The 115,343-nt window shown below is 61.5% G+C and carries 96 protein-coding genes and 3 tRNA genes (2 of these 99 cut by a window edge); 75 read left to right on the top strand and 24 right to left on the bottom strand.

From position 1 onward, the window contains the following. The 7 genes from GC121_RS13445 to GC121_RS13415 all read left to right on the top strand — a co-directional run. A protein-coding gene (locus GC121_RS13445) for a DNA polymerase III subunit gamma/tau (RefSeq protein ID WP_151975169.1) crosses the window boundary here: on the top strand, nt 1-1,778 show its 3' portion. 34 nt of this gene lie to the left of the window's left edge; 1,778 of the gene's 1,812 nt are visible here — the last part of the coding sequence; its start codon lies beyond the left edge, outside the window; it ends in the stop codon at nt 1,776-1,778. Nucleotides 1,779-1,805: 27 nt separating this feature from the next. Beyond that, nucleotides 1,806-2,192: a YbaB/EbfC family nucleoid-associated protein gene (locus GC121_RS13440; RefSeq protein ID WP_151975167.1), complete on the top strand. Its 387-nt coding sequence runs from the start codon at nt 1,806-1,808 to the stop codon at nt 2,190-2,192. A 70-nt stretch (nt 2,193-2,262) separates the two neighbouring features. Beyond that, on the top strand, nt 2,263-2,652 hold the full coding sequence (locus tag GC121_RS13435) for an antitoxin Xre-like helix-turn-helix domain-containing protein (RefSeq protein ID WP_151975165.1): 390 nt from the start codon (nt 2,263-2,265) through the stop codon (nt 2,650-2,652). Further along, entirely contained in the window at nt 2,649-3,329 is a 681-nt protein-coding gene (locus GC121_RS13430) for an RES family NAD+ phosphorylase (protein WP_151975163.1), read from the top strand. The genes GC121_RS13435 and GC121_RS13430 overlap by 4 nt, the downstream gene beginning before the upstream one ends. Before the next feature lie 32 nt (nt 3,330-3,361). Beyond that, nucleotides 3,362-4,225, top strand: a complete 864-nt coding sequence (locus GC121_RS13425) for a hypothetical protein (protein ID WP_151975161.1) — start codon at nt 3,362-3,364, stop codon at nt 4,223-4,225. Between the two features lie 127 nt (nt 4,226-4,352). Next, nucleotides 4,353-6,755, top strand: coding sequence for an endopeptidase La (lon, locus tag GC121_RS13420; RefSeq protein WP_199857873.1), 2,403 nt, complete (start codon nt 4,353-4,355; stop codon nt 6,753-6,755). Nucleotides 6,756-7,000: 245 nt separating this feature from the next. Continuing rightward, on the top strand, nt 7,001-7,273 hold the full coding sequence (locus GC121_RS13415) for an HU family DNA-binding protein (protein ID WP_151975157.1): 273 nt from the start codon (nt 7,001-7,003) through the stop codon (nt 7,271-7,273). Between the two features lie 353 nt (nt 7,274-7,626). On the opposite strand, the gene rlmB is transcribed toward GC121_RS13415, so the two are convergent. Further along, nucleotides 7,627-8,415: a 23S rRNA (guanosine(2251)-2'-O)-methyltransferase RlmB gene (rlmB, locus tag GC121_RS13410; RefSeq protein WP_151975155.1), complete on the bottom strand. Its 789-nt coding sequence runs from the start codon at nt 8,413-8,415 to the stop codon at nt 7,627-7,629. 142 nt (nt 8,416-8,557) lie between these two features. Between rlmB and GC121_RS13405 the strand changes: the two genes are divergently transcribed. Further along, a tRNA-Tyr gene (locus GC121_RS13405) sits at nt 8,558-8,643 on the top strand. Nucleotides 8,644-8,813: 170 nt separating this feature from the next. On the opposite strand, the gene GC121_RS13400 is transcribed toward GC121_RS13405, so the two are convergent. From GC121_RS13400 to GC121_RS13395, 3 genes are all read right to left on the bottom strand, one after another. After that, nucleotides 8,814-10,964, bottom strand: a complete 2,151-nt coding sequence (locus GC121_RS13400; RefSeq protein ID WP_151975153.1) for a malate synthase G — start codon at nt 10,962-10,964, stop codon at nt 8,814-8,816. Further along, nucleotides 10,961-11,116 carry a hypothetical protein gene (locus GC121_RS15390; RefSeq protein WP_199857872.1) on the bottom strand — a complete coding sequence of 52 codons (156 nt, stop codon included), beginning with the start codon at nt 11,114-11,116 and terminating at the stop codon, nt 10,961-10,963. The genes GC121_RS13400 and GC121_RS15390 overlap by 4 nt, the downstream gene beginning before the upstream one ends. An 83-nt stretch (nt 11,117-11,199) precedes the next feature. After that, nucleotides 11,200-12,795 carry an isocitrate lyase gene (locus GC121_RS13395; protein ID WP_151975151.1) on the bottom strand — a complete coding sequence of 532 codons (1,596 nt, stop codon included), beginning with the start codon at nt 12,793-12,795 and terminating at the stop codon, nt 11,200-11,202. A gap of 136 nt (nt 12,796-12,931) precedes the next feature. Here GC121_RS13395 and GC121_RS13390 point away from each other — a divergent pair, with 136 nt between their 5' ends. The 6 genes from GC121_RS13390 to GC121_RS13365 all read left to right on the top strand — a co-directional run bounded on the left by GC121_RS13390 (nt 12,932) and on the right by GC121_RS13365 (nt 19,185). After that, a complete protein-coding gene (locus GC121_RS13390; protein WP_370513754.1) occupies nt 12,932-14,329 on the top strand; it encodes a short-chain fatty acyl-CoA regulator family protein in 1,398 nt (465 codons plus the stop codon). 74 nt (nt 14,330-14,403) lie between these two features. Then, the gene (locus GC121_RS13385) at nt 14,404-15,153 is read left to right on the top strand and encodes a phosphatidylserine decarboxylase (RefSeq protein WP_151975147.1); all 750 of its coding nucleotides are present in this window, start codon (nt 14,404-14,406) and stop codon (nt 15,151-15,153) included. Further along, on the top strand, nt 15,150-16,085 hold the full coding sequence (locus tag GC121_RS13380) for a phosphatidylcholine/phosphatidylserine synthase (protein WP_370513753.1): 936 nt from the start codon (nt 15,150-15,152) through the stop codon (nt 16,083-16,085). Before GC121_RS13385 ends, GC121_RS13380 begins: the two co-directional genes overlap by 4 nt. 449 nt (nt 16,086-16,534) lie before the next feature. Beyond that, the gene (gene rpsB, locus GC121_RS13375) at nt 16,535-17,311 is read left to right on the top strand and encodes a 30S ribosomal protein S2 (RefSeq protein WP_151975145.1); all 777 of its coding nucleotides are present in this window, start codon (nt 16,535-16,537) and stop codon (nt 17,309-17,311) included. Between the two features lie 101 nt (nt 17,312-17,412). Further along, entirely contained in the window at nt 17,413-18,348 is a 936-nt protein-coding gene (tsf, locus tag GC121_RS13370) for a translation elongation factor Ts (protein ID WP_151975143.1), read from the top strand. Between the two features lie 117 nt (nt 18,349-18,465). Beyond that, entirely contained in the window at nt 18,466-19,185 is a 720-nt protein-coding gene (locus GC121_RS13365) for a hypothetical protein (protein WP_151975141.1), read from the top strand. Here the strand turns inward: GC121_RS13365 and GC121_RS13360 are convergent. Beyond that, entirely contained in the window at nt 19,182-20,033 is an 852-nt protein-coding gene (locus GC121_RS13360; protein WP_151975139.1) for a metallophosphoesterase, read from the bottom strand. The genes GC121_RS13365 and GC121_RS13360 overlap by 4 nt on opposite strands. Before the next feature lie 148 nt (nt 20,034-20,181). Here GC121_RS13360 and pyrH point away from each other — a divergent pair, with 148 nt between their 5' ends. From pyrH to rpmE, 10 genes are all read left to right on the top strand, one after another. Further along, complete coding sequence (gene pyrH, locus GC121_RS13355; RefSeq protein WP_151975137.1) at nt 20,182-20,901, top strand: UMP kinase; 720 nt, start codon at nt 20,182-20,184, stop codon at nt 20,899-20,901. 4 nt (nt 20,902-20,905) lie between these two features. Beyond that, entirely contained in the window at nt 20,906-21,463 is a 558-nt protein-coding gene (gene frr / locus GC121_RS13350) for a ribosome recycling factor (protein ID WP_151975135.1), read from the top strand. A gap of 100 nt (nt 21,464-21,563) precedes the next feature. After that, complete coding sequence (gene uppS / locus GC121_RS13345) at nt 21,564-22,241, top strand: polyprenyl diphosphate synthase (RefSeq protein ID WP_151975133.1); 678 nt, start codon at nt 21,564-21,566, stop codon at nt 22,239-22,241. A 255-nt stretch (nt 22,242-22,496) separates the two neighbouring features. After that, nucleotides 22,497-23,114 (top strand): phosphatidate cytidylyltransferase, encoded by a 618-nt coding sequence (locus tag GC121_RS13340; RefSeq protein ID WP_370513769.1) that lies wholly within the window; start codon nt 22,497-22,499, stop codon nt 23,112-23,114. Then, nucleotides 23,111-24,265 (top strand): 1-deoxy-D-xylulose-5-phosphate reductoisomerase, encoded by a 1,155-nt coding sequence (locus GC121_RS13335; protein ID WP_151975129.1) that lies wholly within the window; start codon nt 23,111-23,113, stop codon nt 24,263-24,265. The genes GC121_RS13340 and GC121_RS13335 overlap by 4 nt, the downstream gene beginning before the upstream one ends. 7 nt (nt 24,266-24,272) lie before the next feature. Beyond that, complete coding sequence (gene rseP / locus GC121_RS13330) at nt 24,273-25,391, top strand: RIP metalloprotease RseP (RefSeq protein WP_199857871.1); 1,119 nt, start codon at nt 24,273-24,275, stop codon at nt 25,389-25,391. 198 nt (nt 25,392-25,589) lie between these two features. Then, a complete protein-coding gene (gene bamA, locus GC121_RS13325; RefSeq protein WP_151975127.1) occupies nt 25,590-28,268 on the top strand; it encodes an outer membrane protein assembly factor BamA in 2,679 nt (892 codons plus the stop codon). Next, nucleotides 28,268-28,966, top strand: a complete 699-nt coding sequence (locus tag GC121_RS13320; RefSeq protein WP_151975125.1) for an OmpH family outer membrane protein — start codon at nt 28,268-28,270, stop codon at nt 28,964-28,966. Before bamA ends, GC121_RS13320 begins: the two co-directional genes overlap by 1 nt. Nucleotides 28,967-28,993: 27 nt before the next feature. Further along, nucleotides 28,994-29,458 (top strand): 3-hydroxyacyl-ACP dehydratase FabZ, encoded by a 465-nt coding sequence (gene fabZ, locus GC121_RS13315; protein ID WP_151975123.1) that lies wholly within the window; start codon nt 28,994-28,996, stop codon nt 29,456-29,458. Between the two features lie 190 nt (nt 29,459-29,648). Continuing rightward, nucleotides 29,649-29,876 carry a 50S ribosomal protein L31 gene (rpmE, locus tag GC121_RS13310; RefSeq protein ID WP_151975121.1) on the top strand — a complete coding sequence of 76 codons (228 nt, stop codon included), beginning with the start codon at nt 29,649-29,651 and terminating at the stop codon, nt 29,874-29,876. A gap of 55 nt (nt 29,877-29,931) precedes the next feature. On the opposite strand, the gene GC121_RS13305 is transcribed toward rpmE, so the two are convergent. After that, complete coding sequence (locus tag GC121_RS13305; RefSeq protein ID WP_151975119.1) at nt 29,932-30,342, bottom strand: GFA family protein; 411 nt, start codon at nt 30,340-30,342, stop codon at nt 29,932-29,934. Continuing rightward, nucleotides 30,335-30,982 carry a 2OG-Fe(II) oxygenase gene (locus GC121_RS13300; RefSeq protein WP_151975117.1) on the bottom strand — a complete coding sequence of 216 codons (648 nt, stop codon included), beginning with the start codon at nt 30,980-30,982 and terminating at the stop codon, nt 30,335-30,337. The genes GC121_RS13305 and GC121_RS13300 overlap by 8 nt, the downstream gene beginning before the upstream one ends. A 205-nt stretch (nt 30,983-31,187) precedes the next feature. Between GC121_RS13300 and GC121_RS13295 the strand changes: the two genes are divergently transcribed. The 10 genes from GC121_RS13295 (at nt 31,188) to GC121_RS13255 (ending at nt 39,507) form a co-directional block, all read left to right on the top strand. Then, nucleotides 31,188-31,264: transfer RNA gene (locus GC121_RS13295), tRNA-His, on the top strand. 52 nt (nt 31,265-31,316) lie between these two features. Further along, nucleotides 31,317-32,381, top strand: coding sequence for a Glu/Leu/Phe/Val dehydrogenase dimerization domain-containing protein (locus GC121_RS13290; RefSeq protein WP_151975115.1), 1,065 nt, complete (start codon nt 31,317-31,319; stop codon nt 32,379-32,381). A 121-nt stretch (nt 32,382-32,502) separates the two neighbouring features. Then, a complete protein-coding gene (ccmC, locus tag GC121_RS13285) occupies nt 32,503-33,249 on the top strand; it encodes a heme ABC transporter permease CcmC (protein WP_151975113.1) in 747 nt (248 codons plus the stop codon). After that, entirely contained in the window at nt 33,246-33,386 is a 141-nt protein-coding gene (locus GC121_RS15385; protein ID WP_199857870.1) for a hypothetical protein, read from the top strand. The genes ccmC and GC121_RS15385 overlap by 4 nt, the downstream gene beginning before the upstream one ends. Further along, on the top strand, nt 33,383-33,856 hold the full coding sequence (ccmE, locus tag GC121_RS13280; RefSeq protein ID WP_234421258.1) for a cytochrome c maturation protein CcmE: 474 nt from the start codon (nt 33,383-33,385) through the stop codon (nt 33,854-33,856). The genes GC121_RS15385 and ccmE overlap by 4 nt, the downstream gene beginning before the upstream one ends. Then, nucleotides 33,853-35,826 (top strand): heme lyase CcmF/NrfE family subunit, encoded by a 1,974-nt coding sequence (locus GC121_RS13275; protein WP_151975111.1) that lies wholly within the window; start codon nt 33,853-33,855, stop codon nt 35,824-35,826. The genes ccmE and GC121_RS13275 overlap by 4 nt, the downstream gene beginning before the upstream one ends. Beyond that, entirely contained in the window at nt 35,823-36,362 is a 540-nt protein-coding gene (locus GC121_RS13270) for a redoxin family protein (RefSeq protein WP_151975109.1), read from the top strand. Before GC121_RS13275 ends, GC121_RS13270 begins: the two co-directional genes overlap by 4 nt. Beyond that, entirely contained in the window at nt 36,359-36,784 is a 426-nt protein-coding gene (locus tag GC121_RS13265) for a cytochrome c-type biogenesis protein (RefSeq protein ID WP_151975107.1), read from the top strand. Before GC121_RS13270 ends, GC121_RS13265 begins: the two co-directional genes overlap by 4 nt. Then, complete coding sequence (locus tag GC121_RS13260) at nt 36,781-37,515, top strand: tetratricopeptide repeat protein (RefSeq protein WP_151975105.1); 735 nt, start codon at nt 36,781-36,783, stop codon at nt 37,513-37,515. Before GC121_RS13265 ends, GC121_RS13260 begins: the two co-directional genes overlap by 4 nt. 99 nt (nt 37,516-37,614) lie before the next feature. Further along, nucleotides 37,615-39,507 (top strand): potassium transporter Kup, encoded by a 1,893-nt coding sequence (locus tag GC121_RS13255; protein ID WP_151975104.1) that lies wholly within the window; start codon nt 37,615-37,617, stop codon nt 39,505-39,507. Here the strand turns inward: GC121_RS13255 and GC121_RS13250 are convergent. The 5 genes from GC121_RS13250 to GC121_RS13230 form a co-directional block, all read right to left on the bottom strand. After that, nucleotides 39,504-40,166 (bottom strand): inner membrane-spanning protein YciB, encoded by a 663-nt coding sequence (locus tag GC121_RS13250; RefSeq protein ID WP_151975102.1) that lies wholly within the window; start codon nt 40,164-40,166, stop codon nt 39,504-39,506. The two genes, GC121_RS13255 and GC121_RS13250, sit on opposite strands and share 4 nt — an antisense overlap. A 120-nt stretch (nt 40,167-40,286) precedes the next feature. Then, nucleotides 40,287-41,210, bottom strand: a complete 924-nt coding sequence (ftsY, locus tag GC121_RS13245; RefSeq protein ID WP_151975100.1) for a signal recognition particle-docking protein FtsY — start codon at nt 41,208-41,210, stop codon at nt 40,287-40,289. Further along, nucleotides 41,207-42,391 (bottom strand): MiaB/RimO family radical SAM methylthiotransferase, encoded by a 1,185-nt coding sequence (locus GC121_RS13240; protein ID WP_151975098.1) that lies wholly within the window; start codon nt 42,389-42,391, stop codon nt 41,207-41,209. The genes ftsY and GC121_RS13240 overlap by 4 nt, the downstream gene beginning before the upstream one ends. Then, complete coding sequence (gene dapF / locus GC121_RS13235; protein WP_151975096.1) at nt 42,388-43,197, bottom strand: diaminopimelate epimerase; 810 nt, start codon at nt 43,195-43,197, stop codon at nt 42,388-42,390. Before dapF ends, GC121_RS13240 begins: the two co-directional genes overlap by 4 nt. A gap of 51 nt (nt 43,198-43,248) precedes the next feature. Next, nucleotides 43,249-44,913 carry a bifunctional diguanylate cyclase/phosphodiesterase gene (locus GC121_RS13230; RefSeq protein WP_234421256.1) on the bottom strand — a complete coding sequence of 555 codons (1,665 nt, stop codon included), beginning with the start codon at nt 44,911-44,913 and terminating at the stop codon, nt 43,249-43,251. Nucleotides 44,914-45,031: 118 nt separating this feature from the next. Here GC121_RS13230 and GC121_RS13225 point away from each other — a divergent pair, with 118 nt between their 5' ends. Next, nucleotides 45,032-45,439, top strand: a complete 408-nt coding sequence (locus GC121_RS13225; protein WP_151975095.1) for an EVE domain-containing protein — start codon at nt 45,032-45,034, stop codon at nt 45,437-45,439. Between the two features lie 2 nt (nt 45,440-45,441). Here GC121_RS13225 and GC121_RS13220 read toward each other — a convergent pair whose 3' ends face one another. After that, nucleotides 45,442-47,109, bottom strand: a complete 1,668-nt coding sequence (locus GC121_RS13220) for a thiamine pyrophosphate-binding protein (protein ID WP_151975093.1) — start codon at nt 47,107-47,109, stop codon at nt 45,442-45,444. Between the two features lie 128 nt (nt 47,110-47,237). Here GC121_RS13220 and GC121_RS13215 point away from each other — a divergent pair, with 128 nt between their 5' ends. Then, entirely contained in the window at nt 47,238-47,441 is a 204-nt protein-coding gene (locus tag GC121_RS13215; protein ID WP_151975091.1) for a hypothetical protein, read from the top strand. On the opposite strand, the gene GC121_RS13210 is transcribed toward GC121_RS13215, so the two are convergent. Continuing rightward, nucleotides 47,442-48,767 carry an MFS transporter gene (locus tag GC121_RS13210; protein WP_151975089.1) on the bottom strand — a complete coding sequence of 442 codons (1,326 nt, stop codon included), beginning with the start codon at nt 48,765-48,767 and terminating at the stop codon, nt 47,442-47,444. It lies immediately after the preceding gene. Nucleotides 48,768-48,885: 118 nt separating this feature from the next. Between GC121_RS13210 and pgsA the strand changes: the two genes are divergently transcribed. Next, nucleotides 48,886-49,500 (top strand): CDP-diacylglycerol--glycerol-3-phosphate 3-phosphatidyltransferase, encoded by a 615-nt coding sequence (gene pgsA, locus GC121_RS13205; protein WP_151975087.1) that lies wholly within the window; start codon nt 48,886-48,888, stop codon nt 49,498-49,500. A 15-nt stretch (nt 49,501-49,515) separates the two neighbouring features. On the opposite strand, the gene GC121_RS13200 is transcribed toward pgsA, so the two are convergent. The 4 genes from GC121_RS13200 to rnd form a co-directional block, all read right to left on the bottom strand. Beyond that, nucleotides 49,516-50,577 (bottom strand): NAD(P)-dependent alcohol dehydrogenase, encoded by a 1,062-nt coding sequence (locus tag GC121_RS13200; protein ID WP_151975085.1) that lies wholly within the window; start codon nt 50,575-50,577, stop codon nt 49,516-49,518. 122 nt (nt 50,578-50,699) lie between these two features. Then, nucleotides 50,700-51,770, bottom strand: coding sequence for a serine hydrolase (locus GC121_RS13195; RefSeq protein WP_151975083.1), 1,071 nt, complete (start codon nt 51,768-51,770; stop codon nt 50,700-50,702). Nucleotides 51,771-51,805: 35 nt separating this feature from the next. Next, nucleotides 51,806-52,702, bottom strand: coding sequence for a hydrogen peroxide-inducible genes activator (locus tag GC121_RS13190; protein ID WP_151975081.1), 897 nt, complete (start codon nt 52,700-52,702; stop codon nt 51,806-51,808). Then, entirely contained in the window at nt 52,699-53,916 is a 1,218-nt protein-coding gene (gene rnd / locus GC121_RS13185) for a ribonuclease D (protein ID WP_151975079.1), read from the bottom strand. Before rnd ends, GC121_RS13190 begins: the two co-directional genes overlap by 4 nt. A gap of 186 nt (nt 53,917-54,102) precedes the next feature. On the opposite strand from rnd, the gene aspS reads away from it, so the two are divergent. From aspS to GC121_RS15375, 11 genes are all read left to right on the top strand, one after another. Continuing rightward, a complete protein-coding gene (gene aspS / locus GC121_RS13180) occupies nt 54,103-55,881 on the top strand; it encodes an aspartate--tRNA ligase (protein WP_151975077.1) in 1,779 nt (592 codons plus the stop codon). A gap of 123 nt (nt 55,882-56,004) precedes the next feature. Then, nucleotides 56,005-56,241, top strand: a complete 237-nt coding sequence (locus GC121_RS13175) for an acyl carrier protein (protein ID WP_151975075.1) — start codon at nt 56,005-56,007, stop codon at nt 56,239-56,241. A 125-nt stretch (nt 56,242-56,366) separates the two neighbouring features. Next, complete coding sequence (gene fabF, locus GC121_RS13170) at nt 56,367-57,629, top strand: beta-ketoacyl-ACP synthase II (RefSeq protein ID WP_151975073.1); 1,263 nt, start codon at nt 56,367-56,369, stop codon at nt 57,627-57,629. 1 nt (nt 57,630) lies between these two features. After that, nucleotides 57,631-58,602, top strand: a complete 972-nt coding sequence (gene mltG, locus GC121_RS13165; protein WP_151975071.1) for an endolytic transglycosylase MltG — start codon at nt 57,631-57,633, stop codon at nt 58,600-58,602. Nucleotides 58,603-58,607: 5 nt separating this feature from the next. Beyond that, complete coding sequence (locus GC121_RS13160) at nt 58,608-59,126, top strand: 2'-5' RNA ligase family protein (protein WP_151975742.1); 519 nt, start codon at nt 58,608-58,610, stop codon at nt 59,124-59,126. Between the two features lie 69 nt (nt 59,127-59,195). Then, nucleotides 59,196-59,272: transfer RNA gene (locus GC121_RS13155), tRNA-Met, on the top strand. 60 nt (nt 59,273-59,332) lie between these two features. Beyond that, entirely contained in the window at nt 59,333-59,494 is a 162-nt protein-coding gene (locus GC121_RS15380) for a hypothetical protein (protein WP_199857869.1), read from the top strand. Between the two features lie 212 nt (nt 59,495-59,706). After that, nucleotides 59,707-64,650, top strand: coding sequence for a type ISP restriction/modification enzyme (locus GC121_RS13150; protein ID WP_151975069.1), 4,944 nt, complete (start codon nt 59,707-59,709; stop codon nt 64,648-64,650). Nucleotides 64,651-64,967: 317 nt separating this feature from the next. Further along, nucleotides 64,968-65,561, top strand: a complete 594-nt coding sequence (locus GC121_RS13140; protein ID WP_234421254.1) for a hypothetical protein — start codon at nt 64,968-64,970, stop codon at nt 65,559-65,561. A 51-nt stretch (nt 65,562-65,612) separates the two neighbouring features. Then, nucleotides 65,613-66,269: a hypothetical protein gene (locus GC121_RS13135; RefSeq protein WP_151975063.1), complete on the top strand. Its 657-nt coding sequence runs from the start codon at nt 65,613-65,615 to the stop codon at nt 66,267-66,269. Between the two features lie 9 nt (nt 66,270-66,278). Then, on the top strand, nt 66,279-66,428 hold the full coding sequence (locus tag GC121_RS15375) for a hypothetical protein (protein ID WP_199857868.1): 150 nt from the start codon (nt 66,279-66,281) through the stop codon (nt 66,426-66,428). Nucleotides 66,429-66,547: 119 nt separating this feature from the next. Here GC121_RS15375 and GC121_RS13130 read toward each other — a convergent pair whose 3' ends face one another. Continuing rightward, nucleotides 66,548-67,096: a hypothetical protein gene (locus tag GC121_RS13130; protein ID WP_151975061.1), complete on the bottom strand. Its 549-nt coding sequence runs from the start codon at nt 67,094-67,096 to the stop codon at nt 66,548-66,550. A 3-nt stretch (nt 67,097-67,099) separates the two neighbouring features. Then, nucleotides 67,100-67,285: a helix-turn-helix domain-containing protein gene (locus GC121_RS13125; RefSeq protein ID WP_151975059.1), complete on the bottom strand. Its 186-nt coding sequence runs from the start codon at nt 67,283-67,285 to the stop codon at nt 67,100-67,102. Nucleotides 67,286-67,420: 135 nt separating this feature from the next. On the opposite strand from GC121_RS13125, the gene GC121_RS13120 reads away from it, so the two are divergent. From GC121_RS13120 to GC121_RS13110, 3 genes are read left to right on the top strand one after another with little or no spacing between them, the layout of a single operon-like run. Further along, nucleotides 67,421-68,266, top strand: a complete 846-nt coding sequence (locus tag GC121_RS13120) for a hypothetical protein (protein ID WP_151975057.1) — start codon at nt 67,421-67,423, stop codon at nt 68,264-68,266. Then, on the top strand, nt 68,244-69,407 hold the full coding sequence (locus GC121_RS13115; RefSeq protein ID WP_151975055.1) for a site-specific integrase: 1,164 nt from the start codon (nt 68,244-68,246) through the stop codon (nt 69,405-69,407). The genes GC121_RS13120 and GC121_RS13115 overlap by 23 nt, the downstream gene beginning before the upstream one ends. Nucleotides 69,408-69,413: 6 nt before the next feature. Then, nucleotides 69,414-69,875, top strand: coding sequence for a hypothetical protein (locus GC121_RS13110; protein ID WP_151975053.1), 462 nt, complete (start codon nt 69,414-69,416; stop codon nt 69,873-69,875). A 237-nt stretch (nt 69,876-70,112) separates the two neighbouring features. On the opposite strand, the gene GC121_RS13105 is transcribed toward GC121_RS13110, so the two are convergent. Then, nucleotides 70,113-71,171: a membrane dipeptidase gene (locus GC121_RS13105; protein WP_199857867.1), complete on the bottom strand. Its 1,059-nt coding sequence runs from the start codon at nt 71,169-71,171 to the stop codon at nt 70,113-70,115. Nucleotides 71,172-71,735: 564 nt separating this feature from the next. Between GC121_RS13105 and GC121_RS13100 the strand changes: the two genes are divergently transcribed. The 3 genes from GC121_RS13100 to GC121_RS13090 are packed head-to-tail and all read left to right on the top strand — an operon-like array spanning nt 71,736 to nt 83,571. After that, nucleotides 71,736-73,331 (top strand): ShlB/FhaC/HecB family hemolysin secretion/activation protein, encoded by a 1,596-nt coding sequence (locus GC121_RS13100; RefSeq protein ID WP_199857866.1) that lies wholly within the window; start codon nt 71,736-71,738, stop codon nt 73,329-73,331. Further along, nucleotides 73,331-80,356: a filamentous hemagglutinin N-terminal domain-containing protein gene (locus tag GC121_RS13095; protein WP_151975047.1), complete on the top strand. Its 7,026-nt coding sequence runs from the start codon at nt 73,331-73,333 to the stop codon at nt 80,354-80,356. The genes GC121_RS13100 and GC121_RS13095 overlap by 1 nt, the downstream gene beginning before the upstream one ends. Further along, nucleotides 80,353-83,571 carry a CHAT domain-containing protein gene (locus tag GC121_RS13090; RefSeq protein WP_199857865.1) on the top strand — a complete coding sequence of 1,073 codons (3,219 nt, stop codon included), beginning with the start codon at nt 80,353-80,355 and terminating at the stop codon, nt 83,569-83,571. Before GC121_RS13095 ends, GC121_RS13090 begins: the two co-directional genes overlap by 4 nt. Nucleotides 83,572-83,575: 4 nt before the next feature. Here the strand turns inward: GC121_RS13090 and GC121_RS13085 are convergent, their stop codons facing one another. Continuing rightward, nucleotides 83,576-83,869: a PAAR domain-containing protein gene (locus tag GC121_RS13085; protein ID WP_151975043.1), complete on the bottom strand. Its 294-nt coding sequence runs from the start codon at nt 83,867-83,869 to the stop codon at nt 83,576-83,578. A 119-nt stretch (nt 83,870-83,988) separates the two neighbouring features. On the opposite strand from GC121_RS13085, the gene GC121_RS13080 reads away from it, so the two are divergent. From GC121_RS13080 to GC121_RS13005, 16 genes are all read left to right on the top strand, one after another. Then, entirely contained in the window at nt 83,989-85,167 is a 1,179-nt protein-coding gene (locus GC121_RS13080; RefSeq protein ID WP_151975041.1) for an ImpA family type VI secretion system protein, read from the top strand. A gap of 84 nt (nt 85,168-85,251) precedes the next feature. After that, the gene (tssB, locus tag GC121_RS13075; RefSeq protein WP_151975039.1) at nt 85,252-85,761 is read left to right on the top strand and encodes a type VI secretion system contractile sheath small subunit; all 510 of its coding nucleotides are present in this window, start codon (nt 85,252-85,254) and stop codon (nt 85,759-85,761) included. Between the two features lie 15 nt (nt 85,762-85,776). Continuing rightward, the gene (tssC, locus tag GC121_RS13070) at nt 85,777-87,267 is read left to right on the top strand and encodes a type VI secretion system contractile sheath large subunit (protein ID WP_151975037.1); all 1,491 of its coding nucleotides are present in this window, start codon (nt 85,777-85,779) and stop codon (nt 87,265-87,267) included. 15 nt (nt 87,268-87,282) lie between these two features. After that, the gene (tssC, locus tag GC121_RS13065; RefSeq protein ID WP_151975035.1) at nt 87,283-88,752 is read left to right on the top strand and encodes a type VI secretion system contractile sheath large subunit; all 1,470 of its coding nucleotides are present in this window, start codon (nt 87,283-87,285) and stop codon (nt 88,750-88,752) included. After that, nucleotides 88,752-89,213: a type VI secretion system baseplate subunit TssE gene (gene tssE, locus GC121_RS13060; RefSeq protein ID WP_151975032.1), complete on the top strand. Its 462-nt coding sequence runs from the start codon at nt 88,752-88,754 to the stop codon at nt 89,211-89,213. The genes tssC (GC121_RS13065) and tssE overlap by 1 nt, the downstream gene beginning before the upstream one ends. Nucleotides 89,214-89,217: 4 nt before the next feature. Then, nucleotides 89,218-91,032: a type VI secretion system baseplate subunit TssF gene (gene tssF / locus GC121_RS13055; protein ID WP_151975030.1), complete on the top strand. Its 1,815-nt coding sequence runs from the start codon at nt 89,218-89,220 to the stop codon at nt 91,030-91,032. Nucleotides 91,033-91,039: 7 nt separating this feature from the next. Beyond that, on the top strand, nt 91,040-92,131 hold the full coding sequence (tssG, locus tag GC121_RS13050) for a type VI secretion system baseplate subunit TssG (protein WP_151975028.1): 1,092 nt from the start codon (nt 91,040-91,042) through the stop codon (nt 92,129-92,131). A 105-nt stretch (nt 92,132-92,236) separates the two neighbouring features. Then, nucleotides 92,237-94,882 carry a type VI secretion system ATPase TssH gene (tssH, locus tag GC121_RS13045; RefSeq protein ID WP_151975026.1) on the top strand — a complete coding sequence of 882 codons (2,646 nt, stop codon included), beginning with the start codon at nt 92,237-92,239 and terminating at the stop codon, nt 94,880-94,882. A gap of 98 nt (nt 94,883-94,980) precedes the next feature. After that, nucleotides 94,981-95,457: a type VI secretion system tube protein Hcp gene (locus GC121_RS13040; RefSeq protein WP_199857864.1), complete on the top strand. Its 477-nt coding sequence runs from the start codon at nt 94,981-94,983 to the stop codon at nt 95,455-95,457. Between the two features lie 106 nt (nt 95,458-95,563). Further along, the gene (locus GC121_RS13035) at nt 95,564-97,441 is read left to right on the top strand and encodes a type VI secretion system Vgr family protein (RefSeq protein ID WP_151975022.1); all 1,878 of its coding nucleotides are present in this window, start codon (nt 95,564-95,566) and stop codon (nt 97,439-97,441) included. Between the two features lie 16 nt (nt 97,442-97,457). Continuing rightward, a complete protein-coding gene (locus tag GC121_RS13030) occupies nt 97,458-98,060 on the top strand; it encodes a hypothetical protein (RefSeq protein ID WP_151975020.1) in 603 nt (200 codons plus the stop codon). A gap of 32 nt (nt 98,061-98,092) precedes the next feature. Next, complete coding sequence (tagH, locus tag GC121_RS13025) at nt 98,093-99,628, top strand: type VI secretion system-associated FHA domain protein TagH (RefSeq protein ID WP_199857863.1); 1,536 nt, start codon at nt 98,093-98,095, stop codon at nt 99,626-99,628. Nucleotides 99,629-99,651: 23 nt separating this feature from the next. Next, nucleotides 99,652-100,992: a type VI secretion system baseplate subunit TssK gene (gene tssK, locus GC121_RS13020; RefSeq protein ID WP_199857862.1), complete on the top strand. Its 1,341-nt coding sequence runs from the start codon at nt 99,652-99,654 to the stop codon at nt 100,990-100,992. Continuing rightward, a complete protein-coding gene (icmH, locus tag GC121_RS13015; RefSeq protein ID WP_151975014.1) occupies nt 100,989-102,434 on the top strand; it encodes a type IVB secretion system protein IcmH/DotU in 1,446 nt (481 codons plus the stop codon). Before tssK ends, icmH begins: the two co-directional genes overlap by 4 nt. 13 nt (nt 102,435-102,447) lie before the next feature. After that, the gene (gene tssM / locus GC121_RS13010; RefSeq protein WP_199857861.1) at nt 102,448-105,975 is read left to right on the top strand and encodes a type VI secretion system membrane subunit TssM; all 3,528 of its coding nucleotides are present in this window, start codon (nt 102,448-102,450) and stop codon (nt 105,973-105,975) included. An 18-nt stretch (nt 105,976-105,993) separates the two neighbouring features. Next, entirely contained in the window at nt 105,994-106,803 is an 810-nt protein-coding gene (locus GC121_RS13005; protein ID WP_151975010.1) for an FHA domain-containing protein, read from the top strand. Nucleotides 106,804-106,814: 11 nt separating this feature from the next. Here GC121_RS13005 and GC121_RS13000 read toward each other — a convergent pair whose 3' ends face one another. Both GC121_RS13000 and GC121_RS12995 read right to left on the bottom strand, forming a co-directional pair. Next, complete coding sequence (locus GC121_RS13000) at nt 106,815-108,938, bottom strand: protein kinase (protein WP_151975008.1); 2,124 nt, start codon at nt 108,936-108,938, stop codon at nt 106,815-106,817. Then, a complete protein-coding gene (locus tag GC121_RS12995) occupies nt 108,935-109,696 on the bottom strand; it encodes a PP2C family serine/threonine-protein phosphatase (protein ID WP_199857860.1) in 762 nt (253 codons plus the stop codon). The genes GC121_RS13000 and GC121_RS12995 overlap by 4 nt, the downstream gene beginning before the upstream one ends. 112 nt (nt 109,697-109,808) lie before the next feature. Between GC121_RS12995 and GC121_RS12990 the strand changes: the two genes are divergently transcribed. The 5 genes from GC121_RS12990 to GC121_RS12970 form a co-directional block, all read left to right on the top strand. Then, the gene (locus GC121_RS12990; protein ID WP_151975006.1) at nt 109,809-111,194 is read left to right on the top strand and encodes a M23 family metallopeptidase; all 1,386 of its coding nucleotides are present in this window, start codon (nt 109,809-109,811) and stop codon (nt 111,192-111,194) included. Between the two features lie 187 nt (nt 111,195-111,381). Further along, nucleotides 111,382-112,185 carry an OmpA family protein gene (locus GC121_RS12985; RefSeq protein WP_199857859.1) on the top strand — a complete coding sequence of 268 codons (804 nt, stop codon included), beginning with the start codon at nt 111,382-111,384 and terminating at the stop codon, nt 112,183-112,185. A 45-nt stretch (nt 112,186-112,230) separates the two neighbouring features. After that, complete coding sequence (otsB, locus tag GC121_RS12980) at nt 112,231-112,971, top strand: trehalose-phosphatase (protein WP_199857858.1); 741 nt, start codon at nt 112,231-112,233, stop codon at nt 112,969-112,971. Next, a complete protein-coding gene (locus tag GC121_RS12975) occupies nt 112,968-114,782 on the top strand; it encodes a glycoside hydrolase family 15 protein (protein WP_151975000.1) in 1,815 nt (604 codons plus the stop codon). The genes otsB and GC121_RS12975 overlap by 4 nt, the downstream gene beginning before the upstream one ends. A gap of 21 nt (nt 114,783-114,803) precedes the next feature. Further along, nucleotides 114,804-115,343 carry the start of a trehalose-6-phosphate synthase gene (locus GC121_RS12970; RefSeq protein WP_151974998.1) on the top strand. The gene runs 861 nt beyond the window's last position, so only the first 540 of its 1,401 coding nucleotides appear in the window; the start codon lies at nt 114,804-114,806; its stop codon lies off the right edge, out of view.

The raw sequence follows: 115,343 nt of genomic DNA, 5'->3' as shown, positions 1-115,343 counted from the left end.
CGTGGGCGAGTGACGCGAAAGAGACCGAGGAGGCGCAACCTTCTGCGGCCGCGCTGGAGGCTGCCGGGCAGAATTCGATGTTCGGTGCGCCCGAGCCCGAAGCGGGGGCGGGTGCGGAGGAGGCTGCACCAGCTCCAGCGCCCGCTGTCGCACCGCAGAAAGCCGGGCAACCCTACCGCGTCCTCGCGCGCAAATACCGTCCGCAGACATTCTCCGCGCTGATCGGGCAGGAACCGATGGTGCGCACGCTCGCCAACGCGATCGAGCGCGAGCGGCTGGCGCACGCCTTCCTGATGACGGGTGTGCGCGGGGTGGGCAAAACCTCGACCGCGCGGCTGATCGCCAAGGCGCTGAATTGCGTCGGGCCAGACGGGCAGGGCGGGCCTACCATCGACCCGTGCGGCCAGTGCGAACCCTGTGTCGCCATCGCCGAGGGTCGGCATATGGACGTGATCGAGATGGACGCGGCCTCCCACACCGGGGTCGATGATGTCCGCGAGATTATCGAGGCGGTGCGCTATGCCGCCGTGTCGGCGCGCTACAAGATCTACATTATCGACGAAGTGCATATGCTCTCGCGCAATGCTTTCAACGCCTTGCTCAAGACACTTGAGGAGCCGCCCGCGCACGTCAAATTCCTGTTCGCCACCACCGAGGTCGACAAGCTGCCGGTGACCGTGCTCAGCCGCACGCAGCGGTTCGACTTGCGCCGCATCCCCTCCGAATTGCTGCACAAGCATTTCGCCTGGGTCTGCGCGCAGGAAGGCGTTGGCGCGGAGGATGAGGCGCTGGCGATGATCGCGGCGGCGGCGGAAGGCTCGGTGCGCGATGGCCTCTCGATCCTCGACCAGGCAATCGCCCACGCGGATATGGACAGCGCCGGCGAGACGACCATGGTCAGCGCGGCCAAGGTGCGCGATATGCTCGGCCTTGCGGATCGCGGGGCGCAGCGGCGGCTGTTTCAGCACATCCTCGAAGGCGAGCCCGCCAAACTGCTAGACGCCGTTGCGGAGCAATATGCGCTGGGGGTGGAGCCGCTTTCGCTTATCCGCTCGCTGATGGAATTTACCCACCGCATCGCGGTCGGCCAGATCGGCGAGCCCGATGCGCCGACGGCAGAAGAGCGCGCGGCGATTGGCGAGTGGGCGCAAAAGCTTTCGGCGGGGCAAGTGCACCGGCTGTGGCAATTGCTGCTCAAAGGTCATGACGAAGTGCGCAGCGCGCCCGATCCGCTGGTGGCGCTGCAAATGGCGCTGCTGCGCGTGCTCCACGCCGCCGATATGCCCGATCCGGGCAAGCTGGCGAAAGAGCTGAAGAATTTCGCGCTCAGTGGCGGGGCGGGGCAGGGCACTGGCGGTGGTTCGGCTGGCGGCGCGACGGCCGCGCTCGACTGGGCGGAGATGGTGGCGCAAATCGAGAATTCGGGCGCGCCCGGTTCGCTCAGCTTCGCCAGTATGCTCAGCGCGCAGGTGCGGGTGGTTTCGCTGGCGCCCGGCAAGCTCGAATACACCCAGCCGCCCGGCTATGATGACGACATCGCCAAGCACATCCGGCAGGGTTTGCAGGAGATCTTCGGCGGGCAATGGGAAGTCATCCGCAGCGATGCCGAGGGCGCGCTGACCCTGTTCGAACAGGGAGAGTCGGCCAAGCGCGCCGCCGCCGAGCGCATCCGCAACCATCCGCTGGTGAAGGCCGCCTTCGAATATTTCCCCGATGCGCAGCTGATCGCGGAAGAAGAGCCGGTGCGCGGGCGTGACGGGTGGAACAAGCGGGCTTGATTTTCCCGCTCTGATGCAAAGCTAGGCATGGGACGCGCCAGACGAGGCGCATTGAAATTCTGGAAGGACGCAGACATGCAGAACATGGAAGAAATGATGCGCGCCGCGCAGGAAGCCGCCACCAAGATCCAGCAGCAGATGCAGGATGCGCAGGTCGCGCTCGACAATATCGAGGTTGAAGGCACCGCGGGCGGCGGCCTCGTCAAAGTGCGCGCCAGCGCGCGCGGGCGGATCATCGGCGTGACCATAGATGAAAGCCTGTTCAAGGAAGAGGAAAAGTCGATCCTCGAAGACCTCGTCACCGCCGCCTTCAACGACGCGCGCGATAAGGCCGACCGCAAGGCGGGCGAGCATATGGCGCAAATGCAGCAAGGCCTCGGCCTGCCGCCGGGGTTCAATCTGCCCGGGATGTAGAGGGTGCGTAATCCGCTCTTTCCTTGACAAATGTGCAGAAATTGCACATATTGCTTGAAGGAGAACAGATATGGCAACCGCCTTCGCCGAAGCCCCTGCTGACAAGCGCCGCGACCTGACCGGCCCGGCGCTGCGCACCTTCTTCAACATCGCAGCGGCGTGGAAGCTGAAAGAGGCGGAGCAGATGAAGCTGCTCGGCATTGACAGCCGCTCCACGCTGCAAAGCTGGAAGCGCGGCAAGGTGGCGGCGCTTTCGCGTGACGCGCTGGAGCGGATTTCCTACATTCTCGGCATCTATAAGGGGCTGCAAATCCTGCTGCCGCAAAGCGCGGATGACTGGGTGCACAGGCCCAATGCCGCCCCTCTGTTCGATGGCAAGCCCGCGCTTGAGCGGATGCTGTCGGGCAATGTCGCCGATCTGTTCGTGGTGCGCCAGTATATCGACGCCCAGCGCGGGTGAGCATTCCGGTCAATCGCGTGCGTTGGACCAGCGCCTACCGCATCATTCCCAGCCGTTTCCCGCCGATTGGCCTGTTCGAGAAGGTCGCCGATCCGGCCGACCTGGAGGCGGTGTTCGAACTGGAAGCGATGACCAATGACCGCATCCGGGACGAAGTGGGCGACATCACGCTCGTCCCGCCGGAGGATCGCGTGTCCGGCCTCGGCAGCTCGCCGATCATGGCCGCCTTCACCCACCTGCGCCCGGGCGGAGACCGCTTTGCCGATGGCTCCCATGGCGCATTCTACTGCGCGAAGAGCCTCGACACAGCGATTGCCGAAACCAAGTATCACCGCACGCGCTTCCTTGCCGCCACAAACGAACCGCCGCAAGAGGTCGATATGCGCGTCTACCGCGTCGCCTTCGACACGCGGCTGCACGATATTCGCGGGCGGCAGCAGCGAATGGCGGATATCTATGCGCCGAATGACTATGCGGCATCGCAGGCCTTGGGCCGCAAACTGCGCGGAGAGGGCGCGAACGGCCTCGTCTACTCCAGCGTCCGCCACACAGGCGGCGAATGCGCGGCGCTGTTCCGGCCGCGAATGGTGCGCGAATGCACACAGGAACGCCACCTCGCCTATGTCTGGGATGGCAACGCGATAACAATGGTTTACGTGAGGTCTTTGCTGGATTGACAGGCGGGGAGGGTGGAGACATTCTGCTGCTTATGAGAAATTTCCGCTGTGCCGCGTTGGCCGCTGCTTCGCTCGTTTTTGCTGCAATTCCAGCTAGCGCCCAGTCGAGCATCGAAGAACTGCGGCCTGTCACCAACTGGAACCTCGACTACGCGGAGGACAGTTGCGGCCTTTCCCGGAATTTCGGTTCTGCTGATGCGCCGGTTACGTTGCTGATGCGACAATATGCTCCCGGCGCACCGCTTGCCCTGACGGTGGTGGGCAGGCGGACGATGCGCGCGAACCTGGATGCGGAAGTGCATTTTGGCCCGGGTGATAACGGTAATGCGCGGCTGATGACTGCCATCGAATTGCAGCTGGAAAACGGATTGAACGGGGTTCAGGCACAGACCTATGCTCCGTCCGACAATCCCGTAGGTGCGGACGCCAGCGCGCAATGGATTGCTGTATCCGGCGTGTTCGATGGCGACATCCGGCTTGAGACCGGATCACTGCAACCCGCGTTCAACGCGTTGGAGGAATGTCAGTATTCGTTGCTTGAGTATTGGGGGCTGGATGCTGAGGCGCATCGCTCTTTGCAGCAGCGGGCGAATATGAGAACTGGGGACGAATGGGTCGGGACGGCGCTGCTGCGGATGCCCGACAGCGCGGCGAATGCGGCGCGCAATTCGACGCAATGGATGCTTTTCTTTGTCGGTGCCGATGGTGATATCACCGCTTGCCGCGCTTTATCGCCCAACACGTTCGAGCAATTCGCGACACACTTTTGCGCTATGGCTGTCGAACGCGGAAGCGCGATCCCGGCAGTGAGTGCGCAAGGAGAGGCGATTGCCAGCGTGCTTTCGTTCGGGCTGGACGTACGCACTTCGGCGGAACCGTTCTACACAGATAACTAAATCGCACGCCGCATCCCATCCCCAACATTCCCGCCCAACCTGTTGCAGCGCAGCACGTGCGCCCCCATATCCTACAGCCAGAATTCATGCGGCTCTGCCTAACGCCAAAGCCGCTCACCACACGGATATGCATATGAACGCCTACCCCCTTCTCCCCTTGCGCGACATCGTCGTCTTCCCCGGCATGGCGGTTTCGCTGTTTGTCGGGCGGGACAAATCGGTTGCCGCGCTGGAAGCCGCGATGGAAGCGGATCGGGAGATTTTCCTCGTCTCGCAGCTCGATCCCTCCACCGACGATCCGGAGCGCGGCGATCTGTTCGATATCGGCACCGTCGCGCAGATCGAACAGATGCTCAAATTGCCCGACGGCACCGTCCGTGTGATGGTGGAAGGCAAGGCGCGCGCGAAGATGAGCGATATGCGGCTCGACGGGGCCTATTACCTCGCGCAGACCGCCGCGCTCGATGAAACCAGCGCCAGCGGCACCGAAGTCGCGGCGATGATGCGCACCGCGCTGGAACAATTCGCCGATTATGCGCGCAGCAACAAGAAGCTGCCCGACGATATCGAGGAAACGCTCGCAGAGATCGAGGATGCGGGGCAGCTCGCCGATGCGATCGCTTCCGCGTTGTCCGCCAAGGTCGAAACCAAGCAGCAGATGCTTGCCGAAAGCGATGCCATGAAGCGGCTGGAGCTGGTCTTCTCGGTGATGGAAGGCGAGCTTTCCGTGCAGCAGGTCGAGCGCAAGATCCGTGGCCGCGTGAAGCGGCAGATGGAGAAGACGCAGCGCGAATATTACCTCAACGAACAGTTGAAGGCGATCCAGAACGAGCTGGGCGGCGGCGGCGAGGATGGCGAGGGCGACGAGATTGCCGAGCTGACCAAGCGGATCGAACAGACCAAGCTGTCCAAGGAAGCCCGCGCCAAGGCCGAAAGCGAGCTGAAGAAGCTCAAATCGATGCAGCCGATGAGCGCCGAGGCGACCGTGGTGCGCAACTATCTCGACGTGCTGCTGGGCCTGCCGTGGGGCAAGAAGAGCAAGGTCAAAAAGAACATCGCCAAGGCGCAGGAAATCCTCGATGCGGATCACTACGCGCTGGAAAAGGTGAAAGACCGGATCATCGAATATCTTTCCGTGCAGGCGCGCACCAACAAGCTAAAGGGGCCGATCCTGTGCCTTGTCGGCCCGCCCGGTGTTGGCAAAACCTCGCTCGGCAAAAGCATTGCGCGCGCAACGGGGCGCGAGTTTATCCGACAGTCGCTGGGCGGCGTGCGGGACGAGGCCGAAATCCGCGGCCACCGTCGCACCTATATCGGCTCCATGCCGGGCAAGATCGTCTCCAATCTGAAAAAGGCAGGCACCAGCAATCCGCTGTTCCTGCTCGACGAGATCGACAAGCTGGGGCAGGATTTCCGCGGCGATCCGGCATCGGCGCTGCTCGAAGTGCTCGACCCCGAACAGAACAGCAAGTTCCAGGACCATTATCTGGAGCTGGATATTGATCTGAGCGACATCATGTTCGTGACGACCGCAAACAGCCTCAATCTGCCGCAGCCGCTGCTCGACCGGATGGAGATCATCCGGCTGGAAGGCTATACCGAGGACGAGAAGGTGGAAATCGCCACCCGCCATCTGATTGCCAAGCAGGTGGAAGATCACGGGCTGAAGGACGGCGAATTTACGCTGACCGAAGAAGCCTTGCGCGACCTTATCCGTTACTACACCCGCGAGGCGGGGGTGCGCACGCTGGAGCGGGAAATCGCCAATCTGGCGCGCAAATCCTTGCGCAAAATCCTCGAAAAGCAGGCCGAGAGCATCACGGTCACGCCCGAAAATCTCGGCGACTTTGCCGGGGTGCGCAAGTTCAAGCACGGCATGAGCGAGGAAGAGCCGCAAGTGGGTGCGGTCACCGGCCTCGCGTGGACGAGCGTGGGCGGCGAATTGCTCACCATCGAAAGCGTCACCACGCCGGGCAAGGGCGAGGTCAAGACGACCGGCAAGCTGGGCGAAGTGATGAACGAAAGCATCGCCGCCGCCTTCAGCTTCGTGAAGGCGCGCGCGCCTGCCTATGGCATCAAGCCGAGCATTTTCCAGCGCAAGAATGTGCACATCCACTTGCCCGAAGGCGCGGTGCCCAAGGACGGGCCGAGCGCCGGGATCGGCATGGTCACCAGCATCGTTTCGACGCTGACCGGCGTGACCGTGCGGCCCGATGTGGCGATGACGGGCGAAGTGACCCTGCGCGGGCGGGTTCTGCCAATTGGCGGGCTGAAGGAAAAGCTGCTGGCGGCGCTGCGCGGCGGGATCAAGACCGTGCTGATCCCCGAGGAAAACACCAAAGACCTCGCCGAAATTCCCGACAATGTGAAGCAGGGGCTGGAAATCATTCCCGTGGCCCATGTCGATCAGGTTTTGGAAGTGGCGTTGACCGCCATGCCTGCGCCGATCGAATGGACGGAAGCGGATGATCTGGCCAGCCAGCCGCAAGGGCAGGCGGGCGGCGGAGAGCCGGGCACAACCGCGCATTAGCGGTTCGCGTTCCTGCCGATTCGGATGCTGGCGGGAGAGTCCCTCCGACCGAAAACGTCGCGCCTGCGGGTGTGCGGCGCAACAATCGCTCGCTTTCCAGCCAGAAAACGTCGCTTCGGCTTGAAAAGGGGATTCTCTGCCCTGTTTCGCTTTGACAGCGCAGGGAAAACTCGCTCAATTTGGGGGAATCGCGGTGCGACCACGTCAAATATGCATTTCTCAGTTTTGAGGGGGTTTTCCAGACAATGAACAAGAACGAATTGATCGGTGCCGTAGCGGATGCGAGCGGCCTTTCGCGCAATGATGCGACCAAGGCTGTGGAATCGGTGTTCGACACCATCCAGACCACCCTCGCCAAGGGTGACGAAGTGCGCCTTGTCGGGTTCGGCACATTCTCCGTTGCACGGCGCAAGGCGTCCACCGGGCGCAACCCGCGCACCGGCGAACCGATGACCATCCCCGCCTCGACGCAGCCCAAATTCAAGGCGGGCAAGGGGCTGAAAGACGCGGTCAACTGATTACCGGTTAGGGAGGGGAAAGCTGCCTGCAATGGCAGCGGTCCTAAGAAGGGTCGTCCCCCAAGGGGCGGCCCTTCGTTTTTGGGTCGGTTGTTTGGGTGAGAGGAATACTTTTCACTCGAAGACAGAAAGACACGAAGAGGTCGAGCCCTGCGGCGGAGCCGCACCCATAAAAGTTCGCGCAGAGCGCGCAGAGTCCGCAGAGGAAGACGCATCAATCTTTGCGATCTCTGCGTGCTCTGCGCGAAAAGAATTGGCGCCTTCGGCGCGGGATCGTGCAGCCAATTCGTGTCTTCGTGGTCTTTGTGTCTTTGTGTGAACCCTTCACATTCTAGCGGGCGCGCGCACGGCCCCTATCGCGTCGCTATCGCATAGAGCGCGATCGCGCTTGCGTTGGAGACGTTCAGGCTCTCCATCGCCTCGCTGATCGGCAGGCGGGCCAGCGCGTCGCAGTGCTGCTGCACATTGTGCCGCATGCCTTCGCCTTCCGCGCCGAGCACCACGGCGACGGGGCCGGCAGGCAGGGCTTCGGCGAAAGTCGCTTCCGCTTCACCGGCAAGGCCGATGCGCCAGTATCCGGCTTCGGCGATTTCCTCCAATGCGCGGGCGAGGTTCACCACCCGCACCCACGGCACGGTTTCCAGCGCGCCCGAGGCAGACTTGGCGATCACGCCGCCTTCGGGCGGGGCGTGGCGGTCTTGTGTCACGATCGCAGCGGCGTTGAACGCGGCTGCCGAACGCAGGATCGCGCCGACATTGTGCGGATCGGTCACCTGATCGAGCACGATGATCGGCCGCGCGGGATCGCCATCCATCACGTCGGACAGATACACATCGTCCAGCGGCTCGCATTCGAGCACCAGCCCCTGATGCGGCGCATCCTTGGCGACCAGCCGTGCAAGATCAGCCACTTCGGCGCGTTCGAGCGGGAAACCGGGCGGCAGTTCACCAGACAGCGAATCTATCCCTTCCAGTGTGGCCCACAGCTTGCGATGCTCGCGGCGCGGGTTCATCAGCGCGGCTTCCACCGCATGGCGGCCCCACAGCCGCACTGCGCCCTTGCTCGCCCGGCCCGAGCCGCGCCCGCCCTGCATCCGCCCCGCGCGACCGCGTAGCGACTTCTTTCCCTTGGCCTTGGACATAAACTGCACCTTTCGCGGCGCCTACTGCCAGCGAGGGCATTGACAGGCAAGCGGTGCTTCGCCAAAGGGGCGCCTCTCGGCATGACGGCTGCGCTTTTTGCAGCCCCGAAATGCGATCAATCGCACATTCCGGCAACGGTGTGGACAGGTGGCCGAGTGGTTAAAGGCAGCAGACTGTAAATCTGCCCGCGCAAGCGTACGCTGGTTCGAATCCAGCCCTGTCCACCACCGGGAATGCAGCTTTCATCGATACATCAGCGTGGCGCACTTCGCCCGCGAGAACCAGCGTGCGGCCATCGCGCAGCGATGGCACGATGGGTCGGAGTCGGAGCGAAGCGGAGACGGCCAGAGCGAAGCGGCGGCCAATCCAGCCCTGTCCACCACCGGGAACACCCCAGCTAGAATGTCGCCTTCGCCCGCGCTCTAGCCCGGTGCAGCACCGGCTCGGTATAGCCCGAGGGTTGCTGTGCGCCGTAGACGATCAGTTCATGCGCGGCGGCCAGCGCGATATTTTCGCGCGGGTTCGCCAGCATCGGCACATAGGCCGGATCGCCCGCATTCTGCGCATCCACCACGCCCGCCATTTCGTGCAGCGCTTCGTCGATGGCGAGACGGTCGACAATGCCGTGCTTCAGCCAATTGGCGATATGCTGCGCGGAAATGCGCAAGGTCGCGCGGTCTTCCATCAGACCCACATCATTGATGTCGGGGACTTTGGAACAGCCGACACCCTGGTCGATCCAGCGCACCATATAGCCCAAGATACCCTGCACATTGTTGCGCAGCTCGTCGGCGATTTCCTTCTCCGACCACTCGGCACTCTCGGCCAGCGGTACGGTGAGCAGCTTGGCGAGCGGCGCGACGGGTTCATCGGCGCGCGCTTCCTGCCGCTCTGCCACATTGCAGCGGTGGTAGTGCGTCGCGTGGAGCACGGCGGCGGTGGGTGAGGGCACCCAGGCTGTGGTCGCGCCGCTCATCGGGTGGCCGATCTTTTCGGCAAGCATCTGGTGCATCCGGTCAGGCGCGGCCCACATGCCCTTGCCGATCTGCGCTTTGCCCGCAAAGCCGCAGGCGAGGCCGATTTGAACATTGCGGTCCTCGTAAGCGGCGATCCAGTCCGCCGCCTTGATCTCCGCCTTGCGCGCCATCGGACCAGCCAGCATCGAAGTGTGGATTTCATCCCCAGTGCGATCGAGGAAGCCGGTATTGATGAAGAAGATGCGATCCTTCACCGCGTGGATGCAGGCGGCGAGATTGGCACTGGTGCGCCGTTCCTCGTCCATCACGCCCACTTTCACGGTGTTGCGCTCTAGCCCGAGCATATCCTCCACCGCGTCGAACAGATCATTGGTGAAGGCGCATTCCTCCGGCCCGTGCATTTTGGGCTTCACGATATAGATGCTGCGCGTCGTGCTGTTGTAGAGCGGGCCGAGGCCGTTGAGGTCGTGCATACCGATAGCAATCGTGATCGCCGCATCGAGCAGGCCTTCGGGCATTTCTTGGCCATCGGGCAGCAGCACGGCGGGTGTGGTCATCAAATGGCCGACATTGCGCACCAGCAGCAGGCTGCGCGCACGCAAGGGGCGCGTTTCGCCAGCTATGTTGGTGTAGAAGCGGTCTTCATTGGGGGTGCGGGTGACAGTCGCTCCGCCCTTGGTGAAGCTGGCGGAGAGATCACCGCGAATGGCGCCGAGCCAGTTGCGGTAGGCCGCAACTTTGTCTTCCGCATCGACTGCAGCGACGGAGTCTTCCAGATCGACGATGGTCGAAAGCGCGGCTTCCAGCCGGATATCGGCGATATGCGCGGGGTCGTTCGCGCCAATCGGGTGCGCGGAATCGATCACGATTTCGATATGCAGGCCATTATTGGCGAGCAGCAGATTGTTGCCGATGGTGCCTTTTAGCTGCGCGTGATTGGCGAGGGCAGGGGTGCCGCCGCTCCAGTCCGCCCACGAACCTTCCGCAAGCGGCACCGCATCGTCGAGGAAGGCTTTCGCCCAAGCAATCACCTGCGCGCCGCGCTGCATGTCATACGCGCCTGACGCGGGCCGCGTGCCGAGCGCGTCGGTGCCGTAGAGCGCGTCATACAGGCTGCCCCAACGGGCATTCACGGCATTCAAAAGGAAGCGCGCATTGAGCACGGGGACGACGAGCTGGGCCCCGGCAATATGCGCGATTTCCGCATCGGAATTGGCGGTGCCGATGGTGAAAGGCGCAGGCTCTTCCACCAGATAGCCGATCTCGCGCAAAAACGCCTCGGGCGCGCCGCAGCGGGCCTGCGGATTGGCGCGGTGCCAATCGTCGATGCGCCGTTGCAAATCCTCTCGTTTCGCCAGCAATGCGCGATTGCGCGGGGCGAAGGTGGCGGCGAGTGTTGCAAGGCCCTGCCAGAAGCTCTCCGGCGCTATGCCGGTGCCGGGCAGGACTTCGCTTTCGACGAAACCGGCCAGCTGCTCCGAAACCCGCAGATATTGGCGCAGCACATAGGCTCCGCCTGTCTCTGCTGCGGTTTCGGGGCGGTTGAGCTCTGTCAGGGCCTGCGCGGTCATCGGGCGAACCGGCCCAGACGGTGGTGCAGGTTCACCAGCTTGCGGGTTTCCGCATTGTCTTCACCATTGCGGATAGCGACGGCGAGCGCGTTGCGGATCAGTCCGAAGTCCTCGGTCGAGAACACGGGGCGGGCCATACCGGGTTGTGCCATGATTGTGTCTCCTTTTGATGGCGGTTGGTAGGGTTGGGGGAGGCCGAAACTCTCCAATGTTCCGGCCCGGGGGTAGTCAGTGTTTAGGCGGCAAATTGATTCATCGTGTTGTGTGCGCCGCCTGCCTTCAGGGCGGCTTCGCCGGCGAAGGCTTCCTTGTGGTCGTCTCCGATATCGGAACCGGCCATGTTCTGGTGCTTCACACAGGCGATGCCCTGCCGGATTTCCTCGCGCTGCACCTGCTTGACGTAGCCGAGCATCCCTTCCTCGCCGAAGTAACGCTTGGCGAGATTGTCGGTGCTCAGCGCGGCCGTGTGATAGGTCGGCAGCGTGATAAGGTGGTGGAAGATGCCCGCACGATTGGCAGCATCGGCCTGGAAGGTGCGGATGCGCTCATCCGCTTCCTTCGCCAAATCGCTGTCATCATAGTGCTGGCTCATCAACCGCTCGCGCTCGTAATCGGTCAGATCGCGGCCTTCTTCTGCCCACTTGTCATAGACTTGCTGGCGGAAGTTGAGCGTCCAGTTGAAGCTGGGCGAGTTGTTGTACACCAGCTTTGCATTGGGCACGACGTCGCGGATACGGTCCACCATGCCCGCAATCTGGTCGATATGCGGCTTCTCGGTTTCGATCCACAGCAGGTCGGCGCCGTTCTGCAAGGCGGTGATGCAATCGAGCACGCAGCGGTCTTCCCCCGTTCCGGCGCGGAACTGGAAGAGGTTGGAGGGCAAGCGTTTGGGGCGCAGCAGCTTGCCCTCGCGGCTGATCAGCACCTCTCCATTGCCGATCTGCGCCGCATTGACTTCGTCGCAATCGAGGAAGGCGTTGTACTGGTCTCCCAGATCGCCCGCCTCCTTGGTGAAGGCGATTTGCTTCGTCAGGCCTGCACCAAGGCTGTCGGTGCGCGCCACGATCACGCCGTCGGGAATGCCGAGTTCAAGGAAAGCGTAACGGATCGCGCGGATTTTGTGCAGAAAGTCCTCATGCGGCACGGTGACTTTGCCGTCCTGATGGCCGCACTGCTTTTCATCCGACACCTGGTTTTCGATCTGGATCGCGCAAGCACCGGCCTCGATCATCTTCTTGGCGAGCAGATAGGTCGCCTCGGCATTGCCGAAGCCTGCATCGATATCGGCGATGATCGGCACAACGTGGGTCTGGTGCGTGTCGATGGCCTGCTGCGCCTTGGCCGCCGCTTCCTCGTCCCCGGTTTCGCGGGCCTTATCGAGATCGCGGAACAGCATTCCCAGTTCGCGGGCGTCGGCCTGGCGCAGGAAGGTGTAGAGTTCTCCGATCAGCGCCGGAACGCTGGTCTTTTCGTGCATCGACTGGTCGGGCAGGGGGCCGAACTCGCTGCGCAAGGCGGCGATCATCCAGCCCGAGAGATAAAGATACTTGCCCTTGGTGCTGCCGAAATGCTTCTTGATGCTGATCATCTTCTGCTGGCCGATAAATCCGTGCCAGCAGCCGAGCGACTGGGTGTAGGCCGCAGGATCGGCGTCATAGGCGGCCATGTCCTGCCGCATGATCTTTGCGGTGTAGCGGGCAATATCGAGCCCGGTCTGGAAGCGGTTCTGCATGGCGAGGCGCGCGGCGAATTCGGGGTCAATCCCCTGCCACGTCGCGCCTTCGCGGTGCTTGATGCCCGTCTGGCGGTGGATTTCGGCGAAATAGGTCATAAAGGCTCCGTCCAATCTGGAATGTCGTGAGCGCCTTCTGCGACACAAAATTGCCGGTGTCGCGCCATTCGGTGTCATCTTGTCAAACTTTACAAACTATGCTTGTAAAGTTGTAATCAACGGACACTGGAGCAATATGATGGCTGGAAAGACGCTCTATCTGGGGCCGCGCCTCAAAAAGCTGCGGCGCGAGCTTGGTCTGACGCAGGCCAATATGGCGAGCGATCTCGACATTTCCGCCAGCTATATCGCGTTGATGGAGCGCAACCAGCGGCCCGTCACCGCCGAAATGCTGCTGAAGCTGGCGACCACATACCGCATCGATGTCGCCAGTCTGGCGGATGAAGACGCGGATGAGACGGCGGCGCGGCTGGCGGGGGCGCTGAAAGACCCGATCTTCGCCGATATCGCCATCGAGCCACTCGATATCGAGGATATCGCCACCTCCTATCCCGGCATGGCCGAGGCGCTTCTGCGGCTGCATACCGCATTTGGCGAGGAGCAGCTAGCACTCGCCGAGCGGCGCGAAGAGAGCGCCAATGGGGGCGAGCAGGGGCCGTCCGATCCGGTCGCCGAAGCGCGCGCGTTCCTCGCCGCGCGGCGCAACTGCTTCCCCGAACTGGACGATAGCGCCAGCGCGCTCGCCCCCAAGCTCGACAGCTTTGCCGCCATGGGTGACCATCTGCTGGAGAACCACCAACTCGATTTGCGCCTCACCGATGACGGCATTCTGCGCGGCGCCTCGCGCTGGCACGATTACCACCGGCGGCGGGTGTATATTTCCGAACGGATCGACCAGGCAGGGCGGCGGTTCCAGGCGGCGCTCCAGATTGCCATTCTGGAGCAGGAAGCACCGATTGCGCAGATTGTCAGCGAAAGTCGCATCATGGGCGAGGACGGCAAGCGCCTCGTGCGGCGGGCGCTGCAATCCTATTGGGCGGCGGCGCTACTGATGCCCTATCGCAAATTCGCCAAAGCGGCAGCGGAAATGCGATATGACGTGGAAGCGCTGTGTTCGCGTTTTGCGGTGAGTTTCGAGCAGGTGGCGCACCGGCTCACCACTTTGCAGCGCCCGGGCGAGGAGGGCGTGCCGTTTTTCTTCCTGCGGGTCGACCGCGCGGGCAATGTCTCCAAACGGCTGGATGGCGCGGGCTTCCCCTTTGCCCGGCATGGCGGGGGGTGCCCTCTGTGGAATGTGCACACCGTGTTCGACAATCCGGGCCAGATCGACGCGCAGCTGATTGCGCTGCCCGACGGTGAGCGCTTCGTTTCCATCGCCCGCACCGTGCGCGGCGGGGGCGGGGCCTATGGTGCGCCCAGCGTGCGGCGGGCGGTGGCGATTGCCTGTTCGGCGGCGCATCTGGACAGGCTTGTCTACGGCGAGGGACTGGGCGAGCCTGCGCCCATCGGCGTGGCCTGCCGCCTCTGCCATCGCCCCAAATGCATCGCCCGTTCCGCCCCGCCGATGGGCCGCGATATCGTGCCCGCGCGCTTCCGCGAAAGCGGGGTGCCGTTCGATTTCTCGATGGAGTAGGCGCAGCGCGCTTTTCCCCGCAAAGCCGCCCCTGCGGGTTGTGAGGCGCGTCGCTTCGCCCTAGATACCCCCGTATGGCTGGTGAACTGAGAGACAATCGCGGACGCGGGGATGCCGAATGGGGCTGGCCCGCAATCCATCCCGAAGGCCGCAAATTCGGCGTGATCGCCGTGGGCATCGCGCTGTTCTTCTTTTTCGTGGGGTGGGAGCTGGCCGGATGGCCGCTGCTGTTCCTGTCGCTGGGCGTGTTCGCCTTTTTCCGCGACCCCGAACGGGTGGTGCCGCAAGCATCGACCGCGATCGTCTCGCCCGCCGATGGGCTTGTCTCGCTGATCGCTTCGGTTCCGCCGCCGCCCGAAATGCAGGGGCCCGATGGCGATGGCGCGGCAGGATTGGGGAGCGCGCCTGTCACCCGCATCTCGATCTTCATGTCGGTGTTCGATGTGCATATCAACCGCTCGCCGATTGCGGGCACGGTGAAGCGCATCGTGTATATTCCCGGCGCATTTATGAATGCCGATCTCGACAAGGCGAGCGAAGAGAACGAGCGGCAGCATCTGCTGGTCGAGCGGCCTGACGGTGTGCGCATCGGCTTTACCCAGATCGCAGGGCTGGTCGCGCGGCGCATCGTGCCGTTTGTGAAGCCGGGTGACATTGTCGCGGTCGGCCAGCGCGTCGGCCTGATCCGCTTCGGCAGCCGGGTGGATGTCTATCTGCCCGCCGGAACCGATGCCAAGGTGCTGCTGGGCCAGAAGGTTGTGGCCGGTGAGACGGTGCTGGCCGAACTCGGCACGCAAGGCCTGTTGGAGGGCGTTAGCCAGTGATCCCCGGCAACGGCCAGGACGGGAATGACTATGACGAGGACGACACCGTCCCTGCGGGCCCGGCTTGGCTCGGCCCCAAGGCCAGCGAGCACGAACACGTAACCCGCTCACGCGGCGGGCGGGGTCTGTCGATGCGGGCGGTGTTGCCCAATGCGATTACCGCCGCGGCTTTGTGTTCGGGCCTCACGAGCATTCTGTTCGCGGTGGCCGGGCAATGGGACAAGGCGGTGTTCGCGATGATTATCGCGGGCGTGCTGGACGCGATGGATGGCCGCGTGGCGCGGCTTTTGAAGGCGCAGTCGCGCTTTGGTGCGGAGCTGGACAGCCTCGCAGATTCGGCCAGCTTCGGCATCGCGCCCGCGCTGGTCCTGTATCTCTGGTCACTCTCGGAAGCGCCGCGCTTTGGCTGGCTGGCGGTGCTGGCCTACGCCATTTGCTGCGCACTGCGGCTGGCGCGGTTCAATGCGCAGATCGATGTGGAGGACCAGCCGCACAAATCGGTCGGCTTCCTCACCGGCGTGCCTGCGCCGATGGGGGCGGGGTTCGCCTTTATGCCGGTCTATCTGTGGCTGGCGACCGATCTGGCGATTTTCCGCGAGCCGTGGCTGGTCGGCCCGTGGATCGTGGCGATTGCGCTGCTGATGGTGTCCAACCTTGCCACGCCGAGCTGGAAATCGCTTCGGCCTACAGGCGAGCTGAAACTGGTGGTGATCGCTCTTGCCGGATTGCTGGTGGGCGGCCTGCTTATCGAAACGTGGTGGACGCTCACCCTGATCGGGACAATTTATCTCGCGCTGATCGTTTGGACGGTGATCCGGTATGACAAGATCAAGCGGGCGAAGGCCGAGAAGCTCAAACCGCCAGTGCCCGAACGAGAGCCGCTTGCGGTTGACGAAGTGGAACAGCAGCTTTCGGACGATCCATCGCGATAAGCTCCGCCCGGATGGCCCGGTATTGCGTCCATGCGCGGGTGAGCGAGGCGTAGACCACGCTCAACGCCAGCGCGGCCACCAGTCCGAAAAACAGCGAAATCGCCATAGCGAATGTCATTTCCATGTGTCCTTCCGGAACCCCAGCGCCTTCCGGCCCCTTTTGGTTCCCGATTGTGTTCCTGTTGCGTTCTATGTTCCACCAATGTTCCGCGTGGTCAAGTGATTTGTTCCAGTTTCGTTCCGATTCATCCGGAGCGGGCGCTTTTCCGCTGGATTTCCCCGCACGCTTCCGCTAGGCGCGCTCCCGCTTGAATGGCTCCGGCGAACCCTCGTCGTATCACGTTCGGGCAAATCCACATGGAAGGCACACATACCGGTGCCGTTGGCAGGGCGAACGCGCTGCACACGGTTCCCCGCTTTCCAGAGGCTTAACCGGAAAGGAATTATCTATGGCGGGCCCTACCGTCACCATGCAGCAATTGATCGAGGCCGGCGCACATTTCGGCCACCAGACCCACCGCTGGAACCCGCGGATGAAGCCGTATATCTTCGGCGACCGTAACGGTGTCCACATCATCGACCTGTCGCAGACCGTACCGCTCTTCGCGCGCGCGCTCGATTTCGTGCAGCAGACCACCCGTGCGGGCGGCAAGGTGCTGTTCGTCGGCACCAAGCGCCAGGCGCAGGAGCCGATTGCCCAGGCCGCGCGTGCGTGCGGTCAGCACTTCGTCAACCACCGCTGGCTGGGCGGCATGCTCACCAACTGGAAGACGATTTCGCAGTCGATCAAGGAATTGAAGACGCTTGAGGAAAAGCTTTCGGGCGACACCAGCGGCCTCACGAAGAAGGAAGTGCTGAACCTCACCCGCAAGAAGGACAAGCTGGAAATGTCGCTCGGCGGCATCCGCGATATGGGCGGCGTTCCCGATGTGATGTTCCTGATTGATGCAAACAAGGAAGATCTGGCGATCAAGGAAGCCAACGTGCTCGGCATTCCGGTCGTGGCGATCCTCGACACCAATGTCGATCCGGAAGGCATTGCGTTCCCGATCCCCGGCAATGACGATGCGAGCCGTGCGGTGCGCCTTTATTGCGACGCGATTGCCGCTGCGGCGCGCGCCGGCAAGGGTGAAGGCGTGGTCGATTCGGGCGCCGATATCGGCGCCATGGACGCACCGCCCGCCGAAGCTGTGGTCGTCGCTGAAGAAGCAACCGCCGAAGCGTGATTGATGGGACGACGCCTGCGTCGTCCGACCGTCACAAAACATGATTACGGCGCCGCTCCAATTGGGGCGGCGCCCCGTTTTCCATAAGAAGGAACAGAACAATGGCTGCATTTTCCGCATCCGATGTGAAAGCCCTGCGCGAAAAGACCGGCGCGGGCATGATGGACGCCAAGAAGGCGCTCGAAGAAGCCAATGGCGATATGGAAGCCGCGGTTGACGCGCTGCGCGCCAAGGGCCTTGCTACCGCCGCCAAGAAGTCCAGCCGCACCGCTGCCGAAGGCCTGATCGGCCTCGCGGTGGAAGGCACCAAGGGCGTGGCCGTGGAAGTCAATTCGGAAACCGACTTCGTGGCCAAGAACGACCAGTTCCAGGATTTCGTCCGCAAGACCACGCAGGTCGCGCTGGGCGTTGCTGGTGACGATGTCGAAGCGCTGAAGGGCGCGGCCTATCCCGACGGCGGCACGGTGTCTGACAAGCTGACCAACAACGTCGCCACCATCGGTGAAAACCAGCAGGTGCGCCGGATGAAGACCGTGTCGGTCTCGCAGGGCGCGGTTGTCGCCTATATGCACAATGCAGTGTCGTCCGATGCGCAGGATCTGGGCAAGATCGGCGTGCTCGTCGCGCTCGAAGGCGATGCCTCGGCAGACGTGCTTGCGGCGCTCGGCCGCGATATCGCGCAGCACGCGGCGGCAATGTTCCCGCTGGCACTGGACGCCGACGGTCTGGACGCCGAAGTGATCGAGCGCGAGCGCAAGATCGCTGCCGAAAAGGCTGCCGAAAGCGGCAAGCCCGCCGAAGTGCAGGAAAAGATGGTCGATGGCGCGGTGAAGAAATACGCCAAGGAAAACGCGCTGCTCAGCCAGATCTTCGTGAAGGACGGCAAGGCCTCAGTCGAAGAATACGTCGCCCGCACCGCCAAGGAAGCAGGTAGCACGATCAAGCTGGTGGATTACGTCCGCTTCCAGCTGGGCGAAGGCATCGAGAAGGAAGAAAGCGACTTCGCCGCAGAAGTGGCTGCTGCCGTTAAGGGCTAGGCGTTCTTTCCATTGTGGAAACGAGAAGCCGCCGGAGTTCGCGCTCCGGCGGCTTTTTGTCTGCGCTGTTACCGGGATTTTGCTTTACTCTCAGAGGCATCCGCGTAGGCTTCGGCAATGTTCGCCAAGCAATCGCCATTGATCGCCCTGTTGCTCTTCGCCGTCACTTCAGCATCGTCATTTCCGGCGCTGGCGCAGGATGACGCTAGCCATTACGATTATCGCCAGCGCACCAGAGAACTAGCTTTTGATCCGCAACGCTTTTTTCCAGAGCGGCCTGAACCATGGATGGAGATAGTCTACTCCGGCGATGACTACGGATATCCGGTATACTCAATTGGAATTCTGCTTGGCTGTACCAGCGAGGATGTTGGTGAGGCACGAAGGGGCTGCGGCAGTCGGATGATCGCGCGTATGGTTCGCGCGCCTTTCAACGGTGAGCCGCCGCGCCCGCGGAACCGGGGGCAGGCGCTATTTGGCTTTCTTTACGAAAGCGGTGTCAGTGATGACGCCAGCTTACGCGAGGCTCTTGGGCGCTATCGGCTAGAGTGGTTGGAAACGGATGTTTCTGAGTGCGGGCCAGCTATGGCGATGATGGAGGCCAATCCGGCGCTATCCTTTTTTGCCTTGCCGCTTGTGCCCCGAGATCCACTAAGCGGCATTGCGCTTCATACGGATAAAATCCGGTTTGTTCACCGCGACAGCTATTTGTTTGAAAGCACATATTATGGGGCGCTCTGGGAAGATAGTCCGGGAGCCTGGGCAGACGAGTTCGCGCAATCATTGGAAGCTTGTTGGCAACCCTCGGAAAGCACGCCGCCATGGGAGCGCGATTAGTTTCCGCGTAGCTCCACCACCCAAATCTCCGCCCGCGTGCCGAACCGTATCGGCAGCAGGCTCGTCCCCAAGCCTGCGCCGACCACCACGGTTTTGCCGTTCTCCTCGATCAGCCCGCAGGCGTAGCGATCGCCATAGGTCGACATATAGGCAGGCGCGCCCAGCAAGGGCAGGCTGATCTGGCCGCAATGCGTGTGCCCTGCCAGCACCAGCGGGATATCGGCGGGCACTTGCGGAGTGATGTCGGGGCTGTGGGTGAGGATCAGGCGGCCTCCGGCCAGTTCGCGCATCCGGTCGAGCACCTGCGACAGATCATCGCGGCGGGTGTAGGCATCGTCCACGCCGCCCACCGCCAGCGGGCCGATCTGCGCGGCTGAGTTCTGCAAGACGACGATACCTGCCGCCTCAGCCTCGTCGCGCAGGGCATCCCAGTCGAACCAGTGATCGTGATTGCCCGGCACCAGCACCACGCCCATCGGCGCCTCCAGCGCGGCGAGCGGGGCGACGATCTCCTCTGCCGTATAAATATGCGTCGCGGTGCGCTTCTCGCTCACCAGATCGCCCGCGATGAACACCACGTCCGGCTCCAGCGCATTGATCTGCGCGACGATCCGCTCCAGCCTCGATGGCGGCATATCCGGCCCGGCGACGTGGATGTCGGACACCAGCACCGCCGTGATCGCGCTTCCGTCGGGCATCCCCGGCAAGGTCACCTCTGCCCGCTGCACCACCGGATCGCCCATCGTGTCCGACCACGCTTTCCACGCCAGCAGCGCGGCAACGAGCAACAGGAAAAGCGCGATCTGCTTCCACTGGAGCCAGAGAAAATCGAGGATGCGCAACGCCATGCTGATCACCCCTATAGCGCCCGCCCGCCCGCACAAGAGCAAACCTTGGCGCAAAACCTTGGAGCAAAACCTTGGCGCAAACCCTTGGCACCGGCGCGCCCGCGCTCTAAGGCCGCGCAAACCCTTATCGGACGAGGACCCACTCCCCATGCTTTTGCCCGGCGCCAAGCGTATTTTGCTCAAACTCTCGGGCGAAGTGCTGATGGGAGAGCAGGAATTCGGGATCGATCCGGCCTATGTCATGCGTCTTGCCGAGGAGGTGAAGGCGGCGAAGGAAACGGGCCTGCAAATCTGCCTCGTCATCGGCGGCGGCAATATCTTTCGCGGAATGTCGGGCGCGGCGCAGGGGATGGACCGCGCGCAGGCCGATTACATGGGAATGCTCGCGACGGTGATGAACGCGCTGGCGATGCAGAGCGCGCTCGAACAGCTGGGCGTGCACACGCGCGTGCAGTCTGCCATCCAGATGGATCAGGTGTGCGAGCCGGTGATCCGCCGCCGCGCCGAGCGGCACCTGGAGAAGGGCCGCATCGTGATCTTCGCCGCCGGTGTCGGCGCGCCCTATTTCACCACCGATTCCGGTGCGGCCCTGCGTGCCGCCGAAATGCGCTGCGATGCACTGCTCAAAGGCACCAGCGTGGACGGGGTGTATGACAGTGATCCCAAGCGCAATCCCGATGCGGTGCGGTTCGATACGGTCAGCTATGACAAAGTGCTTGCCGACAATCTCAAAGTGATGGACGCCTCCGCCGTGGCGCTGTGCCGTGACAATGCTATCCCGCTCGTGGTCTTCTCGATCCGCGAAAAGGGCAATGTTGCGCGCGTGCTGGCAGGGCACGGGGTGCAGACAATCGTGCAAAAGGACTGAGACTATGCCGAAATATGACAAGAGCGACGTAGAGCGCCGGATGGCGGGCGCGGTGGAAAGCCTGAAGAGCGATCTGGGCGGCCTGCGCACGGGCCGCGCCAACACCTCGCTGCTCGATCCGGTGGTGTGCGAGGTTTACGGTGCGATGATGCCGATTTCGCAAGTCGCCACCGTCTCCGCGCCCGAACCGCGGATGCTCAGCGTGCAGGTGTGGGACAAGGGCAATGTGATTGCGGTGGAAAAGGGCATTGCCCGCGCCAATCTCGGCCTCAATCCGATGGTGGACGGGCAGACCATTCGCCTGCCGATGCCCGATCTGAACGAGGAACGCCGCCGCGATCTGGCCAAGCTCGCGGGCGAATATGGCGAGAAGGCAAAGATTGCCATCCGCAATGTCCGCCGCGACGCCAATGACGCGCTGAAGGAAGACGAGAAGAAGAAGGAAATCTCCGAAGACGACCGCAAGCGGTTGGAAGAGGAGGTGCAGAAGCTCACCGACAAATATGTCGCCGACACCGATGCTGCGGTGGAGAAGAAGACACAGGAAATCCTGACTCAGTGAGGACTCCCCTCCCCTTCAGGGGAGGGGCCGGGGGTGGGGCCTGTAAGAGCCGCAACCCTGACAACCCCCACCCCAACCCCTCCCCTGAAGGGGAGGGGCTATGAGCGTGAATTACCCCCGCCACGTCGCCATCATCATGGATGGCAATGGCCGCTGGGCGAAGGCGCGCAAGCTGCCGCGTGCGCTTGGCCATAAGGCGGGCGGGGATGCGGTGCGCAAAGCTGTGCAGGCCGCCGAGGTGCTGGGGCTCGAATGCCTAACGCTCTACGCTTTCTCCAGCGAGAACTGGAAGCGCGAGGAGGAGGAGATCTCCGACCTCATGAACCTCATGCGCAGGTTTATCGAAGCCAACTTGCAGGACATGATCGAACGCCGCGTGCGGTTGAAGATCATTGGCGATTACAAAGCCTTCGCGCCTGATATTGTTGCCAAGCTGGAAGACGCGCTGGAACGCACGTCGGGCGGCGAGCGGACGCTGGCGGTGGCGCTGAATTACGGCGCGCAACAGGAAATCATCCGCGCGGCGGGGCTGGCGGCGGAGGAGGGCGCGGTTACGGCGGAGAGGATCGAAAAGCACCTCTACACCGCCGATCTGCCCCCGCTCGATCTGCTCATCCGCACCAGCGGCGAAGTGCGCCTGTCCAACTTCCTGCTGTGGCAGTCGGCCTATGCCGAAATGCTGTTTCTCGATGTGCTCTGGCCAGATTTTGACGAAGGCCATTTGCGCGCGGCGTGCGAGGAATTTGCCAAGCGGGAGCGACGCTATGGCGGGCGCTAATGCAATCCTCCCCCACTGGGGGAGGTGGGCCGCCGCAGGCGGGTCGGAGGGGGTGTGCGCGCGCCTTTTCCTTGCCCCCTCCGTCAGCCCTTCGGGCTGCCACCTCCCCCGGAAGGGGAGGATGGGATGACTGCTGATCTCCCCCCCGAACGCAAGCGCGACAAGGCGAAGCGCTATGCCAAAAAGGCAATAACCGTCGTCCCCTTCGCCATCCGCACCGGCGATTTGCCCAAGCGGCTGGCGAGCGCTGTGGTGATGGTCGCGGTGGCGGGCACGGCGTTGTGGCTGGGGGGCTATGTCTGGAAGGCTTTTATCGCGCTGATCGCAGTCATCGGGCTGGGCGAGCTTGCGCGGATGGCGCTGCGTTTCAGCAAAAATGCCGCCACGCGCGCTGTCATCCTGCTTGTCGGCACCGCCTATATCGGCTGGGCGGCATACCGCCTGGGCGGGCTCCCCTACGAAGTCGTCCTCGGCGTCGTCGCGGTTGTCATCGCGACCGATACCGGCGCCTATTTCTCCGGCCGCGCGATTGGCGGGCCGAAGATCGCGCCGCGCATCAGCCCGTCCAAAACCTGGGCGGGGCTGGGCGGCGGGATGCTGGCGGCGGGGCTGGTGTCCTTCGCCTTTTTCTACAGCAATGTGGGAGAACGCAGCTTCTCACTCATGGGCCTTGTCGCGCTCGCCATCGGCGCGGTGCTGGCGATTGTGGCGCAGGCAGGGGATTTTCTGGAGAGCTGGCTCAAGCGCAAAGCCAATCTGAAAGATTCGGGCCGCCTCATCCCCGGCCATGGCGGCGTTTTGGACAGGGTGGACGGATTGCTGCCCGTTGCCATAGTTTCGGCGGAATTGTGGTATCGGATGCATCCGGCATGACACGCAGCATTTCCATCTTCGGAGCAACCGGCTCCATCGGCGATTCGACGCTCGACCTGATCCGGGGCGACCGCGCCAATTGGAACGTGGTGGCGCTGAGCGCGAATTGCTCGGCAGAGAAGCTGGCGGCGCTCGCCAAGGAATTCGACGCGGAGATCGCCGTCGTCGGCGACGAGGGATGCCTGCCCGAACTGCGCGCGCATCTCTCTGGCACCGCAATCGAGGCGGCGGGCGGGGAGCAGGCGCTGTGCGACGCCGCCCGCCGCCCGGCTGACCTAACCGTCGCCGCGATTGTCGGCTGCGCGGGCCTTGCGCCCACCATGGCGGCGATCGAGCAGGGCCGCACCGTGGCGCTCGCCAACAAGGAATCGCTGGTATCAGCGGGCCATGTGATGACGGCGAAGGTCGCCCAATATGGCGCCACGCTGCTACCGGTCGATAGCGAGCACAACGCCATCTTCCAGTGCTTGCAGGGCAATGATCTGGAGGATGTGCGCTGGATCACCCTCACTGCGAGCGGTGGGCCGCTGCGCACCAAAACGCTCGCCGAGCTGGACGCGGTGACACCCGCACAGGCGGTCGCGCATCCCAACTGGTCGATGGGTGCGAAGATCAGCGTCGATAGCGCGACGATGTTCAACAAGGGGCTCGAATTTATCGAGGCGTTCCACCTCTTCCCCGTTGGGCTGGATCGGCTGCGCATCGTGGTGCACCCGCAAAGCGTGATCCACTCGATGGTGGAATATCGCGACGGCTCCACGCTGGCGCAATTGGGGCCGAGCGATATGCGCGTGCCCATCGCCTCCGCGCTCGCCTGGCCGCGGCGGATGGATACCGCGTGCAAGCCGCTCGATCTGCCCGCGATTGGCGAGCTGACCTTTTTCGCGCCCGATGAGGAGCGTTTCCCCGCCACCAAACTGGCGCGCGAGGCCGCCCATACGGGCGGGGCGGCGCCTGCCGTGCTCAATGCCGCGAACGAGGTGGCGGTGGCTGCTTTCCTTGCCGGTCAGATCAGGTTCACGCAAATTTCGGCAATTGTTGCGAGAACTCTCGAACACTACGCGCCAACCGCACCGCAATCGCTCGACGACGTGCTCGCCGTCGATGCTGAGGCGCGGGTGCACGCGGGCGCAATGATGGAGCTTGCCTGAATTGGATATGCAGTCCGTTCCTTTGTGGATTTACCCGCTGGCGTTTCTGCTGGTGCTCGGGCCATTGGTGACCCTGCACGAGCTGGGGCACTATCTGGTCGGGCGCTTTTTCGGCGTCGGGGCAGAGGCGTTTTCGGTCGGCTTTGGCAAGGAATTGGCGGGCTTTACCGACAAGCGCGGCACCCGCTGGAAGCTCTCGGCGATTCCGATTGGCGGCTATGTCCAGTTCAAAGGCGATATGAACCCCGCCAGCGTGCCCGATCCCGAACATCCGCCGCAGCCCGATGATTTCCATTCGAAGCCGCTGTGGCAAAAGGCCCTGATCGTCGCTGCCGGGCCGTTTGCGAATATCCTGATTGCGGTCAGCATTTTTGCGGCGTTTTTCATGGTGCTTGGAGAGCCTGTTCCAAGCGATGCATCACAGGAAAATGTGATTGCGGGTTTTTCAGAAGAGTCTCCCGCGCAAGCCGCTGGTTTGCGAGAGGGCGATAGGGTTGTTGCTGTCGAAGGAGAGACAGTTCGATCGGTCCGCGAACTGATCATGGAGATTGCTCCCTACCCGAACACCGAGCTGGACATAACGGTTGATCGCGACGGTGAAGAGGTGACCGTAGCAATCATCACGCAAGCGGATGAGCGAACGGACGACTTTGGCAACAAGGCGGTTTATGGGGTAATTGGCATTTATCCGGGACGGAGCGAAGAGGAATATCGAGAGGTCGGCCCCGTCGAGTCCTTGAACCTTGCTGTGGATGCGAGCGTCGGCACGGTCGATATTATTGTGACTGGTATCGGACAAATTCTCTCAGGCAAGCGCAGTGTGCAAGAGCTGGGCGGGCCGATCACCATCGCCAAGGTCTCGGGCGAGCAGTTGAGCCTTGGCTGGCTGCCCTTCGTGACCTTCGCCGCGCTCATCTCGCTTAATTTGGCATTCATTAACCTGCTGCCAATCCCCGCATTGGACGGTGGACATCTGGCTTTCTACGCGGTCGAAGCGATCCGCCGGAAGCCAGCCAGCGCCCGCAGCATGGAATGGGCCTATCGCGTCGGCATCGCTACAGTGCTTGCACTGATGCTGTTCGTGACGGTGATCGATATTGCCAAACTGCCGTTCTTCGGCAGCTAGGCACGAATGAGGAAAGAGGCATTTCAGCGCGAAATCGGGGCCAAATACGGCAAGGTCGCTTGATTGCCATGCGGGCATCGGGCAAGGGCGCACTTCGCGTCAAACGGCCTTGAAGCATTTGGCCGGATTGTGGCCCATAGGGGTTGGGCCTGCCGGGCTGGACTTTGGGGCGCTGGTGTCGACTAGAGTGGACGGATAATGGGTTCCAAAGCACGGACAATAACTGCATCGCATTACGCGGCCGCTCTGCTCGGCTGCACCACTTTGGCGGGTTTGCCAAACGTGGCCCTGGCACAGGATGCGGCTCCGCCAGCCGAAGCCGTGCCGGTGGTGCAGGTGCAGGAAGATATCATCCGCGCGATCACCGTGCGCGGCGCGCAGCGGCTGGAGCCGGAAACGATCGTTTCCTACATTTCGCTGCGACCGGGCGATGCTTACAGCGCCGCTGCGGCTGACCGCGCGCTGATCGAACTCGCCACGACCGAGCTGTTCGCCGATTTCGCGATCAGCTTTGATCGCGGCACCGGCGTGATGCAGATCGATATCGAGGAAAACCCGATTATCAACCGCATCATTCTGGAAGGCAACAACCGGATTGAATCGGATGAAATCTATCCGGAAATCAACCTTGCCCCGCGCCAGATCTTCACCCGCAGCCGCGTGCGCGCCGATGTCGAGCGGATTATCGAGCTCTACAAGCGGCAGGGCCGCTTCGCCGCGACGGTGGAGCCGCAAATGGTCATGCTGGACCAGAACCGCGTCGATCTGATCTTCGAAATCACCGAAGGGCCGAAATCGAAGGTTCGCCAGATCAACATTATCGGGAACGAAGTGTTCTCCGATTCGCGCCTGCGCGGCGAAATGATCACCCGCGAAGACAGCCTGTTCGCCTTCTTCAGCTCGAACACCAGCTACGATCCGGACCGCATGGCGTATGACCAGCAATTGCTGCGCCAGTTCTATCTCAGCCAGGGCTATGTCGATTTCCGCATCGTCTCCGCCGTCGCCGAGCTGACGCCGGACCGCCGCGACTTCATCATCACCTATGTGGTGGAAGAGGGCGAGCGGTATCAATATGGCGACATCGAAGTTGTCAGCCAGCTGCGCGATTTCTCCAGCGAGGCGCTGACGAGCCAGCTGACCATCCAGACCGGTGACTGGTACAACACCGAAGAAATCGACGAAATCGAGGAAGGCCTGACCGAAACCGCCGGTGCCTTCGGCTATGCCTTTGCGCAGGTGCGACCGCGCATTGTCCGCAACGCCGAAGAACGCACGATGGACGTGACCTTCACCGTCGCCGACGCGCCGCGCGCCTATATCGAAGCGATCGAGATCAACGGCAACACGCTGACGCAGGACAAGGTGATCCGCCGCGAATTCCGCATTGCGGAAGGCGACGCTTTCTCCAGCCTGCAAGTGCGCCGCTCCACCGCGCGCATCAATTCGCTGGGCTATTTCCAGGAGAATTTCGAAGTCGAGCAGGTGGAAGGCAGCGCCGAAGGCCGCATCATCCTGCAAGCCAACGTGCAGGAAGAACCGACCGGTGAGCTTTCGCTGTCTGCCGGTTTCTCCTCGCTCGAAAGCTTTATCTTCAATGGCTCGGTGCGGCAGAACAACTTCCGCGGGCGCGGGCAGACGGTGGGCCTTGGCGTCAACTGGTCGCGTTTCTCGCGTTCGGGCAATATCAGCTTCACCGAACCCAAGCTGTTCGACCGCGATATTGCCGTCGGCGTTGACGTGTTCCGGCAGGATTTCAACAACGGCTTCTTCGACCGCGACCGTGCGACGTTTGAACAGACGACCACCGGTTTCAACATCCGCACCGGCGTTCCGCTCACCGAATATATCAGCTTCCTGGGCCGCTATACGCTCAACTATCAGGAAGTGTCGCTCGATGAATCGCAGTTCTTCGCGGACTTCGACGGTGACGGCACGTCGCAGTGCGAACCGCTGCTGGCGGGGCGCTTCCTGTGCGATGCGATTGGTGACCGGTTGCAGTCGATCCTCAGCGCGTCCTTCTCCTACAACACGCTGAACAGCCGCCTGCGTCCGACTGGCGGCACCGCGGCGAGCCTGTCGCTCGATTTCGCGGGACTGGGCGGCGATACGCAATATGGCCGCGCCCGCATAAACGCGGCGCGCTATTTCAACCTTGGCAGCGGCTTTATAGGTTCGCTCTCGCTCGAAGGCGGCTATATCTATGGCTGGGGCGATGAAGGTGTGTTGCTGACCGACCGCTTCTTCCTTGGCGAAGGCCAGTTCCGCGGGTTCGACATTCGCGGCGTTGGCCCGCGCGTGGTGCGGCGCTTCTACATCGAAAGCGATGGCGTAGAAGGCTTGTCCGAAGCCGATCTGCTGCCGCTGGATGACGAACGCAACACCGACGATGCACTGGGCGGCAATGCCTATTACCTCGCCCGTGCGGAAATCGAAATTCCGCTTGGTGCAGGTGCGCGTGAGCTGGGCCTGCGTCCGTCTATCTTCGTCGATGTCGGATCGGTGTTCAATGTCGAGACCCCGCAGCTCACCATCAGCCCCTTGCCCGATGGCCTGTTCATCCCGCAGCGCGACAGTGACGGCAACCCGCTCTTCCAGCAATTCATCCGTGACGATGGCGGCAACATCACCGGCTCGATCCTGGTGCCAAGCCCGCTTGCGCCCGATGGCTCCAACAACCAGGCTGCGGGCCAGACCCTGCCGCCCTTTGTCGAGGAATTCGTGGGCGACTCCGCCACGCCGCGTATCACCGCGGGTATCGGGGTGAACTGGAATTCCCCCTTCGGTCCGTTCCGGATCGACATCGCCACTGACATCCTGAGTCAGCGCGGCGATGAAGTGAAACTCTTCTCCTTCAACGTAGGAACGCAATTCTGATGAATACTCTTTTCAAGCAGGCGCTTGGCGCTGCGCTGTTCGCTGGTGCCATGGCGGCACCGCAAATGTCTGTCACCGCCGCTGCGCAGGTGAACGGTATCGCTACCGTCGATCTTCCCGCTGCCGTTGCCAGCTCCAATGCGTTGCAGACCGCCTATCAGCAGATCGGCCAGCAATATGCGACGCAGCGCCAGACGATCTCGGAGCGCCAGCAGACCCGTCAGCAGCTGATGCAATCGTTCGATTTCAACTCGAACGGCGCGCTCGATGATAACGAAGCCGCGGCGATGCAGGATCCGAACAACGCAACGGTGTTGCAGATCCAGACGATCGATCAGGAAATTGCGACCCTGCAGCAGCCGATCAACCTTGCCCGCGTGTATGTGGTGCAGCAGGTGGCGCAGCAATATTCGCCCGCCGTGCAGCAGGTGATTACCGCGCGCAACGTGCAGTTCATTCTCGATCCGGGCACGGTGGTCTATCAGGCCGAAGGTTCGGACATCACCGGCCCTGTGGTTGATGCGTTGAACGCGCTGGTGCCCGCCGTGAACATCATTCCGCCTGCCGATTTCCAGCCGAGCGAAGCCTCGATCCAGCTGTTCCAGCAGGTGCAGCAATTGCTGACCTTCGTTGCGCTGCAACAGCAGCAGCAGGCCGCCGCCGCTGCACAGCAAGAGCCTGCCGCTTCGGGCCGTTAATCGGCGAAGCGTGAAGGGGCAGGGCTGATGAGCGAGACGCCAGTGAGTGAAGTGTACGACATTCCGCGCATCCTCAAGGCCCTGCCGCATCGCTATCCGATGCTGCTGGTCGATCGTGTGACGGAGATCGTCAAGTGCGAGCGGATCAGCGCGATCAAGGCGGTGACGTTCAACGAAGGCTTTTTCCAGGGCCATTTCCCCGGCCGCCCGATCATGCCGGGCGTGTTGCAGATCGAAGCTTTGGCGCAGGCGGCGGGCATTCTCGGCATCGAGACGCTGGAGTTGGCCGATAGCGGCAAGCTCGTCTATTTCATGGCGATCGAGAACGCAAAGTTCCGCGCGCCGGTGGAACCGGGGTGTCTGCTCAAGCTGGATGTGAGTTTCACGCAGCAGCGTTCGAAAATTTGCAAGTTCGAAGGCAAGGCGAGCGTGGATGGCAAAGTGACGTGTGAAGTCAACTTCACCGCAATGATCGCTGATCCACCTGCTTAACCCGTCATTGCGAGGCGACGCAGTCGCCGTGGCAATCCAGAGCGTTCCGCGAGTCACTCTGGATTCCCTCGCTTCGCTCGCAATGACGAAACTAAGGTTGCAAAACTTGTTGAACGTCGCTAACCGCGCCGCTTCCCAGATAACAGCACGTCCGGTCGGAACCGGGCAATTGCTCAGAAGGACTACCGCCATGAAGGCCGATACGCATCCCGATTACCACATGATCACGGTCAAGATGACCGATGGCACCGAATTCCAGACCCGCACGACGTGGGGCAAGGAAGGCGACACCATGAACCTCGAAATCGATCCGACCAGCCACCCGGCATGGACGGGCGGTCCGCAGCGTATTCAGGACGGTGGCCGCGTGGCGAAGTTCAACCAGCGTTTCGGCGGTCTGTCGCTCAAGAAGCAGTAAGCGGCGTTTCAGTTGCTACACGAAGAGGCGGTCCTGCGGGGCCGCCTTTTTCGTATCAGCTTTCCGTCCGCTCCAGCCTGAGCACACCGATATACGTATACTCGCCCGTATCCGCCGGGTGGCGCTTGCCGTTGAACACGGGCACGTCGATCTCATACACATCGCTGCCATCGACACAGGCGAGGCTGACCGCGCAATTCTCCGGTTCGGAGCGTAATTCTTGCAGCACATGGATGCCGCATTGCGAGCAGAAGTGATGCTTCGCCACTCTCGAGCCGAAAGTGTAGGTCGAGAGCGCCTCGCGCCCCTGCGTTACTTCGACATCGCACTTGGGCACATCGAGCATCACGATGCCCTTCATCGCGCAGATCGAGCAATTGCACCGCCGGATCAGCGGCTCTTGCGGCATGGCGAAGGCAAAGCGCACCGTGCCGCAATGGCAGCCGCCCTCCCGCCGCTCAGCCATTCTCTGCCCAACCCCAAGGCCTCTCGCGATACCATTTGGTGATGACGTATTTCAGGCCTTTGCGCACTTTCATCGCATGATGGAGCGTGCTGACATTGCCGCGACCATCGGGCAGGCGGTTGTTCCACCCGACGAGCTTGCCGGTTTCCGGCTTCACCGTCTTGCCGACAACTTTGAACCGCGTCGCGCCGCCCGCATCAATATCGTTGAGATAGGCCATGAAGGTCCAGGTCCGCTGGCCCGCGACCGAGCAGTATTTCTCCCAGTCCGGCCCGTCAGGATTGAACCAGTCGGTGTGCTGCTTGAATTCCTGCCCGACTTCGTAACGCTGGCCCTGCAAAGGCTCGCCATGCGCAGCGTCGATCCCGGTGAGCGCAAACAGGCGCCGCTCGACCTCCTGCACCGCCGGATCTTCGGCTTTGAGATCGCAAGTCTCGCTGGTGCGGAATGCATCGTCACCATTGTAATCGGCAACGGTGGAGGGTCGGCGGTCAATATCGATCAGCCGCACCAGTTCTGCGCACAAATCGGCGGGCAGGAAGTTGGGGACGATCACCATCTCGACCTTGGGCGAGGGCACGTGCAGCACGCGCGGATCACGGCGCAGGATTTCCAGCGAGGAATCGCCCGGTTGAATCATGTATGCAGCGATAGCGAGGGCGTTGCGGCGCGCCAACCCGAAAACCGCCGTGTAACAATCTTGCGTGAGCGCGGCTGTGACGCATTTTTTGCTTTGCTCCCATGCCGAGTTGTGCAACAGGCCTGCCTCCGCGCTGTAACCCGCTTGACGCTGGGTTTCTGGCGCGTATTGGCCCATCGCATTCGCGCAATGCGTAGGGTGTGTGGCGATCGTAGCTCAGTTGGTTAGAGCGCCGGTTTGTGGTACCGGAGGTCGGGGGTTCGAGACCCCTCGATCGCCCCATTTTCTCCCCGCATGGCAAGCAGTTGTGCCGTAAACGGCAGGGGAATTGGGTATGCCGGCATTCTGGACCGAAGCCGATTGGGACGCGCATGAGCGGGTCGAAGTGGTGCATGATCGCGCCAGTGGCCTCACCGCAATTATCGCGCTGCATTCCACCCATCTCGGCCCCGGCGCAGGCGGCACGCGGTTCTGGCACTATGCCGATCCGGCAGGCGCAATGCGCGACGCGCTGCGGCTTTCGCGCGGAATGAGCTTCAAGAATGCGATGGCAGGCCTGCCCATGGGCGGGGGCAAAGCCGTTGTAATGCTTGATAAAGATGGCACCAAAACCGATGCCATGCTGGAAGCCTTCGGCGACGCAGTGGAGGCCCTGAACGGCCGCTATGTGACCGCCGAAGATGTCGGCGCAACGGTGGCAGACATGGTCAAGATCGCCGGGCGCACGCGCCATGTATGCGGCCTGCCGGTGTCCGAAGGCGATGCTGGCGGCGACCCTGGCCCGTTCACCGCGATGGGCATTTATCACGGTATCAAGGCGGCGGTGGCGCACAAGCTGGGTAAGGACAGCATGGCCGGCGTGCGCGTTGCCGTGCAGGGCTGCGGCTCGGTCGGCGGCGGCGTGGCGCGGTTGCTGGCGAAGGACGGGGCGAGCCTGATCGTCTCCGACATCAATACCAAGCGCGCGCAGGCACTGGCGCAGGAAATCGGCGGCGAAGCGGTGGACGGCGACGTGGTGATGGGCACGGAGTGCGACGTCTTCAGCCCCAACGCGCTGGGCGCGATCCTCGACGATGACGGCATTGCCCGGCTCGATTGCGCAATCGTGGCAGGCGGTGCGAACAACCAGCTCGCGCGCCCCGAACATGGCGCAATGCTGCACGAACGCGGCATCCTCTACGCGCCCGATTATGTCATCAATGCCGGCGGCATCATCAATGTCAGCCTCGAATATCTCTGCCGCCAGAAGGGCGAGCCTTGCGACATCAACGAAGTGCGCAAGCGCATCGCGCAAATCCCCGCGCGCTTGCAATCGATCTGGAACACGAGTGAGGCCGAATCCCGGCCGTCCAACGAGGTTGCCGACGCGATGGCGATGGAGCTGATTGGACGCGGTTGAGCGTCAAAAGCACTGGACGCTTTGGGTTTGGGCGGCTTTTGGACCATGTCGTGTCCGGTTTGCCTTGCAGCGCGGGTTTGCACCTGCCAATGATGCGCGCATTCGAACAGCTTGTCAGACGATGCATCTTTACGCCAATCCCAAACGTTTCCTGTCCATTGCCAACTGGCTGACCCCGATCCTGCTGGTGGGCGGTCTGCTGGTGACCGGCGCGGCTTTGCTGTGGGGCTTCACCCAGTCGCCGCCCGACCGGCTGATGGGGGATACGGTGAAAATCCTCTACATCCACGTGCCCGCCGCCTGGCTGGGCATGGGCGGGTGGACGGCGATTGCGATTGCCAGTCTGGTAGAGCTTGTTTGGCGGCATCCGCTGGCCACCATCGCCGCACGCGCCGCAGCGGTGCCGGGCGCGGTGTTTGCGTTTATCTGCCTTGCCACCGGATCGATCTGGGGCCGCCCGACCTGGGGCACCTGGTGGGTGTGGGACGGACGGCTGACATCGATGCTGGTGCTGTTCTTCCTCTATCTCGGCTATATCGCGCTCTCATCTTCGCTGGCGCGCGAAGGGCAGTCGAGCAGGATCGCCGCAATCTTCGGGATTGTCGGGGCGATCAATGTGCCGATCATCAACCGTTCTGTCGTGTGGTGGAACTCGCTCCACCAGCCCGCCAGCATCACGACCGGCGGCAGCTCGATTGACGGGACATATCTCTGGCCGCTGCTCTTTGCCGTGCTTGGCTTCTCCTTCCTTTTTGGCGGTATTGTGCTGATGCGGATGCGCACCATTTTGGCCGACATTCAGGCAGAAGCGCGGCTGCGGCGCAAGGCGCAGGCCGGCACAATGACGGGTGAGGAGGCCTTCCAGTGAGAGAAGCGCTGGAACATATGCCGTTTGTCTACGGTGCTTACGTCGTGACGATTATCAGCACGTTGCTGCTTGTCGGGCAAAGCTGGCTGGCGATGAAACGCGCCGAGGCCCGCCGGGACGAGGTGAAGCGCAAGTGACCCAAGAGACATCAGGTGGCATCAAGCCAAAGCATCAGCGCTTGGTGCTCATCCTGCTGGCGGTGGGCGCACTGATCGGCGCGAGCCTGTTGGCGATGGTCGCCTTGCAGGATCAGGCGAGCTATTTCTACGTGCCCGAGGATATCGAGGCCAACCCGCCCGAACCCGGTCAGGCGATCCGCTTGGGCGGCATGGTGGAGACCGGTTCGATCCAGACTGCGGCGGACGGGGTAACAACCGAATTTGTGGTGCATGACGGGATAGCGCGCGTGCCGGTAACCTACACCGGTATCCTGCCCGATCTGTTTGTCGAGAATTCCGGTGTGGTGGCAGACGGGCGGATGGACGCCAACGGCGTGTTCGTTGCCGACCAATTGCTCGCCAAGCATGACGAGAATTACACCCCGCGCGAACTGGAAGAAATGACCGCCGAGCAAATGCGCGCGGAACTGCAAGAGAGCGTCGAGTGATTCCCGAACTTGGTCTTGCCGCCCTGTGGCTGGCAGCCGCGCTGGCGGCGCTGCAATTGCTGGCGGGCTTTGTCGGCACGCGATCCGGAAATGCGGCTTTCGCGGCACTGGCCCGTCCAGCTGCGACCTTGCAGGCCTTCCTCTGCATCATCGCCTTTTGCGCGCTGCTCTATGTGTTTGCTGTCACCGACCTTTCGGTGCAGTTGGTGGCGACCAATTCGCATTCGCTGAAGCCGATGATCTTCAAGCTGTCGGGCGCGTGGGGCAATCACGAAGGCTCGATGCTCCTGTGGGTCACGGTCATGGCGATGGCGGGCGGCCTGATTGCGCTGATCGAGCGGCGCTTGCCCGAGAAGACCATGATGGCGACCCTGTGCGCGCAGGCCTTTGTCGCGCTGGGTTTCTACGCCTTCCTGCTGCTCAGCTCCAATCCGTTTGAACGGCTGGCCGAGGTGCCGCCGGAGGGCAATGGCCTCAACCCGCTGTTGCAGGATATCGGCCTCGCCTTCCATCCGCCCACGCTTTACATTGGCTATGTCGGCCTGTCGGTGGCGTTCAGCTTTGCCGTCGCGGCGCTGCTCACCCGCAATGTGACCCCCGACTTTGCCCGCGTGATGCGGCCTTGGGTGCTGGGCGCGTGGATTTTCCTGACCGTTGGCATCACCGCCGGTTCCTATTGGGCCTATTACGAGCTCGGTTGGGGCGGCTGGTGGTTCTGGGATCCGGTGGAGAACGCTTCGCTCATGCCGTGGCTGGCGGCAACCGCGCTGCTGCATTCGGCCAGCGTGCTGGCGGCGAGAGACGCGCTGCGGACGTGGACGATCATGCTCGGCGTGATCGCGTTCTCGATGAGTATGCTCGGCACATTCCTTGTGCGCTCGGGCATTCTGACGAGCGTGCACGCCTTCGCCGTCGATCCGGAGCGCGGCAGCTTCATCCTTGCCCTGTTGACGCTCTATATCGGCGGCGCGCTCGTGCTGTTTGCCCTGCGCGCCAACACCATTGCCGAGGGCGAGCGGTTTGCCGTGATGAGCCGTGAAGGCGCGCTGGTGGTGAACAATGTCGGGCTGACCGCCATTCTCGGCGTGGTGCTGCTCGGCACGCTCTATCCGCTGCTAACCGAAGCGTTTGATGTGCGCGTGTCGGTCGGCCCGCCATACTTCAATCCGGTGAGTGCGATCTTCTTCCTGCCGATGCTGCTGGTGCTGATGGTCGGCCCGCTGTTGCGGTGGAAGCGGGACGATTTTACGCGGGTGCGCAAGCCTGTGGCGATTGCTCTGGCGGTGACCATTGTCATTATCATCCGCGCGGTGTTCTGGGACGGGATCGGCCTCTTGCCGCTGCTCGGCCTTGGTCTGGCGGCAGGCGTGGCGATTGCCAGCCTTGCGCCTTTGCAAGGCCGCTCGCTCCGCCGGACGCCGCTCGCGATCTGGGGAATGTGCATCGCCCATTTCGGCATCGCGGTGGCGCTGTTCGGCATGGCAGCGGATACCGCCTTCCAGAAGGAACGGCTGGTCGCGGTCAGCGTGGGTGACACGGTTGAGGTCGGCGCATGGACGGGCAGGCTCGACAGCGTCAACGCCGTTGCGGGGCCGAACTGGACAGCGATGCAGGCGAATATGCATCTCTCCTACGATGGCGGGCCGGAGCTTGAGGCGCACCCGCAATCGCGCAATTTCTGGGCACCGGTGATGGAAACGAGCGAGGTTGCGCTGCTCACCCGTTGGAACGGCCAGCTCTATGTTGCAGTCGGCAGTCAGGGCGAGGATGGCCGCTGGCAATTGCGGCTATGGTGGAAGCCGTTCGTCACTTTCATCTGGTATGGCGGCCTACTGATCGCGCTGGGCGGTGTGCTATCGCTGATTGGCCGTGTGCGCTCTGATCTGCGCCGCCGCCGGGGCGAGGCGGACGATAGCGAGGAGATCGCCGATGCTGCTCCGGAACCCGAGCCGGAGGCGCAACCGGCATGAGAAACCTGCGCTTTGCCCTGTGGGGCGTGGTGATCGTTGCGGCCTTCGTGTTCGGCCTGTTCGGCTATCAGCTGACCCAGCCCAAGGATGAATTTGTGCGCAGCGCGCTGGTGGGCGAACGCATCCCCGAATTCGCGCTGCCCGCCATGGTCGAAAGCCGCCCGGGCCTTTCCAGTACCGATCTTGCTGATGGCGAGGCGAAGCTGATGAACGTGTTCGCCAGCTGGTGCATCCCCTGCGCTGCCGAAGCACCCTATCTCGAAGAGCTGGAGCGGCAAGGCGCGCAGATCGTGGCGGTGGCGATTACCGATACGCCGGAAGATGTAGACCGCTTCCTCCTGCAACACGGCAATCCCTTCACCCGCATCGGCGATGACCGGATTTCCGAAGTGCAATTGTCGCTCGGCTCCTCCGGCGTGCCGGAGACCTTCGTGATCGCGGGCGACGGGACGATCACTTACCAGCATATCGGCGATATCCGCGCGTCGGATGTGCCGGTGCTGATGGAAGAATTGCGGAAGGCGCAGGGGCAATGAGACTGCTCGCCGCCTTGCTCGCCCTGCTGATGGCTGCGCCGCTCGCCGCGCAGTCCAATGCGCCGCCCGCGCCCTACGCCTATCAGCAGCTGGAAGACCCGGCACTGGAGGAACAGGCGACCGAATTGATGCACACTCTGCGCTGCATCACGTGCCAGAGCCAGTCGATCGCTGACAGCGACGCGCCGATGGCGGGCAATATGCGGCATCAGGTGCGCACCCGGATTGCCAATGGCGAAAGCCCGGAGGCTGTGCGCGCGTGGCTGGTTTCGCGCTATGGCGACTATGTCAGTTATGAACCGGTGGCGAGCGCGAGCACGTGGCCGCTTTTCGTTATTCCCGGCATCCTGCTGCTGATCGCCGTTATCGTGCTGCTGCGCCGTGTGGGTCGCCGCGTGCCGGTTGAAGGAGAAGGCGCATGAGCTGGGCCATAGCTATCGCGCTCGCGCTGTTGGCGATGGGCACGGCCATCGCGCTCTACAAACTCCCGCGTGCGGTGTGGGCGGGGCTGGCGGCTTCGCTGGTGTTCGGCCTTGCCGGATACGCGATGCAGGCGAACCCTGACCTGCCGTCTGCTCCCAAGGCACCAGAGGAAAGCCGCGTTAATTTGGAAGAATATGATGTGGTTGCGCAGCGCCGCGAATTTATCGCCGATGATGAGCGCAGCCGCGCCGATTTCCTCGTCACCGCCGATGGCATGGCGCGGCGCGGGCAATTTGACGATGCGGTCACGTTCCTGAATGGTGTGACCACGGCCAATCCGCAGGATTTCGAAGCGTGGCTGGCGCTGGGCAATGCTCTGGTCGAGCACGCTGACGGTGCGCTCACCCAACCTGCGCAATATGCCTATCGTAACGCGGCGAGTCTGCGGCCAGACCATCCCGGCCCCGGCTATTTCATGGGCGTTGCCCTGATCCGGCAGGGCCGCTTCCCCGAGGCGCGTGAGCTTTGGGCGCAGGCGCTGGCCATTGCGCCGGAAGATGCGGCGGGCAGGGAAGGGCTGGTTGAACGGCTGAACCGGATTGACGCCATGCTCGCCATGGTGGCTCAAGCGCAAGCAATGGAAGCGGCCAATGCGGCTGCGGAAGGCGAACAGACAGCGCCTGCGACCACGGCCACAGCCGCTCCGGAAGCGCCTGCAAACGGACAATAGTGCCCTTGTGCATTGCACAATGTTGCTAGTGCCCGCTGGCGCTGCTATTTGCCGCGCTTTGCTGACCGGGACTCCCGGCGCCATGGGCCGTAAATCCATATGAACGCAGCCGAAAAAGACCGCGAATCCGCCAAGCTGAAGCTGGCAGCAGGGGCCATCGGTATCGTCTTCGGCGATATCGGGACCTCGCCGCTTTATGCCTTCCGCGAGACCTTTAGCGGCGCGCACAATCTCCCGATTGACGATCTGCACATTCTCGGCGTGCTCAGCCTGATCTTCTGGTCGATGACGCTGATCGTGGCGATCCAGTATGTCACCATTCTGATGCGGGCGGACAATAACGGGCAGGGCGGTAGCCTCGCGCTGGTGGCGCTGCTTTCGCGCAGTATCGGCAAGGCCGGATATGGCGGGCTGGTGGTGCTGCTCGGCGTGTTTGCGACCGCGCTGTTCTATGGCGATTCGATGATTACCCCCGCGATCTCCGTGCTGTCGGCGGTGGAGGGTCTGACGGTGGTGGACGAGCGGCTGCATCCCTTCGTGATTCCGATTGCCGTGGGCCTGCTCGTATTCCTGTTCTTCATCCAGCAGCGCGGAACCGAGAAAGTCGGTGCGCTGTTCGCGCCGGTCATGACCGTCTACTTCACCGTCCTCGCGGTGCTCGGTATCTGGCATATCTTTAGCACGCCGGAGATTCTTTGGGCGCTGAACCCGTGGTACGCGGTGCAGTTCTTTATCACGGACAAGTGGTATGCCTTCCTGGCGCTGGGATCGGTCGTGCTGGCGGTGACGGGCGCGGAGGCGCTGTATTCGGACATGGGCCATTTCGGGCGTGGCCCGATGCGGCTGTCGTGGTTCGGCTTTGTGATGCCTTGTCTGTTGCTCAACTATTTCGGGCAAGGCGCGATGATTATCGGCCTGCCGCAAGCCGCAGCCGAAGAAGCGATCCGCAACCCGTTCTTCTTCCTCGCGCCGGAGGCCTACCGCCTTCCGCTGGTGTTCCTGGCCACGGCCGCCACCTTCATCGCCAGCCAAGCGGTGATTTCGGGCGCGTTCTCGGTAACGCATCAGGCAATCCAGCTGGGCTTTGTGCCGCGGCTTTCGATCCTGCACACCAGCCACACGCAGCAGGGGCAGATTTATATTCCCCTGATCAACTGGGTGCTGTGCGCTTCGGTGGTTTTGCTGGTGCTGTTCTTCCAGAATTCGTCCAACCTCGCATCTGCCTATGGCATCGCAGTAACTGGCGCGATGTTCATCGACACCTGCCTGATGGCGGTGCTGTTGCTCGCAGTGTGGCGCTGGAAATGGTGGATCGCGGCGCCGGTGATCGTGCTCTTCTTCATTGTCGACGGAGCCTTCTTCCTCGCCAATATGACCAAGGTGGCGGACGGTGGCTGGTTCCCGCTGATGATCGGCGCGATTGCCTTCACCTTGCTCACCACATGGGCGAAGGGGCGAAAGCTGATGCGCGCGCGCATGACCGAGGCGAGTCTGCCCCTGGATATTTTCGCCAAATCCGCCCGCTCCAGCACGGCGCGCGTGCCGGGCACGGCGATCTTTATGAATTCGGGCAGCAGCGGAACGCCTTCGGCACTTCTGCACAATATCAAGCACAACAAGGTGCTGCATGAGCGCATCGTGGTGTTGACGGTGCAGATTGCCGACGTGCCCTATATCGACGATTCCAAGCGCTGCGAGATCATGGATCTGGGCGACGGCTTCTTCCGCGTCATCCTGCATTACGGCTTCATGCAGGAAACCGACGTGCCCAAGGCGCTTGCCAGCCACGAAATGTGCGGCGGCCCCTTCGATATGATGAAAACGAGCTTCTTCCTCAGCCGCCAGACGCTGCTGAGCGCGGACAAGCCGGGCATGGCGATCTGGCGCGAACGGCTGTTCGCATGGATGATGCGGAATGCGGCAACGCCGATGGAGTTCTTCCGCCTGCCGACCAACCGCGTGGTCGAAATGGGCAGCCAGGTGGAGATTTAGCCCGTCGGCGGCTCGTTCTTCACTGCTTCCTCGGCGGCCTCTTCCTCGTCGCCCACGGCAAGGCCGTGGCGCATCAGCATCGGCACCTGGGTGAAGGTGAAGAGGAAGGTGAGCGGCAGGAACAGCCAGAGCTTCATGGCAAGCCATGTCTCGAAACTGACTGTGTAGATCAGCACCGTGTTGAGCACGCCGAGCACGATAAAGAACAGCCCCCAATTGCGCGAGAGCTTGAGCCAGCCGGTATCGTCCAGCCCTTCAAACGCGGCATCGAGCAGCACTTTGAGCAGCGACACACCGCGCGCCACGCCCACCAGCAGCGCCACCGCGAAGATCGCGTAGACGATGGTCGGCTTCCACTGGATGAAGCGTTCGTCCTGGAAGTAGATCGTCAGCGCGCCGAAGCCCACGATCAGCGCCGTTGAGAGCCACAGCATCGGGCTTATCTTGCCGAGCCGGAACTTGCTCACCGCCAATGCGATGATGGCGGCGAAGATAAAGGCGGTCGTGCCCGCGATGACAGCGGCAACCTCGGCGATCATGTCCGCCCCGTCTTCGGGCGAGAACCATTTGTAGGTCAGGAAGAAGACCAGCAGCGGGCCGTAATCGACCGCGACATTGAGCCAGCCGGATTTGGGTTTTGACGATGTTTCAGAAGACATAAAAACTCCGCTCGCCCCGAGCTTGTCGAAGGGCTGCTTTTCCTTTTGGCGCTGCTTTAGAAGAAAGGACAACCCTTCGACAAGCTCAGGGTGAGCGGGGAAGGGAAGGCAGGCCTGATCTTACGCCACCCCTGCAATAACTCGCGCCACAAGGTCAGGATCGAATGGCCGCAAATCGTCCAGCGTTTCGCCCACGCCGATGGCGTGGATGGGCAAGCCATATTGCTCCGCCGCGGCCACCAGCACGCCGCCGCGCGCAGTGCCATCAAGCTTGGTCATGATGAGGCCGGTGACGCCCGCGACCTCCTTGAAAATCTCGATCTGGCCGAGCGCATTCTGGCCGTTGGTCGCATCGAGCACGAGGATCACATCATGCGGCGCTTCGGGGTTCAAACGCCCAAGCACTTTGCGGATCTTCGCCAGCTCGTCCATCAACTCACGCTTGTTCTGGAGGCGGCCTGCGGTGTCGACGATGAGCGCGTCAGTGCCAATATCGGTCGCCTTCTTGACCGCGTCGAACACGATGGAGGCGGGGTCGCCGCCTTCGGCGCCGGTTACGATGGGTGCGCCGATGCGCTCGGCCCAGATTTTGAGCTGCCCGATGGCGGCGGCGCGAAAGGTGTCGCCTGCGGCCAGCATCACCTCGTAATCGTCTTCCATCAGCCAATGGCCGAGCTTCGCGATGGTCGTCGTCTTGCCGCTGCCATTCACCCCGATCACCAGAATAACCTGCGGGCGCGGGAACGCGGTGACTTCGAGCGGCACTGCAACCGGGCGCAGGATGGCGGCGATTTCCTCCGCCACCGCTTCCTTCAGCTCCCGTTCGGTGATGCTCAGGCCGAAACGCTTTTCGGCCAGCTTGGCACGGATGCGCCCGGCGGCAGCAGGGCCGAGATCGGAGAGGATCAGCGCGTCCTCGACATCATCCAGCGTGGCATCATCCAGCTTGGCCGTGCTGACCACGCCGGTGAGGTTTTCGGACAAGCGATCCGAAGTTTTCCGGAAACCGCCGAACAGCCTTTCCGACCAGCTTGTCTCGCTCATACCAGCAGTCCTTCTGTGCTCGCCGTGGGCGTGACGGTTACAATGGCGCCGCGCTGTGTCCCTTCGGGCAGCGCGACCCGCGCGAAGTTTTCAGCATAGCCGGTGCCGTCCGCCTCGGCGAGGACGCGCTGCGGGCTACCCACAAGGCTGGCTAGCCAGCTCGCCCGCGCTTTGGCGACAGCAGCGCGCAATTCGGCGGCGCGTGCTCTAATAAGGGCCTTGTCCAATTGCGGCATGCGTGAAGCGGGCGTGTTGGGGCGGGGCGAGTAGGGGAAGATGTGGCCATGCACCACCGGCAGATCTGCGATGATCGAGAGGTTGTCCGCGTGATGCGCGTCGATCTCGGTCGGGAAACCGGCGATAATGTCCGCACCGATGGCGAGATCAGGACGATGGGCGCGCAGGCGTTCCACCAGAGACACCGCATCGGCGCGGCTGTGGCGGCGCTTCATCCGCTTGAGGATCAGGTCGGCACCATGCTGCAAGGACAGATGCAGATGAGGCATCACGCGCGGTTCGTGGGCGATGAGATCAAATAACACCGGATCGACCTCTGCTCCGTCGATTGAGGACATTCTGAGGCGCTGCAAATTAGGGAAGGCTCTGAGCACCGCGCGCACCAATTCGCCCAGCGGCGGCGAGCCCGGCAGATCGTGCCCCCAGCTGGTGACATCGACGCCGGTCAGCACCACTTCTAGCGCGCGTTGGTCGAGATGGCTCTCCACTTCGCGCAGAACCTGTGGGATTGTCAGCGAACGGCTTGTCCCGCGTCCCTGCGGGATGACGCAGAAGGTGCAGGCATGGTCACAGCCGTTCTGCACGGCGATGAAGGCGCGGGTGTGCTGGGGTGGCGGTGTTTGCTGCGGTTCGGGGACATTCCACGCGCGCGCATCGAGCTTTGCGGTGTTCGGCACCAGTCCGTCCACCTCGGGCATGGCGGCAAGCTGGTCGCGCTCGATATCCGCCGCGCAGCCGGTGACGAGCAGTCGCGCATCGGGGCGGGCCTTGCGGGCCTTGCGGATCGCCTGGCGAGTTTGCCGCACAGCTTCCATTGTCACCGCACAGGAGTTCACTACGACGACGTTCTCGCTCGCTACCAGTGCACGAATGCGCTCGCTCTCGGCGATATTGAGGCGGCAGCCGAGCGAGATGACTTCTGCGGTATTTTGGGGGGCGCTCACCCGAAGCTGTCCCAGTCGAATGAGCCGCGAAAACTCTCGGTTGCGCCGCCGGTCATGGTGATGCGATTGTCCGCGCCCCAGGCGATGGCGAGCGGGCCGCCGGGCAAATGCACCGTCACCGCGCGATCCGTGAGCCCGCGCCGCATGGCCGCGACCGCCGTGGCGCAGGCCCCGGTGCCGCAAGCGCGGGTGAGGCCTGCCCCGCGCTCCCACACGCGCAGGCGGATCGTGCCTTTGTCCCCCACGGTGGCGACATTCACATTGATGCGTTGAGGGAAAACCGGATCGGTCTCGATCACGGGGCCGATTGTTTCGAGGGGCACGGCATTGCAATCGGGCACGAAGAACACAAGGTGCGGGTTGCCGACATTGACAGCGAGCGGATGCTCCAGATCATCCCAGCCCAGCGGCAGGCTGGCAGTGTCCATCGCATAGGCGAGCGGGATGGCGTCCCAGTCAAAGCGCGGCTCACCCATATCGACCGCAATGCCGCCCGCATCGGGGCGCGTCGCAATCATCCCGCCTTTGGTGCGGATTGTCGCGGGTTCACCCAGCAGCATCCCGACCGCGCGCGAGGCATTGCCGCATGCTTCGACTTCGCCGCCATCGGAATTGAAAATGCGCATCTGGCAAGTGGCGCTGTCATCCGCCTCCAGCACGATCAGCTGGTCGCAGCCGATGCCTTCCCGCCGGTCCGCAATGGCGCGCACGCGCGCAGTGTCGAGCGCAGGCAGGGCCGCCTCGCGCGCATCGAGTACGACGAAATCATTACCGAGGCCGTGCATTTTGACAAAGGGAATGCGCATGGCAAGCCACGTAAGGTGCAGCGTGGCTTTCCGCAATGGCGCGGGTCGGTGTCAGCCCGCCTTGCGCAGCGTTTCGCTGATAGTGTCTACTGGCGCCTCGATGGCACCGGACGGCACCTTCACCAGCAGCCCCAGCTTATCCAGCCGGGCAGCGGTGTCGGCGGCATTTTCCGGACGGCCATAGAGATAACCCTGGCCTTTGATCTCGCCGAGGCCTTTCAGCTTCTCCAGCACTTCGCCGTTCTCGATCCCTTCAGCGGTCACCGGCAAGGACAGGCCGCGGCCGAGCGAGATGATCGCGAGCAACAATTCGCTGCCTACCTCGGCCTTGGAGATTTCGGTCACGAAGCTGCGGTCGATCTTCAGCCGGTCAAAAGGCAGCGAACGCAATTGCGAGAGGCTGGAATAGCCCGTGCCGAAATCGTCGAGGCTGACGCGGATGCCCTGGTTCTTGAGGCTCGAAATGATCGAGCGCACCGCGCCGATATTCTCGTGCAGACAGCTCTCCGTAATCTCGATTTCCAACCGCGCAGGGGGGAAGCCGCTCTCGACTAGCAAATGCAGCAGCTTTTGCGCAAACCAAGGATCGCGCAATTGTAATGGCGAGATATTGACCGAAAGCGTGATGGCCGGATCCCATTGCAGCGCATCTTTCAACGCCTTGCGGATCAACTGCTCGGAGAGTTCACCGATCAGGTCGATATCTTCGGCCACCGGAATGAAGATATTCGGCGCGACGACGCCATAGGTCTGCGAATGCCAGCGGGCGAGCATTTCGAAGCCCACCAGCCTTCCGCTCTCCAGATCGATCTGCTGTTCGTAGAAGGGCACGAATTCGCCGTTTTTCAGCCCTTCGCGAATGCCTGCTTCGATTTCGTTGCGGAAGCGCAGTTCGTCTTCCATCTGGTGTTCGAACCAGAAGTAGCGGTTCCGCCCGCGCTTTTTCGCGTGATACATCGCGATATCGGCGCGGTGCAGCAGCCGCTCTGCGCCGAGCGGCGTGGTGCCGTCTGCCTCGCGCCCGCTGCGGGCAATGCCGATGGAAAGCGTGGCATCGATAGTTGCGTCTTCGTGGGTGATCGAGTTGGAAACGCTGCGGATAATCGCATCGACCGTCGAATCCACCCTGTCGCGCGCGTGCAGCTGGAACGGGAAAGCGCAGGCGAACTCGTCGCCGCCGATGCGCACCAGCACACTGTCCTGTGGCAATTGCGCCTCGATCCGCTCGGCAATGGTGGCAAGCACGCGGTCGCCGATGTGGTGGCCGTTCAGATCGTTGATCTGTTTGAAATTGTCGATGTCGATCATCAGCACCGCGACATCGGCCCCGGCGGTCTGGCTCTCGGCAATAAGGTTATCTATCGCCGGAGGGCCGCTGCGGCGGTTGAGGCAGCCCGATAGCGGATCGCGCTCTGCCAGATCGCGCGCGCGGGCCTCGGCGCTTTTGCGTTCCTGCACTTCGCGGCGCAAATCTTTGTAACGGCGCCAGCCGAAAATCAGCAGCGCGATGTTAAGGAAAAGCGCATTGGTCAGCGCCAGATCGGGCGCGACGCCGCGTCCCATCCAGGAGGCGACGATTTGTGGCATCAACGATCCGCCGGTGCCGACAAACAGGATGACAGCCGCAACCGCAATCCCGAGCGCAACTATGTCGCGGTCGGCCTTTTGCAGAGTCGGCTTTATGCTGCGCCCGAAGCGGGAGGTGGTTTTCGACAAAACGGTTTATCCTCCAAAACAAGGCTTTGCTCTATCGGACAAGCATCTCAAATTTCCGTTAATTGCAGCCGGACGCCCGCCGCGCTAGGCGCGGGTGAAACAGCAAGAGGAGTCGTGCGTGCCCAACTACTGGCTGATCAAGTCGGAGCCTTTCAAATATGCGTGGGATGATCTGGTCCGCGACGGGGAGACGGTGTGGGACGGCGTGCGCAATCACCGCGCAGCGAATAATCTGAAAGCGATGCAGCCGGGCGACCAGTGCTTTTTCTACCATTCCAACAAGGGGTTGGAGATTGTCGGGATCGCCGAAGTGAGCAAGTCCGGCATGACCGATCCTACCGATCCCGAAAGCAAATGGCCGACGGTGATGGTAAAGCCGGTGCGCGCGGTGACGACGCCGGTGACGCTAAAGGCGATCAAGGCCAATCCCGGACTGGAAGGGATCGAGCTGGTGCGCCTCGGCAGGCTATCGGTTGCCGAAATCACGCCCAAGGAGTGGGACATCATCCTGACAATGGCGCAGTAGGGCTACGCTCCGCGCAATCCGCTGATCGTCGCGCCGCTGGCAGCGAGCTGTTCGATATCGGTAATGCAATGGAGCAGGCGAATGCCCTTGCGGCCCATCGCTTCTTCCAGTGCGGCATCGAATTCGGCGTTGCTTTCCACCCGCTTGCCCCAGCCGCCAAAGCTCTGCGCCATTTTCGCAAAATCGGGATTGGCGAGGTGGGTGGAGGCTTCGCGCCCCGGATACTCGCGCTCTTGATGCATCCGGATTGTGCCGTAGCTGGAGTTGTCGAACAGGATCACAAGCAGGTCGAGCCCGTATTGCGCGGCGGTGGCCAGCTCCTGCCCGTTCATCAGGAAATCGCCGTCACCGGCCGCCGCGACAACGCAGCGATCGGGGAAACGGCGTGCAGCAGCGACGGCTGCGGGGACGCCATAGCCCATGGCTCCGGCGGTAGGAGCGAGCTGCGAGGGGAAACCCGCATAGGGCCAGTAACGGTGCCACCAGCCCGAAAAATTGCCCGCACCGTTGCAGATGATCGCGTCTGCCGGAAGCAGGCGGCGCACGCTGCCCATCGCTACTGCCAGATCGAGATCATACCGGCGTTCTTCGCGCGGCGTATGCCAGGCGAGCCATTCGGTGTGCGCCTCGGCTCCCGCATCGTAGGGGATGATGTCCTCGGTCGGCCATAGCGCGGCGCTTTCGGCGAACTCGGCCATATCGGCACAGATCGGCAGATCGGTGCGATAGATGCGGCCCAGTTCGTTTGCATCGGGGTGGACGTGGATGAGTATCTGGCCCGGATGATCGGGCGTGATCAGGCCGTAACTGTCGGTCGTCGCCTCACCCAGCCGCGCACCCACGCACAGCACCAGATCGGCGGCCTTTACCCGCTCGACCAGCTTGGGGTTGGGGCCGTAACCCAGATTGCCGGCATAGACGGGGGAAGAAGGCGGCATCGCATCTTGCCGCCGGAAGGCGGTGGCGACGGGCAGGCCGATCCGCTCGGCAAATTCGGTGAAGTAGTTCCGCGCCCGCTCGTGCCAGCCCGCACCGCCGATAATCGCGATGGGGGCCGCCGCATCGCCGATCATCCGCATCATCGTGCCCATCGCATCGGGGCAGACCGCTTGAGCCGGCCGGGTGATGGCGGGGCGGACGGGGGAGGCGATGTCCTGCTCATGCAGCATATCCTCGGGCAGAGCCAGAACGACCGGGCCGGGGCGGCCGGACATGGCAACTGACCAAGCACGCGAAATATATTCGGGAATGCGCGCCGCATCGTCGATCTTCGCCGCCCACTTGGCAATCGGCCCGAAGAAGGCGGGGAAGTCGACTTCCTGAAACCCCTCCCGATCTTTCATGCCGCGATCCACGTCGCCGACAAACAGGATCATCGGCTGCGAATCCTGGAACGCGACGTGGACGCCGATGCTGGCGTTGGTCGCGCCCGGCCCACGCGTTACGAAAGCCACGCCGGGCTTGCCCGTCATCGCGCCATCGGCGCAGGCCATGAAGGCGACGCCGCCTTCCTGACGGCAGGTGACCGTATCGATCGCGCCGCAATCGGACAGCGCATCGAGCACGGGCAGAAAGCTCTCACCCGGAACGGTGAACACACGGTCGCAGCCTTGTTCGACAAGGCAATCGACCAGCAGGCGGGCGGCGGAGCGGGATGGTGTATCGGTCATCACGCGCTGCGTTAGACCCACCCGGTTTCGCCTGCAACTACCCACAGCGCTTTGCAAACCGTCCCGTCTGTGGACACGGCCGTCGCAGAGATATCGCTTATGGTTACGAAAGCGTTAAGACGGATGCCATGAGACGCGCACTTGTTCTGACCGATGAATCCCGCCGCCACTGGTTCAGGGCCTCGCTGCCGCCGCACGTTGTGCACCGCGCGAACGAGATCGAGCGGCAGGTGCCGTGGCGGTTGCGGCTTGGATTGACCCGCTCCGATCTGGAAAGTGTCGCCGCGACTTACGTCGCCGGTTTTGTCGGAACGATGACCTTCATCCTCTGATTACGCGGCGGCGGCTTCGGCGGCGCGCTCCGCCTTCAGCAGCTTCCTGCCCAGCCAAGCCGACACCAGACACATCCCCGCGCTCAGCAGCAATTGTTCGGTCAATGGCACGCCGATAGTGCTGAGCGCCAGCGCGAGCAGTGCGCCCGCAACCATCGCACCGGAATTGACGATATTATTCGCCGCCACCGCCCGGCTGGCGCGGTTCGCTTCCACCTTGGTGGTGAGGAAGGCGTAAAGCGGCACCACGAACATTCCGCCGAAAATCGCAATGGAAAGCAGGCTCGCCAGCACGGCCCATGCCAGCGGATAGGCGAGGAACGTGGTGATGTTCATCAGCGCGGTTTCGGTCACCGTGGCATTCCATGCGAGGCAGACGAAGTAGAAGACCACCACCATCACGCCCATCAACACTACCGATATCGGCGAATAGCGCGAGGAAACGCGCCCTTTCAGCAGCAGGTTCACTGCCACCGATCCGATGGCGACGCCGATGGAGAAGAACACCAGCAGCAGGCTGGCCACCGCCGGGTCGGCATAGAGCACATTCTTGGCGAGCGGCGGGAACTGGATGAACAGCACCGATCCGATCGTCCAAAAGAAGCTGATGGCGATGATGGCATAGAAGACCTCGCGGTTCTGCGACACTTCGCGCACCAGATTCCATGACGAGGTGAAGGGATTGAAATCGACCTTCTCGGGCTCCCCCATCGGCGGAGCGGGCGGCACGTGGCGGCTGGTGAGATAACCGATAATCGCGACCCCCATGATCGCCGCAGCGGCCACTTCTACATGGTTGGCGAGGAAACCGGCAATGATCGTCCCGCCCATGATCGCCAGATAAGTGCCCGCTTCGACCAGCCCCGTTCCGGCAAGCACTTCATCCTTTTTCAAATGCTGCGGCAGGATGGCGTATTTGATCGGCCCGAAAAAGGTGGAGTGCACACCCATAGCAAACAGCGCGAGCATCAGCAGCGGTATGGCGACCAGCTCCACCGCCACGCCGTGCAGCGCCATAAACAGGCCGATGGCGCCTACGGTCATAATCCCGATCTCGGCGGCCTTCACCATGCGGATGATTTTCGCCTTGTCGCGCAAATCGGCGAGCTGTCCTGAAACCGCGGAGAGCAGGAAGAACGGCAGGATGAAAATGGCCGATGCTGCGCTGGAGAACAGCACTTCGGCCTCTTCCGAGCTGTACACCGCATAGACGACGAACAGCACCATCGTCGTCTTGTAGAGATTGTCGTTGAACGCGTTCAGCAACTGGGTGGCGAACAGCGGCAGGAATCGCCGCTGCTTGAGCAGATGGGTCGAAGTGAACATGATCGTGCTTGAATCGCCTTCCTGATGCCCCCGGGCGCGGTTGCGTTCGGGCTTATAACCAATCGAGTCTATAGGCCACGCTTTTTCCCGAAGGATATTGCCGCTAGGGAAGTGCCCCATGTGGACATTGCCCAATATCCTCACCCTGTCGCGCATTCTCACTCTGCCGCTGCTCGGCTTTCTGCTGTGGTGGCCCGGGTGGGCGCTGGGATACTACCTCGCCTTTGGGCTATACTGCCTGATGGGGATCACCGATTATTTCGACGGAATGCTCGCCCGGTCGAGCGGCACGGTGAGCAAGCTGGGCATCTTCCTCGATCCGATTGCCGACAAGATCATGGTGGCGACAGTCATTCTGGTGCTGGCAGCGCAAGGCCAGTTGCGCGGGCCGTATGTGGGCGATCTGCACGTGGTGGCGGGGCTGGTTATCCTGATGCGCGAGATCGCGGTTTCGGGCCTGCGCGAATTTCTCGGCGGCCTACAGGTGAGCGTGCCGGTGTCAAAACTCGCCAAGTGGAAGACGACGTTTCAACTGGTGGCGCTGGGCGCGCTGATCCTCGGCGCGGCGGTGCACGGCCCTCCCTGCGCCTCGCTCGATGCGCCGGGCGGTTGTGGCACGTGGCAGGAGCAGTGGATTCGCACCGTCGGCCTCATCAGCCTGTGGAGCGCCGCCGCGCTTACAGTGGTGACCGGCTGGGATTACCTGCGCGTCGGCCTAAAGCACATGGATTGAGCAGGGCGGCGCGGCCTAAGCTTCGCCAACCGCCAGCGATTCCATGTCAATGACGAAGCGATAACGGACATCGGATTTCTCCAGCCGCTCGAACGCTGTATTCACCTCGTCCATCCGGATAATCTCGATTTCCGGCATCACATTGTTCGCGGCGCAGAAATCGAGCATTTCCTGCGTTTCCGCGATCCCGCCAATAAGTGATCCCGAAATCGACTTCCGCCCGAACAGCATCGGCGCGGTATTGGTGGGCGTTTCCAGCGGGCCGACCTGCCCGACGATCACCAGTTCCCCGCCGACATCGAGCAGCGGGATATAGGCATTGACGTCATGCGCGACTGGGACGGTATCGATGATGACATCGAAACTGCTCGCCGCTGCCGCCATCGCGGCTTCGTCCGTGGACAGGAGATAGGCGCTCGCGCCCAGTTCCGCGGCATCCGCCTGCTTGTCGGGGGAGCGGGAAATGACGGTGACTTGCGCGCCCATCGCGGCGGCAATCTTGACTGCCATATGGCCCAGCCCGCCAAGGCCGATCACGCCGACCCGGCTGCCTGCTGTTACGCCGCAGGCCTTCAGTGGCGAGTAGGTTGTGATCCCGGCACACAGCAACGGCGCAGCGCGGGCGAGATCGAGCGCGGCGGGCACGCCCAGCACGAATTCCTCGCGCACCACGATGTGCTTGGAAAATCCGCCCTGCGTCACCCCTTCGCCATCGGGATTGGGCGAGCCGTAGGTCATCGTCATGCCTTCGCGGCAGAACTGTTCCTGATGCGCATGGCACTGGTCGCAATGCTGGCAGCTATCGACCATGCAGCCGACCGCCACGGTATCGCCTTCGGCATATTTCGTCGCACCGCCGCCCGTCGCGATCACGCGGCCAACAATTTCATGGCCTGGAACAACCGGATAATTGGTCATCCCCCAATCATCGCGGGCGAAGTGCAAGTCCGAATGGCAGATGCCGCAATAGAGGATTTCGATGACAATATCGCCGGGAGCAAGCTCGCTTCGGCGATCAAAGGCGTAGGGCGCCAGCGTCCCGCTCGTATCGCGCGCTGCATAACCAATTGTCTTCATGACTAATCCCCCGGCAATGCCGCGTGTTCAGTCCAGCGGCTACAAGGCAGGGTTACACCTCTGCGGTAGCATTTGACAGAGCCTTATTCCACTTCCGACACCACGATGAACTGCGCGCGGATTCAAGGCAGCGCGTTGTGGTAATCGGCCACCGCGCGGGTGACCGCCTGCATCATTGCCATCCGCTCTTCCGTGGGGCGCTGCGTCTCGCCGATCATCACCGCGATGGCATAGGCGGTGCCGTCGGGCGCGTAGAGCAGGCCGACATCGTTGTAGCCTGACTGGCGGCCTTCGAAGAATTGGCCGGTGCCCGTTTTGTGCGCGAGGGTGAAGCCTTCGGGCGCTCCGGCGCGCAGACGGTTGGGGCCGCTTCGCGTCGCGAACATCACGTCGATCAGCCAGCGCGTGCGCTCGCGTGTGAGCAGGTGGCCGCGCTCCAGCCGCGCCAAGGCTCCGGCAATCGCAAGCGCCGATGCGCCGTCCACCGGATCGTCCTGATAGCGGCGGAAAGCGGCGGCGCGCACACTATCGGGCAGCGCCTCGCGTGCGTCGAAAAAGCCGAGGCGGGTATACGCATATTCCTGTCGCCATTCGAGGCCGGCAATCGCGCTCTGCATCGCCCGCTCGCCCGGGCCGAAGCGGATATCGCCAAGCTGCGCATCGGCCAACTCGGCGCGCACCGCTTCCGGCCCGCCGATGACATTGAGCACGGCATCATTGGCGGTGTTGTCGCTCTGCGTGATGGCGCGGGTGATCAGGTCTTCAACGCTGGCGGTGACCGAGCCTGCTGCGAGGATCTCCTCGCGGATCGGCTGGTAGAACACCGCCAGATCGGCGCGGGTGAGCGTGACGTCGCGGCCCAGATCGAGCGCGCCGGTGTCGGCTTGGCGAAGCGCGGTGAAGGCGACCCATAGCTTGCTGACGCTCTGCTGCGGGAGCAGCTGCGTCCCGTTCCAGTCGGTCTGCCAGTCGCGCTCGACATCGACCACCGCAACCCCGAGCGAGCCGCCGAAGTCCTCGCCAAGACGGTCAATATTTGCTGCGAGTTCGGCTTGCGCGGCTTCGATCTGCGCGGCGCGCTGCATTTCTGCACTGTTTTCCGACGATTGCGCCTGCACCGGCTGCTCGCTGCAACCGGATAGCGCACCGGACGCGGCGAGCGCAAGCAGAACAGGGGCGAAAAGCAACCGCATGACGGACGCTCCTATACCAGCAAGTGGTAAATGTTTCAGCCCGCGCGCAATTCCTCGGCCAGTAGGCGGAATTCCTCCGCCCGCGGCGAATTGGTGCGCCAGACCAGCGCGATCTCGCGCCCGGTTTGCTTGCCCTTCAAAGGCCGCGCCACAACATCGGTTCCCAGCAGAATGCCCGCATCAATCGCCATTTTGGGCAGCATGGTGAGGCCGAGGCCGTTATCCACCATCTGCACCAGCGTGTGCAGGCTGGTGCCGATCATCGTCGCACTCGCGCGCATTTCAGGCCGGTTGCACGCGGCGAGGGCGTGTTCCTTCAAACAGTGCCCGTCTTCGAGCAGCAGCAGCCGCCCTTCATCGATCATCGAAGGCGCAATTTCCGCAGGCGGATCGCGCGGATCATCCTTGGGGAAGGCGACGAACAATTCGTCATGCGCGATAATCTCCTTCTCCACATCGCCGGTGGCGAAGGGGAGGGCGAGCAGTACGCAGTCCGCGCGGCCATGATGCAGTGATTCAATCGCGTGGTCGGAAGTTTCCTCGCGAAGGAACAGCTTTAGCTGGGGGCGTTCACGGCGCAGGCGCGGCAGGATGCGCGGAAGCAGGAACGGTGCAATGGTGGGGATGACGCTCATCCGCAGTTCGCCCGACAAAGGCTGCCCTGCCGCCTGAACTAGGTCGGACAGCTCCTCCGCCTCGCGCAGCAACCGGTGGGCCTTGGCGACCACGCTGTTGCCCAGCGGGGTGAACCGCACAACCCGGCGGCTGCGTTCCACCAAGGTCACGCCGAGCAGCGATTCGAGCTCGCGAATGCCCGCTGAAAGCGTGGATTGGGAGACGAAGCTCGCCTCCGCCGCCTTGCCGAAATGGCCATGCTCGTGCAGCGCGACGAGATATTGCAATTGCTTGATGGTGGGGAGGTAGGTGCTCACTGAGCCGCCGCAGCCCCCGCCGTATTCTCTGCCGCCGCTACAGCCGCCACGCCGTCAATCCGCGTCATTTTCAGCCGTCCGTGTTCCACCGCGAAGGCGAGGCGGCCTTCGACGAGTTCCAGCGCATCCTTGCCAAAGACTTCGTAACGCCAGCCTTCAAGGATAGGCAGCTTGCGCACGCCTGCCGCCAGCGCCTCCATTTCATCGGACTTGGTGAGCAGGCGCGAGGCAACGTCAATCTCCCGCGCGCGGATTTTCAGCAGTAGCTTGAGCAGGTCGGCCACCAGCGCGCCTTCCTTGCCCAGCGGTGCACCGCGCTTGGGCTTGTCGGGCATTTCGTCGGGCGAGAGTGGCTCTGCATTCTTGAGCACTTTCATCAGCCGCCGCCCGATATCGTTATCTTTCCACGCCTGCGAAAGCCCGCGCACCTTGGCAAGATCGGCCTGTGTCTTGGGCGGATGGCTGGCCACATCGGCGAGTGTTTCATCGCGGATGATGCGGCCGCGCGGAATGTCCTTGTCCTGCGCCTCGGTCTCCCGCCATGCTGCCAACGCTTTCAGCCGACCCAGCACCGCCGGATTGCGGCCCGGGGCGCGGATGCGATGCCATGCGGTGTCGAGATCATTGGCGTAATTCGCCGGGTCGGCCAGCTTCTCCATCTCCGCATTCAGCCAATGGCCGCGATCGGTCTTGATGAGCTTTTTTAGGATTTTGGGAAAAATCTTGGCGAGATAGGTCACATCGCCAATCGCATATTCGATCTGCCGTTCGGTGAGCGGGCGGCGGCTCCAATCGGTGAACCGCGCGCCTTTGTCGACCGTGATGCCGAGCCAGCTTTCCACCAGATTGGCATAGCCGATCTGTTCCGACTGGCTGATCGCCATCATCGCGATTTGCGTGTCGAAAATGGGGAAGGGCGTTTTGCCGGTGAGGTTGTAGATGATTTCCACATCCTGCCCGCCCGCGTGGAAAATCTTCAACACCTCGTCATTGTCGGTCAACAGTTCGAGCAACGGGGTGAGATCGAGCCCCTCGGCCAGCGGATCGATGGCGGCCGCTTCATGCTCGTTCCCCACCTGCACCAGGCACAGCAGCGGGTAGTAGGTGTTCTCGCGCATGAATTCGGTGTCGACGCACACGAATTCGCTCTTGGCGAGCCGCTCGCACAGATCGGCCAGTTCGTCGGATTCGGTAATGAGGGGGTGGATTTGCATCGTGTCTTTCAATTCACTTGGCCGGTTCACCGTGCCTACCGCACTTGGCCCAATCGACATTCGCGTAAGGACGCGAATCTTGACAAAGCGGCGTGCATACCCTGTTAGCGCGCGCTTATGCCTAAGCCTTAGCGCAGCGCTGCCGCGCGCCCCTAGGGTATAGACCCCGAAATGGAAAGAGTCCCGATGCACGCTTATCGTACCCACACTTGCGCACAGCTTTCGAAAGAAAATGTCGGGGAAGGCGTGCGCCTGTCCGGCTGGGTGCACCGCAAGCGCGATCATGGCGGCGTGCTGTTTGTCGATCTTCGCGACCATTACGGCATTACGCAGATTGTGGCGGACGAGGATTCGCCCGCGCTGGCGCTGCTTGACGGGCTGAAGCTGGAAAGCGTCATTACCATCGATGGCGAGGTGAAGGCGCGCGATGCGGCGGCGGTGAACCCGAACCTGCCGACCGGCGAGATCGAGGTGTTTGCCCGCAGCGTGACCGTGCAGAGCCATGCCGAGGAACTGCCGCTGATTGTCAATTCGGCGGAGGATTACCCCGAGGAAACGCGCCTGAAATACCGCTTCGTCGATTTGCGGCGCGAGCGGGTGCACAACAATATCATGCTGCGCAACCGCGTGATTACGTCGCTGCGCCGCCGTATGATCGATCAGGGCTTCAGCGAATTCCAGACCCCGATTCTCGGCGCGTCCAGCCCCGAGGGCGCGCGCGATTATTTGGTGCCGAGCCGCCTGCATCCCGGCCGCTTCTACGCGCTGCCGCAGGCGCCGCAGATGTTCAAGCAGCTGCTGATGGTGGCGGGGTTTGACCGCTATTTCCAGATCGCCCCGTGCTTCCGCGACGAAGACCTGCGCGCCGACCGCTCGCCCGAGTTTTACCAGCTCGATTTCGAAATGAGCTTTGTGACACAGGAAGACGTATTCCAAGCGATCGAACCGGTGCTCGCGGGCGTGTTCGCCGAGTTTGCGAACGGCAAGGCTGTTACCCCTGCAGGCGAGTTTCCGCGCATTCCCTATGCCGAAACGATGCTCAAATACGGGACTGACAAGCCCGATTTGCGCAATCCGCTCGTCATCAGCGATGTGACGCATCATTTCACCACCTCGGGATTCGGCATTTTCGAAAAGATTGTCGGCGGTGGCGGCGTGATCCGCGCGATTCCTGCGCCAAATACGCATGAAAAGAGCCGCAAGTTCTTTGACGACATGAACGATTGGGCCAAGCGCGAAGGCTTCGCGGGCCTCGGCTATGTCACCCGCAAGGGCGGCGAATTTGGCGGGCCGATTGCCAAGAACCACGGCACCGAAGGCATGGAAGCGCTCTATGCCGAGCTGGGCCTTGGCGAGAATGACGGCCTGTTTTTCGCCGCAGGCAAGGAAAGGGACGCCGCCAAGCTGGCCGGTGCCGCGCGCACCCGCGTGGGCGAAACGCTGGAACTGATCGAGCAGGATTGCTTCAAATTCTGCTGGATCGTCGATTTCCCGATGTTCGAGTACGACGAAGAGGCGAAAAAGGTCGATTTCAGCCACAACCCCTTTTCGATGCCGCAGGGCGAGATGGAAGCGTTGGAGAACACCGACCCGCTCGAAATCAAGGCATGGCAGTATGATATCGTCTGCAATGGCTATGAACTCTCAAGTGGCGCGATCCGGAACCACAAGCCGGAAATCATGTATAAGGCGTTCGAAATCGCGGGTTATTCCAAGGAAGATGTCGATGAGAATTTCAGCGGCATGATCGAAGCCTTCAAGCTGGGCGCGCCGCCGCATGGCGGCTCGGCACCGGGGATTGACCGCATCGTTATGCTGCTGGCGGACGAGCCGAATATCCGCGAAGTCATCGCCTTCCCGCTCAACCAGAAGGCGCAGGATTTGATGATGGGCGCGCCCTCCGCGGTGACACCCAACCAGTTGCGTGATGTGCATATCCGTACAATCGAGCAGCGGACGGCTTGATTTGCAGGGCCGCGTCACCACGTACCGGCCACTGCAAAACGTTCTCTGCCCCTTGCCAGCCCGCCTGCCGTTCATTAGGGCGAAAGGCGATTTTGAAACCCCTATTTTCTTGAGAGGGATTACATGAGCGATACCGCTGAACGCGTGAAGAAGATTGTCGTCGAACATCTTGGCGTCGAAGAAGACAAGGTAACTCCGGAAGCCAGCTTCATCGATGATCTGGGCGCAGACAGCCTCGACATTGTCGAGCTGGTGATGGCCTTCGAAGAAGAGTTTGGCGTCGAAATTCCCGACGATGCTGCCGAAAAGATCAACACGGTCGGCGATGCCAACAAGTTCATCGAAGAGAACGCCGGCTGATTGCCGGCAATCGCTTTGAACTGATCCGGCCCGCCGCGATGCGCCCGAGGGCGCTGGTGGCGGGCGGATAAACAAGGGCTCGGCCGCCAAGGCTGGGCCTTTTGTGCTTGCGGAGAGAGAAGACTATGCGGCGCGTTGTCGTTACCGGCCTCGGCCTTGTCACCCCCTTGGGCGGGGACGTGGAAACCACTTGGAAAAACCTGATCGCGGGTGAAAGCGGGATCGGGCAGATCACCCGTTTCGACGCGTCGGACCAGAAATGCACCATTGCCGGCGAGGTGAAGCCCGCCGATCATCCGTGGGGCTTTGATGCGGACAAGCGCGTGGACGGCAAGATCCAGCGGCAGGTCGATCCGTTCATCGTCTTCGGTCTCGATGCGGCAGGGCAGGCTCTGGAAGATGCCGGTTTGACCGAGCTGACCGACGCGCAGAAGCTCCGCGCAGGGTGCTCCATCGGGTCGGGCATTGGCGGCCTGCCGGGGATCGAACTCGAATCGAACAACCTCGCCAATCGCGGCCCGGGCCGCGTCTCGCCGCATTTTGTTCACGGTCGCCTGATCAACCTGATCTCCGGCCAGGTGAGCATCAGATACGGCCTGATGGGCCCGAACCACGCTGTGGTGACCGCGTGCTCCACCGGTGCGCACTCCATCGGCGATGCCGCGCGCATGATCCGTGACGATGATGCCGACATCATGCTGGCAGGCGGCGCAGAAGCGACCATTTGCCCCATCGGCATTGCCGGTTTCGCGCAGGCGCGCGCGCTCAACACTGGTTTTAACGATCGCCCGACCGAAGCCAGCCGCCCTTATGACAAAGACCGCGAAGGCTTTGTGATGGGCGAAGGCGCGGGCGTCGTGGTGCTCGAAGAATACGAACACGCCAAGGCGCGCGGCGCAAAGATCTATGCCGAGGTCGTCGGCTACGGCCTGTCGGGCGATGCGTACCACGTCACCGCGCCGCACCCCGAAGGTTTGGGCGCGGAAAATGCCATGCGCATGGCGCTGAAAAAGGCCGGGCTGGAGCCGTCGGATATCGACTATGTCAACGCCCACGGCACCTCCACCATGGCTGACACAATCGAGCTCGCGGCGGTTAGGCGGGTGCTGGGCAGCGATCTGGGCGGTGCCAGCATGAGCAGCACCAAATCCGCCATCGGCCACTTGCTGGGCGGCGCGGGCGCGGTGGAGAGCATCTTCTGCATCCTCGCCATGCGCGACCAGATCGTGCCACCAACGCTCAACCTGCACACTCCGGATGATGGCACCGAAGGCGTCGATCTTGTGCCGCTGTTGGCCAAAAAGCGCGAAGTGAAGGCCGTGCTCAACAACAGCTTCGGCTTTGGTGGCACCAATGCCTCGCTGGTGATGAAGCGGGTCGAGGATTGATATGAAAAGCACGCTTGCCAAGCTGGTCGCGCTTGGTCTGCTCTTGGTCGCCTGCGTCGGCGGATGGTTGGCGCTGGGCTGGTGGGGCGGTGCAGAGGTAGAGGAGGAGACGGCGTTTACCGTCGCCTCCGGCTCCACGCTCACATCGGTCGCTAATGATCTGGAGGAAGCGGGGCACATCGCCTCCGCCGATGCCTTCCTGCTGCGCGCGAAGATTTTTGGCAGTGGTGATCCGATCAAGGCGGGCGAGTTCATGCTGGCAGCTGGTGCGAGCGCGGCGAGCATTCTCGACACCTTCCAGCACGGCGCGGCGATTGCCTACAGCATCACCATTCCCGAAGGCACGCCCTCTGTGGTTGTGCACGATCTGCTGATGGCGGAAGAGCTGCTGGTGGGCGATATTCCGGTGCCCGAAGAGGGCTCCGTCCTGCCCGACACCTACAATTTCGAACGCGGGGAGGAGCGGATTGCCGTCCTCGCGCGGATGCAGCGGGCGATGGACGAAACGCTGGCAGAGCTTTGGCCCAACCGCACAAGCCGCACCGTCGCGACCACCCCCGAAGAGGCGGTTGTTCTCGCCAGCATTGTCGAAAAGGAAACCGGCGTTCCGGAAGAGCGGCGCGAAGTTGCGGGGCTCTATTCCAACCGCATCCGCCAGGGGATTATGCTGCAAGCTGATCCGACGATTATCTACCCGATCACTCGTGGCCGTCCGCTGGGCCGCCGTATCCGCCAGTCGGAAATCCAGGCGATCAATGATTACAACACCTACTCGATGGTCGGCCTGCCGCGCGGTCCGATCACCAATCCGGGCAGGGCCAGCATCGAAGCGGTGCTCAATCCGGCGGAGACCAATGCGATCTATATGGTCGCCGATGGCAGCGGCGGGCACGAGTTCAACGAGACGCTCGAAGGGCATAACGCCGCTGTCGAACGCTGGTTCGCTCTGCGCCGCGAGCGCGGGGAAATGTGACGCCGATGCAGCATGGCGGGCCAGCGCCGCTGATCCTGACGGCCATGTTGCCCGATGATCTGCACGCATGGGCCACCGCGCTGCGCCGTGATTATTTTCCGCCGGAACGCAATTTTCTCGACGCCCATGTCACACTGTTCCACGCTTTGCCGCCAAGCGCGGAGAGCGAGGTGCGCGATTGCTGCGCGGCTTTGGCGAGGTGCAATGCGCCGGTTCCTGCCCGTCTTGTGGGGCTGATGAAGCTGGGCAAGGGCACTGCCATCCAGCTTGAAAGCGACAGGATGCTGGCGATCCGGCTGGATTTGGCAGAACGGTTCCACGGCCTCCTTACCCCGCAAGACGAGCACGCGCCGCGCCTTCACATCACCATCCAGAACAAGGTCAGCATTGAAGAGGCGAAGGCATTGCAGGCCAGCCTTGGCCCGCAGATCATCCCGCGCAATTTCGCCTTTGCGGGCCTGTCTTTGCACGCCTATCGCGGCGGGCCGTGGGAGCACATCAAAAGCTGGCGTTTTCGCGGTTGACCGCGCGCCTCCTGCACCCTAAATGCCGCGCCTTGCCCGCCGCCACAGGAGCTGCGGGCTGGCCTTTGTGGCGGAGTAGCTCAGGTGGTTAGAGCAGCGGAATCATAATCCGCGTGTCGGGGGTTCGAGTCCCTCCTCCGCTACCATTCATTCCTTTGATATCGTTTGATTAAATATCAAGATCACTGCATTTCGCGGGAAAAGCGATGTTGCATCTTGTTGCGCTGATTTCCGGCGTATTTCTCGGCATTCCGCTCAATTCCGGCGAGTCCGTGCAACATATCTGCGGCAAGGTTGGGGGGAATATTCGCGGGAAGGATGGGGGAAGGGTAAAAGCTGGTGTGATCGCATCTAGAACCGCCTTCTGACCCTCTCGTTATCGCAAACACAGTTTTTCGCCCGCGCGCGCGAGGGAACGACAAGGGTTGTAGCAAACGGCCATTTGCTGATGGAAAAGGCGCGGGACGATCGACACGATCGACAATCCGAGAGTGATGAATTTGCCTAATGATTTAGGAAAATAATTGGCGCGGTGTGCGTCTGCCTCTAGCGTTGGCTGGCAGTCATGAGGGATTGATCCATGGAAACGCCGCTTCGCCAATTGCTCGCCCAGTATCGCGACCATTCCCAGACCGAAAGGGAAAAGGGCACCTACTTTGAGCGGCTGGCGATTGTTTTTATGCAGCGCGATCCCGGCATGGTGCAAGAATATGAGGATTGCTGGGATTTCGCTACTTGGGCGCGGCAACAGGGATTGCCAGCCGGGGATAATGGCATCGATGCCGTAGCCAAGATCAGGGGTGAGGACAGTTTTTGCGCGATCCAGTGCAAATTCTATCGTGAAGGTGGCAGCATTCCCAAAGGGGAATTGGACAAGTTTCTCAGCACGCTGGGAGCGTCGCGGCATTTTTCGCGCGGCCTGATTATCGAGACAACGGGCAGGGAGTTTAGCGCCAATGCCAGCGCGCTCTTTGATGATTTGAACGTCACAAGCGTTGGCTTGGATCGGCTGGAGGAAAGCCCGATCGATTGGTCAGCATTCCTGATCAATGGCGAAATCCGGCTGGAGCCGCCCAAAGAATTGCGTAAGCATCAGGCCGAGGCGCTGGAGGCCGTTCGCAAGGGGCTGGCCGAGGCCGATCGCGGCAAGCTGATCATGGCTTGCGGCACTGGCAAGACATTTACCGGGCTTAAGATCGCAGAGGATATGGTGGGAGCTGGCGGCAATGTGCTGGTGCTGTTGCCATCGCTGGCGCTGGTCAATCAGACGATCAGGGAATGGACGATCGATAGCCAGACCCCGCTGCGATCCTTTGCGGTTTGTTCTGATAGCCAAGTCGGCAAGCGTAAGGGCGCGGGCGGTAGTGATGATATTGCCGAGGTCGAGCGGCACGATCTTGATTATCCTGCCACCACAAATGCAGCGCGGCTGGCCAGCAAGGCTGCAAATGATGCCAGCGATCGAATGACGGTGGTGTTTTCCACTTATCAGAGCATCCAAGTGATCAGCGATGCTCAGCGGCTCCACGGTTTGCCGGAATTTGACCTGATCATTTGTGATGAGGCGCATCGCACTACGGGGGCAACGCTTGCCGGGGAGGATGAAAGCAATTTCGTGAAGGTTCACGATCAGGATTTCCTGAAAGCAGGCAAACGGCTTTACATGACCGCAACACCGCGCGTTTTTGGCGAAGCCGCCAAGGCAAAGGCAAGTGAGCACGCGGCGAAGCTGGCGGACATGGGTGACGAATCCATGTTTGGAAAAGACCTATTTGTGCGCGGGTTCGGCTGGGCAGTCGAGAATGAGCTGCTGACCGATTACAAGGTGATCGTGTTAGCGGTGGATGAAGCAATGATCAGCGCCAGCGTGCAGAATAGGCTGCGCGATGGCCCCAAAGAGCTCAAACTTGACGATGCGACCAAAATTATCGGTTGCTACAAGGCGCTTATAAAATCTGGCTTGGCGAATGAAGTGCTTACCGACTCCCAGCCGATGCAGCGCGCGCTCGCTTTTGCCAAAACTATTGATGCATCCAAAACAATCGCAAGTGAGTTTCGCGCGGTGGTAGAGGAATATCGCGCCAGTGAGGAAGGCCAAGAGGCGCTAGGCAATGCTGAACCGCTGACCGTGGAATTGCAGCACGTGGATGGCACCATGGGCGCGCGCGAACGGGCGCAAAAGCTGGATTGGCTAAAAGAGAGTCATGGTGATGCGATTTGCCGTATCCTGACCAATGCCCGTTGCCTATCTGAAGGGGTGGACGTTCCGGCGCTGGATGCGATCCTGTTTATGCACCCGCGCAAGAGCCAGATTGACGTGGTGCAATCGGTTGGCCGTGTAATGCGTCGTGCTCCCGGCAAAAAGATGGGATACGTGATCCTGCCAATCGGGGTGCCAGCCGGGACGTCCCCAGAAGAAGCTCTAAACGATAACGAGCGCTATCGGGTGGTCTGGCAAATCCTCAATGCGTTGCGATCGCACGATGAGCGCTTTGAGGGGCGGCTAAATCAGGCTGATCTTGGGGAGGATATCAGCGACAAGGTGCAGATTGTTCCCGTGACTGCGGGTCTGGTTACAGCAACCATCAATAACTTGCCCAGCCGCAGCATGGCCAAAGTGGCCGGGGCGGGCATCGGTGACGGCAGCGCGGCTAGTGATGACGAGGGCAGCGACGGGGATAGCAAGCCCAAACCCTTAAGCCCGTTCCAGAATGGATTTGACTTTGACGAATTTTCCAAGGCGATCATGGCCAAGATCGTCAAGAAATGCGGCCAACGCGATTATTGGGAGAATTGGGCAGGCGATATCGCCAAGATCGCCCAGACCCATATCAGCCGCATCACCGGGATCGTGGCGAAAGAGGGAACGCCAGAGCGCGAAGCCTTCGATGGGTTCCTGGCCGAAATCCGCGATGATCTGAATGACAGCATCAGCGAGGGCGAGGCGATAGAAATGCTCGCCCAGCATCTGATCACCCGCCCGGTATTCGATGCGCTGTTCGAGGGATACAGCTTCGCCCGGAACAACCCCGTTTCAAGGGCCATGGAGGCCGTTCTGGGCGCGTTGGATGAGCATCGGCTGGATCGGGAGGCGGAAAGCCTAGATCGCTTCTACGCTAGCGTAAAACGGCGCGCAGCGGGGGTGCAGACTGCCGAGGCCAAGCAGCGCATCATTGTCGAGCTGTATGACAAGTTTTTCCGCAACGCTTTCCCGAAAATGACAGAGCGGCTGGGCATCGTCTATACCCCGGTCGAGGTGGTGGATTTCATCATCCATTCGGTCAACGAGGTGCTGCAATCCGAATTTGGCCAGACCCTTGGCAGCAAGGGCGTGCATATTCTCGATCCGTTCACGGGCACGGGGACTTTCATAACCCGGCTGCTGCAATCCGGCCTGATCGCGCCCGATCAGCTGGAGCACAAATACCGCAACGAAATCCACGCAAACGAGATCGTGCTGCTGGCCTACTACATCGCGGCCATCAATATCGAGGCGGTCTATCACGGGCTTTCTGAAGGGGACTATGTGCCGTTCGATGGCATCTGTCTGACCGATACGTTCCAGCTTTATGAGCAGGACAAGGATTTGCTGGCGACACTGATGCCGGACAATTCCAGCCGCCGGACGCGCCAGAAAGCGCTGGATATTCGGGTAATCATGGGAAATCCGCCTTATTCAGTGGGGCAAAGCAGTGAAAATGATGCTGCCAAGAATCTTGAGTATCAAAAGCTCGATCAGCGGATCAGCGAAACCTACGTGGCGCGTTCTAACGCTACACTTTCCCGCAATCTCTACGACAGTTATGTTCGAGCTTTTCGATGGGCAAGCGACCGTATTGGGAACGCAGGTGTATTGGCATATGTTAGCAATGCTGGATGGCTTGAAGGGAACACTACTGACGGCTTGCGCCAATGCTTGGTAGAAGAATTTGCGAGCATTCACATTTTCCATTTGCGAGGCAATGCGCGCACCTCCGGCGAGCAGCGACGAAAAGAGAAAGACAACGTCTTTGGCCAAGGGACGCGGACGCCAGTCGCAATCACGGTTCTGGTGAAAAATCCGGCGGCACAAGCGAATGGCCAAATCTTTTTCCACGATATCGGTGATTACCTAACCGAGCACGAAAAGCTGACGATCATCTCTAAGTTCAAAAGTATCGGTGGAATACATGAGGCGCGCGGCTGGCAGTCTATCCGCCCAGATGATCATGGGGACTGGTTAAATCAGCGGGATGGTTCGTTCGATCAGTTTATGCCGCTCGGTGACAAGACGGGAGAGATGGACGCCATATTCAGTGGGTTCTCTATGGGACTGCTGAGCTCCCGCGACGTTTGGGTTTACAATTCCAGCCGGGATGCGCTCACATCATCGATCGACTGCACTTTGCGGCAATACGCCTCTGACGTTGAGCGGTTTACTGCAACCTACGGCAAGATTTCGTCTAAGGAAAAGAAGAACCTGATCGATGATTTTGTTGAGAGTGATCCCACAAAAATCAGCTGGAGTCGGGGTCTAAAGGGCAATGCCGCATCTGGAAAATTGATTTCATTCAATTCGGATAACATATTTCCAAGTCTGTATAGGCCTTTCACGCGTCAATGGTTGTATTACGATCGCGCATTGAACGAAATGGTCTACAAAATGCATAGCATCTATCCCTTCGCCAAGCCTGACATTCAAAATCTATCGATTTGTTTGTCAGGAGTTGGGATGCGAGGGGCTTTCTCGGTCCTGATGGCGGATGCACTTCCCAGTTACAACTACGCCGATATGGGCAATAATCAGTGTTTCCCGCGCTATCTCTACTCGGAAGTTGAAGCGCCACGCGAGGGCGAACTGGCGCTGGGCGAGGCTACTGAGGCCGGGTTGGTCAAGCGCGATGCCATCACCGATGCGGGGCTTGCGCATTTCCAAGCGGCCTATCCGGGCGAGGCTATCACCAAGGATGATCTGTTTTACTACGCCTACGGCCTGCTGCATTCGCCCGAATACCGGGAACGCTTTGCCGATAACCTCTCCAAGCAATTGCCCCGTATCCCAGCCGTAAAAAAGGCGGCGGATTTCTGGGCATTCGTGGAGGCAGGGCGCAAGCTGGGCGATCTGCACTGCGATTTCGACAATGCCGAGCCTTACCCCGTAACAATCGCAGAGGGCGATTTGCGGCTGGCCTCCATTCCCGATCCAGAGCGGTATTACCGGGTCGAGAAAATGAAATTCGCGGGCAAGCGGCCAAACTTGGATAAGACCACGGTGATCTACAATTCCAATATCACGATCACGGGCATCCCGCTGGAGGCCTATGATTACGTGGTGAACGGCAAGGCCGCGCTCGATTGGGTGATGGAACGCCAGTGCGTGAAGGTCGATAAGGCCAGCGGGATCGTGAACGACGCAAACCGCTACGCGATCGAAACCATGGGTGATCCGGCCTATCCCCTGAAGCTATTCCAGCGAGTGATAACGATCAGTCTGGAGACAATGGCGATTGTGCGGGCACTGCCCAAGCTGGAGATTGATGGGTGAGCTTTCTTTCGCGGGCATACGAAAAGTTGGTGCACCGTTTTGAACGTTAAGCTGAAATCAACCAATTGGAATCTAGAGGAGCAACTAGTGTTGACATATGTTCACACTTATCTAAATGCAGGAGGCAATCCTGAGTAGCAGGCCGCGCCACCCGCATAAGGAAATTGAGGCCGCCGTGGCTTACGCTGAGGATTTGGGTTGGCGTTGGTTTGAATTGACTGGCCATGGGTGGGGCAAGTTGCTTTGTCCACTTGCCGACCGGGAGGGGTGTCAGATTTTTGTTTACAGCACGCCGCGTAACCCTGAGCGAGCGGCGCGTGGCTATCGACGCGACATCGAGCGATGCGAGTGTGCGAAAAAGGAGGAGAAGCGAAGTGAAGGTGCATGAATTCACCATCATAGTTTCCGGCTTCCACCCGGATCGTGATGATATTGCGAATATCTTTTTTGAGGCAGGTTGCGATGATGCAACTTTGGCTTTCCAGAAAGGCGTTCTTATTGTCAGCTTCGACAGAGAAGCCCCCAGCTTTTCATCGGCGGTGATTTCCGCTGTTGAGAACGTCGTGGCGACTGGTGGGAAAATTGAGCGATTTGAACCTGACCACTTAGTTAGCTTATCGGATATCGCGAAGCGCGCGGGACTTAGCCGTGGCGCTATCACCAATTACCACAATGGCGATCGAGGGGAGAATTTTCCTCCTCCTGCTGCGCGCGTAACCTCCGAGAGCCCCCTCTGGGATTGGTGCGAAGTTGCGACATGGCTGCATAATCGCAGGCAATTATCTTTAGAGGAGGTGGTTCACGCTCGGATCGTCAAGGAAGCCAACCTCGTAATCTCAAATTGTGAGATGAAGCCGGATCATTTTGCGGGTCGAATGGAAGAGCGGCTTAGAGTCTTGGAGGTAGCCTAGAGCCTTTTTGCAAGTGGCATTCTGCTGATAAAACAGGAAAAGAGCAGCAAAATGGGCGGTTATGGATCAGGGCGACAAGGCGGCAGACCAATCGCCGAGCATTGTTTGCGGATTGATTTCGGATTTATGCTCCGCAAAGGCTTTGTTGCTCCGGGCGCTTGGCGCAATGGCACCTTGCGTTGGTCATCTGGAGGGCAGCCATCAGGCGATATCTCCTATTCTTGCGATATGCGTGATCCGGAAAATTCGCGGCTGGAGCTGCGCTATTCGGTGGTCAATCACCTTACCGGCGATCGAAAGCAGCAAATCCAAAATATCCGGCTAAGTTACACGGTGCCCAAATTTGGTGGAAAGCGGTGGTGGATGCATTGTCCGGTCAGCGGCGCGCGGGTTGGCCAGCTCTATTTGCCGCCGGGTGGTGAGCTTTTTGCCAGCCGAAAGGTCTGGCGTATCGGATACCGTTCGCAGCGAGTCCCTGACCATGAGAAGCCATTTGAGGCGCTTTTCAGGCTACAGCGGAGGCTGGGTTGCGCGGAGGGCTGGGCGATGCCCATTCGCCGCCCCAAGGGGATGCATCACAGCAGTTTTGGCAAGCTGGAGGAACGCTATTGGCAGCTCGATCATCATTGCGCGCAGGTCTTTGCTGGAATGGAGGCCAGGTTGGGCGGTTTAGGCGAAGGCATTGCAGATGCTTCCAGCCGCACTTAGGTTTTCACCGTGTTTGAAAAACCAGAGAGCAAATCGCCTCCCGATCCGAGCAGAGGGATCGGCTATTGGCGCAATCGTTTGCGCGACATTTTGGCTGGCGTTTTCTTTCTGGGCCTTTGGATAGCGTTTCTTTTCCTTTCGCTGCCGCTTAACGGCTAACATTTCCCCCAGACCCCATGGTAACAGCTGTATGTGCTGTGAAATTCCCACCAATGGAAATTGGCGGATTACTGCCGTTTTTCGCCGCTAGCGGGTGTGAAATTCACAGCCGGTTCGAGCTATTTTTCGATTGGGAGCGGGGGTGTCGCTGTGAAATCCACTATCGGGATTTTGTTTGCCGCGAGTTGCTTGCAGTAGCGAGACATTGCGCGGAGACCTTTCTCCGCCCGCTTGCTTTCCCGGCTCTTGGGCGCGGGTAGGTAGTCTTGCCAGCTGTTTTTGGGCGGCTTGCCATCGATTGAGAGCCAAGTCAGTCCCCAGCAACGCGCGCGCGACGTTTCGGCTGCCTTGACCGAGAAATGGGCATCCTTTGTCATAACGATTAGCCCGGTCGCTTGCAGCAAATCGAACGCCTTTATGAGAGGACGGGCATCAGCCATCCCCAGCCGATCGATCGCGTCCTTTACGCCAAGCCAAAGCGAACCATTGTTGCGCCCGTTTTCCATCATGATCAGCTCAATGAGCAACGCGCGCGCCACGGGATCAAGCGCGCGATAGGCGGCTGATTTCAGGATTTCGTGCGGTATCCCGGCAAACCGCTTGGTAGTGTTTTCATTGCGCCCGGTGGGATTAACCTTGTTGCGCCCGCGCTTGCGGCGGCTGGGCACGATTTAGCCAATGCTGTTGGAGCGAAATGCCGCTTCAAGCTCAGAACGCCGGAAATACATCGCGCGTCCTTTGCGGATAACGGGCAGGTGGCCTTGTTCAACCATGTGGTAAACCTGCCTTGCAGTCAGCACGCCACCCGTTTCGGCCTCAACAGCCTTGGCACCCTTGATAAGATCGGTCGAAAGCATTTCTATCCTTTCCGTCTTTTCCCTAGACCTTCGATTTGAAACGATGCTATGCAAGGTTTCACAGGTTGGTTGTATAGGCTGCCGGGGCGTTCGGCAAGTGACCTATGAAACCTTTCACAGGAAGGGTGTTGAAAAGTGGGTTTTGAGATCGCTTGGACGTTCGGAGAGCTGGAAAGCGTTCTAGCGAGCGTTCACGGCATTGATCAGAGCAAGCGAACCGCATTCCAGTCCCGGCTGAAAAATTTTCATCGGCTGGGTTATCCCGTTGGTTTTCACGCGGTGAAGGGCAAGGCTGCCACGTATACGCCGCTGCAAATCATCGAGATGGCGCTGGCTGTCGAAATGACTCAGCTGGGGCTGCCGCCAGAGCGGGCTAGCTGGGTTCTGGCCCGCAACCGCTGGCCGATCCTCATGGCAACAGAAATTGTCGGTCGCGAGCTTCGCCAAATGCCAGACGCATTCAGTTCGGAGCGCGGGCTTGCCGAACGCGCCCTTTCCATGTTCCTCTATTTCGATCCCACAGCTCTAAATCCACTGACTTTGCATCTGCCAGCCAAGGTCTTGCCCGATCTAGATGAGGCGGCAAATTCGTTTTTCTACGGTGGTATGGGAATTGTTCGGGAAGGGATCGCGGCTTGGACTAGTGGTCAATCCGCGCGCCTATCTCTAATCAACCTGACCGCCATGGCGGGGAATGTCGCAACAAGCCCATTCGACGAAGGCAGTAATGATGATCTAGCTTATCGCCGGGATTTTTTCCGGCTGCTGGAGGAAAGCGCATTCAAGACTAGGGAAGAATGGGGCGGCGGCGATGAAGCCGAGGAGGATTACGTTTTCAACCTCCTAGAGCGAGAAATGGTCACAGACCCAGCGTCGCTGGCCGATCATGCTAGCATCCCGCTCAATCGGGCGGTGAGATACTGCGACGAATTTCGCGAGCGATGGGGAGGAGGGGCATATGACAGCAATCCGCAAACGTGAATGGGTTTCACCCAAGGGCCAGAAAAAGACCGCTTGGCTGGTTGATTACAAGGATCAGCATGGGAAGCGGCGCGCCCGTCAGTTTCCTACTAAAAAAGAGGCTGAATATTATGCCGATCGCGCGCGAAACGAGATCAGGCAGGGTCGGCATACCCATGACCGCGATAGCATCACCGTAGCGGTGGCAGCTGATCTTTGGATCGCCGCTGGCGATGCCAACGGCTTAGAGCGCAGCACAATCAAGCGTTACCGCGAGCTGTCGAATTTGCATATCGTGCCTAAATTAGGCGCGCTTAAGCTCTCCCAGCTGACCAAGGCGCAAGTGATCGAGTGGCGGCAGGAATTGCTGACTGTCAAATCCCGATCGATGGCCAGCAAGATCATTCGCGCACTTTCGGCCATCCTGAGCAATGCCATGGAGATCGGCGCGATTAGCCAGAATGTCGCATCGGACGTAAAGGTGGGCAGGGCCAAGCGCGATGCCGAACGGGTCGAGCCGCCAGCGAGGGCCGATCTGAAAAAGATGATTGAGGCGGCAACCGATGATGAGCGGCCTTTCATCTTAACTGCCATCACCACGGGGCTGCGATCATCGGAGCTTCGCGGGTTATGCTGGCGCGATATTGACCTAAATGCGGGAACGCTGACTGTCCGCCAGCGCGCCGATCAATGGGGCGTTCTGGGTTCGCCCAAGAGCGAGGCAGGGAGGCGCACTATTCCCTTGCCGCCTCAACTTGTTGTCGAGCTGACTAGGTGGAAACTGCGATGCAAGCCCACCACTATCGGGCTGGTCTTTCCTAGCAGCGCGGGAACAGCATTGCGGCACAACAATGTGCTGCGCCGAATGTATTTCCCCTTGCAGGTCAGAGCGGGGCTGGCTGTGCCCAAACTGGACGCTAACGGAAGGCCGCTATTGGATGATGAGGGCAATCCGATTGTTACCGGTAAATATCGGTTTCACGCCTTGCGCCACGCTGCCGCTAGCGGCTGGATTGCCAACAAGATCGATCTGAAGCGCTTGCAGGTTTGGATCGGGCACGAAAGCATCCAGCTAACGCTTGATACCTATGGGCATTTGCTGGCAGACCAAGAGAGGGATGCCGAGCTGGCGATGTTGGCCAGCCGGGATTTGTTTGGGTAAGTTCGAATGGATCAGCTCGCATTTGAAGGTGGGAAGCTCCTTTCGCAGTTAGGTGGGACTGCGCTTATTGCTTGGCTTGCCGTGCGCTGGGCCGTGTCGAAGTTTAAGCAGGAAAAAAAGTGGGAGCAAAAACTGCAAATTTACAGCCGCATTTTGGCTGCGTTGCGCGAAATGCAGTTTGTGAACGATCAATGGGTAATTGAGGCCTACAGGGATTTTGAACGCGATCCGCAGGAAGCTTTAGCTTTGCAAAGTCGGTATCGCGACGCCAAACGTGATTTAGACCAATGCATTGCCATGTCACGATTGGTGCTTTCGGACTCCACTTACCAGACGCTTGCGAGACTGCGCGATGAGATTGAGAATTTTCGGGATGAGGATGCGTTTCTAACATATGACGGTGTGAGCGTGCTTTTGAAGCGTGCACAAGATGAGATTAGTGAGCTAGGCCGCGCCGCTTTGCGATGACCCTCTGCAACAAGATTGCAACACGATCCTTCCCAAGCCGCCTAAATCCGCCGACTATAGGCGGAATCATAATCCGCGTGTCGGGGGTTCGAGTCCCTCCTCCGCTACCAGGATCTCATATATCTTCACCTGAGGAAGGTCCACTTTTGGTTGGCCCGCCATGATGCGCCAATATCTGGCTTTGGTGTGGAGAGCAGCCGCTGGTGTGGCAGCGACGCGAACATCGCGAGGCTGTCTTCAGCCGAATCCCTCGCGATAAACACGCAAAAGATTCGCTCCGAGTAATTTCTCTGCCTGTGCGCGGGCCCATCCCCTCGCCATCAAATCGCGGGCAATTTGTCGGTAAACATCAAGATGATTGTAATCCGGGACCATGGGCATGAAGTCCTCGGTTTCACCTGGTGCAGCGACCCCGCTTGCGATCCGTTCGCGTAGATATTGACGAAGGGCCTCACGCTGCTCTTCGTTCATGTTGAGCGGAAGCAGATCATTGTCTGTTCCCAGAGTGACGCAATCCTCACCCCCCACATTGGCGATATGCTCGATATGGCGTAGCAGCAGTTCTCCGCTGGGCACTGGATCAGGGCCCAGATAAGGGAGCATATAGACCCCGACAGTTCCACCTTTGTCGGCAACCGCACGTATCGTCTCATCGTCTACGTGGCGCGGATGGGGATGGATCGCCATCGCACCTGTGTGACTGATCGTGGGAAGTTTCGCGTGCAAGGCGCCCTGACGCATGGTGTTCTGGCCGCCGTGTGAAAAATCGATCAGCATCCGGTTGGCTTCGACAGCATCGACTATATCATAGCCAAGCCGTGATATGCCGCCATCAGCTTCTTCAAGCGCGCCATCCCCGGCGAGATTGCGCAGGTTGTATGTGAGCTGCACCTGCCGCACGCCCATTTCGCGCATTCTTTGCACCCGGTCCAGATCGGCGCCGATCATGATCGTGTCCTGTGTGCCCCAGATGAGGGCGATCTTGCCTTCGCGTTTGGCCGCACGAATGTCATCCGCCTTATCGACTTTCATGAATCGATCAGGGTTGGCCATTATCCTGCCGGTCTGGAACTCGGCGCTTCTTTCGAAACTTTCCCATGTGCCATCGCCGTTACCGACAGGCCTCATGGTGATACGTAGAGCCGTGATCCCGGTGGCGACCGCTTCTTGCCAAGCGCGATCCGTTAATCGTGTCTGTCCTTCCGGTGCATAAGGATTGAAAACATCGTCCAAGCCGTCGATTATGATGGCGTCTGCGAAATCGTCCTGAAGGAACGCATTTGCGCCTGTCGGCATGGCAGAGATGCCTATCGCTATTGCTGACCCACTCAAAATTGACCTTCGTGACCACATCCCTGCCTCCCTATCTCGACTTGGGCTAGCAATTGGATAAATGAAGCGGATTGTCTACAACTGGTTCACAAGCCGGCAGTCCGCTTGTGGCGATCACAATCCGGGTGTCGGGGGTTCGAGTCCCTCCTCCGCTACCATTTCACCGAATTTGATGGTTGATCGGCACCGCAAGTCGGGACCCTGCAATCCGTGCTTTCGTGCGGATTTTGGCGGAGCAGTGGTAGCTCTTGTCATTTCGTTGCCAAAATCCCTTTGAAATTATGGTTTCTTGACTCCTAACAACTGCGCCCATAGCCTCTCCCACTGACAAGATCGGCTTTGGAGTCGGGATTGTCGCAAATCATTTGGGGGGAGTGTATGCGGCGTAATTTACGCTTCGCGGCACTATTTGCTTGTGTCGTCTTTCCGGCAAGCCATGCGGCTGCGCAATCGGTGCCTGATCCGGGCCCCGCGCTTCCCGGACGCGAACAAGTTGACCCCCGGCCAGACCAGCTGGATCGCGGCGATATGCGCGTACGAACTGAGGGCGGGCTTGAAGATCTGCCCTGCGCGCTCGACGATTCCACCGTGCCGGTCACGCTCACGGCGGTGGTGTTCGAGGGCAACGAGCGTGGTTCGTCTCCACCCGCCGACATACTGCAATTGTTGGAGCCGCTCAGCACACCGCCGCAGGGCGAGAGGCCCGTTTCGGTTGTTTGCGATATCCGCGATGCGGTGAACCAGCGTCTGGAAGCGGCAGGCTATATCGCGCTCGCGCAAATCCCCGCGCAAGAGATTGCCGACGGCGTGCTGACCTTGCGGATTGTCTCGGCGCGCTTCACCGAAATGCGGGTAGTGGGCGATGTTGGCGGGTTCGAGGACACCATTCGCGAGCGGGCGCTTGCCTTGCAGGCGCTGCCGACGCTGAACCGCCGCGAGATCGAACGGGCGCTGCTTGCTGCAGGCGATATTCCGGGGGTCGATATCACCATGTCGATCAGTCCGGCGCGCGACGGAGTGCCGGGCAATGTCATTGGCATTCTCAACGTGCAGACCCGGCGTTTCCAGGCGATTGCCAATATCCAGAACTATGGTTCGGAACAGCTCGGGCGCTGGGTCGCCACCGTTCGCGGCGAAGCCTACGGGCTGACGGGAATGTCCGACCGCACGGTGCTCACCTATTCCAACTCGCTGGAATTTGACGAAATCCGGGTGTTCCAGGCAAGTCACGATTTCGCGCTTAACGACAACGGGCTGCGCGCAGAGTTGCGTGGTTCGATGGCCTGGTCGGTGCCCGATATCGAGAATCTGACGCTGCGTTCACGCTCGATCATTGCCGGTGTCGAAGTGCAGCAGCAGCTGGTGCGCTCGGTCAATTTCAACGTGCTGGCGTCGGGTGGCTTCGAATTTCTCCAGCAGCGCACACTGATCGAATCCGGCGGACAGGACGTGCCATTCTCCAAGGACGATCTGCGCGTGTTCTATGCGCGGGCGCAGGCGGACTATTACCAGCCGCTGCTGAGCGGCGGCGGCCACCGGATTTCCGGCTATATCGAGCTGCGCAAGGGCTTTGAGTTCCTTGGATCGAGCGTGCGGGGGCAACCCAATGGCCGCTTTTCGCCCAGCCGTTTTGACGGTGATCCCGCCGCTTTTGTCGCGCGGGCAGAAGTGCAAGGCGAAGTGCAGGTGGCCGGGCCGCTGGCGCTTGAGTTCGGTGCCTTCGGGCAATGGACCAACGAACCGCTTCTCAATCTGGAGGAATGGACGCTCGGCAATTTCACCTATGGCCGTGGCTATGATCCGGGGGCCAATTCGGGCGACCGCGTGCTGGCGGGCCGCATCCAGCCTTCGATCGGCATTCCGGTGGGGCAAAATGCGCGGATCGAGCTGCTCGGCTTTTATGACTGGGTACGGATCGACAATCTCGATGCCGGATCGGTTGAGACGGGGCGCGAGTTGACGTCGCTCGGCGGGGGCGTGCGCGTTCTGCTGCCCGGCCGCCTGTCGCTCGAAGCCTATTATGCCGCACCGCAGGATCCAGCGCTCAGCACCGATGATGAGCCGCCACCGGCGCGTTTCCTGCTCACTCTTTCTACCCGTTTCTATCCGTGGGGGATCAACTGATGGCCCAAGACACATCGAGCGCAATGCGGTTTCTGACCCGGCGGCTGCGGCCCGGCTTGTTGATCGGCACAGCTCTGTGCGTTTGGGGCGCGCCAGCACTCGCGCAGCCGGCGGTTGACCAGCTTCCCGACTTCGATGGGGCGGCGAATGGTGCAACGGTGAACACCAACGCCATGACCAACACGATGACGGTGACATTGCAGGATTCGGACGATGTTATCCGCTGGAACAGCTTTAGCATCGGCGAGGACGCGACCGTCAATTTCGTCACCGCAACCGATCTTGTTACGCAGTATACGGCGGTCAACCGTGTTCTATCGAATGGCAATGGTGCCAATCTTTCGGAAATCTACGGCACGCTGACTGCGCAGGACAATATCCATCTGTGGCTGGTCAATCAGGACGGGATCACGTTCGGTTCCAGCGGCGTGTTCAGTGGCGCAAGCCTGCTTTTGAGCACACTCCCGTTCACCGGCAATGATGCCCAGCTGTTGTTGGAACTCGGCACGGCAACGCCGGGCGTAACCTTTGACCGCAATGGCAATTCCTTCCGCCGGATCAATATCCAAGGCGGGGCGAGCCTGAATTCGACCACCGGGAATGTCGTTCTGCTGTCGGAGCGGATTACGCTCAATGGTGCGATCACGGCGGACAATGGCGATGTGGTGTTGGTCGGCGCGAGGGAAGTGACGTTTGGCGATATCAACAGTCCGCTATCCTTCACCATTCTGGAAGGCGTTCGGCTGAACCAGAACAATTCGGGCATCACCATTGCAGGCGATGTGACCGGCAATTCGGTTGTTGCGGCGGCGGGCGGAACCGGAAATCTGACCAGGGCCATTCTCAACATCAACAGCAATGCGACACTGACCGCAACAGCGGTCAATGGTCGCGTCGTGCTCGCAACCGCGACTGCGGCAACGTCTGGCACCGATACTGCGACCATTACCAATGACGCGGGAACCCGAGCAAATATCGTTATTACCGGGCCTGGCAACGGCACCGCCGCCAATGCAGGGGAAACCCGCACCTTGGTGAGCGAGCAGGGTGGAATCTCGATTGTCTCCGATTACAACGTCTTCATCAACGGAGCAGCGCTTGCTGCCGATGGCCTTGTGGCCATTACGGCGACAAGTGATGTGGGCGTACAGAACACAAGTATCGTCACACCTGGCGATGTGGCGCTGCAAGCAGGCGATGATATCGATTTCAACGCCACAACAACTTCTATCGGTAACAATTCGACGCGAGCGGCGACGGTTTCGTTAACGGCACCTGGCGAGATCGCCCTCGGTGATGTCACCGCGACAGGCATCGAAACCTCCGCCACCCCGCTCTTCCTGACGGTCAATGGATTGACGGCAGGAGACCTCGATATCACGAACGGCATCCGCATCTCTTCGACCGGAGATGTCTCGGTTGCTAGCATGACGTCCCAGTTCGGCACTGTGGACGTGAACGCAAATGCGGCCAATATTATCGGCGGCGGCAATATCAGCACCCAGGGGACTGTGGTGCTTACAGCGAATTCTATCGCGGTGGGCTCGGTCGTAGGCGGCTCGTTGATTGATGCTTTGGCAACGAATGCCATTTCCTTCTCAAGTTTGGCATCGGATAGCGACATTGTGGTCGCGTCGACAAATGGCAGCATCACCGGCGGAGACGTCAATCCCGGCAATGCCGCGCCAACAGGGGCGGCCTTTTTCAGCGTCGGCGCGGATGACGATCTAGAGCTGGGCAACGTCAATGCGACGACGCTCGGCAGCTCCGTGGGAGTCCCGCTCACGGCGGACAACATAACGCTGGGCGATGTCAGCACCACCAATGCTCTCGATATCGTTGCCCGGGATGGCGATGTTGACGCCGGCACTTTGCGCACGGATGGCGCGAATATCGAAGTGACCGCCACCGGCACCATCGATCTTGACGGCGCGCTGACGACGCTTGGTATGGGCGAACCGGGAGCTGGCAGCATCGGCCTGTATGCAGGCGGCGATATCGGTGCGGGCAATGCGCCGCAGACGCTGTCGGCAGGCAACGATGTGGCGGTGCGTTCGGTTGGCGGCGATGTGACCGTGGGTGACGTGTTCGCGGGCGATGACATTGTGCTGATGGCTCCGGTGACGGGCAACGGCACGGTTACTTTTGACTCGGTCACTTTCCTCTCCCCCGGCACCGCAGACAGCGACCATGCGACATTCGTGCTGGCGGATGACGATTTTGCCGTCCCGGCGCCGGGCACTGCGTCGTCGGTCGATTTCGTCGCCGAGGGGACATTTCTGGGCGGCGCACTCGTTTCGACCGAGCAGACCATGGGCCAGCGCAGCTGCGTTCCGCTGATCGCATCTTGCATCAATTTGACTGGGCAGCGATTGGCAATCGCGGCGCAACAACAAAATATTGGCGATCTCAACAATGTCGTCGGCGATCAGGTGTTTATCGGCGGCGATATTGTCCTGCCCAACAATTTCGACATCGATGGCAACCTGATTGTGCAGGGCGTCTCGGTCACTCTGGGCCAGAATTCGCAGACGCGCTCGCAGCAGGCGACCGGCTTCGTCGATATCGAAGCTACCGGCGGTGCGATTATCTTCCGCGGCAACCTGACATTGCAGTCGAATAGTGACGGGATGGGCGCGGAAGGGATTACGCTTACCGCCACCGGGGACATCCGGCCCAATGCTAACGGTAATATCACCCTACTTGGCGGCTCCCCGCTTGATCCTTCGGCGATCACCGTGGTGCTGGGGGGCAATTTCGAGGCGGACAGCATTACGGGCCTCAGCCTCGATCTGACCGACGGCATCAATCCCTTCACGCAGGGCAACATCACAATCGGAGAGATTACCACCGCGCTGGCGCTTTCCCTTCGGAGCAATAGCGGCAACATTCAGGTTGATGAAGCCGAAGTCACTGGCGCCAATCTTGGCATCGCGATAGCAACCGGCGGCAGCGGAAATGTCACCTCGGACACGTCGATCCTCACAAACGGCGGAGATATCTCGATCTCTGCGGGTGGAAACGCAGACCTTGCGCAGGTTTCCACAAGTAGCATTGACCCGCTCAATCCGGTGGCTGGTAATGTGAGTATCACGGCCGGGGATGAAGTGATCTTGAACAACGGCTTGTTCGCTGGAGGCGATGTTACCATCACCTCCACCGACCTCTCCGGGCCTTCTCTCGCCGGAGACCGCGAGGACGGCCTGATCGTCCGTGATTTCTCTGCCGGGTCAGCGGATATTGATGCAGCCACTGGCGATATTCGTATTGGAGATCTCGAAACCACTTCGGGCAATCTTACCGTCGATGCGTTGGATGGTTCGGTAACGGGTCTCGCCATCGGCTGGACGGCGCTAAACGGCGGGTCGATCATCGATGCTGTCGGCACGGTGACTTTGGCAGTTACAGGAACGGGAGAGATAGGCCAGCTTGACGCAGCCAGCGTGGTCGGAAGCGGAATTGACAGTCTGACTATTCGCGAACTCAATGTGACAAGTGCGACGCTTTCTGCGGTCAACCGTCTGCATATCGATAGCGGTTCTGCGACAACGGCCGATCTGGACACAACGGGCGGGAGCGCAGCCGCCTTCTCGCAAACCGGCGCGACGCCGGTCGCCAGCCATGGCCATGCGAACCTTTCCGCTGCAACTCAGCTTGGCGTCAATGCCGGGGGCGCTGCCCAGCTTGGAACCATTTCCGCAGCCGGAACTGGAGTCGCGGTATCGGTCACCGCCGAAACCGTGCAGGTCCTCAATGCAAGCACGAGCAATGCATTGGGCAATATCGAAATCAGCGCGACCGGCGGGAACCTCTTGATCGGCACAGCCCAGTCGGCAGGCACCCTGTTGCTCGATAAGGACGGCACCGAAGGCGAGCTTCGGACGAGCGGCGATATCACTTCCACCGGTGATCTCAACCTTGCCAGCGAAAGCAACATGACCGCAAACGGTGCGCTTGTCTCCACCAGTGGCAATATGTCTCTGACCAGCGTGGGCGACACAACGATCTTCTCGGCATTGGCTGCCAGTGGCACCTTTACCGCAAATTCGACAGCCAACGGCGTTACGGGCGCAGAAGGCAGTTTCGACGCTTCGCTGGTGCGGGCGCAGGGTAATGTGACGATCACCGCCGATGGCACCATCACCGCCGATGATGACCCCGCCAGTCTGGCGATCCCCGGCTTTACGCAGTCTATTGAATCCACCGCAGGCGATGTCGCGCTTAACAGCGGTGGTTTGACGGAGCTGTTCAGCGGGTCGGCGGACGGCCAGTTCGGTGTAACTGCCGGAGCAATTGATATCGGCCGGCTGAATGCCGCGACGATCAATCTGGCGGCTGATGCGGGCGGGATCGCGCTCGACGAGGGCGATGCGACGGGCGACATCCTCGTCAATGGCACAGGCGCAGGCGACGTTGTGCTCACCGATCTCGACACGAGCGGCGGCAATATCAACGTAAGCAGCGCAACCTCCGCCACCGTCACCACCGGCAATGCCGATGTCGGCAGTATCGATGTTATGGCAACGGACGGCGATGTGAACGTCAACACGCTGACGACGCCGGGAGCGTTGGGCGACGTGACACTTACCGCCAGCGCGAATGTCAATGCGGGTAGCATAACGGGCGGCGGCGATTTGCTCGCGGATGCTGGCGCGGACGCGACGATTGTGTCGACCCTGATGAGCGGAGGCGTGGACGTTGTCGCGGGTGATGATATCCGCATCGGTTCGGTATCGGGCGCGCAAGTGCAGCTCGACGCAGTGGACGATATCAGCGGACTGTCTGATCCCGGAGCCACCGGATTGGTGCCCGATTTCGGACGCGGCGATGCTAACGCGACGCTAGACATCAGCGCGACCGCCGGTGGCAATGTGCAGCTTGGCACGCTGGACGCCGGAACCTCGGTAACCGTTGCGGGGGCGGGCGTTGATCTGACTACCGCCGATGCCGGAACCTTTGTCGATATCGATGCCAGCGACGGGGTGCTGGAGCTAGGCACAGGGATTGCCGGGACGACTATCGCGCTTACCAAGCTGGGGCCGAATGACAGCCTTATTGCAGGCTCCCTTTCAGCGCCCGCCGGGATCACCGCCAATTCCTCCACCAGTGCAGATGTTACGAGTGCGATCTCGGCGAACGGATCGGTCACAGTCGAAGCGACAGGGGACGCCAATCTGGCGACGGGCACCGCCAATGCTGGCATTGTCTCCGTCACCTCTGCCACCGGAACCGCCAGCGGCGGAGCACTAACTGGCGACGGCGTTTCGGTCAGCGGCTTCGGGGTCGATGTCACAACTGCCAATGCCGGGGCTTTGGGCATTGATGCGACCGCCAATGGTGGGAACCTGTTCGTCGACACGGCGACTTCCGACACCGACATCACGCTCATCAAAACGGGCGATATCGCGGGCGACAATACCGATGGTTTGACGGCCAACAGCCTGACCGCTGACGATGACATCATCGTCTCCAGCGCGACCTTCGTCGATCTCGGCACCAGCAATGCGGGCAATTTGTTGAGCATTGTGTCGCCGGAGACAATCGAAGCCGATGATCTTGAGAGCGATGGCAGTATCGCCATCAATACCGGCGGCGATGCCGTGCTGGGCGATATCCGTTCGGGCCGCAGCATCATCCTGCTGGCCGCGGGCGATATCGGCGCCGATAGCCTGATTGCGGTCGAAGACATCGCCGCACTGGCCGGAGGCACCATTGCCATCGCCGATTTCGATGCGGGGGACAATGTCTGGCTGACAGCGGGAACGACGCTCGATCTGGGCGGCGGCTCGACCAGCGCAGGCGGCGCGGATGATGCGACCTATGTGCTCGATCTGTCGCTGGCTGGCGACACGGCCCAGACCGCACTGGCCATTACCGACGGCCCTGCTGACGCGCCCGATGGTGACATCGTGCTCGCCGCACCGACGGATTTCGCGCTTTCGGGAGCGATCAGCGCGGCGGCAGCCGACGCGACCATCATCTTGCGCAATCTGGCCGGCGGATCGGACACCACCAGCATCGGCGACAGCGGCGGTTTCGCAATCTCCGAAGCCGAACTCGGCCTGCTTGCGGCGGACAATGTGGTGATCGATGCAGGCGACCAGGATATCGCACTCGGCACTTTCACCATCGATAGCGACACCGGCCGGGATACGCTGCGCATTATCACCTCTGGCGAGATAACGCTGGGCGGCGCGATCAGCGGCAGCGGCACGGGAACGCTGCAAATCGGCCAGGGCGAGATCGGGATGGACGGGCTTGTTGATCCGGCCTCGCTCACTGCCCGGATCATCGCCACGACTGAAAATGCCAGTGTCGAATTTTCCAATGGCGTGGTCGATTTGCGCGCTGTGAGGATCGTCTTCGGCAATGCCGCCTTCGTGACGCTGACCAACAGCATTTCGCTCGATGCTGCGGGCGAACTGCTCGCCGATGCCGCGTCGCAGCTCTATATCGGTGACAATAGCCAGCGCACCTTCCTGCAGGCAGACAGGTTGCGGGTCGCCTATTCCGACTTCGCGCTGTTCCAGAACACCGCCTTCTCGCAAGGGGGCGGGGTGATCCTCAATGCCGATGCGGCCAATTCGGTTGACGATCTGGCGCTGGAACTCTTCAGCCAAGGGGATGACGGTCTGGACAGCTTTGCGCTGTTTGGCGAAATCAACGGTTTCATCGGACGCACGGCGGGCGTGCTGCCCAATTCGGTGCTCAATATCGGCACGCTCAACCCGCGCCAATTGCGGGTGACGCAGGCGCGCTCGCGCGTGAACGGCTGCGTCATCGGCTCGCCTGATCGCGGTTGTCTGATCGTCGATTTGCCGCCGCCCGAAATCACCACGATAGACGAACGGCAGACGCAGCGGCTCATTTCCACCGACGATCCCAGCGCCTTCCTCAATCCGCTTGTCGGGCGCGGCAACGAAGGGCTGATCCTCGATATCGCGCAGATTCCAGTAGGCATCGATATGCTCGAACAATGCGATCCCGAAGACGAAGCGTGCCAAGCGCAGGAGGGAGGACAATGATCATGCGTCCCGCCAAATCGACCCTGTTCGCGGCAGTTTCAGCCATGGCCGTGCTGATGACGCAGCCCGCCGCCGCGCGGCCCGACACGCCCGAAGTGTTCGCGCTGGGCGAAAACACCCAGGGCGACGTGTGCACCGCTTCGTTGCGCTGGCCGGATTCTGACGAGCTTGTGCGTTTTGCCGGTGACCAGCCATACGGCATCAATTGTCGCGGCATCGATGCGGCGCAATTGCAGGGCTATATTAGCGGCGCTCAGACCCGCGATACGTCAGGCTGCAGCACCAGTGTCGAAACGCAGATGCTGGCAGGTCTTGGGCAGGTGGACATTCGCAAGTGTTTCGATCCGCAGTTGCAGCGCGTGGCATACGATCTGCGCTTCGAGCGGAATGGCCGGCTGTGGCAGGGTGCAGCGATCGAAGCGGCTTTGCCCAATCTCGAAGCGGCCTTGCGCGTGCTGGTGAACAACGAAACTGCACCCGAAGGTGGCACGACGCCGCAAGGCTCGATTGATCTGTCCAACTTGCGCCAGATTGAATTGGCGGGGCAGGGCGAGGGCAATGAGGCAGGCGGTGTGAACACCGCAGATGCCGTCTTCACCAGCGGAGTACGCGCCTTGCAGACCGGGCGCTTGCTCGATGCCTCGCGCATCCTCAACGATGCCTTGCGCGAATTCGCCGATGCGGATGCAGCCACGCTGATCGATCTGCGGATGGCGGCGGGGCTGGCGGATTCCAATGTCAGCCAGTTTGAGGCTGCCGATCTGCACTTCGCCGCCGCCGAGGCCTTGCTTGATGCTCAGGGCAACGAAGCGAATGCAGAGCAGCAGGAGCAATTGCGCGTCTATCGCGGCCTCCATCTGATCAACCAGCGGCAATGGGACCGCGCGATCCAGGTGCTCAACGTGGCCACAACGACCGATGGGCAATTGCTCGATCCGGTCGTGCTGAGCCGCCTCAACCAGGAAACGCTGACTTTCGGCGCAGCGGCGGAAGATGCCGGAGCGGGTGATTTGCAGTCTTCGCTGGGTGACGAAGCGGGGCTGCAATCGGTCCTGCTGGAAGCGCAGCGTTACTGGACGCTCAGCGTCGCGCAACTTGCCAATGCCGGGCAACCCGGCCGCGACCGCACGGAAGGAGAAGCGGCGGCGGAAGTTTCCATCCGCAATGCCGCGGCGGTGGCTGCTGCGCCGATTGCCCGGATCGAACCGGCGCGGATCGGCTGGTTGCATTCGGCAATCGAGCGGCAGCAGGGCCGTATCCACGTACGGCGCGGCGATATTGCCGCGGCGGTGGCCAGTTTCGACTGTGCGATTGCGGCCTTGCGCGGTGCTGTTCCGGCCAATAGTTCTGCCTGCCTTGTGCGGCCCATCCAGCGCGGTGCCGATCTTGCGGCGACGAGCGCGCTGTTGCTGGAAACCCAGCTGGAACGCGCATCGGTTGCCTCGCGTGACCCCTCTCGGCGTAATGATGCACTGGAAGATTACCGGTCAGCCATTTCGGGGATTGCCAATCTTGATGGCGTGGGCCCGGTTTCGCAAGCGGCGCTGGAGCGGTATTTCGATCTCTTGTCCGAATCTACGCCGACCGAGGCGCGCAGTGCCGAATTCTTCCGCGCGATGCAGGCCATTGGCGAGCCCGCCATCGCCCGCGAATATGCCACGATGCAGCAGGAACTTTCGCAGGACGATACGATCCGGCAATTGCTGCGCGAACGGCGCGACCTGCAACAGGAGCGTAACGGGCTGACTTTCGCCATCGGTGCCTTGGCAGGGGAGCAAGGCGGCGGTGAACGGACAACGCTGGAAAGCGAGCTGCGCGATGTTGTCGCGCGGCTTGATGACGTCAATTCGCGGATCGCGGAAACCGGCGGGATTGCCCAGCTTGATGACGAGCCCATCGATCTGGAAACCTTGCGGAGTGTGCTGGAACCGGGCGAGGTCTATTTCAAGCTCGTCGAACTGAACGATGCGGTGTACGCGATGGTCGTCTCCCGCGAGGAGGCGAGTTTCCACCGTGTCGAGGGAACTCTGGATGAAGTGACGCGCGCTGCCGATGCTGTGCTGTCCTCCGCGCAGAGCCGTTACCGTCCGGAGCGCGACGATGTGGGAACAATCCCTTTCGATATTCGCGGGGCATATGAGGTTTTTGCGAGGATCACCGGGCCGGCAGCGGGACTTGTTGCCAATTCCGACAGCGTAATTTTCGATGCCGCGGGCATTTTCCGCCAATTCCCCATCGCCATGCTGGTGACCGACGAAGCCAGCGTCCTGGAGTATGAACGCTTCCCCGAAGAGCGCGGACGGTATGATCGTGCGCAATTCTTGGTCGAAAGTGCGCAAACAACGGTGGCGCTTTCGCCGCGCGCGTTCTTGAGCAGCCGGATCGAGCGCAGGCCCTCCGAAGCGGAGTTTGATATTTTCGGCTTCGCCAACGCGCCGGTGCCGCAATTGAGCGCGGCGCAAGGGAATGCCGCCATGCCGCTCGAATGCCGGGTGACCTTGCAGGCCTGGGCGAATTACATCTACGCAGCCGATCCGGTGAGCGCGGATGAGCTGCGGCTGATCGCCAATGCGCTTGGGCGGGACAATGTGCCGCAGCTGACTGGCGATGCCTTTACCGAAGAGGCGCTGCTCGGGGACAATCCCGCGGTTGATCTCAGCAACTACAGTATCCTGCATTTTGCTACGCATGGTCTGCCGGGGCAGCTCGTGCGGGCGTCCGAGGATGATGAATGCCTCGCTTACGTGCCACCGGCCTTGATTACCGCGCTGGCGGCTCCGGTGAATGGAGAAGTCGCCGGTGACGGGCTGCTGTCCTTCGACGAAGTGACCCGGCTTGATCTTGATGCTAATCTGGTGGTGCTGTCCGCTTGCGAGACGTCCGCAGCAGCCGCAGCTCTTGCGGCCAGACAAGCAGGGTTCGAAACCAGCGGGGCGGAGCTGGACGGGCTTGTCCGGTCATTCCTGGTGGCCGACGCGCGTGCGGTCATGGCAACTTTCTGGCGCGTGCCCGAAAATGCCAATACTCTGAAGATCATGCAGGATTTCTACGTCGCGGGGCAAAGCGAAACCATTTCGACGTCTCTGCAAACGGCACAACTGGCCGCGCTGCGCAATCTGCTCAGCTCCCACCCGTATCACTGGGCGAATTTCTTTATCGTCGGTGATGGCGCGAACAATATGTATGCCCGTGCCGGGGCGGATGAGGGGTCTTGAGCGGCTAACCGCCCACCAGCACGTTGGGCTGGCCGAGTATCAGGACACCCCCATGCGCGGTCATATCGCCGATGCGCGCTTGCGGCATCCCCATGGTGATGACCGTCGCGCTGCCTTTGGCGATCACATCGGGCGGGCCGACACAAACCGCCATGTCGGAAACACGCGCAGCAGGCAGTCCCCCGATCAGCACAGTCGGAGCGCAGGGCCCGCTAACCGGCCCGCCTACATGGGGCACAACGCCGGTTACCATCGGGCAAGTGTGCATATCGGTCAAACGTGATGCGGGCTGTCCCATGCGGGTGCCTCCTGTGATCCAAGGCTTGCAGCATTACACCATCGGCGCGCAAGAAAACAGTGGTGTAGCGCGGCAAAAAGCGTAAGCTATGACTGCGCGATAGTACCGAGGGGGGTGCGATGCTGATTGACGAAACCATCCGCGATGCCATCCTGACGCCGATTGACGGCGGCCTCGGTGTGAACGGGCGCGAGGATGAAGGCGAGGCGGCGGAGCTGCTGCGCGATATCCGCCTGAAGCGAAAAGACCGCGTGCGGGCAGAACAGGCGCTTGCACTGGATGAAGACGACGCGGCCGTCGAGGATGGCGTCGAGAGCTGGGAAGCCATTGCCGAGGACGCAATCCGCTATCTGACGGAGTTCGGCAAGGATCTGGAGCCGATGGCGATCTTGATCGAGGCTTCGGCGCGGGAAGATGATCCTGCCCAATCGCTTGCCGTCACGATGACTTTGCTCGCCGATTTTGTCGAGGCATTCTGGGAACAAGGCCTTTACCCCGCCGCGGACGAGGATGAAGAGGACGGCGTTGAAGCGCGCTTCATGCCGCTTTCCGGCCTTAGCGGCGGCACCAATGACCGCGAGGGATCGCTGGTTCTTCCGGTGCGGCAGATGGCGCTGGTGAAGGCAGGTAGCGACGTTCTGCGCTATGGCGACAAGGTGATGGTCGATGCGGCCAGCCAAAGCCAGGCCGGCGATGCCGACGCCAAAGCGGCCCGCGCGGAGGCACGCCAGTCAGCCTATGACAGTTTTGACCGGATTGTCACCATCGCCGGGCGGGCAAGGATGGCACCGGTGCTGGCTGCTGTCACCACCGCCGAGACGCAATGGCGCCGGGTGATGGAATATCTCATCAAACAGGCATCCCCCTATATGCCCGCAGGCTCGCGCCTGACGAGCGAGCTGGAGGGAATGCGTGAATGGTTGAAGGCACTTGTCGCGCGCTTGCCGGAAGAGGTTTCGGAAGAGAGCGAGGGAGCTGCCGAAACCGCCGATGCAGGTGCGTCGGCCAATGGTGGCGGCAGCGCAGGCACATTCAAGGCGGGCAAGATTGACTCGCGGGAAGATGCCTTGCGCGCGGTGAACGCAGCAGCGGATTACTTCGCGCGGCGCGAACCGCATTCGCCCGTCGGCAAGGCCCTGCGCGAGATCGATCGCCGGGCGCGGATGGATTTGCAGGAACTGATCGCCGAGCTGATTCCGACAGCCGATGCGCGCACCGAATTCTACTGGCGGTCGGGCATTCGCCCGCCGACAGAGGACACGGCGAGTGTCGCCAAGAGCGGAGACGACGACTGGTAATGTAAACGCGAGGCATCAGGTATCAGGGTCGCTCCGGTGCCGGGATTCACAACTCAAGACGAGAGGTCTGGAAGGGAGATCGACATGAGCGATTCTGTACACCAAAAACTCAAACGCGTTCGTAAGCCGCGCGTCCACATCACCTATGATGTGGAAACCAATGGCGCGACCGAGACCAAGGAAATTCCTTATGTCGTCGGTGTGCTCGGCGATTTTTCGGGCGATTCCGATGTTGCCAAGAAGAGCCTGAAAGACCGGCGCTTTATCGACCTCAAGAAGGACAAGTTCGACCAGGTGATGGCACGGCTGGAGCCGGGCGTGAAAATGAAGGTCGATGATGTGCTTTCCGGTGAGGAAGGCAAGCAAATGGCGGTCGACCTGAAGTTCCGTTCCATGGAAGATTTCGAGCCCGACAGGATCGTCGAGCAGGTGGAGCCACTGCGCAATTTGATGGAGCGGCGCAACCAGCTGCGCGACCTGATGGCGAAGGCCGATGGTTCGGAAGAGCTGGAAAGCCTGCTCGAACAAATCCTCAACGACGAATCCAAGATGGGCGAATTGAAATCCCAGCTTGGCGGCGAAGACAAAGTATAAGCGGAGCGTTTAAGAATGGCGAAAGAAGCAGCAGAAGGCGCAGCCGCAGCCGGGGCCACGGAAGAGACCGTAAGCCTTCTCGACCAGGCAATCAGCGTCACCAAACAGACCGAGCCCGACCGGGTGAAAGAATTGCTCTCCACGCTGGCAAGCGAAGCGACAGCGGAAACGGTGAAGTTCGACAAGAACATGACCGTTACTCTGCGCGCTGCGATTGCCAAGCTGGACGAGCAGATTTCGCGCCAGCTGGCAGAAATCATGCATCACGAGAAATTCAAGCAGATGGAAGGCTCGTGGCGCGGGCTGCACTATCTGGTGAAGAATTCCGAGATTGGTGAGAACCTCAAAATCCGGATGCTCAACGTCACCAAGAAGGAACTGGCCAAAGACCTCGCCTCGGCGGTGGACTTTGATCAGAGCCAGCTGTTCAAAAAGGTATACGAGGAAGAATTCGGCCATGCTGGCGGGCAGCCTTACGGCACGCTGGTGGGCGATTACTACTTCGGCAAGCATCCTGAAGATATCGAGCTTCTGCGCAATATCTCCAGCGTGGCAGCAGCAGGCTTCACACCCTTCGTCTCGGCAGCGAATTCGGATATGTTCGGGATGGACGATTATACCGATCTGTCCACGCCGATGGATCTCAAGCAGAAGTTCGATACGGCCGAGTATACCGGGTGGAAGAGCTTCCGGAAATCCGAGGATTCGCGCTTTGTCACGCTGACCATGCCGCGCGTGCTCGCGCGTCTGCCCTATGGCAAGGCGACCAAGGCCATCGAGGCCTTCGATTACGAAGAGGCGCCGTTTGATGAAGCCGGTAATCCCAAGCGAATGGATCATGACGACTATTGCTGGATGAATGCCTCTTACGCGCTGGCTGGCCGGATGACCGCTGCGTTCTCTGAGAATGGCTGGTGCACCGCCATTCGCGGGGCTGAAGGCGGGGGCAAGGTCGAAAATCTGCCGACGCATACCTTCATGACCGATGATGGCGATGTCGACGCGCAATGCCCGACCGAAATCGGCATTACCGACCGGCGCGAGAAAGAGTTGTCGGACATGGGGTTCCTGCCGCTGTGCCACTACAAGGGTACCGATTATTCGGTGTTCTTCGGGGCGCAGACCACGCAGGATCCAAAGAAGTACGACGATCCCGATGCAACGGCCAATGCCGCCATCTCGGCGCGCCTGCCCTACATTATGGCGACCAGCCGCTTTGCCCACTACCTGAAAGTGATGGCGCGTGACCGGATCGGCAGCTTCATGGAGGCCGAGGATTGCGAGGCATGGCTCAACCGCTGGATTAACACCTATGTCGATGCGACCGAGGGGGCAGGGCAATCGGCTCGCGCCAAATATCCGCTGCGCGAGGCCAAGGTTTCGGTGAAGGAAGTCCCGGGTTCGCCCGGCTCCTACAGCGCGGTGGCCTATCTGCGTCCGTGGCTGCAATTCGAGGAGCTGACGACCTCGATGCGGCTTGTGGCGAAAATCCCCGGCGGCAGCTGATCGCTGGACTGACCTATGCCTGAAGAGGGCGATATCCTGGCCGAAGCCATTCGCCATGCTGCTGCGGCAGCTGCGGGTGAGGACGGTCAGGATACACCCTCGCGGGACGCGGCCGATGTCGATCCGCGCATTGCTATCAATGCCGTGAGGGCCGCTGCGCGCGAGGAGTTGCTGGCGCTCGCCAACCGGGTGATTGTAGAACTCGACAAGCGGCTTTCCGCGATGCTCGATGCCATTCTGCACCATCCCGATTTCCAGCGCCTCGAAGCGCTCTGGCGGGGCACGCGCTGGCTGCTGGATTCTTGCGATGATCCGCAGGTGATCGTGCGGATACTCGACATTCGCTGGATCGAGATTGCACGCGACATGGAACGCGCCATGGATTTCGACCAGAGCCGCCTGTTCGATCTGGTCTATAACGAGGAGTATGGCCATCCCGGCGGGCGGCCCTTCGGGATGTTGGTGGTCGATCACGCGCTCTCGCACCGCCCCGGCAGGCAGGGGCCGACCGATGATGTGACCGTTCTCGACGGTCTTGCAGACGTCGCGGCAGCGGCATTTTGTCCGATCGTCTGCGGTGTCCACCCCAGCGTGATGGAGCTTGACCGGTTCGACGATCTCGATCTGCGGCAGGATCTGGCCGCCAGTCTCGCCCACCCTTCCTTCCGCACCTGGAACCGCACGCGCAAGCGGCCCGACAGCCGCTTTCTCGCTGCGGTTATGCCGCGCATTCTGGTGCGCGAGCCATGGCGCGGACGCGACTTTCCGCGGATCGGTTTCAACTGGGACGAGCGTATCGCCAATCCAGACGATTTGTGCTGGGCGAATGGTTCGTTCGCGCTCGGCTATGTCACTATGCGGGCTATGGCCAATTTCCGCTGGCCCGCCGCCATTCGCGGGATCGTACCGCCCGGCGAAGGCGGGACGGTGGATGGCCCGGTGCGGCATTTCCTTCCGGCGGACAGGCGCGGCGTTGTCGCGCGCTTTGCGGTCGAGAACGCTGTGTCCGAAACGCAGGAAATGGCGCTGAACGATGTCGGCATTATCGCGCTGCGGCAAATGCAGCATACCGGCATCGCTGCTTTCATGAACCTGCCGAGTATGCACGCGCCGCCCGATACGGGCAGCGATCTGGCGCGGATGAACGCGAAGATGGGTTCAATGATAAACTATATTCTCTGCGTTTCCCGCTTCGCACATTACGTGAAGGTAATGGCGCGTGACTGGGTGGGCAGTTACAAGGATGCGCAGCAATGCGAGACGCTGCTCCAGCGGTGGCTGCACAAATACACGACCGACGATGATGACCCTTCGCCCCAGCAACGGGTGAAATACCCGCTGCGGCAGGCGCGCGTCAGTGTCAGTGACCACCCGACCAAGCCCGGAAGCTACGAATGCGATATCGCATTGCGACCGCACTACCAGCTTGACCAATTGGCAAGCGAGTTCCGGCTGACGACGGTTGTCGGCGGGAAGGTGGCCTGATGATCACACAAAGCCTGCTTGACCGCCTGATCGATCTGGAACCGGAGCAGCTAGTCGAAGCGGCGCAGGACGACGATGACGCGCTGTCGGAGTACAAGATCCACCTGCTGCGCGATCTGGAACATCTGCTCAATACCACGCAGCCGATCTTTGTTTCGCACGGCCCGCATGAGGCGATGGGGGACAACATCGTCGGCTATGGCCTCGCGGATATGGCGACCGAGGACTTCAGCTCGGATTCAGTACGTGACCGGCTGCGGCGGATTGTTCGCGATACCATCATCCGGCACGAGCCGCGGCTGCACGATGTGTCTGTGCAGGCCGACGAATCGCCCACTTCGAAAGGCATAACCTTTCGCATCATGGCGGTTCTCACCATCAGCCGGGACGAGGAAGTTGTCGTCTATGACGCCAATGTCCGGCCGAGCGACAAGACGATAGAACTGGATTTGGGCAGCTGAGCACATGATCGACGATCTGATCGAATATTATCAGCGCGAGCTGGCTTATCTGTCCAACAATGCGGGCGCATTTGCCGACGCGCATCCGAAAATTGCCTCGCGCCTGCGGCTCACCAAGGAAGCGGTGGAAGACCCCCACGTCGGTCGTTTGATCGAAAGCGTCGCCTTCCTCAATGCGCGGCTGCGGCATAAGATTGATGACGAGTATCCCGAGCTGTCCGACGCGATACTGCACACGCTCTATCCGCATCTGATCCAGCCCTTGCCGTCGGTGATGGTGGTGCAATTGCAGCCTGCCGAGGATTTGGCCGCCCCCATCAATGTGCCCGCTGGCACGGAAATCCTGACCGAAGAGATCGACGGCGAAAGATGCCGCTATCGCCTGTGCCGCGACGTGCGGATGATGCCGTTGACGATCGCCAACGCGAGCATGACCGGGCCGCCTTTCGAAGTGCCGCCGGGTTGCCCCGCCAACGCCAAAGGGATGCTTCATCTCCGGCTGAAGACCAGCAAGCCCGAGATTGGCATCGACGCGCTCGATATCTCGACCTTGCGACTTTACATCAAGGGCAACGCCCGCCGCGCGCATATCCTGCTCGAACAATTCGGTACCAGCCTTGTCGGCATCACCGCTGCGTCGGGTCTTGCGGATAGGGGCGCGGTGCATCTTGATCCCAAATCACTGAAAATGTGCGGGCTGGACGAAAGCGGTCTGCTGCTGCCGCAACCCACGCATTCGCGGCGCTCTTATGGCTTGCTGCAGGAACATTTCGCCTATCCGCAGAAGGAAATGTTCTTCGAAATCGCCGATCTGGAGGCGCGCACGCTGACTTTGGATGGCGACACGCTGGAGCTGTATCTGTTCTTCGACCGGCTGTCTTCGGAGCTGGAGCGCGTGGTGCGCGCGGATGACTTCGATCTCTACGCCGCGCCCGCGATCAACCTGTGGGAGATGCAGGCGGAGCCGATCCTGCTCGATCATTCGGCCATCGAATACCGCATTATCCCGAGCACGCGGCGCGAAGATGCGATGGAAGTCTATTGCGTTGAGCATGTTGAGTTGCAGCGCGCCGATGGCGAGAAGATTCCCGTTCCCTCGCTCTATTCGATAGATCGCGGCAGTCCGCGCGAGGGTCGTTTTTTCCACACGATCTCGCGCCGGTCGAGCTTTTCGAAAGGAGGCGGGGATGATGTCAACCTGACCATCGCCGATCTCGACGGCGAGCTGCTGGGTGATGATACCACCATCGTCAATACCACGATCCTAGCGACAAACCGGGAATTGCCCGCGCGGCTCCCATTTGGCGGCGGGCGACCGCAATTGTCGATCAACGGCTCGGTGCAGGGGCTGGAGAAAGTATCCGCGCTCAGCAAACCCACGCCGACGCGTCGCGCGCATCGCAGAGGGGCTGCGCATTGGCGGCTGATCGGTCAATTGTCGGTCAATTATCTCAGCCTTGTCGGCGGTGACGAAGGCACCAGTGCGCTGCGTGAAGTGCTGGCGTTGTATGATCTGGGTGACACGACCGAGACCGCCTATCTGCGCGACCGCCTGAAATCGGTGCGCACGCAGCCGGGGGTCGCACGAATGCGGCTGAAGGGGCACAGCGTTATCTGCGCCGGGCTCGACGTGACGCTCGAGCTGGACGATGAACGGATGTCGGGCAGCGGCAGCTACATGCTGTGCGCTGTGATCGAGCGGTTCCTGGCAGGTGCTTGCTCGCTCAACAGTTTCGTCCGGCTGACCGCGCAATTGCAGCGCGAAAGCGGCGTGTGGAAGACCTGGCCCGCGCGCCTGGGCGACAGGCCGCTGGTGTAGCTGGCGCATGGCACTGCCCGATCTTTCCTATCTGAAACGCGCGACCTTTGCGCAGGCAGCACGGGTGCTGGGCCTGCTGAGCCGGCGCAAGGGGCGGGATCGCACAACCGGGCATGACGCAATCCCAGAAGACGAAGTGGTGCGCTTTGTCGCCTCGCAGCGCATGGGCCTGCCGCATTCGGATTTGCAGGACATCACGCAGGATGGCGAGCGTGCGAGGGTTATCGCCAATATCCTTGGCAGCGCGGGGCGCACCCCGGCCTTGCCCGCCCCCTACAGCGAATTGCAGCTCGAACGCCGCCGTTCACGGGACAATTCCTTCGCCGATTTCCTCAACCTGTTCGATCACCGTGCGCTCAGCTTCTTTTACCGGATCGAGGAGAAGTATCGTTGGCCGCTGATGGTGGAGCGCACGGGCACGGGCGAAGATGATCCCATCGGCCAGCTTATGCTCGCGCTGTCGGGCATGGATACGCGCGGCGAAACGGGACGCCTGGACCTGCCCGAACGCCAGTTGATTCCGCTGACCGTCCATCTGGCCGATACGCGGCGCAGCAGGCATAGCGTGGAAACGGTGCTTCAGGTGGCGACGGGGCTTGATCTGCGGGTGATCGAGGCCGAACCGACATGGATGGCGGTACCGCCGCAAGAGCAATCGCGGCTCGGCTTCGGGACGCTGGGCGCTTTTAACCAGCTGGGTGTGCCCGAGGATTTGCCCGAAGGGGAATCCGGTCAGGCGGCGATGATTGGCGAGGCAGTGCTCGATGTGCAGCATCACTTCCTGATCGAGATGGGCCCGATGCCCTATGCCACCTTGCGCGCCTTTTGCGCCGAAACCCGGTTCCGGAGGCTGGTGAGCCAATTGGCAACGCTGTCTGCAGGGCTCGACCAACGGCCTTCACTGCGGCTGTTGATTGCCGCGCGCGAGGTGCCTGCCCTGCGGTTGGGCGATGAAGAGACTCCGGCAATGCTGGGATGGACGACATGGCTGGGCGAATTCGAAAGCGCGGACGAAGTGCTCTCCGATTGCGTTATTCCGATCGATCATACCGCGATCCATCAGGAAAAAGCGGTTGTCGAAGCGATGGCAGAGGTATAGCGTTCTTCCGTGTCTGCCGGGCAAGCGCTTAGAGCAGACGGATAATGGGTCGCTATCGTTGATCGCATCGGGCGCTTGTCCGATGCTTGATCCTTGGGGGGATAGATGGCGCAAGAAACGCTCACGGCGTTGATCGGTAAACTCGACAAGACGTGCAAGCAGACACTGGAGTCTGCCTTGGGGCTCGCGCTGAGCCAGACGCATTACGATGTCGAGATCGAACACTGGCTGCAAAAGCTGCTCGACCGGCAGCGCAGTGATCTTGCGGAAATCCTCGACTATTTCGAAATCGATAAAGGCAAGTTCAGCCGCGATCTTTCGCTCAGTATCGAAAAGTTCAAACGCGGGAATGGCCGCAATCCGGGCATCGCTCCCTATGTGGTAAAGATGGCGCGCGAGGCTTGGCTGTATGGCTCGCTGCATATGGGCGCGGCAGAGGTGCGCTCGGGCCATTTGGTGTTGGCGCTGCTGACGAATGAAGATTTGTCGCCGCTCACCCGCCAGATGAGCAGCGAATTCGGCAAGATCAGTCCGGAAGCACTGCGCAAGAGCTTTGCCGATATTACCGCGGAATCCGAAGAAGCAGGCGCGGCGGTGGCCAGCGCGGCAGCACCCGGCGGAGCTGGGGGCGGTGAAGGCGCTCCGGCGGGGCAAGCGGGGCAGGGTGCGCTTGGCCAGTATTGCATCGACCTGACGCAGCAGGCCAAGGACGGCAAGATCGACCCGATCTATGGCCGCGATCCCGAAATCCGCCAGATCGTCGATATCCTGACGCGGCGGCGGCAAAACAACCCGATCCTCACCGGAGAGGCGGGCGTCGGCAAGACGGCTGTCGTAGAAGGCTTCGCGCTGCGGATCGTGCAAGGCGATGTGCCCGAAGCGTTGCGCAATGTGCGGTTGCTCTCTCTCGATCTGGGATTGCTGCAGGCAGGGGCAGGCATCAAGGGCGAGTTCGAGAACCGGCTGAAAACCGTGATCGAGGAGGTGAAGACTTCACCCACGCCGATCATCATGTTCATCGACGAAGCGCATACCCTGATCGGCGCAGGCGGGGCTGAAGGGCAGAACGATGCTGCCAACCTGCTCAAGCCCGCGCTTGCACGCGGCGAAATGCGCACCATCGCGGCAACGACCTGGGCGGAATATAAGAAGTATTTCGAGAAGGACCCCGCGCTCACCCGTCGCTTCCAGGTCGTCAAGATCGAGGAGCCGGACGAAGTGCTGGCCGTCGCGATGCTGCGCGGATTGGTGCCGGTGCTGGAAAAGCATCACGGCGTGATGATCTTGGGAGAGGCGCTGGAAGCCGCCTCTTCGCTTTCGCACCGCTACATCGCCGGGCGGCAATTGCCTGACAAGGCGATATCCTTGCTCGACACGGCCTGCGCGCGCGTAGGGATAAGTCAGGTGGCGACACCGGCGGTGGTCGAGGATCTGGATCGCCAGATCAGCCTGCTTGACGCCGATATCCGCATGATGGAGCGCGAAGCGGCATCGGGTGCCGACATGGCCACCCGGATCGAAGAAGCGCAAGCCAAGCGCGAGGCCTTGCAAGGCGAGAAGGCGGGATTGGAAGAACGCTGGCAGCAAGAGAAGGCGGCCGTCGAAAAGGTCGCCGGATTGCGCAAAATCCTGATCGAGGCGGATGCCGATTCCGCGGAGGCGAAGCAGGCCCGCGAAGAATTGAAGGCCGCGCAGGCGGACGTGCGCGCGCTGCAAGGCGAAAGCCCGATGATCTACGAAGTCGTCGATCACGATGTGGTTGCCGAAGTGCTGGCCGGGTGGACGGGAATTCCGGTGGGCCGCATGGTCACTGACGAGATCAACGCCGTGCTCCAGGTAAAGGATTCGCTGGGCGAACGGATCAAGGGGCAGGATTATGCGCTCGAAGTGATCGGTGAGACGGTGCGCACCGCACGGGCAGGCCTCGCCGATCCGCGCAAGCCCTTGGGCGTCTTCCTGTTCTGCGGTACCAGCGGTGTAGGCAAGACCGAGACCGCACTGGCTTTGGCCGAATTGCTTTATGGCGGCGAACACAACGTCACCACCATCAATATGAGCGAGTTCAAGGAAGAGCACAAAGTCTCGACCCTGGTCGGCGCTGCGCCCGGCTATGTCGGCTATGGCGAGGGCGGAGTGCTCACCGAAGCGGTGCGGCGCAAACCCTATTCGGTGATCCTGCTCGATGAGATGGAAAAGGCCCATCCCGGCGTACAGGATGTGTTTTACCAGGTGTTTGACAAAGGCCAGCTGAAAGACGGGCAGGGCCGCGACATCGATTTCAAGAACACGCTCATCATCATGACGAGCAATGCGGGCACCGACACGATCGAAAAACTGTGCCGCAACACCACGATCATGCCCGATCCGGAAGAGCTGGCAACCGAGCTGCGCCCATCCCTGCTCGAATATTTCAAGCCCGCATTCCTTGGCCGCGTTGTCACCGTGCCGTTCTTCCCGCTCCCACCGGAAATTCTGCGGATGATCGTGACGATCAGCCTCAATCGCATCCGCCAGCGGGTGGAAAGCCATTACGATGCCAGCTTCGATTGGGATGACGATCTGCTCGACGCCATCGTTGCCCGCTGCACCGAACATGAAAGCGGAGCGCGCAATATCGAGAACATTCTCAAGCGCGGCCTGCTGGCCGATCTCTCGCAATTGTTGCTGGTGCGCAGCGCAGAGGGTGAAGACATCAATGAAATCAAGGTCTGCAAGGGAACCGAAAAGGACTACGCCTTCGAGATCAAATGATGTAAATTACAATAAGCGAATGTGTGCAAAATATCCGCGCAAAAAAAATCGCAAGGGGTCCGTATCACAGTGAGTATACAGCGAGGAAGGAGAGTAAGGTGGCTATCTATCTGAAAAACGACAAGTTGAAGGGCAGCGCGACCGATGCCAATTTTAAAGAGCAAACGGAGCTGAGTTCTTTCCAATGGGGCGCCGGCCTCGGCGTCAGCAGCGCGCGCGGCGGTGACCGTACGGTGAGCGAGCCTTCGGTCTCGGAAATCACTGCGACCAAGGTGACCGACAAATCGTCCGAGCGCTTCTTCAAGGCGCTGCTGAAGGGCGATCCGGTCGGCAAGACGGAGATTGCCTTCACCGCGGCGGTGAAGGGGGAGTCGGTGGCTTATCTGACGCTGATCCTCGAAGACGTGATCGTTTCCGGTTTCTCGGTTTCGCACGGTGGCGGCAGCGAAATGCCGAGCGAGTCGGTTTCGCTCAATTTCACCAAGTTCGACTGGAGCTTCACCGGCCGCGACAAGGAGCACGCGGGCAGCCCGACGCACCTCATCTACAGCCTCGAGGAAAACAAGGTCGAGTGAGGATGACTGGCATTCTGCGGGCGCGGCATCTGCCTTTGGCAGGTGCAGCGTCCGCTGTGCCATTTGCGCCTGAACTGGCGCGCCGCGGGGTATTGGCAAAGGTTTCATGACGCATCTTCTGAACATCCGTGCGCTGGGCGACGAGAATGTCGAGGATTATGCGCTGTATCGCTTCAGCGGGCGTGAGGCGATCTCGGAGAGCTTTCTCTACGAAGTTGAACTGTTTACCGATACCGATCCCGATTGCAGCAAGCTGATCGGGAAATTGTGCGAATTCGACGTTACGCAGGGCAGCGCGGAACCGCGCATTTTCGCCGGGCGGATTTATGCCGCACGCAAGACCCGCCAAGGCGGATCGCACTTCGTTACCGTGCAGGTCCGTCCAGCCTATCACGCTTTGTCCTACGCCAGAGACACGCATTTCGTGCAGGACAAGAGCAGCATCGATATTTTCGAGGCGATGACCAAGGATTTGACGGGTTTCGTCAAATCGGTACAGGCCTCTCCCAGTCCGCAGCCGCGCGCCTATTCGGTGCGGCTCGACGAATATGAGAACCGTTTTCTCGACCGGCTCTTGAGCCATGACGGGCTGATGTATTTCTTTGTCTACGAGCGCGGGGCGGGGGCCTTCCGCCACAAGATGATCGTCAGCAACCAGCCATCGGCCTATATCGATGTGCCGGGCGGCGCGGTTGAATTTCGCCCGCAATCGGACAAGGCGGCGATCAACCATCTGGAGCGCAATTACGCCGCCAAGCCGCAATCGCAGGATGTCGCGACGTTCAGCTCGATCAATTCCGAAACGGTGAAACCCGGTAGCGAGGCGATGCCCGATTTCGCCAAGGTCTATGCCCACGAGACCAAGGCCTTCATCGACGAGGAAGGCGATAATTCCGCGCAGAAGAAGGCGTTCAAGGAACGCCACGCGCAGGAAGCCGACTATATCGAGGGGCGCTCGGATGAACCGCATCTGTTTGCCGGCGGTCGCGTCGAAATCAAGGAAGCCAATGGTCTGGTGCCGAACAAGGTTGTGCTCACCGCAGTGATGCACAGCGCGGAAGACCCGTGGATGTTCGATGCGGATCGGCCGGGCCAATATTCGAACAGTTTTACGGCGATTGATGCCAACCTCACTTTCCGTCCCGCGGTAGACGAACCGCAGCGTGTTGCGCCCGGGCCGTTCCTCGGCGTGATCGGAGACGAACAGGGCGTGACCGGCGAGTCCCATGTCGATGACAAGCACCGGGTGCCGGTGCTGATCGACGGTGCGCGCGATTATTCGGGGCAGGGGCTGAACAAGGCCGTCTGGCTACCTGTTCGCCAGCAATGGGGCGCTGGCGGCACGCATGGGTCGCAATTCCTGCCACGCGGCGGAACGCGGGTGGTGGTCAATTTCCTGCACGGCGACCCCGATCTGCCATATATCGATGGCGTGCTCTATTCGCCGGGCAACAAGTATCCCCATCCCCATGCCGAAAGCGGGCTCAAATCAGGCTGGCGCTCGGTCACCAACAAGGATGGCGGGGTGACGCAGGAATTCTTCTTTGAAGACAAGGAAGGCGAGGAGCGCATCTGGCTCTATACTGATCGCAATTACGAGCGCGAAGTGCAGAAGGATGAGTTGGGGCACATTTTCAACGATCAGGCGATCGAGATCGAGAATGACCAGCGGCTGACGGTGCACAACAACCGTGAAGTGCAGATCGATGTGAACCAGGTGACCAATGTCGATGGCGAGCGGCAGACGACGGTTACCGGCAAGAGTTCGCATGAATCGGTTCAGGAAATTCTGCTGACGGTCGGGCCGTCATCGATCAAGCTGACCCCTTCGGGTATCGAGATCACCGCGCCCACGATCAAGATTGATGCTTCGGCGACGCTCGACATGAGCGCGGGTGCGTCTGCCACACTCGGTGCACCGATGACCGAAGTGAGCGGCGACGGGATGCTGACGCTCAAGGGCGGTATGGTGATGATCAACTGATGCGCAGGGTGCTTCGATGACGCCGCCAAGTGCACCGGCACTGCGTTTCCGGCGCAGCGAATTGCGCGAGCACGGGCGGCTATCGCCCGGCGCACTCGCATTGCTCGACGATTGCGCGCAGCCGGCAGAGTTTGTCGAAACCCTCGTGGCGCGACAATTTGCCGATGACGCGGTGCACGCGCTCGCGCTGCTCCTGCCGCACCGGCAATGTGTCTGGTGGGCGTGCTTGAGCGTCCGTTTGATACCGGATATCGGGAAGCGTGAGCTGGAGGACGCTGCCGTCCTCGCGGCGGAGAAATGGGTGCAGTCGCAGGCGCCCAACGAAGCCGAAGCGGCCGGACGCGCGGCCAAGAAGTGCGACAAAGGCAAAGCGGCGGCCTGGGCAGCGCAGGCCGCGCACTGGTCGGGCCCGTCGCTCGCTCCGCGCGGCCAACCCGAAGTGCCGCCATCGCCCTTTCTGGCAGGCGTGGCGACACGCAGCGCGCTGACCTTGCTCGGCCTTGATCCTGCTTTCGGAAAGCCCGTGGCGCTTGCGCAATGGCTGCCCATCGGGCTAGCCTTGATGGCGGGTGAAAACGGGAAAGAGGCGCAGGGGCAGGTCAAGGAAAGCCTCGCTTAAGTCCGGCTATGTGGAACTTGCTGATATCGCGCATGGATGATCCGCCGGGTCAGTATTTTGACCGGCGACAGATTGATGCGGGCGAAGTGCTGCTGGGATCGAGCAGACGGCATTGCGATGTCGTTCTAGGCACCAAGGCGGACGGCGTTTCCGGCCAGCATTGCAAGATCATTTCGAGCGGCCTTGATCTGCTGGCCATCGACAACGGAAGCACCAATGGCGTCTCGCTTAACGCGCCGGGACAGCGGGTGACGCCGCACAACCCGTTCCCGGTGCGCGAAGGCGACCGGCTGTTTATCTCAGGCTTTGTGGTCACCATTGCCAGCGATGCGATGGCGGCGAGCATGCGGATGGGTGCCGCTCCGGTACAGGATCTGCCGGGCTTTTCGGGTGGCATGGCGGAGGATGATCCGTTCAACGATATCGATATGGGCGGCAGCAGTGGCGGCCTGCTCGATGATTTCGATATCGGCAGCCCGAATGGCGGTGATGATCTGCACGATTTGCTGCGTGACGAGATCGGCGCGCATATCGGCTCACCGTCACCGCCGAGGGATCGCGGCAGGGACAATTTCGGCGATCCCATCGGTATCGCGATGAGCGGGCCGATCATGGGGGACGCGCCGCTCGCCTCAACTGGCTTGGGCATTCCCGAAAACTGGCTGGATGTGGATGGATCGGGCGGTCTGCCCGATGATGTGTTCGACGATATTGGCGGCGGCGACGGTGCGATCGAGCAGCCGGGCGACATCGGCTTTGACGATCTGCCCACCACCGCGCCCGATACGCCTTCCGGCTTTGACGACGACCCGTTTGATGAAGGAATTCCGCAGGGCAACCCCGATGCGTTGATGGATATCGATCTGCCGCCGGTGGATGATATGTTGGGCGACTATGAACCCGCCCAGCCGCCGCTGGCTGTCGCGCAGACGACTCCCAGACCTGCACCAGCGCCGGTCCCGGCGCCTCCTCCCGCGCCGTCTCCGGTCGCCGACGTTGGAGCGCCCAATTGGTCAGCATTTTACGAGGGAGCAGGGCTGGGGCCGGAGGAACTGCGCCTTTCGCCCGATGCCCTGCGCAAGCTCGGCGTGATGTATCGGCAGGTCGTGCTCGGAATGTCCGATCTGATGCGCGATAGGGCGGAAATGAAGGGCGAGTTCCGTATGGAAAAGACCGTGCTCGCCATTGGCCGGAACAACCCGCTCAAACATCTGCCCGCGCAGGATGCTGCAAAGGTGCTGTTGGGCGAGCCGCTGCCGGGCTTTGTCAATTCGGAAGAGGCGGTGCGCGGTGCATTCGAGGATTTGAAGCGCCACCAACTGGCCATGCTTGCAGGCGTCCAGCGCGCGCTGCACACGGTGTTCGACCGGCTTTCTCCGGAGGAGATCGACAAGCTGACCGAACGGGCCAATGGCAACAAGAATCTGTTGTCACGCAAGGTCGATCCGTGGAGCCTTTATGCGACCGTGTATGATGCGCTCAAAAAAGATGCCACTTCGAACGCCAATGGCGTGATGAGCGTTGCATTTCGTGAGGGATACGAGGATTATCTGAAATCCGGACAGTAGTCCGGAGAATGGGGGGAATACGCGTGACGTGGGAAAACAAGCCTGTCTGGTCGGAAGGTATGTTCCTGCGTCCGCAGCACTTCCAGCAATTCGACCGGCACGTAACCGCGCAACTGGAAGGCCGTGTCTCTCCGCTTCTTTCCTACGCCTACGGTCTCACCGCGCTCCGCTTTTCCGAAGGTCAGCTGAAAACCGGCAAGCTGGTGGTCGAAAAATGTTCGGGCGTGTTCCCCGACGGAACCCCGTTCCGCGTGCCGGAAGAAGTGGCCGCGCCGATGGCGCTTGATGTAAAGGCAAACAAGCGCGACGCGATCGTACACTTGTGCATTCCCGAAATGCGCGCCGGTGCCGCCGAAGTCGCGCTGGACGAAACGGCGCAGGCCGAAACCCGCTTTGTCGCGGGGGAATTCGAAGCATCCGACAGCGTCTATGGCAGCGCCAGCCGCGTGGCGATGAGCGTGGGCAAGCTGCAACTTTCGCTGCGGTTCGAGGATGAGGGGCTGGAAGGCTACCAAACGCTGCCGGTGGCCCGCGTAACCGAGCGCAAGGCGGACGATTCAGTCTCGCTTGACCAGCACTTTATCCCGTGCGGTGTGGCAATCACCGCTGGCGAGAAACTGCCGCGCTTCCTTTCCGAGCTTGAAGGCATGGTGCACCAACGCGCAGAGGCAATCGCCGGAAGGCTGGGCACGCCGGGGGCCAAATCGGTGGCGGACGTCTCCGACTATCTGACGCTAATGATCCTCAACCGCGCGGAAAGCGAAATCCGGCATCTGGCCTCGCTCCCGGCTGTGCATCCGGCGGATTTCTACAGCTTTCTCGTCACCCTGGCGGGCGAGCTTTCGACTTACATGACGAAGGCGCGGCGGCCCAATTTCATGCCGACCTATATGCACCGCGAACAGCGCCATTGCTTCAATGCGGTGATTTTGGAGCTCAACAATCTGCTCTCGCAAAGCAAGATGGAGCATACGATCAACATCCCGCTGCAGCTTGCCAAGCACGGGGTGCGCTGGGGGCAGATCAACGATCGTTCGCTGTTTACGGCTGCCGAATTCATCTTGGCCGTGCGCGCAGAAGTCGATCCGGAGCGGGTGCGGGCAAACCTGCCCAAGCTCGCCAAGGTCGGATCGGTCGAACACATCTCGCAACTGGTGAACAAGCAGCTGCCGGGTGCCAGCCTCAGCCCGATGGGCGCAGAGCCGCGGCAAATCCCGTTTACCGCCAACACCACCTACTTCCGCATCAATACGACGCATGAGCAATGGAAGGCGGTGGAAGTCAGCGGGAAAGTGGCGATCCATGTGCAGGACAAGCTGCCGGGTATCGATATGGAACTGTGGGCAATCAGGGAGCCTGAATGATGGCAGACGATCCGGAGGACGAAGAGCGCACTGTCTTCAAGCCCGGATCGGCCGGGCGCCCATCGCCTATCCCCGGGGCGACGCCGCCTGCGCCTGCGCCTGTTCCTCCGCCACCGCCGCAAGGGGGCTACACTCCGCCCGAGCCGCAGCAATTGCAAACGCAGGTGCAGCGCGGCGCACCGGTGCCGCCGCCTTCGCCACGCGCCCCGGTAGACGCCAGCGCGCCTGCGCCGGGCGTTATCAGCTTCGCCGATGCCGAGCCGGAGTTGTACGGGCCGGAGCCGGTAGTCGCCGCTGCCGGACGGCTGATCCACCTCGCCGCACAGGTGCGCACCATGCCCGTGGGGCCAGACATCAAGGGCTTGCGTCGCCTTGTTGTCGACGAACTCGAAGCGTTCAAAACGCGTGTCCGCAATCTCGGGCTGGAGCAGCGGTCGGTGCAGCTCGCGCATTATATGCTGTGCGCTTTTGTCGATGATGCGGTGCTGGCAACCCCGTGGGGGGCGGACAGTCCGTGGGGCCGCAAGAGCCTGCTCGCTGCCTATCATAATGATACCACCGGCGGAGACCGGATGTACGGCTTTGCCGACAAGATGGCGCAGGATCCCCATCTCGAACCGCGCTTGATGGAACTGCTCTATCTGTGCCTATCGCTCGGTTTCGAAGGGCGGGCAGGGGTTGATGCGCGCGGCGAATCGCTGGTTAACCGGCATCGTTCTGCGATGTCGGGCAGCATTCGCAACCAGCGCCCGGTGCAGCCTGCTGATCTTTCGCCGCAATGGCGCGGGATGCAGGTCGCGGCGGGCAAATATGCGCCGCAGATCCCGCTCTGGGCGATTGCCGCAGGCTTCGGCCTGCTGGCCTTGCTGATCTTTGCCGCGCTGCTGATGCGGCTTTCCAGCTCTGCCGATACCGCGCTTGAGGGGCTCGACCGTGCGGTCGGCAACGCGGTGATAGTGCCGCCGCCGCCGGCGGCGCAAAGCCAGACGCCGACATACGACCAGATGGAAGCAATTCTCGAGCCCGATATCGCGGCGGAACGCCTGACGCTCACCCGCGAAGGGGGCGAAATCGTCGTGCGGCTCAACAATCGCGGCCTGTTCGGCGCGGGTGAAGCCAATCCGGCAGGTGGATGGTCGGACACTTTCGGGCGGATTGCCCAGGCGGCGAACCTCACCAGCGGGCCGATTGCGATCGAAGGTCACACCGACAATTCACAGCCCGGCGCGTCAATCGCCTTCCCGTCTAACCAGGCGCTCTCCGAAGCGCGCGCCGAGGCCGTGGCGAGCGCCATTCGCGGGGCAGGGCTGACGGATGGCAGCCGGATCAGCACCCGCGGATTTGCCGCAACCCGTCCGATGGCCGACAACGACACCGCTGAAGGCCGCGCGGCCAATCGCCGGGTCGAACTGCGCGTCGCCAACGATATCGCTTGGCGCTGAGGAGGAGGGGATCATGCAGAAGCTCAAGACACTCTTCACCAATCGCTGGTTCTGGCGGTTCCTTGGCGCGATAGTGCTGGGGCTCATCATCTGGTTCGTCGGGCCGCTGATCGCGATTGCCGATTTCCGCCCGTTCGGGTGGTGGGTCGTGACTCTGCTCGTCGCGCTGGTTCCGCTGCTGGTGGTGTCTATCCTCGCCATTCTCGCGTGGCGGCGAGAGAAGAAGAAAAATGCGGCGATGATGGAGGAACTGAAGCCGTCCCCCGCCGATATCGAAAAGGACGAAGTGGCGGCGAAGCTGTCCGAGGCGCTCGACCAATTGCGCACGGCCAAACTGGGCAGTCGGCAAGCCTATGTCTACCAGTTGCCATGGTATGCGATCATCGGCCCGTCGGGCGCGGGCAAAACGACGGCGTTGCTGAATTGCGGACTGGAATTCCCCACCGCCGTTGCAGGCGAATACCGCGCATTGCGCGGCCAGCCGAACACGCCCAATTGCGACTGGTGGTTCACCAGCGAGGCGGTGCTGATCGATACGGCAGGCCGCTATGTCAGCCAGGACGAGGACAAGGAGCATGATGCGGCGGGGTGGAAGAACTTCCTCGAACTGCTGCAACGCTACCGCCCGCTGCAACCGCTCAACGGCTTGATCGTCGCCATCCCCGCACCCGATTTCGTCGACGCGCGCAAGATGGAAGAGCACACGCGCAATGTCCGCGAGCGATTGGCGGAAACGACCAATCTGCTGGGGCAGGATTTGCCGGTCTATCTGATGGTGACCAAAACCGATCTCGTACCGGGGTTCCGCGAATATTTCGCCCGCGCGACCGACGAGGAGTCGGATCAGGTGTTCGGTTCCACCGCGCCCGGTGCCAAGCCCGATACCGATAGCGTGATGGCAGGGTTTGACGGGCTGGTCAGCAGCATTTCCAGCCGTGTGGTCGACCGGACGCAGAATGAAAGCGATATGCAGCACCGCGCGGCGATCGCCGGGTTCCCGGCACAGCTTGCAAGCCTTCGTAGCCCGATTGCCAGATTGCTGGGCGAACTCGCCAAGAAAACCCGCTTCGACAAGCCCGCGCGGGTGCGCGGTGTGTATTTCTCCTCCGGCACGCAAACGGGCAATCCGGTTGATCGCCTGCTGATGAATGTCGGCGTGCCCCCGCGCAGTTCGCAGCACGCGGTGGGGAGCGGGCGCAGCTATTTCCTGCGGCGTTTCTTTGCCGATCTGTTGGTGCCCGAAAGCGGCATCGCCAGTCGCAATCCCGCCGCCGAGGCACGCGCGCGGCGCAATTACGCCATCGGCATCGGCGCGGTGGCGGCGAGTTTCGTGATTGCGGTGGGCGTGTGGACTTGGGGGTATTTCCGCAACACCGCGCTGATCGACCGGGTTTATGCCATCACTGCCGACTACGCCAATGTGGCAGGCGAGTCGCGCGGCGGCAGCGCCTCGGTGCAGCAGGATCTGGCGGCATTGGGCGTGCTCGGCAGCGGCACCACCGAAATGACCGAGGCGAGCGATTTCGCACTGGGGCTTGGTCAGGGAGGCAGGCTGTCGGGCGAGATGCGCGGCATTTACGGGCGCGACCTGCAGCAGCGGCTGATGCCCGTGCTGATGGCGCTGGCGGAAGAGCGGATGGCGGATACATCCGATCCGGGCGCGGTTTACGATGCGCTGAAAAGCTACCTTATCCTCGGCGGTGAGGGGCCGGAGCAGGCCGAACACGTCATGGCCTGGGTGCCGCGTGCCTGGCTGGCGCGGGCAGGGGCAAACGAAAGCGAAGCGGGCGCAATGGCGACGCATACCGCTTCTTTGTTCGACATCGGCTTCACCCCGCTGGGCATCGACCCTGCACTCAAGGAAAACGCCCGCCGCCTGCTGCGCGCGCAGGCACCGGCAGTGCGCGTTTATGGGCGGCTGAAGAGCGAGGCGCTCGCATCGGGGCAGCGGCAGTGGACCGCGCGCGAGAATGCGGGGCCGCGGCCGGAGATATTCTTCGCGCAAACCGGCGCATTCGCGCCCAATGCGGGGGTTCCCGCGCTGTTTACGCGCGAAGGGTATGACACGATCTTTGTTCCGATCATCGAACGCGGGCCGGAATTGCTGGAGGACGAAGTCTGGGTGGTTGGCGACAACGCGACCGCAGAACTGACACCCAACCAGATCGCGCAGCTCCGCAGCGATCTCGAACGGCTGTATTTCGACGATTTCCTTGAACACTGGAACACCTATCTCGGCCTGATCGAGTTGCGCAATGCCAGCGGTCTGGAAGACAATGTGCAGCGGCTGCGCGATGCAGGCGGGCCGCTATCGCCGATACCGCCGCTGTTGCGTGCGATTGCCACCGCGACCGATCTCACGCCAGCACAGCCCGAAGCTGAGGGCGGCGCAGTTGCCGACGCGGCGGGGGATGCGGCAACGCGCGCTATTTCCAACCGTGCCGGGAGCGCGGGTCGGGCGATCAACGCCGCTGGCGCTGCGCAAGGTAGCGGTGGGGGCGATCCTGCGCCGGACGGCGGGCGGCAGGCGGTTATCCTCGCGTTCCAGCCACTGCGGCAGTTTGTCGGCGGGCCCGAGGGCGGAGGGGCAATGGACGGCACGCTGGCCAGCTTCACCGCTGTCGCCAACTCGCTCAACAACGTGGCCGTGCTGGGCGCGGGCGATGGCACTACCGGTTCGCAGGCGAGCATGGACGCGCGCGCGGCGATCCTGCAATTGCGCCAGACCGGCAACAGTCTGCCTTTGCCCGTCAGCGAATGGTCGCTCGCCATGGCGCAGGATGCCGAGAGCGCGCTGGGCATTGCGCGCGGGGCGCAGATGGGCGCCGCGGTCGATGCCAATTTCGCCAATTGCGAGCAAACTCTCGCAACCGCCTATCCGATCCAGGCATCGTCCAGCGCCGACCTGCCGATTGCGACCTTTACCCAATTGTTCGGGCCGAGCGGCACCTATGCCAATTTCGTCAATACGCAGCTCAACAACTATATCGATACGAGCGGGCCGGAATGGGCAATGAAGGGCAATGCCAGCGAGATCGGGCTCAATCCGGGCAGTGTGCGCGCGTTCCAGGCTGCGAACCGGGTAACGCGGATATTCTTTGCAGGCGATCCCACCGCGCCGAGGATGTCCTACCAGATCGAGCCGATTTCGCTCGACGGAGCGGATGAGGTGGTGCTGCAGATTGACGGGCAAACGCTGACCTATGACGGGGAAAACGAGATTCCCAAGGTCTTCAACTGGCCGGGATCGGGCAATGCGTCGCTGTCCTTCGACACCGGCGGCTCGCCATCCAGCCCGCGCACCTTCTCCGGCCCGTGGGCGCTGTTCCGGCTGATGAAGCTGGCAGCGGTGCGCGAAGGGGCTTCGCCATTGATCGGGGAGGGGAGCCTTACCCATTCGGGCGCGCGCTTCGATTTCCGCATCCAGTCCTTCGGCGCGGCCAACCCGTTTGTGACTGATCCCTTCGTGCAGGTCGCCTGCCCCGATATCGACCCTGCTGCGCTGGCGGTCAGCTATGCGCCGTGGCGGCACGAAGGCTGAGGGCAGGATAAGGGCCGCGTGACCATTTCGCTTAATCCGGTGCATCAAGGAGGTGAGGGAAGACGTCTGGCCAGCGGCTCGCTGCTGATCGGACGCGATCCGCGCGCACAGATCCGTATCGCTGACCCGACTGCTTCGGGCCGCCATTGCGTGATCTCGGGCGAGGGCGGCGAATGGCACATCCAGGATTTCAGTCGCAACGGCACTTTCCTCAACGACACGAAGCTGGAAGCGCGCGAGCGGCTGCAGGCGGGTGACCGTGTGCGCATCGCCGATTGCGAATGGCGGGTGGACATTGATGCGGCGCGCGATGCAGGTGATGCGACCTTTGTCCGCGCTCCCACGCCGGGCGATCCGATGGAGCGCACCCGCACCCATGCCTCGCCGCCGCGCGAAGGCAATTCCGCGCACACGCAGCATTCGCATCTGGCGCTGGAAATTCTGGCCGAGCTGGCGCGCACGCGGCAACAGGCGCGGGCCGACTTGTCGGGCGCGCAGGGACAGGCGAGCGAACGCTCGTCGCTGGCCGAGGCAAAGCCGGGGCAGGCGTTGGCATTTCTGGAATCGCTATCCAACGCCGACGGCGATGCCGCGCTCGGCGCTTTGCGCGCCCAAATGCTTGCGCATGATGCGGCGCTACTCGCGGCGATGCAGACCGCCCTGCACGAAGTCCTCCAGCACTTCAGTCCCGATGAAATCCAGCGTGGCGGCAAGAGCGACGCGCAGGCGTGGCAAGCCTACCGCGAAGCCTTCGAAGACCCGGACCTTGGCTTCGTGGAAGTCTTCGCGCGCAGTTTCGAACAGAAATACCGCGATCTGGCTGGCTAGTCCCCGGGGTCTTAGCTGCCCGGTATCTCGACCAGCTGATGCCACAGCATATGTGTGCGTATGCCATTGGCCTCAGCCAGCTGGGCGAATTGCGCGAAATTGCCGCTCACCAAAGCATCTGCTGCCGGATCGAGCTGACCGTTGCCTTCGAGCAGGATTACCGTTGTCCATGATGTTTCATCGGTTTCGCTGCGCAGCGGGAAGCTGAACTGGTTGGCGGACTGGCGGAAATCCTCGCCGATAATCTCCAGCACCGTGCCCGAACCCAGTTTCATCACCTGCCCGTCAGAAAGGACGAGTAGTGCAATCGGGGCGGTGCCCGGCAGGTTGATATCGACCGTGTGGATCGCGCCCGTTAGCCCCGCCAGAGCGGGGTCGCTATGATTGGCCGGATATTGCCGGATATCGGATGTGGTCTGCGCTTGCGTGATGGCATTGTCATCCGGCGCGCGGAACGGGCGGAGGCTATCCATCACTCCGCAATTGGACTGCGGGACCGGCGAAACGCCCGAAAAATCTGTACTGACCCCGCCGCCTTCCAGCGCGCCAAACACCGCAGGTTCGATCGCGCCCGGAAGCCCCGCGACACCGCTCGCGTTGAGCCGCAAGGCGCCGGGAGAGCCGCTGACCGCAAGATCGAGCCAATGGCAGTCAACGCTCGCCAACGCCGTTTGCGCGCGTTCGGTTGCCGCTGCCGCGTCGATATTCGCCGTGAGCGCGGGCTGCGCTCCTCCTCCGCCGCTGCCCACATCGATATCGGGCGCGTCACTGCCGCCACCGAATGCGATCATGGCGAGGCCGACGAGCAGCATCACTCCTACGATACCGCCACCGGCGAACACCGCCATGCGCGGCAGGCCCGCAATTGTCCCATCTGCTGTGCCGGAGCCGGAGCCGCCGCTGAACAGGGTTCGTCCCGGCACATAGCCTTCGTCGGCAAGACCGCCCGCAGTATCACCGGGGGCTGCATCCTCTGCAGATGCGTCCTCATCAACGTCATACACGTCGATCCTGTCGAGCAGCGTGATCACGCCGTCCATGGAACGCAGGCGCCGTGCGGGATTGTAAACCAACATCGCATCGAACAACGGGCGCAAGGCGCGCGGCGCTTCGGACGTGTCGATCCCTTCCTTGCGCAGGTCATTCGCTTCCACCGGGGACGTGCCCAGCTTCAGCGTCTTCCCGCGCGCCAGACCAAGCAGGACAAGGCCGAGACTGTAGATATCGGACCAGGGGCCGACATCGCTTTTGAAAGCGCCGAGCTGTTCGGGCGCAACAAAGCTGTATTTGCCTGCAAAGCCGGTGCCGATAACGGTGTTGGAGCCCGGATCGATATCGCGGGCGATCCCGAAATCGATGATTTGCGCGGCCGCCAGATCGCCATTTTCCAGCAGGATATTGTCGGGCGCGATATCGCGGTGGATCGCACCCATACTATGCGCCACACTCAGGCCTTCCGCGAGGCGGCGGGTCAGGCCGACGAGTTCTTCCAGCGAGGGCTTGATATTGCCGATCAGGCTTTCAAGGCTGACCCCTTCGATGAAATTGGTGACGATGTAGAACACGCCTGCTTCGGGATCGCGCGCCTGCGTCCGGTAATTCACCAGTGCGGGGTGGACGAGCCGTTCGAGCACGGTCGCTTCCTTGACGAACATCTCGATCACTGCCGGATCGCTGGCGAGGGCGGGCAAGATCACTTTCACCGCCACGCGCTGGCCATTGGTCACGTTCACGCCTTCGAAAACTTCACCCATGCCGCCGCGCGCGATGAACCGCTTGATCTCGTAAGTGTGGTTGAGCACCTGCCCGATGGTGATTCCCGAGATCGGTGTCTTGGGAGGTTTTAGCGCGGCGGGTGGCGGTGCCTGCTTGGCGGCAGGGCCTTGCGGAGCTTGCGCGGCGATGATCGTCCGGTCGATTTCCGGTTCCGGCGCAGCGCCCGCAGCGGGCGCGATGACAGTGCGCTGGTCGTCCTCGTTTTCCTCGGTCGGGGAAGCCGTGTCTGGCCGGATGATGGTGCGCCCCTCGTCCTCTTCCCTGTCTCCGGAACCCGAAGGCGAGGCTGCCGCCGCTGATCCCGGCGTCCGGATGACGGTCTTCTCGCCGTCATCGTCCTCATGTTGCTTGCCGCTCAAGCCCGTTCCTCTTCGCTCGCGCCCAATTGCAGGATCGTCGTTTCCTGCGCCGAGACCAATACCAGTGTCACATTGTCGGGCGCGCCGCGTTCGATGCAGAGTTGCACCAGCGTTTCGGCAGCTTCCTCCAGATCATCAGCTTCATCGAGGAGGCGGGCAATGTCTGCCTCCGGCACCGGGCCATACAGCCCGTCGCTGCACAGGAGGAAGACATCGTCGCTGCGCACCGTATCGTGCACCATGCCGATGCCGAAATTCTCCTCGATACCCACCGCCCGGGTGAGCACATTCTTGAGCTTGTGCGTTTCGGCCTCTTCGGCAGTGATAATGCCGCCATCGACCATATCCTGCACCTGGCTGTGATCCTTGGTCAGCCGCACGAGCTGGCCATCTCGCCAGAGATAAGCGCGGCTGTCGCCAACCCATAATACGGCAAACCGGTTGTCGCGGAGCAGCAGGGAGACAATTGTACTGCCCATCTGCTCGCCCAAGACGGCAGACTGGCTCGCAATCGCCGAATTGGCGTCCTCTATCGCGTTCCCGATCGTGTTGAGCGCGCTCTCCAGATTGTCTGAGAGCTTCACTGCGCCCAGCGTCTCGACGATCTTTTCGGCCGCCCAGTCGCCTTTGGCCATGCCACCCATGCCGTCTGCCACGGCCCAGTGGAATTGCGTGTCATCTACAAGGTGGCGATCCTCGTTGAGCTTGCGCACGCAGCCCACATCGGTTGTCGCATAGGAATCAGCGCGAAAATCCAAGCCGAACCACCTTTCCCCCCAGTCTCAGCTCCTATACTATGCGTGCGAAACGGCATTCCCGCAACAGGCGTCGGGAATTTCCTTTGGGGTACTCACAGCGCAGGAGGGGGAAGTGGCGCAAGCGGTAATTGTCCAGTCCTACGATCCGCGCGACTGGGCGCGGGCGTGGGAGGATGCGCGCACGGCCTTGCGGGCAGAGGCGCCGCGCAATGGGGTAGCCGGAATCGTCCCCAGCAAACCGATGCTGGCTGCGGCTATTGCTGCATTGGTGTTTCTTGTCGCCGGCCTTGCCTATGCGTTTGCAGGATCGGACAGCACGCCGACGGGCCGTGATCTGGCGGTAACGACAACCGCAGAGCTTTCGAACGCGCTGGACGAAGCACCGCCGCAGCTCAGCCGTTCGTTCAGGCTCGGCGATATTGCGGAGCTGGAAGCGACGCTGACCGCTTCCGGTTTCGATGCCGCGCTGGTTGCCGATCTCGTCGCATCGGCGCGCAGCTATTTCACCGCGGGCGAGGAAGTGCGCGGCACCTTGACCTTTGCTGCGGGCGAAGGCGGCGCGCTGCAATTGGCGACGCTCGATCTGCGCAAGCGGGACAGTTCGGGCGTGGTGTTCACAATCGAGGATGGCGCACCGGTCGCGCAGCCGGTTTCCGCGCAATTGACGCAGCAGGTATTCGTCGCATCAGGTCGGATCGACGAATCGAGCATTTACACCTCGGTTCTCGCCGCAGGCTTTCCCAATGCGCTGATCGATGCCTTCTTCGAAGCCTTGGCTTTCGATTTCGATTTCGCGCGTGAGATCAATTCCAACGATGCCTTCGAAATCGCCTATCGCCAAACGGTGAACGAGGAGGGCGAGCCGATGGGCGCGCCTGTGCTGCTCTATGCCTCAATGACCACGCCGACGCGCACCGCCAATGTCTACCGCTTCGAAGGGGCCGACGGCGAAGTCGCTTGGTATGATGCGAGCGGCCAGAACACCCGCCGGTCGCTGATGCGCACGCCGGTAGACGGGGCGCGGCTGAGCTCGCGCTTCGGGATGCGGCATCACCCGATCTATAACCGGTCACGCCTGCATGGCGGGGTCGATTTCGCAGCGCCAACCGGCACGCCGGTGTTCGCCTCTGGTAACGGCACGATCGAGATTGCCCGCGCGGCACCGCACGCGCGCAGCGGCAATGGCAGCTACATCGCGATCCAGCACGACAATGGCTGGCGCACGCTCTACCTCCATCTCAACGCCTTTGCGCCGGGAATCGAGCCGGGGGTGCGGGTGCGGCAGGGGCAGGTGATCGGCGAAGTCGGATCGACCGGCGGATCGACGGGGCCGCACCTGCATTACGAAGTGCATATTGACGGACAGAAGATGGATCCGCTGACCGTGCAGGGCTCTGACGAGCGGCAAACGCTTACCGGCGACTCGCTGCAAGCCTTCGAAAATGTGCGTGATGAAATCAATCTCGGCCGCGAGACGGGTGTCCGCCGCGCGAATTGATCGAAAAGTCTGTGGATTGACTGTTGTTTTTGCGCGCAGTTTCGCAGTCGTTTCGATCTGTGACACTTGCACAGGGCCTGTTCATCACCTTGCTGTCAGCCTGCGCTTACTGTATTTGTAAACGAGTGAAGCCATGCGAGCGCAGGATGCGCTTGCGGCGTAGATGATGAATTCCGGGGGGATTGAGATGACACGTTTTCTAACCAGCACTGCCATGGCCGCTTTGGTCTTGGTATCGACCCAGGCCGCTGCGCAAGTGGCGCAGGAAGACGGCGTCAGCCGCGATGCGGTGGATGTCTTCATCCGCGGAGAAGGTTTGGAGCCCTTGGCCGAGGGCGAATGCGTGCCCACTTCCGAAGAGGAATATCTGCGCACCGGCACCGAAACTGTCTGCGCAGAGCGTGGCGGGCCGGTCGGCACCACCATCTACCGCCCCAGCAGCTCCAATGCGAGCACGCCGCGCGTATCCCGTCCGTCGCGTCCGGCGAGTCGGCCCGCTGCGCGCCCGACTGCCGCGCCTGCACCGACACCGGCACGGCGTCCTTCGCCGCCGGTGGTGCGCATTCCTGAGCGCTGCGCGCCTTCGGACACGACCTCGCTCAATATGTGCCTGACCTTCGGGCTGGGCTCGGCCAATCTCACGGAAAATGCGCGCCAGCAAATCCGCGTGTTTGCCGAAAGCATGATCGAGAACGAGTCGACCGAAACCTTCATCATCGCCGGCCACACCGACATAAGCGGTACCGAAACGCGGAATTGCGAATTGTCGCGCGCACGTGCGCAAAGCGTCGCCGCCTATATGGTTGAGCTGGGTGTCTCTGGTGACCAGTTGCGCCCCGTCGGCTTTGGCCAGCAGCGGTTGCAGGAAGGCGTCGAGGCAACCGATGCGCGCAATCGCCGGGTGGAAATCGTGCGCGGGGATGCCGATGCAGCGGCGGGCGATGCCTGCGAGATTGCCAGCCCCGAACCGGCTGCCGCTCCGGCGGAATAGGACAAGCGAATTGACGCAGCGACCCTGCGGGTTAGACCTGCAGGGGTGACGATTCATCTGCTTCCTGCCCCGCCGCCGCTAGAGGCACTTGCTGCGGGAAGGCCGCTCGCGCTGTTCCTCGATTTCGACGGAACGCTGGTCGATATCGCACCGACGCCGGATACGATCCATGTCCCTGCCGATATGCCAGCCCGGCTGCACGCGCTTTCGGGGCGGCTCGAAGGTCGGCTTGCCCTGGTCAGCGGACGGGCGATTGCCAATTTGGAAGAGCATCTCGGGCCGCTGGCTATCGCCCGCGCAGGCTCCCATGGCAGCGATTGCCGCGCTGCCGATGGGACACTGCTGGGCGAACAGGCGCGGGGCTTGCCGCCCGAGGCGCTGGAGGACGTGGCGACATTTGCGAGCGAACACGGTTTCGCCACCGAGGACAAGCCGCATGGCGCGGCGTTGCATTTCCGTTCCGATCCCTCGCTGGAGGACACCGGCCTCTCCTTTGCTCGCGAGCTGGCGGCGGCGCACGGCCTGGTGGTCAAGCAAGGCAAATGCGTGATCGAACTGGTCGCCAGCGGTGCTGACAAGGCGGGCGCGGTGCGGGCATTTATGGCAGTGGCACCGTTCGCAGGTGCAACCCCGGTGTTTGTTGGCGACGATGTGACCGACGAGGACGGAATGCGCGCCGCGCGCGAAATGGGCGGATTGGGCGTGGCCGTGGGCGAACGACCCAGTGAAAACGCCAGTTTCTCCCTTGCCAGCCCTGCTGCAGTGCACCATTGGTTGCAATTGTGAGTGAACAACACGCGAATTCGCAGCAAAGCTCGCTAGAGCTGTGGCCTATCGGCAATTGCCAGGTCTCGGCTCTGGTCAACTCCACCGGCAGCTTCGTGTGGGGCTGTGTGCCCCGCGTCGATGGCGATCCTACCTTTTGTGCACTGCTCAATGGCGATCAACAGGATGCGGGCGTCTGGCGCTTCGAACTGGACGGGCAGGTCGCTTCCTCGCAGGAGTATATCCGCAATACGCCAATCCTGCTGACCCGCCTTGAAGCGGCGGATGGCAGTGCGGTCGAAGTGCTCGATTTCTGCCCGCGTTTTGAAGGCAAGGGGCGAATGTACCGCCCGGTTGCCTTTGCCCGCATCGTGCGACCCGTGGCGGGCAATCCGCGCATCCGTGTGGTGCTGCGCCCGATGAAAAACCACGGCGCCGCGCTCGCCGATACGACCACGGGCACAAACCACATCCGCTATCTGGTGGAACCGCAGGCATTGCGCCTCTCCACCGATGCGCCGGTGGGCTATATCATGGAAGGGCGCACCTTCCGTATCGAGCAGGATACCCACTTCTTCCTCGGCCCCGATGAACCATTCACCGGAAACTTGCGCGAAGAACTGCGCCGGATGGAGCAATCGACGCGCAAATACTGGCAACATTGGGTGCGCGGCCTGGCGACACCCTTTGAATGGCAGGACGAGGTCATCCGCTGCGCCATTACCCTCAAGCTCTGCCAGCACGAAGAGACGGGCGCGATTGTCGCGGCGCTCACCACCTCCATCCCCGAAGCGCCGGGGAGCGAGCGGAATTGGGATTACCGTTACTGCTGGATCCGCGATTCCTACTACACGGTGCAGGCGCTGAACCGACTGGGCGCGCTCGACGTGCTGGAGAAATATCTCAAATATCTGCGCAACATCATTGATGCTGCGAAAAGCGGGCAGATCCAGCCCTTATACTCCGTCATGGGCGAGGGGCGATTGAGCGAGACGACGGCGGCCTATCTGGCAGGCTATCGCGGGATGGGGCCGGTGCGGATCGGCAATGCGGCCTACAAGCAGATCCAGCACGATTGCTATGGCCAGATCGTGCTGCCGAGCGCTCAAGGCTTTCTCGACCGGCGGCTGTTGCGCATGGCGGACGAACGCGATTTTGAGAACCTGGAGGAAGTGGGCGAGGTGGCGTGGACAATGCACGACCAGCCCGACGCCGGCTTGTGGGAATTCCGCACGCGGGAAGAGGTGCACACCTACTCCGCCGTGATGAGCTGGGCCGCGTGTGACCGGCTTGCCAATGTCGCATCGCATATCGGCAAACCCGACCGGGCCGAATTCTGGCGCGAACGGGCCACGAAGATCGCCCAAACGATCGAGGCAAAGGCCTGGAAAGAGAACGCGGAGGGCGGTCATTACGGCGCCAGTTTTGAGAGCGACTATCTCGATGCCAGCCTGCTGCAATTGCTCGAACTGCGCTATATCGCGGCAGATGATCCGCGGTTCCTTGCCACCTTTACCAAGATCGAGCGCGATCTGCGGCGCGGCGAGCATATGCTGCGTTACGCCGCCGAGGACGATTTCGGCGCGCCCGAAACTGCGTTCAACATCTGCACGTTCTGGCTGATCGAGGCGCTGGCGCTGATGGACCGCAAGAACGAGGCGCGCGAATTGTTCGAAAAAATGCTTGGCCATCGCACAGCGTCGGGCCTGCTGTCCGAGGACATGGATTTTGAAACGGGAGAATTGTGGGGCAACTTCCCGCAAACTTACTCGCTGGTCGGAACGATCAACTGTGCCGGATTGTTGTCAAAGGCATGGAACACAGTCCGCTAGGGGCGGGCAAAAGGGGACCCGGTGCCAAGACTTGTCGTCATCTCGAACCGCGTTGCCGTACCCAAGGCGCGCGGGGTGGCGGGTGCGCAGGGCGGATTGGCGGGGGCGCTGAATGCGGCGCTGAAGGCCAATGGCGGCATCTGGTTCGGATGGTCGGGACAGGAAACGCCGGATTTCAGCGGTAGCATCAATTATGTCCGTTCGGCGGACGGGGTTACCACCGCCACGATCGATCTCGAACCGCAGGATATCGAGGAATATTACAACGGCTACGCCAATTCGACACTGTGGCCGCTGTTCCATTACCGCATCGATCTCACCAAATACGAGCGCGAATTTGGAAAGGGATACGAACGGGTTAATGAGCGTTTTGCAGAAAGCGTATTACCTCTGATCGAGCATGATGACAGCGTGTGGGTGCATGATTACCACTTGCTGCCGCTCGGTGAACGCCTGCGCTCTATGGGCGTCAGCAACAAGATGGGGTTCTTCCTGCACACCCCGTGGCCGCCAGCCAACCTCTTCGTCTCGCTGCCTTATCATGAACGTCTGGTGCGGGCG

The sequence above is a fragment of the Erythrobacter sp. EC-HK427 genome, assembly GCF_902498745.1.
Classification (GTDB): Bacteria; Pseudomonadota; Alphaproteobacteria; order Sphingomonadales; family Sphingomonadaceae; genus Alteraurantiacibacter.
This window is presented reverse-complemented; position numbering and strand designations above follow the sequence as displayed.

What these genes read in the sequence shown, in the direction of transcription:
- GC121_RS13210 (WP_151975089.1), bottom strand. Translation starts at nt 48,767, where the DNA reads ATGTTCACTTCGACCCATCTGCTCAAGCAGCGGCGATTCCTGCCGCTG.
- GC121_RS13365 (WP_151975141.1), top strand. Translation starts at nt 18,466, where the DNA reads ATGTTCGCCAAGCAATCGCCATTGATCGCCCTGTTGCTCTTCGCCGTC.
- GC121_RS13255 (WP_151975104.1), top strand. Translation starts at nt 37,615, where the DNA reads ATGAACGCAGCCGAAAAAGACCGCGAATCCGCCAAGCTGAAGCTGGCA.
- fabF (WP_151975073.1), top strand. Translation starts at nt 56,367, where the DNA reads ATGCGGCGCGTTGTCGTTACCGGCCTCGGCCTTGTCACCCCCTTGGGC.
- GC121_RS13175 (WP_151975075.1), top strand. Translation starts at nt 56,005, where the DNA reads ATGAGCGATACCGCTGAACGCGTGAAGAAGATTGTCGTCGAACATCTT.
- GC121_RS13415 (WP_151975157.1), top strand. Translation starts at nt 7,001, where the DNA reads ATGAACAAGAACGAATTGATCGGTGCCGTAGCGGATGCGAGCGGCCTT.
- GC121_RS13320 (WP_151975125.1), top strand. Translation starts at nt 28,268, where the DNA reads ATGAATACTCTTTTCAAGCAGGCGCTTGGCGCTGCGCTGTTCGCTGGT.
- rpmE (WP_151975121.1), top strand. Translation starts at nt 29,649, where the DNA reads ATGAAGGCCGATACGCATCCCGATTACCACATGATCACGGTCAAGATG.
- GC121_RS13300 (WP_151975117.1), bottom strand. Translation starts at nt 30,982, where the DNA reads ATGATTCAACCGGGCGATTCCTCGCTGGAAATCCTGCGCCGTGATCCG.
- GC121_RS13095 (WP_151975047.1), top strand. Translation starts at nt 73,331, where the DNA reads ATGGCCCAAGACACATCGAGCGCAATGCGGTTTCTGACCCGGCGGCTG.
- pyrH (WP_151975137.1), top strand. Translation starts at nt 20,182, where the DNA reads ATGCTTTTGCCCGGCGCCAAGCGTATTTTGCTCAAACTCTCGGGCGAA.
- mltG (WP_151975071.1), top strand. Translation starts at nt 57,631, where the DNA reads ATGAAAAGCACGCTTGCCAAGCTGGTCGCGCTTGGTCTGCTCTTGGTC.
- GC121_RS15390 (WP_199857872.1), bottom strand. Translation starts at nt 11,116, where the DNA reads ATGGCACAACCCGGTATGGCCCGCCCCGTGTTCTCGACCGAGGACTTC.
- tssF (WP_151975030.1), top strand. Translation starts at nt 89,218, where the DNA reads ATGATCGACGATCTGATCGAATATTATCAGCGCGAGCTGGCTTATCTG.
- GC121_RS13085 (WP_151975043.1), bottom strand. Translation starts at nt 83,869, where the DNA reads ATGGGACAGCCCGCATCACGTTTGACCGATATGCACACTTGCCCGATG.
- tssG (WP_151975028.1), top strand. Translation starts at nt 91,040, where the DNA reads ATGGCACTGCCCGATCTTTCCTATCTGAAACGCGCGACCTTTGCGCAG.
- lon (WP_199857873.1), top strand. Translation starts at nt 4,353, where the DNA reads ATGCATATGAACGCCTACCCCCTTCTCCCCTTGCGCGACATCGTCGTC.
- tsf (WP_151975143.1), top strand. Translation starts at nt 17,413, where the DNA reads ATGGCTGCATTTTCCGCATCCGATGTGAAAGCCCTGCGCGAAAAGACC.
- GC121_RS13030 (WP_151975020.1), top strand. Translation starts at nt 97,458, where the DNA reads ATGACGCCGCCAAGTGCACCGGCACTGCGTTTCCGGCGCAGCGAATTG.
- tssB (WP_151975039.1), top strand. Translation starts at nt 85,252, where the DNA reads ATGAGCGATTCTGTACACCAAAAACTCAAACGCGTTCGTAAGCCGCGC.
- GC121_RS13390 (WP_370513754.1), top strand. Translation starts at nt 12,932, where the DNA reads ATGATGGCTGGAAAGACGCTCTATCTGGGGCCGCGCCTCAAAAAGCTG.
- tssE (WP_151975032.1), top strand. Translation starts at nt 88,752, where the DNA reads ATGATCACACAAAGCCTGCTTGACCGCCTGATCGATCTGGAACCGGAG.
- GC121_RS13335 (WP_151975129.1), top strand. Translation starts at nt 23,111, where the DNA reads ATGACACGCAGCATTTCCATCTTCGGAGCAACCGGCTCCATCGGCGAT.
- GC121_RS13395 (WP_151975151.1), bottom strand. Translation starts at nt 12,795, where the DNA reads ATGACCTATTTCGCCGAAATCCACCGCCAGACGGGCATCAAGCACCGC.
- GC121_RS13440 (WP_151975167.1), top strand. Translation starts at nt 1,806, where the DNA reads ATGGGACGCGCCAGACGAGGCGCATTGAAATTCTGGAAGGACGCAGAC.
- GC121_RS13385 (WP_151975147.1), top strand. Translation starts at nt 14,404, where the DNA reads ATGGCTGGTGAACTGAGAGACAATCGCGGACGCGGGGATGCCGAATGG.
- GC121_RS13425 (WP_151975161.1), top strand. Translation starts at nt 3,362, where the DNA reads ATGAGAAATTTCCGCTGTGCCGCGTTGGCCGCTGCTTCGCTCGTTTTT.
- GC121_RS13435 (WP_151975165.1), top strand. Translation starts at nt 2,263, where the DNA reads ATGGCAACCGCCTTCGCCGAAGCCCCTGCTGACAAGCGCCGCGACCTG.
- GC121_RS13090 (WP_199857865.1), top strand. Translation starts at nt 80,353, where the DNA reads ATGATCATGCGTCCCGCCAAATCGACCCTGTTCGCGGCAGTTTCAGCC.
- fabZ (WP_151975123.1), top strand. Translation starts at nt 28,994, where the DNA reads ATGAGCGAGACGCCAGTGAGTGAAGTGTACGACATTCCGCGCATCCTC.
- GC121_RS13215 (WP_151975091.1), top strand. Translation starts at nt 47,238, where the DNA reads ATGAGACGCGCACTTGTTCTGACCGATGAATCCCGCCGCCACTGGTTC.
- GC121_RS13340 (WP_370513769.1), top strand. Translation starts at nt 22,497, where the DNA reads ATGGTCGCGGTGGCGGGCACGGCGTTGTGGCTGGGGGGCTATGTCTGG.
- GC121_RS13195 (WP_151975083.1), bottom strand. Translation starts at nt 51,770, where the DNA reads ATGCGGTTGCTTTTCGCCCCTGTTCTGCTTGCGCTCGCCGCGTCCGGT.
- GC121_RS13265 (WP_151975107.1), top strand. Translation starts at nt 36,359, where the DNA reads ATGAGACTGCTCGCCGCCTTGCTCGCCCTGCTGATGGCTGCGCCGCTC.
- GC121_RS13150 (WP_151975069.1), top strand. Translation starts at nt 59,707, where the DNA reads ATGGAAACGCCGCTTCGCCAATTGCTCGCCCAGTATCGCGACCATTCC.
- frr (WP_151975135.1), top strand. Translation starts at nt 20,906, where the DNA reads ATGCCGAAATATGACAAGAGCGACGTAGAGCGCCGGATGGCGGGCGCG.
- GC121_RS13250 (WP_151975102.1), bottom strand. Translation starts at nt 40,166, where the DNA reads ATGTCTTCTGAAACATCGTCAAAACCCAAATCCGGCTGGCTCAATGTC.
- uppS (WP_151975133.1), top strand. Translation starts at nt 21,564, where the DNA reads ATGAGCGTGAATTACCCCCGCCACGTCGCCATCATCATGGATGGCAAT.
- rlmB (WP_151975155.1), bottom strand. Translation starts at nt 8,415, where the DNA reads ATGTCCAAGGCCAAGGGAAAGAAGTCGCTACGCGGTCGCGCGGGGCGG.
- rpsB (WP_151975145.1), top strand. Translation starts at nt 16,535, where the DNA reads ATGGCGGGCCCTACCGTCACCATGCAGCAATTGATCGAGGCCGGCGCA.
- GC121_RS13200 (WP_151975085.1), bottom strand. Translation starts at nt 50,577, where the DNA reads ATGAAGACAATTGGTTATGCAGCGCGCGATACGAGCGGGACGCTGGCG.
- tssC (WP_151975035.1), top strand. Translation starts at nt 87,283, where the DNA reads ATGCCTGAAGAGGGCGATATCCTGGCCGAAGCCATTCGCCATGCTGCT.
- GC121_RS13305 (WP_151975119.1), bottom strand. Translation starts at nt 30,342, where the DNA reads ATGGCTGAGCGGCGGGAGGGCGGCTGCCATTGCGGCACGGTGCGCTTT.
- GC121_RS12985 (WP_199857859.1), top strand. Translation starts at nt 111,382, where the DNA reads ATGACACGTTTTCTAACCAGCACTGCCATGGCCGCTTTGGTCTTGGTA.
- ftsY (WP_151975100.1), bottom strand. Translation starts at nt 41,210, where the DNA reads ATGAGCGAGACAAGCTGGTCGGAAAGGCTGTTCGGCGGTTTCCGGAAA.
- GC121_RS13125 (WP_151975059.1), bottom strand. Translation starts at nt 67,285, where the DNA reads ATGCTTTCGACCGATCTTATCAAGGGTGCCAAGGCTGTTGAGGCCGAA.
- GC121_RS13290 (WP_151975115.1), top strand. Translation starts at nt 31,317, where the DNA reads ATGCCGGCATTCTGGACCGAAGCCGATTGGGACGCGCATGAGCGGGTC.
- GC121_RS13135 (WP_151975063.1), top strand. Translation starts at nt 65,613, where the DNA reads ATGGGCGGTTATGGATCAGGGCGACAAGGCGGCAGACCAATCGCCGAG.
- GC121_RS13220 (WP_151975093.1), bottom strand. Translation starts at nt 47,109, where the DNA reads ATGACCGATACACCATCCCGCTCCGCCGCCCGCCTGCTGGTCGATTGC.
- GC121_RS15380 (WP_199857869.1), top strand. Translation starts at nt 59,333, where the DNA reads ATGTTGCATCTTGTTGCGCTGATTTCCGGCGTATTTCTCGGCATTCCG.
- GC121_RS13100 (WP_199857866.1), top strand. Translation starts at nt 71,736, where the DNA reads ATGCGCGTACGAACTGAGGGCGGGCTTGAAGATCTGCCCTGCGCGCTC.
- GC121_RS13160 (WP_151975742.1), top strand. Translation starts at nt 58,608, where the DNA reads ATGCAGCATGGCGGGCCAGCGCCGCTGATCCTGACGGCCATGTTGCCC.
- GC121_RS13270 (WP_151975109.1), top strand. Translation starts at nt 35,823, where the DNA reads ATGAGAAACCTGCGCTTTGCCCTGTGGGGCGTGGTGATCGTTGCGGCC.
- GC121_RS13035 (WP_151975022.1), top strand. Translation starts at nt 95,564, where the DNA reads ATGACGCATCTTCTGAACATCCGTGCGCTGGGCGACGAGAATGTCGAG.
- rseP (WP_199857871.1), top strand. Translation starts at nt 24,273, where the DNA reads ATGCAGTCCGTTCCTTTGTGGATTTACCCGCTGGCGTTTCTGCTGGTG.
- GC121_RS13080 (WP_151975041.1), top strand. Translation starts at nt 83,989, where the DNA reads ATGCTGATTGACGAAACCATCCGCGATGCCATCCTGACGCCGATTGAC.
- aspS (WP_151975077.1), top strand. Translation starts at nt 54,103, where the DNA reads ATGCACGCTTATCGTACCCACACTTGCGCACAGCTTTCGAAAGAAAAT.
- tssC (WP_151975037.1), top strand. Translation starts at nt 85,777, where the DNA reads ATGGCGAAAGAAGCAGCAGAAGGCGCAGCCGCAGCCGGGGCCACGGAA.
- tssM (WP_199857861.1), top strand. Translation starts at nt 102,448, where the DNA reads ATGCAGAAGCTCAAGACACTCTTCACCAATCGCTGGTTCTGGCGGTTC.
- GC121_RS13260 (WP_151975105.1), top strand. Translation starts at nt 36,781, where the DNA reads ATGAGCTGGGCCATAGCTATCGCGCTCGCGCTGTTGGCGATGGGCACG.
- ccmC (WP_151975113.1), top strand. Translation starts at nt 32,503, where the DNA reads ATGCATCTTTACGCCAATCCCAAACGTTTCCTGTCCATTGCCAACTGG.
- GC121_RS13115 (WP_151975055.1), top strand. Translation starts at nt 68,244, where the DNA reads ATGACAGCAATCCGCAAACGTGAATGGGTTTCACCCAAGGGCCAGAAA.
- tagH (WP_199857863.1), top strand. Translation starts at nt 98,093, where the DNA reads ATGGATGATCCGCCGGGTCAGTATTTTGACCGGCGACAGATTGATGCG.
- GC121_RS13105 (WP_199857867.1), bottom strand. Translation starts at nt 71,171, where the DNA reads ATGCCGACAGGCGCAAATGCGTTCCTTCAGGACGATTTCGCAGACGCC.
- GC121_RS13360 (WP_151975139.1), bottom strand. Translation starts at nt 20,033, where the DNA reads ATGGCGTTGCGCATCCTCGATTTTCTCTGGCTCCAGTGGAAGCAGATC.
- bamA (WP_151975127.1), top strand. Translation starts at nt 25,590, where the DNA reads ATGGGTTCCAAAGCACGGACAATAACTGCATCGCATTACGCGGCCGCT.
- rnd (WP_151975079.1), bottom strand. Translation starts at nt 53,916, where the DNA reads ATGCAAATCCACCCCCTCATTACCGAATCCGACGAACTGGCCGATCTG.
- GC121_RS13110 (WP_151975053.1), top strand. Translation starts at nt 69,414, where the DNA reads ATGGATCAGCTCGCATTTGAAGGTGGGAAGCTCCTTTCGCAGTTAGGT.
- dapF (WP_151975096.1), bottom strand. Translation starts at nt 43,197, where the DNA reads ATGCGCATTCCCTTTGTCAAAATGCACGGCCTCGGTAATGATTTCGTC.
- icmH (WP_151975014.1), top strand. Translation starts at nt 100,989, where the DNA reads ATGATGGCAGACGATCCGGAGGACGAAGAGCGCACTGTCTTCAAGCCC.
- pgsA (WP_151975087.1), top strand. Translation starts at nt 48,886, where the DNA reads ATGTGGACATTGCCCAATATCCTCACCCTGTCGCGCATTCTCACTCTG.
- tssH (WP_151975026.1), top strand. Translation starts at nt 92,237, where the DNA reads ATGGCGCAAGAAACGCTCACGGCGTTGATCGGTAAACTCGACAAGACG.
- GC121_RS13400 (WP_151975153.1), bottom strand. Translation starts at nt 10,964, where the DNA reads ATGACCGCGCAGGCCCTGACAGAGCTCAACCGCCCCGAAACCGCAGCA.